Source organism: Bacillus sp. BML-BC051 (assembly GCF_019656175.1).
GTDB classification, from domain to species: domain Bacteria; phylum Bacillota; class Bacilli; order Bacillales; family Bacillaceae_G; genus Bacillus_A; species Bacillus_A mobilis.
Genome location: NZ_BPLI01000078.1, coordinates 1 through 115,343, shown reverse-complemented (window position 1 = coordinate 115,343; position 115,343 = coordinate 1). Strand labels below are relative to the sequence as shown.

Here is a 115,343-nt window from a genome sequence, read left to right as displayed (position 1 = left end):
GTTAGAAAGTGTAATTCTCGCGGTTATTACAACAACGCCGGAGAAATTTGCTGGTGGTGCCCCTTTGTTTACTTGTGAATCGACAGAGGAATTAGAATTTGTTGCAAATAATTTAGAGGCAATTTTAGATGGCATTGCGCATCGCTTACAAGAGAATGTATATATTATTGTGAAACATTAGCAACGTGTGGTATAATGTGAGGTGTTTTGATACGCTGAGAAATATTCTGGAATGCAAATCCCTTCTTGCACAAAGAAGGGTTTTTTACATAATAAACAGAAGCAAGTTGAAAGGATGAAAGTATATGCCGAAACCAGTAATAGCAATAGTAGGCCGCCCGAACGTAGGAAAATCTACTATTTTCAATAGAATTGTTGGAGAAAGAGTTTCAATCGTAGAAGATATACCAGGTATAACACGAGACCGTATTTATAGTGCGGGAGAATGGTTAAATCATGAGTTTAACATTATTGATACAGGTGGAATTGATATTGGAGACGAGCCGTTCTTGACACAAATTCGTCAACAAGCGGAAGTAGCAATTGATGAAGCAGATGTTATCATTTTTATGACGAATGGTCGCGATGGTGTAACTGCAGCAGATGAAGAGGTTGCTAAAATTTTATATCGTTCTAAAAAACCAATTGTACTTGCGGTAAATAAGGTTGATAATCCAGAAATGCGTAGTGATATTTATGATTTTTATGCATTAGGATTTGGCGAGCCATTCCCGATTTCAGGTACACACGGTTTAGGACTTGGTGATTTGTTAGATGAAGCTGCAAATCATTTTCCAAAGATTGAAGAAGAAGCGTATGACGATGAAACAATCCGTTTCTCTTTAATTGGACGTCCAAATGTAGGGAAATCATCACTTGTAAATGCACTTCTTGGTCAAGAACGTGTAATTGTAAGTAATATAGCGGGAACAACACGTGATGCTGTTGATACGCCATATAGTAAAGATGGCCAAGATTATGTAATCATTGATACAGCTGGTATGCGTAAAAAAGGGAAAGTATACGAAAGCACAGAAAAGTATAGTGTACTTCGTGCACTTAGAGCGATTGAACGTTCTGACGTTGTTTTAGTCGTTTTAGACGGAGAAGAAGGAATTATTGAACAGGATAAAAAAATTGCTGGATATGCTCATGATTCAGGACGTGCTGTTATTATCGTTGTAAACAAATGGGATGCAGTGAAAAAAGATGAAAAAACAATGAAAGCATTTGAAGAAAACATCCGTGCTCATTTCCAATTTTTAGAGTACGCACCGATTGTATTCTTATCTGCGAAAACGAAAAAACGTACACAAACATTATTACCAGTTATTAATGAAGTAAATGAAAGCCATAGTATTCGTATTCAAACGAACGTATTAAATGATGTAATTATGGATGCGGTAGCGATGAATCCAACGCCAACTCATAATGGTAGCCGTCTGAAAATCTTCTATGCGACACAGGTTGCGGTAAAACCCCCAACATTTGTTATATTTGTAAACGATACAGAGTTAATGCACTTCTCATATGAGCGCTTCTTAAAGAATCGTTTACGTGAAGCGTTCGGTTTCGTAGGAACGCCAATTCACATTATCGCTAGAGCAAGAGACTAATGGAGAGGATGTGATTTTATGACAAAAATCACAGTAGTAGGAGCAGGTAGCTGGGGAACAGCGTTAGCGATGGTATTAGCTGACAATGGACATGATGTACGAATTTGGGGAAATCGCTCTGAACTTATGGATGAGATTAATACGAAACATGAGAATAGTCGATACCTTCCAGGAATTACATTGCCAAGCACAATCGTAGCCTACTCTTCTTTAGAAGAAGCATTAGTAGATGTAAATGTAGTACTTCTTGTAGTACCAACGAAAGCGTATAGAGAAGTATTGCAAGATATGAAGAAATATGTAGCGGGTCCGATCACTTGGGTTCATGCAAGTAAAGGAATTGAACCTGGTACGTCAAAACGTATTTCGGAAGTAATTGAGGAAGAAATTCCAGAGAACTTGATTAAAGACGTTGTTGTACTGTCTGGACCGAGTCATGCTGAAGAAGTCGGTTTACGTCAAGAGACTACGGTTACGTCTGCAGCAAAGCGTATGGAAGCGGCTGAGGAAGTACAAGACTTGTTTATGAATAGTTACTTCCGTGTATACACAAATCCAGATATCGTTGGAGTTGAACTTGGTGGTGCGTTAAAAAATATTATCGCATTAGCTGCTGGGATAACTGATGGACTTGGATTAGGTGATAATGCGAAAGCGGCATTAATGACACGTGGTTTAACGGAGATTGCTCGTTTAGGAAGAAAAATGGGTGGAAATCCGTTAACGTTTGCTGGTCTAACTGGTATGGGAGACTTAATCGTAACTTGTACAAGTGTTCATAGCCGAAATTGGCGTGCTGGAAATATGCTTGGAAAAGGACACTCTTTAGAAGAAGTGTTAGAAAGCATGGGTATGGTTGTGGAAGGTGTAAGAACAACGAAGGCTGCTCATGAATTAGCGGAGAAAATGGAAGTTGAAATGCCGATTACAGCTGCTTTATATGACGTGCTATTCAATGGGAATAATGTGAAAGATGCAGTAGGCTCATTGATGGGACGTGTTCGAAAACATGAAGTAGAAGCTATACCAGACTTACTTTAAAGAAAAGCGACAGAAGTACATTTGTACTTCTGTCGCTTTTTATTTTTTGGGTATTTTCACCATTTTTTTATTTTTGCATAGGATGAAGAGTAACTTGAGGAGAGGGTGAAAAGAATGGATAATAACATTTTTAATAACATTGAAAAAGAAGCGAAAGTGAATAAAGAAGATATTTTTAAATTAGCATCATCTGTACAAAATGCGAATTTACGTGATGAGACTGTGCTTCGTCAATTGATTCATCAAGTGGCTCTTATGGCAGGACGTGAAGTGCCGAAAGAACAAGAGGATCAAATTGTAAAAGCGATTATTAACAATAATATGCCCGCTGATTTTGGTTCGTTAAGTAAAATGTTTAAAAAATAAAATATATGAGAAACAAAGAGTTTGTAGATTGCATATGATAGCCATGAAAGTATGGGAATAGAGCTGTTTTGGGCATATTTGGTCAACCGAAGCGAGAGATACACTCGCTTCGGTTTTATTTTTATCTAGATTAGTGGAAGGTGCGAAAAAACCTGTTGATTAAAGTTATATATTCGTAATTTGTAGTAAAATATTCTTTTTGTATTTGTTTAAAGATTTTAATTTGTTAAAATAGTATAAAAATAGATTAATAAAAAGGGGTGTGTATATGTCAGAAGGGCTTTTAAAAATGTGGTTTGCTTTAGGGGCAATTGGATTTATGTTTTTTGCAGTAAGCTTTATTTTACTAAGTAGATACAAAATAAAGAATAAATTTTTGAAAGGGATTACAGCATTAGTAGCGTACACCCTTATGATTGTGTCAGGAATTGTTATTTTTCTTGTTGTATTTAGTGGACCTGTACAGCAGTAAAGGGGATGGTCCGAAAATGTTACATACGGAGCAAGTCATATTAGTATGAAAAGGTGATCGCTAGTGAAAAAAGTCCATATTATTTTAATATTTTGTTGTATGAGCCTTTTAACGGGGTGTTTGTATCCGAAAGAAAATATGAGACAAAATGCTGTTCCTTATGAAGATCAGCTACAGGTTGTTCAAAAGGCTGTAGCGACATTTAAGGAGCAAAATGATGGGATATTGCCAATTAAGACGCGGGATATGAATACGCCTATTTATCAAAAGTATCCAATCGATTTTCAAAAGATTGCTCCGCGTTACATACAAGAAGCGCCAGGAAATGCGTATGAAAGCGGAGGGGTGTACCAATACGTATTAATAGACGTTGAAACAAACCCGACAGTAAAGTTAATTGATGTTAGGATGGCTGAACAAATCCAGGAATTATCATTAAAGCTTAGGATGTATCGGGATGAACATCAATACCCACCTTTTAAAAAGGTAATTTCAGATGGTGTGTATGAATTAGATTTCAAAAAACTAGGATATAAAGATGTACCACAAGTGACAAGTCCGTATTCTGGTAAAGGGCTTCCTTTTGTAATCAATGAAAAGGGAGAAATCTATGTTGATTATCGAATCGACTTATATGAAGCGTTGAAAAAAAATGAAGGTCAATTTAAGGAGGGGGAAGATATTCGGAATATACTTTCGAACGATTCTCCATTTGTACCTGCGTATTCTTTACCGTATACGGTAAAGAATGGAGAACCAATTTTTTTAAAATCATAAGTCATGAACCTTTCTTTTAGTGAATAAGTTCTAGAAGAAAGGTTTTTTATGTTACACAACTTGCGATGCAAACAAAAGGTATTTTTTAATAGTCATATGAAATTGGACAAAATTATATGATATATTGTCCGAACTTCTAGAATACCATTATATTATATCAGATATTATAGGCAACGTTAGAGAAGGTATTAGTTGACTATAAACGTGGAATTATTCCCAAAAATATTGAGGGAGGGAATCACTTGGAAAAGGTAGATATTTTTAAAGATATTGCGGAACGCACAGGCGGTGATATTTATTTTGGAGTTGTAGGAGCTGTTCGAACAGGGAAATCAACATTCATTAAAAAATTTATGGAACTTGTAGTTATTCCTAATATTGAGAATGAGTCTGACCGTCAAAGGGCGCAAGATGAACTGCCTCAAAGTGCTGCTGGTCGTACAATCATGACGACGGAACCGAAGTTTGTTCCAAACCAAGCGGTTTCTATCGAAGTAGATGAAGGTCTTGAAGTGAATATTCGATTGGTAGATTGCGTTGGATATACGGTTCCAGGAGCAAAAGGCTATGAAGATGAGAATGGCCCACGCATGATTAATACTCCTTGGTATGAAGAACCTATTCCATTCCATGAAGCTGCAGAAATCGGAACACGTAAAGTAATTCAAGAACATTCCACAATTGGTGTTGTAATTACAACAGATGGAACGATTGGTGAAATTCCAAGAAGAGATTATATAGAGGCAGAAGAACGCGTAGTAAATGAGTTAAAAGAAGTAGGAAAACCTTTCATTATGATCATCAACACTGTACAGCCGTATCATCCAGATACAGAGCAATTGCGCCAAAGTTTATCTGAAGAATATGATATCCCAGTTATTGCAATGAGTGTAGAGAGTTTAAGGGAAACAGATGTGTACAATGTGCTTCGAGAAGCGTTATTTGAGTTCCCGGTTTTAGAAGTGAATGTTAACCTTCCGAGCTGGGTGATGGTGTTAAATGAAGGGCATTGGTTACGCCAAAGCTATCAAGAAGCTGTTCAAGAGACTGTAAAGGATATAAAACGTCTACGTGATGTGGACCGTGTCGTCTGGCAGTTTAGTCAGTATGAATTTATTGATCGAGCGAGCCTAGCTGGCATTGATATGGGGCAAGGTGTAGCAGAGATTGATTTATATGCGCCAGATGAATTATATGATCAAATTTTAAAAGAAGTAGTAGGAGTGGAAATTAGAGGGAAAGACCATTTATTGAAGCTTATGCTCGATTTATCTCATGCAAAAACAGAATACGATCAAGTGGCGGATGCCCTGCGTATGGTAAAGCAAACAGGATATGGTGTAGCGGCGCCTGCGCTAGCTGACATGAGCTTAGATGAGCCAGAAATTATTCGTCACGGTTCAAGGTTTGGTGTGAAATTAAAAGCTGTAGCGCCATCTATTCATATGATTAAAGTCGATGTGGAGTCAACGTTTGAGCCAATCATTGGTACTGAAAAGCAAAGTGAAGAATTAGTCCGTTACTTAATGCAGGATTTTGAAGATGACCCATTATCAATTTGGAATTCTGATATATTCGGACGTTCGCTTAGCTCTATTGTTCGAGAAGGCATACAAGCGAAACTATCTTTAATGCCAGAAAATGCGAGATATAAATTAAAAGAAACGCTAGAAAGAATTATTAACGAAGGATCTGGCGGATTAATTGCGATTATATTATAAGAAAAAATCCCTCTCATTGTAGAGGGATTTTTTTTGATTTTCGTGTATAGGATAGAAAAATAAACAGTCATTATCTAATATATTGTTGTAAATTGTCAAGTTTCATCAGATTTTCACATTTTAAGAGTAACAATTTCCTTAAAAATATTGAATTATAAAGGAGAATCGTATAATATAGGCGTTGATAATGATTTATCTACATCTTTGTAGTATAGAATTTGCAAAAATTGCCTACAAATGAAAGTAAGACTCATTTTATGATCATTATACAGTCTTATCTTTGGGAGGAGGTGAATGGCATGAACAAGACAGATTTAATCAATGCTGTTGCAGAAGCAAGTTCCCTTTCTAAAAAGGACGCAACAAAAGCAGTAGACGCTGTTTTTGATTCTATCTTAGAAGCTTTAAAACAAGGTGATAAAGTACAACTGATCGGATTCGGTAACTTCGAAGTTCGTGAGCGTGCGGCTCGTAAAGGTCGTAACCCACAAACAGGTGAGGAGATTGAAATCGCTGCAAGTAAAGTACCTGCATTCAAACCTGGTAAAGCGTTAAAAGATGCGGTTAAATAATCCTTACATATTAACAGGGAAGAAGAGTTTCCTTTTTGGAAACTCTTCTTTTTGCTTTTAAAAACATAAATATGCTAGAATGTGTTCGTATCACTTTTAGGTTTTCGGGAGGGCTAGCGGATGGCAAAAGTTAATTTAGAACAAATTGAACATGCAGTACGCCTTATTTTAGAGGCAATCGGAGATGACCCAAATCGTGAGGGAGTACTTGATACACCAAAGCGTGTTGCAAAAATGTACGCAGAAGTGTTCGCGGGTATGCATGAAGATCCGAAAGAACATTTGCATAAAGTGTTCGGAGAAGATCACGAGGAGCTTGTACTAGTAAAAGATATACCGTTTTATTCGATGTGTGAGCATCATTTAGTTCCATTCTATGGAGTTGCTCACGTTGCATATATTCCGCAAGGCGGAAAAGTGACAGGGTTAAGTAAATTAGCTCGAACTGTAGATACAATTGCACGTCGTCCACAACTGCAAGAACGTATTACATCAACAGTAGCGAACTCTATTATGGAAGTACTAGAGCCGCATGGTGTAATGGTAGTAGTAGAAGCGGAACATATGTGCATGACGATGCGCGGTGTGAAGAAGCCAGGCGCGAAAACAGTAACAACAGCAGTGCGTGGTGTGCTAGAAAATGATGCTGCAGCGCGTAGTGAAATTTTATCTTTTATTAAATCGAAGTAAAGAAAAGTAGGAAACTGCTTTTCTTTTTTTTTTATGTAAATAAATGATATAGTTTTAGGAAGGAAGAGTGAGAATAGAAAGACTACTAAAAAGAATGGAAGATGTTATTTCGTTCGGTGGAAGTTTGGAAAGAGTAGCCAAGTTTTGGTTATAGAAAATAGTATGTATGTGTTATAATAAGTTTTATGAATTAGAAAACAAGGGTGATTTTTGTGTGTGACATCTACGGAGGGTATGCGGGTATAAGAGAGAAATTGATGGAGAAATTACGCCATCCTTATTTTATAAACTATATTGAAGAACCATTTATTGATGAAGAGAAAATAGCATTGTTATATGGTGCTTTAAAAAGTGCAAATTTACATATAGAACAAATTGAGCATTATGTAGTAACGATTATGCTTGTGCAAATTGCGCTTGATACACATGAAAGAGTATCAAATAAAGCAGGGGAAGAAGCAAATGAATCGCATAAACGTCGTCAGCTAACAGTACTTGCTGGTGATTACTATAGCGGGTTATATTATTACTTATTGTCTATGAATCGTGATATTGTTTTAATTCGTGCGCTTGCTGAAGGAATTAAAGAAATTAATGAACACAAAATAATGTTATATCAAAAAGCGCATGAAACGATGGATGACATAATGGAAAGTGTAGTTGCGATTGAGTCTGCACTTTTGCAAAAAACATGTGATCATTTTCATTTATCTCATTGGAAGCCATTTATAACGTATGTACTAGGAAAAAACCGTCTTCAAAAAGAATGTGAACTGCATGCTGAAAAACAACATTCACCTGTTTTTCAAGCTGTTCAAGGGATTATGAAGGATCAAGCGGAGGTAGAAACAGTTATTAATGGATGGATGATGGAACTCAGAAAGAAAGAAAATCAATTTTTGGAAAACCACACAGATATAAGCGAAATAAACTCTGTGTTAAGAGATAAATCGAAGACATAAGCAATTTTACATTGGAAGAAGGTACGAGCATGCAACAATCAAAAGAAGAAAGAGTACATGATGTATTTGAGAAAATCTCTGATAAATACGATGTGATGAATTCTGTAATTAGTTTTCAAAGACATAAAGCGTGGCGTAAAGAGACGATGCGCATTATGGATGTAAAACCAGGTAACAAGGCACTTGATGTTTGCTGCGGGACAGCGGACTGGACAATTGCGCTAGCTGGAGCAGTAGGTGAACAGGGCAAGGTTGTTGGTTTAGACTTCAGTGAAAATATGTTATCTGTCGGTAAACAAAAGGTCGAGGCGTTACAATTAAAACAAGTAGAACTACTTCACGGGAATGCAATGGAACTTCCATTTGAAGATAACACATTTGATTATGTAACGATTGGATTTGGTTTGCGTAACGTACCGGATTATATGCACGTATTAAAAGAAATGACGCGTGTAGTAAAACCAGGTGGAAAAGTAATTTGTTTAGAAACATCTCAACCAACAATGATTGGTTTTCGACAAGGATATATTTTATACTTTAAATATATCATGCCGTTATTTGGAAAGTTATTTGCGAAAAGTTATAAAGAATATTCATGGCTGCAAGAATCTGCTAGTACATTCCCAGGTATGAAAGAATTGGCTAATATGTTTGAAAAAGCTGGACTTGAACGTGTACAAGTGAAGCCGTTTACTTTTGGGGTAGCAGCGATGCATTTAGGTATGAAACCAGAATCAAAATAGAAAAAAGAAGTTTTAGGTTAAGGTGAACAATATGAAGTTACAACTTATGTACTCTTTTTTACGATCGGATATTAATGTAATAGAAAAAGAATTAAAAAAGACAGTTGCTTCTGAACAGCCATTAGTAGAAGAGGCGGCATTACAACTTATTGAAGCTGGTGGGAAGCGAATTCGTCCTGTATTTGTGTTGCTTGCGGGAAAGTTTGGAGACTATAAGTTAGATGCAATTAAGCATGTAGCTGTTGCATTAGAACTTATTCATATGGCTTCTCTTGTTCATGATGATGTTATTGATGCTGCTTTTTTACGACGTGGTAGTGCGACTGTGAATGCGAAATGGGGAGATCGTATTGCAATGTATACAGGGGACTATTTATTTGCTAAGTCTCTTGAATGTATAACAAATATCGAAATTCCAGAGGCGCATCAGGCGCTATCGCATACCATTTTAGAAGTATGTAAAGGTGAAATAGAACAAATTAAAGATAAATATAACTATGATCAAAATTTAAGAACGTATTTAAGAAGAATAAAGCGAAAAACAGCGTTATTAATTGCTGCGAGTTGCCAACTAGGAGCAATTGCTGCTGGCGCTAATCGTGATACGGTAAGTCGTCTGTTTTGGTACGGATATTTCGTAGGGATGTCGTATCAAATTATTGATGACATTTTAGATTTCGTTTCCACAGAAGAGAAACTGGGCAAACCTGCTGGTGGTGATTTGTTACAAGGAAATATTACGCTTCCTGCTCTATACGCTATGGAAGATCCGATACTTCGCAAAAAAATCACATCTGTACATGAAAATACAACAGCGGATGAAATGAAAGAAATTATTGAGGCTGTAAAGAATAGTGCTGCTATTGATAAAGCATTTGCATTTAGTGAACGTTATTTACATAAAGCATTAGAAATTATAAAACCACTCCCACGTGGACAAGCGAAGTATGCATTACAAAATGTAGCAAAGTATATTGGAAAACGAAAATTTTAGTGTTTTTTCTAAAAAATAAAATAATCTCTCTATTTCAAAACTATTGCACAATTGTGATAAGGGTGTTAATATGTGTGTGGGGATATACAATTACATACATAATTCAGAAGTGGAGAGATTTTTTATGGAAAAAACATTTCTAATGGTAAAACCAGACGGTGTACAACGTGCCTTCATTGGGGAAATCGTAGCTCGTTTTGAGAAGAAGGGCTTTCAATTAGTTGGTGCAAAATTAATGCAAGTAACTCCGGAAATTGCTGGACAACACTATGCTGAGCACACAGAAAAACCTTTCTTTGGTGAATTAGTAGACTTTATTACATCTGGCCCTGTATTCGCAATGGTATGGCAAGGTGAAGGTGTAGTAGATACAGCTCGTAACATGATGGGTAAAACAAGACCACATGAAGCAGCTCCTGGAACAATTCGTGGAGATTTCGGTGTAACTGTTGCGAAAAACATTATCCATGGTTCTGATTCGTTAGAAAGTGCAGAGCGCGAGATTGCTATTTTCTTTAAAGAAGAAGAATTAGTTGACTACTCAAAATTAATGAATGAATGGATTTACTAATTATTTTGAAATAATTTGTAAACGCTTTAATCACTGTGATAATAGTAGAAAGTGCAAGGAGAATAGGGGTATTCTTCTTGCACTTTTTTTATTTCATTTAGTTACGAATTTAGAGCGGTTATGATATATTGATATGTAAAGTAAAAGGCCTATCGGAGAATAAACGAATGGCTGATGTATTATATAATTTCTTTTATATTTTTAGAGTAATGAAGGATAATATCATTGCTTAATATAGCGGGATAAATACATATACGAAAAGAGGAATAACGTATGCGATATATTACAGCTGGTGAATCTCATGGTCCACAACTTACAACGATTATAGAAGGTGTACCAGCAGGTCTACCTTTAGTAGCGGCTGATATAAATGAAGAGTTAGCTAGAAGGCAAAAGGGATATGGGCGTGGTAGACGCATGCAAATTGAAACAGATCAAGTGCAAATTGTAAGTGGTGTTAGACATGGAGAGACATTAGGTTCTCCAATTGCACTTGTTGTTGAAAATCGTGATTTTGCACATTGGACAAAAATTATGGGCGCAGAGCCTTTAACGGAACAAGAAGAAAAAGAAATGAAAAGAAAAGTAACAAAGCCAAGACCTGGACATGCTGATTTAAATGGTGCGATTAAATATGGACATAGAGACATGAGAAATGTACTGGAACGTTCTTCAGCGCGCGAAACGACAGTGCGTGTTGCTGCTGGTGCGGTTGCTAAAAAAGTGTTAGCAGAACTTGGTATTACAGTGGCGGGCCATGTAATTGAAATTGGCGGTGTACAGGCTAAGGAAATGACGTATCGTTCAATTGAAGAATTAAAAAGTATTACAGAAGCATCACCTGTACGTTGCTTAGATGAAGAAGCTGGTAACCAAATGATGAAAGCAATTGATGATGCGAAAGCAAATGGTGATTCAATCGGTGGAACGGTTGAAGTGATTGTAGAAGGAATGCCAATTGGGGTTGGTAGCTATGTGCATTATGACCGAAAACTGGATGCAAAATTAGCAGCCGCAATTATGAGCATTAATGCGTTTAAAGGTGTCGAGATTGGAATTGGTTTTGAAGCAGCGCATAGACCGGGAAGTGAAGTTCATGATGAAATTCTGTGGGATGAAGAGCATGGATATACACGAAGAACAAATAATGCAGGTGGATTAGAAGGCGGTATGACAACTGGAATGCCAATTGTTGTGCGCGGTGTGATGAAACCGATACCTACACTATATAAACCCCTTCAAAGTGTAGATATTGATACGAAAGAGCCTTTTACAGCGAGTATTGAACGTTCTGACAGTTGCGCTGTTCCAGCAGCTAGTGTCGTTGCGGAAGCGGTTGTGGCTTGGGAGTTAGCGACAGCTTTAATAGAACAATTCGGATTAGATCGTATGGACCTTATTCGTGAAAATATTGAGAAACATAATGAATATGCGAGGGGATTTTAATGGGAAACATACATATTCAAACGAAATCAAAAGAATATGATGTACACGTAGGAAAAGAATCATTGTCACATTTGAAAACAATCGTTCAAAATATGCAGCCATCTGTATCAAACGTTATGATCATTTCAGATGAAGCTGTTGCATCTTTCCATTTACAGACAGTTGTAGATGCATTGAAAATAGAGCAAAACGTATTTTCATTCGTTGTACCGAGTGGCGAGAAAGAGAAGTCATTTGAAAACTTCTATGCGGCTCATACGTCAGCTCTTGAAAATAAATTAGATAGAAATTCTTTAATTATTGCACTTGGAGGCGGGATGATTGGAGATTTAGCTGGTTTTGTTGCCGCGTCGTTTATGCGTGGAATTCGCTTTATTCAAGTTCCAACAACTTTATTAGCTCACGATAGTGCAGTAGGTGGGAAAGTAGCGATCAATCATCCGTTAGGTAAAAATATGATCGGTGCATTCCATCAACCAGAAGCAGTTGTATATCATACGCCGTTTTTACAGTCTCTTCCTGAAAAAGAGTGGCGTTCAGGTTATGCAGAAGTGATAAAACATGCTCTTATTGGTGATGTAAAGCTGTATCATTGGTTAAAAGAAGAAGTGCAAACATTAGCGGATCTTCGTGATGAGAAGTTAATTCATATATTAACGAAGGCAATTCCTGTAAAGGCAAATATTGTATCACAAGATGAAACAGAAAAAGGTGTACGCGCTCATTTGAACTTTGGACATACGTTAGGCCATGCTCTTGAAAAAGAACTAGGATATGGAAATATTACTCACGGTGACGGAGTAGCGGTTGGTATGTTATTTGCCTTGTTTTTAAGTGAACAAGTGTACAAGGTTGATCTTTCCTATGAAGAGATGAAGCAGTGGTTCTTAAAGTACGGCTATCCAAAAATACCAAGTGATTTGAATGTAGAGCGCCTCGTCCAGCTGATGAAACAAGATAAGAAAGCGAATGCTGGAGCAATTCATATGGTGCTAATGCAGGAATATGGGGTAGTGAATGTCGTATCTATTCCAGATGAGACTGTTCATATTGCGTTAGAGGCATTTCAAAAGGATATGGCTTAAGAAGTGTGAAGTGCTTGTTTTGAGGTATTCTCGTAATAGTGACGGTTAAGATAAACGATTACAGTGCGGGATTACCACCGTATTGTAATCGAATTGAATAAAATGACTGGGGGAAGAAAAATGAGAGTGAAAGAGCAATTGTTAACTTTGAGAGCATATGTACCTGGGAAAAACATTGAAGAAGTAAAAAGGGAATATGGATTATCAAAAATTGTGAAATTAGCATCGAACGAAAATCCATTCGGTTGCTCAGCACGTGTAACAGAAGCATTAACTTCTTTAGTGAGTCAATACGCTCTTTATCCAGATGGATATGCCTTTGAACTTCGGACAAAAGTAGCAGAGCAGTTAGGTGTTAAAGCAGAACAACTGTTATTTGGTAGTGGATTAGATGAAGTCATTCAAATGATTAGCCGTGCATTACTACAAGAAGGAACAAATGTTGTAATGGCGAATCCAACATTCTCGCAATACCATCACCATGCTGTAATTGAAGGAGCAGAAGTTCGTGAAGTACCACTTAAAGATGGCATTCACGATTTAGATGCGATGTTACAGCAAGTAGATGATAAAACGAAGATTGTATGGATTTGTAACCCGAATAATCCGACAGGTACATATGTAGAGAAACAAAATTTACTTTCATTTTTAGAATCAGTTCCTAAGTCAGCGCTCGTTATTATGGACGAAGCATACTATGAATATGCGGGAGCAGAAGACTATCCACAAACATTACCACTTCTTAAAAAATATGAAAATCTTATGGTTTTACGTACGTTTTCGAAAGCATATGGTTTAGCTGCTTTCCGTATCGGGTATGTGGTTGGTAATGCGAAGTTAATCGGGCAGCTAGAAGTAGCGAGGTTACCATTTAATACATCGACTGTAGCCCAATCTGTAGCCCTTGCTGCATTAGAAGATCAAGCGTTTTTACAAGAATGTGTGAAAAAGAATGAAGAAGGATTAAATCAATATTACGCATTTTGTAAGGAATATAATGTATTCTATTATCCATCTCAAACAAATTTCATTTTCTTAAAGCTCGGTATTCCTGGTAATGAGGCTTTCGAACGATTAATGAAGAAAGGCTACATTGTTCGTTCTGGTGCTGCATTTGGTATACATGATGGTATTCGTATTACTGTCGGTTTGAAAGAAGAAAATGATGAAATTATAGAATTATTGACAGAGCTTGTAAAAGAGCAAGTAAAGAAAGAAGAAACATACTCTTAAGAGTGTGTGAAGGCTCCTATTATAGGAGTCTTTTTTATTTAAATGAAGGCCTGTAAAGCTCGATCCGTGCGTGTTAATAATTAATAAGGGAAGTTATTTGCACGGTAATGAAAGAAAACGGTACAATAGAAAGTAGTAATGCGGTATCGGTGTCATATTCGAATCGTTATTAGTGAAAGTACAAGAAGAAGTATGCTCATTCTAAAGGTTGCGTTCTTACACCTAGTTGCTTATGATAAATGAACAGAAAATAATATTTGTTAGAATTAAAGGAGACGTTTATGCAAAAGTTTGAACAAGCTGTTTCATATATTGAAAATGGTGAAGCGGAAAAAGGATTACAATTATTAAAAGAACAATTAAAAATTGCGAATGATGAAGAGAAGTATGATATTGCTCGTTACTATCATACACTTGGATTTACGGATGAAGCGTTAGCTATTACAGAAGACTTGCGTTTATTGTACCCGGAAGAAAGTGAATTCACTGTATTTTTAGCAGAATTATATATTGATCTAGACAAAGAAGATGAAGCGATTGAAGTACTTCATGATATTCCAGAAACTGATGAATTGTATGTTCAATCGTTATTACTTGTTGCGGATTTATTCCAAATGCAAGGTTTCGATGATGTAGCAGAACAAAAACTATTAAAGGCAAAAGAAATGATGCCTGACGAACCTGTTATTACGTTTGGATTAGCAGAGTTATATAGTAGTAAAGGGGAAGAACAAAAGGCAATTACTCATTATGAGTCGCTATTAGTGGAACATAAAGTAATGGGTGGTGTTGTCATTGCACTTCGCCTTGCAGAAACGTTAAGTGCGATTGGGAATTGGGAAGAAGCGATCTCTTACTATGAAGCAGGTTTAGAGGAACAAAAAGATATCCACTCATTATTTGGATATGCCTTCACATTATACCAAGGCGAAGAATACCAAAGAGCAATTGGTGCTTGGCAAGAACTAAAAGAATTAGATCCGGAGTATGCATCGCTTTACATGTATTTAGCGAAAAGCTATGAAAAAGAAGGAATGCTTCAAGAAAGCTATGAAACACTTCAAGAAGGAATTAAAGTAGATGAGCTTTCTGTACCATTTTATGTAGAATTAGCGAACATTGCAGCGAAATTAGGAAAAATAGCGGAAGCAGAGGAAGTGCTTCAAAAAGCGCTTGAGTTAGATCCAGGACATTTAGGTGCAATATTAAAATATGCTTATATCTTAAAGGAACAAGAAAAGTATGAAGAGCTAATTGCAGTTGTAGAGCGTGCGATTGATAGCGGAGAACCAGATACACAACTACTTTGGGATCTTGCGTTTGCAAAAAAACAATTAGAAATGTATTCGGATGCATTAAAACACTATGAAAGTGCATATACTTCTTTTAAGAATCATCCAGACTTCTTGGAAGAGTACGGTTATTTCTTATTGGAAGAAGGTATGCGAAAAGAGGCGAAAGAAGTATTTACTCAGTTAATACAACTAGACCCGACACAAATTCATATTGAAGAATTGTTATATAATTTAGAGGATTTTTCATAAGTTGGAAGGAAACTGAATGCCGCTTCTTGAATCTAAAAAGAAAAGAGAAAGACAGAGGAGGGACTTAATTGCTATGAATACCCCTGTTTCTGTAAACGAGAAGAAGGATTTTGTAAAATGGTTTTTGAATAATTACCAACTGAAACAGCGTGAATGTGTATGGATTTTGAATTATTTAATGAGTCACGACCAATTAATGCATAAAGTCCACTTCGTAGAGCATGCAAAATATTGTCCGCGTGGCTTAGTGATGTCCGCGAATTGTGTAAAAGATACACCGTTTCACTTCTTTAAACAAAATGTTATGACAACAGATGCTGAAAAATCGTTTCATGATATTCGTTTAAATCGAGATGAGGATATTTATATTCAACTCAATTTTAAATCATCGTTTCAAAATGCCAATTATGTAGCTGTATTAGAAGAAAACCCGTATTTACCGAAGCATATTGAAGTAAATGAAAAAGATCGTTTACTTGCAGAAAGATTTTTAGAAGAAAGTGTATTTTCTTTTAGAAGAGAACGTCTTTTGAAACAAATTGATGAAGCGCTGGATAAGCAAGATCAGGAAGCGTTTCATAGGTTAACAGCTGAGTTAAAGATGTTATAGAATTCATTTGGATTTATAAAATTTTACAAATTTCAGACTTTTTAAGAAAAACTACCTTAATATAGGTAGTTTTTCTTTTTTTACCTCTTTTAGTATGGTTTAATATATATAAAGTGAAAGTTCTGTCATTTGCAGGTGAGGGGAGGGAAGAAATTTGAAATGGATTGTAAAAGATGTGGAACAGTTTGAGAAAGCAAGAGAGTATGTAGATACAGGTGTTATACCACTTTTATCAATTTCGGCAGCAAAAGAAATGAAAATGGTAGTAGAACAAGGTGAATTTATCGAATTGTTGAGTATGGAGTTGGAAAGAGAATATAAAGGAAGAGTGCTTTTACTACCCGCATTTACGTATTTAGTAGAAAGTCAAAAAAACGAAAAAGTTCGTTTGCAAGAATGGACAAATCATTTACAAGAGCAAGGTTTTAAGCATATTGCTTATGTTACAAGTGATTTTTCATGGAAAGAAGATATGCAAGAATTGCAGGGAGATTTATTTTGGTTTCCTTCATTAGCGTTAGAACAATTTAGTGATCAAGCGAAAAGAGAAGTTATTCATGCGCATATAAAAAATATAATGGTGATGTTAGAAGAAAAATGGGGAAAATAATAATAAACAGAAAGTTCTTATTATTATGAGTAGTATGATATTGACCTGTGCATGACCGTATTATATCATGATAGTGTCCTAGTTTTTATTTTTTATATAATTTATCACGAGGGGACAATTTCTGATAGAGGGGGGAAATTTTCGTGAGCGAGAAAGAACATCGTGTATCAAGAAGACAGTTTTTAAATTACACCCTTACAGGGGTAGGAGGCTTTATGGCAGCGGGTATTTTAATGCCGATGACGCGATTTGCGCTTGATCCGGTGTTAAGAAAAGAAGCGGGAACGGATATGGTTGCTGTTGCACAAGTAAAGGATATTACAACAGAGCCGAAACGTTTCGACTTTAAGGTGAAGCAGGTTGATGGTTGGTACAAGTCCGAAGAGCCAAAATCAGCTTGGGTTCATAAAGATGAAAGCGGAGACATTGTTGCGTTCTCTCCGGTATGTAAACATTTAGGATGTACAGTGAACTGGAATTCGGACAAAGCACATCCGAATCAATTCTTTTGTCCATGCCACGGGGGCCGTTACACAAAAGACGGGATGAACATTAAAGGCACGCCGCCGCTTGCTCCACTTGATGTATACGAGTCTAAAGTGAAAGATGGAACGCTGTATTTAGGAAAAGCGAAGCCAAGAGGGGGTGCAAAGTAGATGCTAAATAAAATTTATGATTGGGTAGATGAAAGGTTAGATATTACACCGATATGGCGTGATATTGCTGATCATGAAGTACCTGAACATGTAAACCCGGCACATCACTTTTCTGCATTCGTTTATTGCTTTGGAGGACTGACCTTTTTCGTTACTGTAATTCAAATTTTATCTGGAATGTTTTTGACGATGTATTATGTGCCTGATATTAAAAATGCTTGGGAATCGGTTTATTATTTACAAAATGAAGTTGCATACGGACAAATTGTTCGTGGTATGCACCACTGGGGTGCTAGTCTCGTCATTGTAATGATGTTTTTACATACACTTAGAGTTTTCTTCCAGGGTGCGTATAAAAAGCCTCGTGAGCTAAACTGGATTGTTGGTGTTCTTATTTTCTTTGTTATGTTAGGTCTTGGATTTACTGGATATTTATTACCGTGGGATATGAAAGCTTTATTTGCTACGAAAGTAGGGATTCAAATTGCAGAGCAAACGCCTCTCATTGGTCCTTATATTAAAACATTACTCGCTGGTCATTCCGAAATTGTTGGCGCTCAAACATTAACTCGCTTCTTTGCTATTCACGTCTTCTTCTTACCAGCAGCACTTCTAGGTTTAATGGCCTTCCACTTCATCATGATTCGCAAACAAGGTATTTCCGGTCCGCTATAAGAGATTGCTAAATAAAAGGGGAAAGAACTAAAGGAGGGAGATTATGCATCGCGGCAAAGGGATGAAGTTTGTAGGAGATTCTCGGGTACCAGTAGCTCGGAAACCAAATATTCCAAAAGACTATTCTGAATACCCAGGGAAAACAGAAGCATTTTGGCCGAACTTCTTGTTAAAAGAATGGATGGTTGGTGCAGTTTTTTTAATCGGTTATTTATGTTTAACAGTGGCGCATCCGTCACCACTTGAGAGAATGGCGGATCCAACTGATGCTGGATATATACCACTTCCAGATTGGTATTTCTTATTCTTGTATCAGTTATTAAAGTATTCTTATGCTTCTGGCTCATTTACTGTAATTGGAGCATTCATTATGCCAGGGATTGCGTTTGGCGCATTACTGTTAGCTCCATTTCTTGATCGAGGTCCAGAAAGACGCCCATTGAAGCGTCCTGTAGCAACGGGATTTATGCTTTTAGCAATTGCATCCATTATCTTTTTAACTTGGGAATCTGTAGCACACCACGACTGGGAAGCTGCAAAAAAACAAGGAGCAATTGTAAAAACAGCACCAGTTGATAAAAATGATGACGGCTATAAATTAATGCAAAAAAATACTTGTTTAACGTGTCACGGTGACAATTTACAGGGCGGGGCAGCAGCGCCTGCACTGCAAAACTTAACTTTAAAGCCAGAAGAAATTGCTAAAATTGCGAAAGACGGAAAAGGTTCAATGCCTAAAGGTGTATTTAAAGGTACAGATGAGGAACTGAAGAAACTTTCGGAATTCGTTGCAAAGTATAATAAAAAATAATAAAAAGCTGACTACAAAAAAATTGTAGTCAGCTTTTTATTTTGATGAAAGAAAGTTTACTATATAATAGAGTAGAGTTTGAGGAAAGAATGACTTTGTTTGAAAGGTGTTGGACATACAGCTTGGTTTACTTGTATGCAATGTTAAGACAACGCTCCGTATTATTATTTTTATTAGTTGTTAACATATTAGGTACAATATACGGATTTATATGGTATGGAAATCAATTAAAAGAAACTTCACCTATTTTTTGGCCGTTTGTACCTGATAGCCCGATGGCGAGTCTCTTTTTTGTCTTTGTTTTAATTGCTTTTTTAATAAAGAGAAATTGGGGATTAATAGAGGCGCTAGCGATTGTTACTTTAATAAAATATGGTATATGGGCTGTTGTTGTAAATGCAATTATGATCTATGTAAAAGGTCCTATTGGTGTTATAGGGTATATGTTAATGCTTTCGCATTTTGCGATGGCAGTACAAGGATTGTTATATGCACCGTTTTACCGTATAAAAAAATGGCATTTTGCGGTAGCAGCTATATGGACATTACATAATGATGCAATTGATTATTTATTTTGGCAAATGCCGAGATATGGAATTATGCATTTGTTTGTAGAAGAAATTGGTTATTTTACGTTCTGGCTAAGCATCGCTACACTATGTATTACATATTATTCTTGCTTGCGTGAGAACCGAAAACAGTTTTCTTTATGATAGTTAAAACATGTAGGGGGAGAAAATGAAGAAAAATAAGAGTGGTACAAAAATATGGGACCGATTGATTACGATAGCTGTTTCATACAGCATAGCATTTTCTATATTTGCACTCGCAACAACGGCGGTTGTATACGGGAAATGGCTGTATTATTTTGAAATTGATTTTTTAAACATTCCAGATTTAGCGGATATGACGAAGGGTGATATTAAAAGAAATTATGATGTGCTTATCACATATTTATCGCCGTTTTATGATGGTGTATTGCAGTTGCCAACATTAGATATGTCTACAAATGGCCGTATTCATTTTGTAGATGTTAAAAATATTTTAGTAAAGATTCAATATGTGATGTATGCGACAATTATGATTGCTATAATAGGCGGGATTTATTTATTAAAAAAGAAAAATGAAAAGTTTTTACTACACGGATCGATTTTAACAATTATTTTCCCGATAGCGCTGATGCTACCAATCGCTATTAATTTTGAAAAGAGTTTTGTATTATTTCATAAACTTTTATTTAGTAATGATTATTGGATGTTTGATATTGAAACGGATCCGATTATATTAATGCTACCAGAAGAATTCTTTATGCATGCAGCGTGTGCTATTTTATTATTTATTTTATGTGGCAGCATACTTTGTTATAGCTTGTATAGATATTTCGTAAAAAAGAAAAGGGTTTCAAAGGGAAAATTCTCTGTTTAAAGAGAATTTTTTTTGTTTGTAAAACGATAATATATTTTTCGGTTCAGTTCTGTTCTATTCTTGTCCAAATTAACATATTTTGTACTAGTAGTTATAGGGGGGACCGTGATGAAGAGAACATTAATTGGATTGATAGCATTTCTAATTATAATGTTTCCGTTACGTATATATGCTGAAGAGTGGAGTGAACTAACAGGGTTGTTAGATGACTCATTACAATTAGTGAAGCGTAATGAAGATGAAAAAGCAGTACAAGTATTACAACATTTCTCGGAGCAGTTTGTAATAAAGGGGAATGAAAAGAAGCAAGAAGTAACGCCAGATCAAGTTAGAGTTATTTCTTTAGCTTACGACAAGGCCAAACAATCTCTCGTGGAAACAGATTTAAGTAAACAAGTTAAAATCGATAATGTGTTAGCCCTGCAGCTCGCTGTTGATGCACAAGTGTCGAAATATCAACCACTTTGGATGGAAAGAGAAACAAAAATAATGGGTGCCTTTTCTCAAATGGAAAAAGCGATGAAAAAAGAAGATACGGGACAGTTTCAACAAACGTTAAACACATTTTTACATGAATTTAATATTATTTATCCAAGCTTAATGATTGCTTTGCCAGAAAACGAAGTGCAGCGTGTAAATGCCCATTTATCTTATTTGGATGAATTTCGTAACGTTATGTTAAAAACGAAAGGTGGGCAAATGCAACTAGGAATCATTAAAGGGGATTTGCAAAAAATATTTCACACAGTAAAAAAAGATGAAATTGCACCCTCGCTCATTTGGTTTATGACAATTACTGGGGGTCTTATTTTATTCACATTAACTTATGTTGGGTGGAGAAAGTATAAAGGAGAGAGAGAAAAAAGAAAGGGTAATGTACACTCTAAGAATAGATAATGCAATAAATAAAGATACGGATTGTAAGGTTTATTCATTGACAATGATGGCAGAAGAAAATAGAATGAGAAGTACTATAATTAAAACTTCAATGGAGGTTCATGATGTTTTATTTAATTTACTTCGCGATCATAATGATCATACCGTTGTATGCACAGTCAAGAGTACGTAGTGCTTATAGCAAGTATTCACAAGTTTATTCAACATCAGGTATGACAGGAGCGGAAGTGGCTCGAAAAATTTTAGATGAAAATGGATTATACAACGTAGCTGTAGAAGAAACACCAGGTCATTTATCAGACCATTATGATCCAACTGCAAAAACAGTTCGATTATCAACAGATAACTATTATGGTCATTCAGTTGCTGGTACAGCAGTTGCAGCACACGAAGTAGGACACGCAATTCAAGATGCAAAAGATTATAACTTTATGCGTATTCGTCATTCGTTAGTGCCTGTGGCGAATTTTGGATCGAATATATCATGGGTATTTATTATGATTGGTATATTTGCGACAATGTCAAAACTATTGTTATTAGGAATTATTTTAATGGCAGCAGGTGTTGTGTTCCAACTCGTTACATTACCAGTTGAGTTTGATGCATCAAAGCGTGCAATGCAACAAATTGAAGCGTTAGGTATCGTATCAACAGATGAATATGGCCAAGCTCGTAAAGTATTAAATGCGGCAGCATTAACATATGTAGCAGCTGCAGCTGTAGCGGTATTTGAATTATTACGTCTCGTATTAATGTATACTGGTATGCAGCGTAGCGACGACTAAAGACTATCAATTTTGATAGTCTTTTTTGTTTTGTGGATTGAATTATATAATGTATTGTAAATAGAAATAATAGAAGTAATGTGGAAAGGTGGTGAGGGAAATGAAATATCCAAGCCATTTAGTAAAACAAGTGAGAGAACAAAGTGCTTCTTATCAGCTAGAAGGATTTTTAAGTGGACAAGGTCCTGAAAATCCAAAATTTATGTTGCTAGGAGAAGCGCCTGGTGAAACAGAAATTCATAATGGGATTCCATTTAGCGGGAGAGCGGGAAAACAATTAATGGAGTTTTTAGAACGGATTCACGTTACAAGGGAAGAAGTATATATTACGAGCACTGTTCGGAGTAGACCTTATAAGTGGCGAGAGAAAAAAGAACGAAATGGTGAAATCATACAGAAAAAGTATAATAGAACGCCAAATCAAGGGGAAATACTTGCCCATGCCCCTTTGTTAGATTATGAATTAGAGAAAATAAACCCGAAGCTTATCGTCACGCTTGGAAATATCGGCCTTCAACGTTTAATAGGAAAAAATACAAAAATCACAGATGTGCACGGACAATTATTAAAAAAGCCTATTCAAAAATTAAAGGATATGCAAAGTGTAGAGTTTACATGGTCAGAGAAAGAATATCATATTTTCCCGACTTTTCATCCTGCTTCCATTTTTTATAATCGGAGTTTATTGGAGCTTATTTATGAGGATTTAGAGAAACTTGAAAAATATGTAAGAAAAAACTAGAAAAGCTAAAGAGCTTTTCTAGTTCGGTTTATGTATGTAACGGATTTTTATTTTCATCTAATGTAAAACCTTCACCAACTACATCATGTACGTCACTTACAGCAACAAAGGCGTGAGGATCTACAGAAGTAATTATATTTTTTAATTTCACGATTTCATTTTTAGCGACAACGCAATACAATACATTCCGTTCCACTTTCGTATACGATCCAACAGCTTTTAAAAAGGTTGCGCCGCGCTCCATATCAGATAAAATTTTGGCAGCAATTTCATCGTTTTTATCTGAGATAATAGTGGCTCCTTTCGCCGCATAGGCTCCTTCCTGCATAAAATCAATGACTTTCGCACCGATAAAAACAGCAACTAACGTATACATGCCCTCGCGGTATGATAAATAGGTAAGAATCGAGACGATAATGACGATAGCATCAAACATAAACATCGTTTTCCCCATACTCCAGCCAACATATTTATGAGCGAGTCTCGCGATAATATCTACACCGCCAGTAGTCCCGCCGTATTTAAATATGATTCCAAGACCTATACCAATGAATGCCCCGGCGAATAAAGCTGCGAGTGTCATATCATTTTGTAAATTTAAATGTAAGTTGAGAACTTCGTAACGCTGAAAAATCCATAGAAATAAAGATACGCTAAAGGTGCCGATTAGTGTATAGATAAATGTTGTTCTTCCAAGTAACTTCCAACCAATGAAAAATATAGGGATATTTAAAATTAAGTTTGAGTAAGAAGGATCAAACTTAAATAGAAAATACAATAATAGTGTAATACCGGTAAATCCACCTTCTGCAAGGTGATTTTCAATATTGATATTCACAATACCGAAAGAAAAAATAGCGGAACCGATTAAAATGAAAATGATATTTCGAATCTTCAAATTTGATGTCATATAGAAATCCCCCTAATTATGTAGATTGCATTGCTCCGCTGATATGGTAAAACATAATGATAAGTAATTTCTAGTTGTTAGTAAAAATAAAGAAGGCTATAAAAATAATGGATCTGGGCTAATCTTTTGCAAAAATCACAAAAGAAAGTTTCACTTTACCCCGTTCCAACGGCTGGTAGGAGATAAAGCTCTGAAGCAGGACAAACCAGCCGTAAGAACCCGATTGGTTTAGGCTGATCTTTTGCAAAAATCACAAAAGAAAGTTTCACTTTACCCCGTTCCAACGGCTGGTAGGGGATAAAGCTCTGAAGCAGGACAAACCAGCCGTAAGAACCCGATTGGTTCAACTAATCTTTTGCAAAAATCACAAAAGAAAGTTTCACTTTACCCCGTTCCAACGGCTGGTAGGAGATAAAGCTCTGAAGCAGGACAAACCAGCCGTAAGAACCCGATTGGTTCAACTAATCTTTTGCAAAAATCACAAAAGAAAGTTTCACTTTATTATAGTCTATCCCAAAAAGGGTCGCAAATAGGTGTTTGGCAGGGAATAATATTTGTCAAATCGCGATGAATTGGCTAACATGAAAGAGGAAGGATTAGAGGTGAGTTGTATGGAAGCGAAAACGATGAAGGATATGCAGAAAGAAGTAGATGCATATATTGGTCAGTTTAAAGAAGGTTATTTCAGTCCACTTGCAATGATGGCTCGTTTAACGGAAGAAATGGGGGAGCTTGCAAGAGAGGTTAATCATTATTATGGTGAGAAACCGAAGAAAACAACTGAAAAAGAACGTAGTATTGAAGAAGAGCTTGGAGATGTATTATTTGTTATGATTTGTATGGCAAATAGTTTAAATATTGATTTAGAAACAGCGCATAACATTGTAATGAATAAATTTAATACACGTGATAAAGATCGCTGGACACGTATTGATGAGGGAGAGAAAGAATAATGAAAGAAATTAAAGTAATTATCGCTGGACCAAGAGGACGTATGGGACATGAGGCAGTCCTTCTTATGGAAAGAACGGAGCATTTTAATTTAGTAGCAGCAGTGGATTATAAGCATGGCGGAGAGAAAATCTCTGATTTACCGGGCATGCCAGCGCTAAATGCACCTATTTACGCAGATTTACATACTTGTTTAGAGGAAGTAGAAGCAGATGTGTTGTTAGATTTAACAACGCCAGAAGTTGGAAAACAACACGTTACACTTGCAGTTGAGCGTGGACTTCGTTCTGTTATTGGTACAACTGGATTTACAGAAGAAGAACTAAAGCAATTAACAGAGAAGGCGAAAGAAAAAGCAGTAGGAACTATTATCGCTCCAAACTTTGCAATTGGTGCAGTTCTTATGATGAAATTCTCACAAATGGCAGCGAAGTACTTCCAAGATGTTGAAGTAATTGAATTGCATCATGATCAAAAATTAGATGCGCCATCTGGTACAGCTGTAAAAACAGTAGAATTAATTCGTCAAAACCGTGAATCAAAGCAGCAAGGTCATCCGAATGAAGTAGAGCAACTAGAAGGTGCTCGTGGTGCAAATGTAGACGGCATTCACATTCATAGTGTACGTTTACCAGGACTTATTGCACACCAAGAAGTAATGTTTGGTGGAGATGGACAAATGTTAACGGTTCGCCATGATTCATTCAATCGTGCATCATTTATGTCGGGTGTAAAACTATCAATTGATACAGTAATGAATCTAGATCATCTTGTGTACGGTTTAGAAAATATTATCGACTAAAGGGGAGACAACGGATGAAAATTGCCTTAATCGCACATGACAAAAAGAAAAATGACATGGTTTCGTTTGCATACGCATATAAACCAATTTTTGAACAACATGAATTATTTGCAACGGGAACGACAGGACTTCGTATTATGGAAGCGACTGGTTTAGTTGTAACAAGATTTCAATCGGGTCCTCTTGGTGGCGATCAAGAAATTGGTGCAATGATTGCAAAAAATGATATGGATATGGTGATTTTTTTCCGGGATCCACTAACTGCTCAGCCGCATGAACCAGATGTAAATGCATTGCTCCGTCTATGTGATGTATATGCGATTCCACTTGCAACGAATATGGCAAGTGCTGAAATGTTAATGCACGCATTAGAGCGAGGAGATTTAGATTACCGCAAGTTAAGAAAATGAGGGGAACAATTATGAGTGGATTACATATATTAGCGTTTGGTGCTCATGCCGATGATGTTGAAATCGGCATGGCTGGTACCATTGCTAAATATACGAAGCAAGGGTATGAAGTAGGTATTTGTGATTTAACAGAAGCTGATCTTTCTTCTAATGGAACAATAGAGTTGAGAAAAGAAGAAGCAAAGGCGGCAGCTCGTATAATGGGAGTAAAAACGAGACTGAATTTAGCGATGCCAGACCGTGGTTTGTATATGAAAGAAGAGTATATACGTGAAATTGTAAAGGTGATTCGTACATATAAACCAAAACTAGTTTTTGCACCGTATTATGAAGATCGTCATCCAGATCATGCAAATTGTGCAAAACTTGTGGAAGAAGCTATTTTTTCAGCGGGAATTCGTAAATATATGCCAGAGGTTCCACCACATCGTGTGGAGTCTTTTTATCATTATATGATTAATGGTTTTCATAAACCGAATTTTTGTATAGATATAAGTGAGTACCTTTCTATAAAAGTGAAAGCATTAGAAGCGTATGAAAGTCAGTTTTCAACAGGGAGTGATGGTGTGAAAACGCCGTTAACAGAAGGTTATGTTGAAACTGTGGTCGCTCGAGAGAAAATGTTTGGAAAAGAAGTTGGAGTTTTATATGCCGAGGGATTTATGAGTAAGAAACCGGTTTTATTACATGCTGATTTAATAGGGGGATGTAAATGAAATTAAAAATAGGTATTACATGTTATCCTTCTGTAGGTGGTTCTGGGGTTGTTGGAACAGAATTAGGAAAGCAATTAGCGGAACGCGGGCATGAAATTCATTTTATTACATCGGGTTTACCATTCCGGTTAAATAAAGTGTATCCAAACATTTATTTTCATGAAGTGACGGTAAATCAATACTCTGTATTTCAATATCCACCATACGATTTAGCGTTAGCGAGTAAAATGGCAGAAGTTGCACAAAGAGAAAACTTAGACATTTTACATGTGCATTACGCAATACCACATGCAATTTGTGCTTATTTAGCAAAACAAATGATTGGAGAGCGAATTAAAATTGTTACAACCTTGCATGGAACAGATATTACCGTGTTAGGTTCCGACCCTTCGTTAAATAATTTAATTCGTTTTGGTATTGAGCAATCTGATGTTGTGACGGCTGTCTCGCATTCATTAATTAACGAAACGCATGAGCTAGTAAAACCAAATAAAGACATTGAAACGGTATATAACTTTATAGACGAACGTGTATATTTCAAGCGTGATATGTCTCAATTAAAGAAAGAATACGGTATAAGTGAGAGTGAAAAGATACTCATTCACATTTCAAATTTCCGTAAAGTGAAACGCGTGCAAGATGTTGTTCAGGCATTTGCTAAAATTGTTACAGAAGTAGATGCGAAGTTACTTCTTGTAGGAGATGGACCAGAATTTTGCACGATTTTACAGTTAGTGAAAAATCTACATATTGAAGATCGCGTCTTATTCTTAGGAAAGCAAGATAATGTTGCAGAGCTACTTGCGATGAGTGATTTAATGTTACTTCTATCAGAGAAGGAGAGTTTTGGTCTTGTTTTATTAGAAGCGATGGCGTGTGGTGTACCTTGTATCGGAACAAGGGTTGGAGGTATTCCAGAAGTCATTCAACATGGTGAAACAGGATATTTATGTGAAGTTGGCGATCCAGCAGGAGTGGCAAATCAAGCCATTCAGCTATTAAAGGATGAAGAACTTCACCGTAATATGGGAGAGCGAGCAAGAGCAAGTGTTTACGAGCAGTTCCGCTCTGAAAAAATCGTCTCACAATATGAAACGATTTATTATGATGTACTAAGGGATGACAAAAATGAAAAGATTTAAAAAAGCTAGTTCTATTATTGAGACTTTAAAGCAACAAGGACATGAGGCCTACTTTGTCGGTGGAAGCGTACGAGATCTTATTATCGATAGACCGATTGGAGATATTGATATCGCAACATCTGCTTTACCAGAAGAAGTGATGGCTATATTTCCAAGACATGTTCCTGTTGGTCTTGAGCATGGAACTGTAATTGTGGTAGAAAATGGTGAACCTTATGAGGTAACCACCTTTCGAACAGAGAGCGAATATGAAGATTTTCGAAGACCTAGTAGTGTTCAATTTGTTCGTTCATTAGAAGAGGATTTAAAACGTCGTGATTTCACAATGAATGCAATTGCGATGACAGAAGAAGGCGAAATGGTTGATTTATTTGCTGGACAGGAAGCGATTCAAAAGAGAGAAATTGTGACAGTTGGAAATGCTGCGGATCGTTTTCAAGAAGACGCCCTGCGAATGATGCGTGGTATTCGTTTCGTAAGTACGTTAGGTTTTTCTTTAGAAATGAAAACGAAACAAGCAATTGAAACATATGGACATTTACTGGAACATATTGCAATTGAGCGAATTACAGTGGAATTTGAGAAACTGTTAACTGGTACATATTGCGTGAAGGGCTTGCAAGAATTAGTAGAAACGAAGCTATTTTCTCATTTGCCATATTTACAAATGTCAGAAGAGAGATTATTAAAAGCTACGCAGTATAACTGGGATTCTTTTGAAACGGACATTGAGGCATGGGCATTCTTCTTATATTGTATTGGAGAAGAGCATCCATCTGTCTTTTTACGTCAATGGAAGTTTTCGAATAAAAAAATAAAAGATATCGTCGCAGTTTTATTAACAATTCGTACGAGAAAGGAGAAGGATTGGGATACAGTCCTTCTTTATAAAACGGGACTTCATATCGCTGAAATGGCCGAAAGAGTATATGAAGCGATGATTGAAAGCTATGATCATACATCTGTTAAACGAGTACAAACGTTATTTGAAATATTGCCAATCAAGAGTCGCCAAGAAATGAATGTGACTGGGAATGATTTATTAAACTGGGCAAATAAAAAGCCCGGTCCGTGGGTTGCTGAAATGATTCAAAAAATTGAGGAAGCAATCGTACAAGGAAACGTAGTTAATGAGAAAGAGTGTATAAGGGAGTGGCTGCAAGAATGCAATCTACTATAAGAAAGCAGTTATTGCAAGTTTTTTCGGAAGCGGATGGCGCGTTTGTATCTGGCCAAACGATTAGTGATAAACTTGGTTGTTCAAGAACCGCTGTGTGGAAACATATGGAGGACCTTCGGAATGAGGGATATGAACTTGAAGCTGTGCGTCGATTAGGTTATCGCATTGCGGGCAAGCCAGACAAAGTAACTGCTAATGAAATTCAGTTAGGGTTACAAACGAAACATATTGGTAGAACGGTATATTTTGAAGAATCTGTTGAATCTACGCAGCATATTGCAGCAAAACTTGCTTATGAAGGCGCAGAAGAAGGAACCATTGTTGTGGCAGAAGAACAAACGTCGGGCAGAGGTCGTTTAAGCAGGAAATGGTATTCACCAAAAGGAACAGGAATTTGGATGAGTATTATTTTACGTCCATCAATCCCGGTTCATCATGCACCACAACTTACTTTGTTAGCGGCTGTTAGCGTTGCACAAGCAATTGAAAAGTGCACGGGTGTAAACGTAGGAATAAAATGGCCAAATGATATTTTAATTCAAGGTAAAAAGGCTGTAGGTATATTAACAGAAATGCAGGCGGATCCTGATAAAATTAATGCTGTCATTATGGGTATTGGTATTAATGCGAATCAAAAGCAAGAACATTTTGATGAGGAAATTCAGCATATTGCTACTTCTTTAGCGATTGAGTCCGGTAAGCCAATTGTTCGTGCAGAGCTTATGCAACAAATCTTTTTACAACTAGAAAAATTATATGAAGAGTATTTACAAAATGGTTTCTCTGTTATTAAAATTCTTTGGGAAAGTTACGCTGTTAGCATCGGGAAAGAAATTACTGCTCGAACGATGAGAGAGACAATTATAGGGGTAGCAAAAGGAATTACAGAGGATGGTGTATTGCTTCTGGAGGATCATGAAGGGAAAGTACATCACATTCATTCTGCGGATATCGAAATTAAGTAAAAGAAGTTCCTTTTTGGAACTTCTTTTTATTTGACTATTACTTTGCCTTCCATTCCTTTAAGAAGATGGTACCGGCATATTAATTCATATGTACCAGTATTTTTAGGTTTCACGGTAATATTTCTCTCTTTTCCTGACTCGACTACGACGTCAATGCCAAGTTTTTTCACTGTAAAGGTGTGCTCATTTTTACCTTTGTTTTTTAATAACAATGTTGTTGACTCTTCAATTGGAATCGTGATGACATTAGGGTTAAAGTAATCATCATTCAGTTCAACCTCAATTACTTTCGTTGAATCGATAGGTTGTGTCACGACGTTAACTGAAGCAAATACATGGAAGGAGCTAAACGTTATCATCCCTACAATTATCATAAGAAAACCGGTAAGTCGAAATAACCATTTGTTCATAGACATTCGCAATTCTCCTTTTATAAGTATGTTTCCTCCATTAACCTGCATCATTATTTGAAGAGTTATACTATGCATGTAAATTAAGCTATTTGTCTTTCTATAATAGAGTGATGTGTAAAAATTTCACATACCATAATGGAATTAAAATTTATTTTTTCAAAAAAATGTAGTAATTCCTTTTTGGAGTTTGCTATAATTAGTTCGAATGTGGGCAGTATCAGAGCGAACTGCACCATGATTCGAAGCAATCCGAAAAAATAATAACTTGGATTCTGCCTTGATCCAATAATGGACTGGGACAGAGGGATGAATAATGCCGACTAACACACAACCCTTCTGCCCTTTTATGGCCAGAGGGGTTTTTATATGATTTCGGCCATCTCCTCTCTCCTGCATAAAGGAGGAGTAGTTTTTGAAAACAAAAACAGATTTTTTGAAGATGAAAGAGCAAGGTGAGCCGATTACGATGCTAACGGCGTATGATTATCCATCTGCTAAATTAGCAGAAGAAGCTGAAGTTGATATGATTCTAGTTGGAGATTCTCTTGGGATGGTGGTGCTCGGATACGATTCAACAGTACCTGTAACAGTAGAGGATATGATTCATCATACGAAAGCTGTACGCCGAGGAGCGAAAGAGACGTTTATTGTAACTGATATGCCATTTATGTCGTATCATGTGTCGCCTCAAGATACGATGGTGAATGCACGCCGCATTGTTCAGGAGAGTGGTGCTCATGCACTGAAGGTAGAAGGTGCAGGGGAAGTAGTATCAACGATTCATTACTTGACGAACGCGGGAATTCCTGTCGTGGCGCACTTAGGCTTAACTCCACAATCTGTAGGAGTACTAGGTGGGTATAAAGTACAAGGAAAAGATGCTGAAAGTGCAAAAAAATTAATAGAAGATGCGAAGAGATGTGAGGAAGCTGGTGCGATAGCGCTTGTGCTAGAATGTGTGCCAATGCAGTTAGCAGAATTAATTTCGAAGCAACTAACAATTCCAACGATTGGAATTGGAGCAGGGAAAAAAGTAGATGGGCAAGTACTTGTTTATCATGATCTTATCTCATACGGCGTAAATCGTGTTCCGAAATTCGTGAAACAATATACATCTGTTCAAGAGGAGATTGTGCGAGGGATTTCACAATACGTTACTGAAGTAAAGACAGGGCAATTTCCAGAAGAAAAACATTCATTCACAATGAAAGAGGAAGAATGCTTAGCGTTATACGGAGGAAAACAATAATGAAAATCGTAACTACAGTGCAAGAGATGCAGCAAATTACAAACGACCTTCGTACAAGTGGAAAGAGTATTGGTTTTGTTCCAACGATGGGTTATTTACATGAAGGTCATGCGACTTTATTACGTAGAGCAAGAGAAGAAAATGAAATTGTAGTTTTAAGCGTATTTGTCAATCCGCTACAGTTTGGACCGAATGAAGATTTAGATCGATACCCTCGTGATATTGATCGAGATGAAAATGTAGCAAAAGAAAACGGTGTAGATTATTTATTTTATCCGAGTGTAGAAGAAATGTATCCAGCAGAACAAACGACAACAGTAGCAGTTGTGAAGCGTACCGATGTATTATGTGGCAAACAAAGACCTGGTCATTTTGCTGGAGTTGCGACTGTACTAATGAAACTGTTTAATATTACATTGCCAACGCGTGCTTATTTCGGTATGAAAGATGCACAGCAAGTTGCTGTCATTGAGGGATTTGTCGCTGATTTTAATATTCCGGTTACGATCGTACCAGTGGATATTGTCAGGGAAGAAGATGGATTAGCGAAAAGTTCTCGTAACGTGTATTTATCACAAGAAGAGCGTGAAGAGGCTCCTCAATTATACCGCAGTCTATGTATAGCAAAAGAAAAAATTGAAGCAGGCGAACGAAATGCAGAAATTATTACAACTCTTGTGAAAGAGTATATTGAGACGTATACGAAAGGTACTGTAGATTATGCTGATTTATATGCTTATCCTTCACTACAAGTAATGGATAAAATTGAAGGACGAATCATTTTAGCAATTGCAGTTAAATTCAAGAATGTACGATTAATTGACAATATAACAGTAACGGTTAAATAAGGGGGAGCAACTATGTTTCGCACAATGATGAGAGCGAAGTTACATCGCGCAACAGTAACAGAAGCAAATTTAAACTATGTAGGTAGTATTACAATTGATGAAGATTTAATGGATGCAGTAAATATTGTAGAAAATGAAAAAGTACAAATCGTAAATAATAATAATGGTGCTCGATTAGAGACATATGTTATTAAGGGCGAACGTGGTAGCGGTGTTGTTTGTTTAAATGGTGCAGCTGCAAGGCTTGTACAGCCAGGGGATAAAGTTATTATTATTTGCTACGGTTTAGTGGCAGAAGAAAATATTCATAAACAAGAGCCGAAAATTGCAGTATTAGACGATGATAATCAAATTATTGAAATGTTAGGTGCTGAAAAAGCGGGTACGATATTATAAGTAAGAAGGCTATCTCTATTACGGAGATAGCTTTTTTGTGCATCTTTTCATTAAGATGAGATAAAACGTGGTATAGTAACATTATATAATTTTGCGTTTGATAGGTAAGAAATTGAGGTGTTACATATATGAGTAAGCGTTATGTCGTTGTGGATTTAGAGACGACAGGGAACTCCTGGAAGGATGGGAAGGATAAAATTACCCAAATTGCAGCTGTTGTAGTGGAAGATGGAGAGATATTAGAGATTTTCTCATCTTTTATTAATCCGAAGAGAGAGATTCCGCCATTTATTACAGAACTAACAGGGATTGATGAGAGTATGGTTAAGCAAGCCCCGTTATTTCAAGATGTAGCCCCGATGGTTGTTGAGCTATTACAAGGTGCAGCTTTCGTTGCACATAACGTTCACTTTGATTGGAATTTTTTAACGGAAGAATTAAGGCAGGCTGGATATACAGAAGTACATTGTTCAAAAGTTGATACAGTTGAGTTGGCGCAAATTCTTTTGCCGACGGCTGATAGTTATAAATTACGTGATTTAGCGAAACAACATGAACTAGAGCACGATCAACCGCATCGTGCGGATAGTGATGCTCTTGCAACAGCGGAATTGTTTTTACAATTTTTAAATGAAATTGAAAAGTTACCACTTGTCACCTTGCAATCGCTCTATGAATTAAGTGATGTTTTTCAAAGTGATATAGCGGATGTACTTTCTGAAAATATTTTAAAGAAAATGATGCATGGTAAAAAAGCGGCTGAGGGGTATGAAGTGTATCGAAATATTGCACTTCGAAAACGGAATTATTCTTTAAATCTCAGTGAAACATGTTCATCTAAATTTGATGCTTTTTTGCATAAGACAATTGATAAACTTGAATTGAATATGCCAAAGTTTGAAAAAAGAGAAAGCCAACAGATTATGATGAAGGAAATATATACAGCACTAAGAGATTCTAGATTTTCACTAATTGAAGCAGGAACAGGAACAGGAAAGACTCTTGCATATTTACTTCCAAGTATTTATTTTGCAACGAAAAAAGAAGAACCTGTCATCATTAGTACCCACACAGTACAATTGCAACAACAAATATTAGAAAAAGAAATTCCATTATTACAGAAAATAATGCCATTTTCATTTGAAGTAGCTCTTTTGAAAGGAAGAAAGCATTATCTTTGTCTACATAAATTTGAATATGCTTTGCAAGAGGAAGAGAAAAATTATGATATGGCGCTCACAAAGGCAAAAATTTTAGTGTGGTTATTGCAAACAGAAACTGGTGATCGGGATGAGTTAAATATTCCTGAGGGCGGAAAGTTACTTTGGAACCGTATTTGTAGTGATGTACATAGTCCAGGCGGAATGCAAAGTAACTGGTATAGTCGTTGTTTTTATCAAAGAGCAAAGAATAAAGCATTATTTGCAGATATCGTTATTACAAATCATGCGTTATTATTTCAAGATTTTTCAAGTGAAGAACCACTTTTTGCTTCATGTGAACATATTATTTTTGATGAAGCTCATCATATCGAGGAAGCGGCGAGTAGAACATTAGGTGAACAGTTCTCCTGTATGTACTTCCAGCTAGTTTTATCTCGACTTGGTACGCTAGAAACAGATGATGTACTTTCTAAAGTATATAAAATGATGAAAAAATCAGAGCAAGCCTCTCGTTCAACTTTCCGTATGGTGAGTCATAGTTTGAAGGAATTGAAATTTGATGCAGATGAGCTATTCCAAATGTTACGTGCTTTTATCTTTAAGCAAACAAAGCAGGAACAAGGGATAAGCAATATGCCACTCATTTATCGATATAACACGGAAGTAGAGAAAGGTAAGTTATGGGATAGTATTACCGAGTTAACAAATCGTTTTGTATATGATGTAAGAAAATTGTTGACTACACTTGAGAAGCAAGTTGACATATTGCAAAGTAAATTAGAATGGGAGATGCATGTTGTTACAGGTGAATTTATGCATTTAATTGAGTTGTTGAGAAAGATGGAACAATCTTTACAATTACTCATTTTAGAAAAAAATTCATACGTGACATGGATGGAGACTGAAACAAAGGGAACAATTCATTCAACGGTTTTATATGCACAGCCTGTTCATATTGGTGAAAGATTTGCGGATGAATTTTTAACACAAAAAAAGAGTGTTATTTTTACATCAGCAACGTTAACAGTAAATGATTCATTTGACTATATAAAAGAGGAGCTAGGTTTACATGATTTTGCTCCAAATACATTACAGGTCCCGTCACCATTCCGTTTTGAAGAACAGATGAAATTAATGGTTTCAACAGATGTGCCGTTTATTAAGCAAGCAAGTAATGAAGAATATATTGAATCTGTGTCGGCACATATTGCAAAAATAGCGAAAGCTACAAAAGGTAGAATGCTCGTTTTATTCACTTCGTATGAAATGTTGAAAGAAGCGTATGCGAATTTGAAAAATGATGAGGAATTAGAAGGTTATTTATTATTAACGCAAAGTGTGAATAATAAGAGCCGAAGTCGTCTCATTCGTAAATTTCAAGAGTTAGACAAATCGATTTTGTTAGGAACAAGTAGTTTTTGGGAAGGGATAGATATACCTGGAGATGCCCTTAGTTGTCTTGTTATTGTCCGGCTTCCCTTTACACCTCCTCATCAACCGATGATGGAAGCAAAAGGAGAGTGGTTAAAAAATCAAGGAGAAGACGTATTCGCTAAGTTAGCACTCCCGCAAGCAATCTTGCGTTTCAAACAAGGATTTGGTCGCCTGATTAGAACAAGTACAGATACCGGAACGGTATTTGTACTAGATCGTCGTTTGACAAGCGCTTCTTATGGGAAACGTTTTTTACAATCAATCCCAACTGTCCCGCTTTATGAAGGCCCTTTAGAAGAATTGTTAGAACAATTAAAAGAACGACCAACTGAATAAAATTGGAAGAAAAATACGCCTGAAGTACATTTAAACTTCAGGCGTAAAAAATGTGGGTAGGAGGAATTTTATTTTTCTTACTTCTTGTATACAAAATGTATTGGTTTTCGACTTGAAACCTTTTTTTGCAGTACATGTCCTGCTATAATAGATGGGTGATGAAGCAGGGGTTGTAAAGAATGTACTCTTATTGTAACCGCATTGCGTTCTTCTATAATTAGAAATTTTTGTGTAACGGAGGAGTTTTTTCATGGATAAGAAAATCGAAGTCCTATCAACGACGCGTCTTAATTATTCGTCTGACTTGTATAAAATCGTTGATAGTTTGAATCGTACGTTAAAAGAGCAGGACCTCATGTTCGGATTAGCATTAGACGAAAAAGATAAAGAAACAGCTGTATTTACGATTTACAGAACGTAGTGATACAATGAAAAAGTGGATCTTTGCAATCGTTATCGTAATCGTTGCTAGCGGAATATATGGGGCGTATGTTTATAATAAAGCAATGGAAAAGAAAATCCCTAAAGAGGCAAAATCTGTAGAAATTGCGAAAGAAAAGGCAAAGCTTACAAAGGTAAAATCTGTTGATTATTATAACGGAGAATCTTCATATACAGTCGTACAAGGTACAGATGAAAAAGGAGAACAACTTATCGTTTGGGTGCCTGAGAAAAAAGGGGAAACTATAGTAAGGAAAAAGAGCGAAGGTATTTCTGAAAAAGATGCTTTACAAAGAACGATTGAACAAGTCGGAGATGACAGTAAGGAGCCCAAGAGTAAGCCTAAAGAAATTTTAAAAGTAAAATTAGGCGTTGAAAACAATATACCACTATGGGAAGTTACATATATTGATGATGACAATCGTTATAGTTACTACAATCTTGCATTTCAAGATGGTCAGTTTTTAAAACGATATAGCATTGAAAAATAGATGTAGGGGGAACTACAAATGAAATTAGCAAAGCGAGTAGCTGCTTTAACACCATCTGCAACTTTAGAAATTACAGCAAAGGCACAAGCATTAAAAGCAGAAGGTCATGATGTAATTGGATTAGGGGCGGGAGAACCTGACTTTAATACGCCAGAACATATTATGGATGCTGCACATAAAGCGATGTTAGAAGGACATACGAAGTATACACCAACAGGTGGATTACAAGCGTTAAAACAAGAAATTGTGAAAAAGTTTACACGTGATCAAGGAATTGCGTATGATCCATCTGAAATTATTGTATGTAACGGTGCAAAGCATGCATTATATACATTATTCCAAGTATTACTTGATGAAGGAGATGAAGTAATTATCCCAACGCCTTACTGGGTAAGTTATCCTGAACAAGTAAAGCTTGCTGGTGGTAAGCCAGTTTATGTAGAAGGTCTGGAAGACAATGAATACAAAATTACAGCGAAGCAGCTGCGTGAGGCAATTACAGAGAAAACGAAAGCAGTTATTATTAATTCACCGAGCAATCCAACAGGAATGATTTACAGCAAAGAGGAATTACAACAGCTTGGAGAAGTATGTTTAGAGCATGATATCTTAATCGTTTCAGATGAAATTTATGAAAAGTTAATTTATGGTGGAGCAGAATATACTTCAGTTGCCCAGCTTTCTAATGCATTAAAAGAACAAACACTTATTATTAATGGTGTATCTAAATCTCATTCTATGACAGGATGGCGTATTGGATATGCAGCAGGAAATAAGCAGCTTATTAAAGCGATGACGAACTTAGCGAGTCATAGTACGTCAAACCCTACTTCAATCGCTCAATACGGCGCAATAGCGGCATATGCAGGCTCACAGCAACCTGTAGAAACAATGCGTCAAGCATTTGAAGAGAGATTAAACATTATTTATGATAAATTAATTCAAATCCCTGGCTTTACTTGCATTAAACCACAAGGTGCATTTTACTTATTCCCTAATGTAAAAGAAGCTGTAGCTTTATCAGGATACGAAAATGTTGATGATTGGGCAAAAGCTCTATTAGAAGAGGAAAAAGTAGCTCTTGTACCAGGTACAGGATTTGGTGCTCCAAATAACGTTCGTTTATCATATGCGACTTCTCTTGAACAAGTAGAGAAAGCATTAGAACGCATTCATACGTTTATGAAAAGTAAAGTGCAAGCTTAATTGTATATTTTATTAACGCAATACAAAAAACCTTCCTACATAATAGGAAGGTTTTTTTGACGAATTGTGGCAAAAAGAAATAGTGAAAGGTGTGTTATACTAGAGAGCGAGGTGTTTGGTGATGAAAAAGAAAATGATGTTACAGTGGTTTGAGCAGGGAAGCATTGCAATTCCAAAATTACTTATGATGCATTATAAAAAATTAGGGTTAAATGAAATGGAATTTATGGTTGTACTTCATGTACACACCTTTTTAGAATCGGGTAATTCGTTTCCGACTCCGTCAGAGATTTCAGAACGGATGACGATTACTGAAATGAAATGTATGGAAGTCATTCAGGCATTGATTCAAAAAGGTTTTTTATCACTAGAAGGTGGACAAAAATCAGAAGCAATGATGTGTGAAAGCTATTCTTTACAACCGCTATGGGAAAAAATATTGCATTTCTTAATGAATGAATCAGTAGAGGAAGAACAAAAAGAAATAAAACAACTGCAAGTAAATTTATATACAGTATTTGAAAAAGAATTTGGAAGACCACTTTCTCCGTTTGAATGTGAAACGTTGGGTATGTGGGAAGATCAAGATCAACATCATCCGAATTTAATTCAAGCGGCCCTCAGGGAAGCTGTAATGAGTGGTAAGCTTAATTTCCGATATATTGATCGTATTTTATTTGAGTGGAAAAAGAATGGTATTAAAACAGTAGATCAAGCCCAAAACCAAGGACGAAAATTTAGAGAAAATCAACAACGAACGCAGCAAACGACAAAACAAGAGACGAAATTTACTGGGAAAGTGCCTTTTTATAATTGGTTGGAGCAGTAATGTAGGAGGAAGTATATGTTAAATAAAACGCAAATTCGCTATTGCTTAGATACAATGGCGGATATGTATCCAGAAGCACATTGTGAATTAATTCATGATAATCCGTTTGAATTAGTAATTGCGGTGGCATTATCTGCACAATGTACAGATGCACTTGTAAATAAAGTGACGAAAAATTTATTTCAAAAATATAAAACACCAGAAGATTATTTAAGTGTTTCCCTAGAAGAGTTACAACAAGATATACGTTCTATTGGGTTGTATAGAAATAAAGCAAAAAACATTCAAAAATTGTGCCGAATGTTGCTGGATGATTATGATGGAAAAGTTCCAGAAGATCGTGACGAGCTGACGAAGTTACCAGGAGTAGGGAGAAAAACAGCAAATGTAGTTGTTTCGGTAGCGTATGGCATTCCCGCAATTGCTGTTGATACGCATGTAGAGAGAGTGAGTAAACGGTTAGCGATTTGTAGATGGAAAGATTCGGTGTTAGAAGTAGAAAAGACATTAATGAAGAAAATTCCGATGGATGAATGGAGTGTTACACATCACCGTATGATTTTCTTTGGACGTTATCACTGTAAAGCACAGCGACCACAATGTGAAGAGTGCCCTTTACTAGAAGTATGTCGTGAAGGAAAGAAGCGAATGAAGGGGAAATAAAGGATGGAGCGAGTTATAGAAATACCGAAAGAATTTCGGTGCTTACCATTTTTTAAAGAAAGTATAGATTCGATTGCGTATCATACAGAACAATCTTTTGAAGAAATCATACAAAATACTTACTTTATATATGACATGGAAAGACAATATGAGCCGTGGAGTGAAATTGAAAATAGTATTCCTGTACTGTTAAAAGTGTGGAAAAGTAAGTATGAAGACATTGCTACACTATTTCGAAACAGAAATAAGCAAGAAGTCGAAGGTCCAATGATTCTTTTTGCGGCACATTTGTTATCGATTGTATATTGGCTAAATGAGCAACCTGTTCATAGTTTGAATGAACTGAAAGCTTATACGAGTAATTTAGAAGTACAACCAGTTAATTTTATGGAGCGATATTCGTTCATTATAAAGAAACCGAATAATTATCATTCCTATATTCAGTTAGCGCAGTTGTATATTGAAATAGAAAAGCTATACGTAAAGAAAATGATAACAAAAAAGAAGTCCTTTTCTCGTTAAGAGAAAGGACTTCTTTTTTTGTATTAAGACTCTGTTGTAACAACATTTCCGTCTGCGTGAGGTGTATCTCCTCCGGTATTTTGTTGTTGTTCTTGTTGCTTGTGTTGTTCTTCTTCAGCTTTTTTTCTAGCAGCCTCTTCTTCAGCTTTCTTTCTAGCAGCTTCTTCTTCGGCTTTCTTTCTAGCGGCTTCTTCTTCAGCAGCTTTTTTCTGAGCTTCTTCTTGTTGTTTACGTTGTTGTTCTTGTTGCTGTTGTTGCTCTTGTTGTTTACGCTGTTCTTCAGCAGCCTTTTTCTGAGCTTCTTCTTGTTTTAGTTTATCTTCATTAGCTTTTTTCTTAGCTTCCTCATCAGCTTTTTTCTTAGCTTCTTCGTCAGCCTTCTTCTTAGCCTCTTCTTCAGCTTTCTTTGGGTCCGGAGTTCCGCCAGGTGCAGTGAAGGATGCACCAACTGCAGGGCTTGTTCCAGTACCTTTTTTCGCTACTACAGAGAAGCTGTAAGTAACGCCTGGTTTAATACCACCAAGAGTAGCTTGCGTACCACTTATTGATAGGCTACCACTTGAACCGTCAGTCGCTTTATAGCTTGCTGCATACGCATCAACTTCTGCTGGTCCAGACCAGTTTAGTGTAACTGTGCTAGCACCATCGAAAGTGACATTAAGACCACTAGGTGCGTCTACTTTAATTTGTTTAACTGCATCTTTCTTAGCACCTTTTACGTACAATTCTTCATTTAGCTCTTGTACAGAAGAAGGGCGTTCGAAACGAGATTTATCTGTAGCGAATTTGCTCATCATTACTTGGAACATTTGTTGCGCAATTCTAGTAGAGCGATCGCCAATGTAATTTTCTGGGCCATCTTTTTCGTAACCAGTCCACACCGCCATTGTATATTGCGGTGAATATCCAGCGAACCAGCTATCTCTGTTTGCATCAGCTGGGATGCCATATTTTTTAATAACGTCTTCATCAAAGTTTTGTGTTCCTGTTTTACCTGCTACGTCTATACCTGAAACGTATGCTGTTGGACCTGTACCACCAGAACCAGGTCTTACTACGTCACGAAGAACGTCAGTCACCATGTAAGCTGTATAGTCGTGCATTGCGCGTTCTTCTTTCGGTTTAAAGTTTTTCTTTTTCCCGTCTGGGAAGATGACTTCTTTTACGAAGTGAGGCTTATTATAGACACCGTCATTACCAAATGCGGCATATGCTCCTGCTAATTGTAAAGGAGAACTATCGTTACTACCGATAGCTGTTGATTCATACGTTTTTCCGTCTTTAAATGTCATACCCAAACCTTCAGCAAACGCTTGTGACTTAGGAAGACCAACCGCTTGGGCTGTCTTTAAAGCAGGAATGTTTAATGATTTTTTCAAAGCTTCACGTAGTGAAACGTCACCTTTGTAACTATTTGTTGCATTTCGTATTTTTTTACCATTGGAATACGTATATTCTGAGTCATTTAATTGATGGTATGTAGACCATTGTAAATTCTCAATTGCTGGACCGTAGTCGAAAATTGGTTTCATTGTTGAACCAACTTGGCGTTTTAAATCAATAGCCATATTATGACCTTTGAAAGTAGATTTACTTTCTTTACGCCCAGCTCCAATTGCTCGAACTTCTCCAGACTGTGTATCCATAAATACGAATGATCCTTGGAATTGATCGTTCGGATACTTAATAAGATTGCCATCCATAATCTTGTCTGCGTAATCTTGAGCATCTTGATCAAGTGTTGTATGGATCGTTAAACCATCTGAACCGATATTTATATCGGGATATTCTTTTTCAACTTCTTTTACAACAGCATCTAAAAATGCTTGATACTTCATCTCAGTTACTTCTGAAGACGGTTGAAGACCCTCAGTTACAGGGATTTTCATTGCGTTATTCATTTCATCTTTTGTTATATAACCATGTCGATTCATTAATGATAATACGACGTTACGACGTTGTGTAGCTCGTTCAACGTTGTCTTTTTTTGTTGGATCATAAATATTAGGACCTTGGGGTAAACCTGCAAGCATTGCAGCTTCATGTAACTGTAAGTCTTTTAAATCTTTGTCATAATATTTTTTGGCTGCTGTTGCAATACCGTACGAACGGTTACCTAAGTTAATCTTATTTAAGTACATTTCTAAGATCTCATGTTTAGAGTATTGTTGCTCTAATTTGTAAGATAGGTACCATTCTTGTACTTTTCTCTTTGCAGTTTTGTCCATCGTTAGAAAATAGTTTTTGACTACTTGTTGTGTAATCGTACTACCACCTTGAGATCCGAATCCTCCAGTGACATTTTCCATAACTGCTTTTGTCGTTCGTTTAAAATCAATTCCATTATGATCATAGAAACGTGAATCCTCAGTTGCAAGGAATGCATTTTCAACTACCTTTGGAATTTGATCATACGTAACGTGGGTTCGTTTTTCAGCACCGTATTCATAGAAAAAGTTCCCATTTTTATCAAGAAACTTTGTTGATAAAGGATTGACCAGTTTTGATTTGTCTAATTTTGGAGCGTCCTTCACCATAACAAAGAAAGCGGAAACGCTAGCTACAAGACCAACGATACCAAGAAGTAGACAACCTATAAGGAATTTTTTAAAAAAGGAGCCTTTTTTCTTTGGTTTTTTCTCTTTATTTGTTTCTTGCTTTTGATTTTTTACATGATTTCGTTCTGTACGAGAACGATAATTATCTGACATTATACTTTCTCCTACCTTTCATTCTCTCCCCCAAAAGTCGAAAAAAGAGCCTTAGTGATGACTCTATCACGAAAAATAAACCGTGTCTAGTACACGGATATAATCAATCCGAGGGTGATAACCGCATGATAATAAAGATCCATGCTCTTCTATTTCTTCTTTCGTAATTGATTTTCGTCCACCAGTATTTTGACGATTCCAAAATGCAATAATATGTTTTGCATCTAATAAATAAAGTTCATCAAAAAGTGTAAATTTAATAATAACAAATGCAATCCCATTATGAGCAATTACTTGCTTCATATGTTCAATTTGATGAAGGTGGAAGTTTTGAAGTGGAAAGCTGGTTTTATTTTTTGTTTCTTTCGCTTCAAAATCGATGTATTTCCCTTTATATACACCGTTGTAATCTGTTGTAGAAGGTTGTTTAAAATACGCTTCTTTTACCACTGCAGCACTTCGAGCGGGGTAATCTACTTTTACAATTTGAAGAGGGGTGGGTTTTTTATGTACACATGCAATATTATGGGTTAAGTAATATTCATTTGTTTCATTTAATTCCTCTTCAAGGGACATACCTCTATTACTATAAGTATGTTTTTTAATTGGTGTTTTATGAGGTTGTGAAGCTTGATTGTACCGTTTTCCATTTGGGTAACGAATGGTCATAGTGTGTCCACTCCCAACTTGTTAAGAATTACTTACAAAGGTGATTATAACAAAAAATGAAAAAAGATGTGACCTTTTTGAAGAAAGGTATGATGACTGGCTCATGTTTACATGGAATGATTATAAAAAAATTGAACAATATCGTAAAAATATGGTTTGTACAGAAGAAGAAAAAACAATCGTTTACAACATTAAGAGGGAAATAGAAATAGCTAATATGGACAACATTTCTCGAACGCAGTCCTATCAAGAATATTATGTAAGAAATAGTGAAATTAGGTGGGCTTTTTTAGCAAGTATGGTCTCGAGAAATGCGGGATGGAATATGACTGATTTAAAAGGGAGGTATTATGCTACTGTTTTATCTCAAACAGTAAAAAAACATTTGTTTCTGACTTATGAAGAAGCGAATTGGATTATTTTTTTAGATGCATTTCCTCAGCTATTGTTATACGAAGAAAGTAAGAGGAGACAGGTACCGCTATTCCATTTGTTACAATATTTCAACGTATCAATTTTTATGGAAAAAGAATGGATTTATTTTTGGGAGAAAAAAGATAGAAATAGGCTCATGACAGCGCTTATTATAAATGAGCAAAATAAAATTCAAAAACCAGTTATTGAGAATACATATTTTAAAAAACATGTATTTCATACTGCACTTTTTAAATTACAAGAAATGCTTCATATTAGTGCTGTTATTTTTCCAACAGTTGAAGGGAGGATGTATGGGTTTTCAGTTTATCAATTTGAAACGTTACAAAAGCGTATAGAACTAGGGAAAAAATTAGCGGATTTACTGTTTCATCCGAATTATAAAAGTTTATTCCATAGGTTTGCATTGCAAACTATACACACAGGATCAAGAGCAGATTATGAATGTTTTGTAAGAGAGGCTAGAAAATCTTGTACGCCAGTCCTTAGAGAGGTTTATCCTGTCGTCGCACATAAGGAAATAAGCATGAGAGATTGGTTTTGTAGAGATACGGAAATAAATGAGTTGTTTTTACTGGAAGAGTATAAGGGTGAAGTTGATATAACGGAATGGTATAAAAGAAAGAGGGAGCAAATCTATGTTGCTTCTATTGTAAATCGTTTTGTTAAAAGGATGGATGAGTTCGTGATATAATAGAAAAGAAGTCCCGTCTTCATAAATGAAGACGGGACTTCTTAATGTGAAGTAATCCTGCCATGTGTGTGAAAAATTTAATCTCAAAACGTAATGAACATAAGAGATTAAGGATGCTTCAGAAATTAGCTTTTTGTAAAAGTGCTAAAGTTTCACTTTATGTAGCAGGGAAGTTAGGACCATCTAACTTTGGATTGCCAGTCTCGGGTTTATTTTGTTTGTTTTGTTTTTTCTTTTTTTCGTTTTTGTTCTTTACCATTTCCATACACCTCCTTTTTGTATTGTTACCATTTCTATCAATGACATACAAAATGATTTCTTTGACGAATAACAACTAGTTTTGTCATGTGGGCAGGAGTGAGGAAGCATTCGGCGAAATTACATGACAAAGGAAAAGCAAAGAAGGGGGCGTTTTGTATATGGCGATGGTTCAGAAGGAAGATGTAATGAAAACAATGGATCAAATGTTAAGTTCTCTCGATTTGCTGGAAATGAATATAGGGATTAGAATGAATCATGCATTGAAAGATAAGAGTGAAAAAATATGCAATAAGATAGAAATAACAGAAATGCATATTGAACATATGGAAAACAAATTAGTGCATCACGAAGAAAAAGGGAATTGGGTGAAGGCATTTCAAAACGTCGTAGTGAGTGCATAATAAGGTGGGAATCAAATGAAGTATAAAGAATTGATACAATCTTCAGAAAAACTCATGCAGTATAATAATGAAGCGAATGTGAAAAAAAGAGAAATGATTGAGTATGATTTTTATAAGGATATGAAACCATTTGTAGATATGGTAGATGAGGAATTAAAAGTGTGGAAAGAATTAGCTTATAAATGGATTAAGGAAGAAAAACCGAAGTATATACATGTACAGCAAATTGATCAAGTGTACGATAATTTACAGACAAATGTATTGCAATGTTTTGTAAATAAGGGTAAAGGTAAGCGATTCTTTGAAACACATCAAGCCATTTCGTATACTTTGCAAAATATAATTGAGCAATGTAAGTAACAAGAGGGGAAACCCTCTTGTTTTTTTTTATGCTTCTGTCATTGTTGTAGGTTTTGTTGCACCGTTTATTTCTAATTCTTTTATTAATGTTCGATAATCTGAAATGCATATTTTCCCTTCGAGATACCAATGTCTCGCAAAGTCTAATAATTCATTTACATTCTCTGTATAATACCCCTTTTTTTGAGAAAACGCTTGTTTTAAATCCCCTAATACCATGTTGATTCCTCCCCCATGAGAATCTTCTTCTTCATTATCATAGCATGGAAGGGTTTTCTTTTTTAATTTTTTAAAAATTTAAACTTCCGACAAAAATAGACAGATACTCCTTCACACAAATTATTTTACAAGTACATATTATATATGTAGAAACTTATGTGAAGGAGGAGAGAATGCATGTTTCAACAATCTAACGTATATCAGCAATCTAATCCATATGCACAGCAAAATATGTACCAATATAATACGGATACATATTTACGGTATAATATGTATCCTTTCGAGCCTCATTATGGAAATCAAAATTATTACCAGCCATTTGAAGTGTCGTTTATGAACCAACCGCAACAACAGCAGCAACCCTATATGAATCCACAACAACCTTATATGGATCAACAGCAGCAGTCTTATATGAATTCGCAATACTATATGCCACCACCATCTCCCTATGGAAATCAACAAGCGATGTTTTATCCACCAAAACAACCATACCCGACGCAGAATAAACAAAAACAACAACAGCAACCGAGTCAATTTTCTAGTTTTGTTTCCCAATTTAAAAACTCAGATGGTAACTATGATGTAAATAAAATGATGAATACTGCTGGACAAATGATGAATGCGATGAATCAAGTGACAGGTATTGTAAAGCAAGTTGGAGGTTTTTTTGGTAAGTAATTTTGGAGGGTTGTCTATAAAAAGCATTACGTATAAAGCAGAAGGCTAGACAAATTTCCTTGGAATAAATGGGTATATATAACAAACGGCTTTCCCTCTCTTCTCATATTGTAAAGTGTAGTCAGATTTTTTTAACGAGAGAGGAGAGAAAAAACTATGCATCATTGTCATCCTTGTTTTGGAGGGCATAAGCCTGTAGGACCTATCTGTACAACTGCTCCTGTCATTCATCCGACGAAACAGTGTGTAACACATTCTTTTTCAACAACGGTGGTGCCACACATTTTCCCAACACATACAACACATGTACACCATCAACAAATTAAAAACCAAAACTTCTTCCCACAAACAAATTCAAATGTAAATGTTGTAGACCCGGCTGATCCAGGATTTGGCGGCGGATGTGGACCATGTGGTCATGGCCATCATGGCCATCACGTATCTCCATTTGGTCCAGGACCAAATGTATCTCCGTTTGGACCGAACGTATCACCATTTGGACCAAATGTATCGCCATTTTTACCAAACAATGTATCACCAGTAGGTCCGAATATTGGACCAAACGTTGGTGGAATGTTTAAAAAGTAAATGATATGTTAGAACTAGCGAAATGCTAGTTCTTTTTTTGTAATTGGAGTGTTGATATGAAAGTTATTGCTGTAACAGGATATAAGCCATTTGAACTTGGTATATTTAAAAATGATCATCCAGGGGTGGAATGTATAAAAAAAGCATTGCACCGAAAATTAACTACTTTTGTAGAAGAAGGTTTGGAATGGGTGATAATAAGTGGGCAGTTAGGGGTCGAATTATGGGCTGCTGAAGTTGTTTTTGACATTCAAGTAGAATATCCAGATTTAAAATTAGCGGTATTTACTCCGTTTTTAGAACAAGAAGAAAACTGGAAGGAAGATAACCGTGAATATTACGAATGTATTCTCTCTCAAGCAGACCATATTGATAGTATTACGAAACGGAAGTACGAAAGCCCAGAGCAATTTAAATTAAAAAATCAATTTTTTATTGAAAAAAGTGATGCACTTTTAGCTGTATATGATGAAGAAAAACCAGGGAGTCCTAAATATATTGTAGAAGCAGCAAAGAAAAAAGGAGAAATAGAAAATTATCACAGTTATTTTATTCTTTTTTCCGATTTACAAGATATAATAGAAGAGGAACAGTGGAATAATGCTGAGTAATATGTAATATAGTACTCGTATATATGATTGACAAAAGGCATTGTTTCTGAAAAAATTTAGGTAATGAAAGTTTTGGCAAAAATTTGAGGTGAAGAAAATGATTTCGGATAAAATTAAATTAACAGCGAAAGATATTTTAGAAAAAGAATTTAAAACAGGCATGAGAGGCTATCAACAAGAAGAAGTAGACAAGTTTCTTGATATGATCATTAAAGACTATGAAGCTTTCCACAAGGAGTTTGATCAATTAAAGCAACAAAATGCTCGTTTAAAGCGTGAATTAGAGGAGCAAAAATTAGTAGCAACGCAAGTGCCACAACAACCAGTTGTACAAACACCAGTTGCACAACCTGTATATAACAACACGAATACGGACATTTTAAAACGTCTATCTAATTTAGAAAAAGCTGTATTTGGAAGTAAGTTATACGAATAATTTCTAGTGGTAAAAAGGTTAAAGCATTTTACATAGAAAAAAACATTGCAAAATCTTTTTGTTTCCACTATACTAATGGATGTCATAACGTTTGGGTAATCGCTGCAACGCCAACGTTGTAGAGGAAAGTCCATGCTCGCACGGCCTGAGATGGCTGTAGTGTTCGTGCCTAGCCAATTCATAAGCTAGGGTATTCTGGCTGTAAGGCTGGTTTAACGGCAGGGAAAAAACCTAAGTCCTTTCGGATATGGTTTGACTACCTTTAAAGTGCCACAGTGACGAAGTCCTTGAAGAAATGATAGGAGTGGAACGAGGTAAACCCCACGAGCGAGAAACCCAAATAATGGTAGGGGAATCTTTTCCAAGGAAATGAACGATGGGAAAGGACAGGTTGTATAACCTGTAGATAGATGATTGCCACCGGAGTACGAGGCGTGGGCCGTTTGCAGTACAAAGGAACAGAACATGGCTTACAGAACGTTATGAACCAACTATGAAATAACTCAGCTCTCCTTTGTTAGAGGAGGGCTTTTTATTTGTATGAAGTTATAAATTATGAGTTAAAATGGTTAATGAGAAAATTTTTCGTAAAATGTAATGATTAATAGGACAAATTGCTATTAATTATTGTTTGACTATACATAAGAGGTGAATGCAAATGGGAAAAGTTACTTTAATTGCAACAGCGGCAATGGGTATTGAAGCATTAGTTGCCCGAGAAGTTCGTGATCTTGGTTATGAATGCCAAGTGGAAAACAGCAAAGTAACATTTGAAGCAGATGAAAAGGCGATTTGTCGCACGAACTTATGGTTACGTACTGCGGACCGTGTGAAAATTAAAGTTGGCGAATTCAAAGCGACAACATTTGATGAGCTGTTTGAAAAAACGAAAGCATTAAACTGGGGAGATTATATTCCAGAGAACGGAGAGTTCCCAGTAATCGGTAAATCATTAAAATCTGAGTTGTTCAGTGTTTCGGATTGCCAACGTATCGTTAAAAAAGCTGTCGTTGAAAAATTAAAAACAACATACAAACGTACAACTTGGTTTGAAGAAGATGGTCCGTTATTCCGTATTGAGATCGCAATGCTAAAGGATATTGCAACATTAACAATTGATGCAAGTGGTGTTGGACTTCATAAACGTGGATACCGTATGGATCAAGGGGAAGCTCCATTAAAAGAAACATTGGCTGCGTCTTTAATTAAGTTAACAAACTGGAAGCCAGATCGTCCTTTCGTGGATCCTTTCTGTGGATCAGGTACAATTCCAATTGAAGCAGCATTAATTGGACAAAATATCGCACCAGGATTTAACCGTGGCTTTGCATCAGATGAGTGGGGCTGGATTGGTAAACAAAACTGGCGTGAAGCTCGTCAAGAAGCTGAGGATTTAGCGAATTACAATCAACCACTACAAATCATTGGATCAGATATCGATCATCGTATGATCCGAGTTGCTCAAGATAACGCTGAAGAAGTAGGTTTAGGTGATTTAATCACATTTAAACAAATGCAAGTAAAAGATTTCACGACAAAAGAGGATTATGGCTATGTTGTAACGAATCCTCCATACGGAGAACGTTTAAGTGAAAAAGCACTCGTTGAACAATTGTACAAAGAAATGGGACAAGTATTCCGCCCATTAGACACATGGTCAGCGTATGTATTAACAAGTTACGAAGCATTTGAAAAATGTTACGGAAAAGATGCATCGAAGAAACGTAAACTGTTTAATGGATTTATCCGTACAGATTACTACCAATACTTCGGAAAACGTCCACCGCGTAACTCATAGTATAAAACTCCTCCAGCGCGCATATACTGGCTATTATGTAATGCGTAAAGGAGGACTTGATATGGATAGTTTCCAATTATCGATGATTCAAAAAGCTATTCATCGTACGTATGATGAGATCGGGAAAGAAGTGGGTAGCCAAGGTGCGATTGTAGATGAAATACAAAAAGCACAAGAAGAATATTTGTCAGCTCTTTCACACGAAACAGCGATTGATAAACGGTATTTAAAGTCATTAATATAGAAAAAAATTTTCCTTTTTCGAAAGGAAAATTTTTTTTCGTGTATTTCTATGTATGGCAACAGGGGAAAGTGGCTGCACACATATGAGTAGCAGTTGCTATATCTTTTTATAGAAAAACTTTTTGGTTGGAGGCTAAGGATGTTTACTGAGAAGAGATTACCATTTGAAGTAGGAAAACAAGATAATTTTTATGATAAGTTGAATGAATGGATTGGAGATGTGTTTTACGACATCCTTCCGGAAAAAGGCTTTGAAGAGCGTGATGAACAAATTTTTATGGCGTTTCAATTAGAGCGTGCTTTCCAAGAAAAGAAAGTAATGTTCGCAGAAGCGGGTGTAGGAACAGGGAAAACAATTGTATATCTTCTATATGCAATTTGCTATGCGCGTTATACTGGAAAACCAGCTATTATCGCTTGTGCTGATGAAACGTTAATTGAGCAGCTTGTGAAAGAAGAAGGGGACATTGCTAAGTTATCTGAAGCATTAGGGCTATCTGTTGATGTTAGACTTGCGAAATCAATGGATAATTATTTATGTTTACGTAAACTTGAAGATGTTATGAGTGGACGAGCTCCAGAAGTAATTGAAGATGTATACTACGAATTACCGCAGTTTGTATTCGATCATGGTACGATGCAAAACTTTACTCACTACGGTGACAGAAAAGAATTTCCACTTTTAAATGATGAGGAATGGTCAAAAGTAAATTGGGACTACTTCCAAGATTGCTTCACTTGTGATTCTCGTCATCGTTGTGGTCAAACTCTTTCTCGTGAGCATTATCGTAAAGCAGCAGATTTAATTATTTGTTCTCAAGATTTCTATATGGATCATATTTGGACGTATGATGCACGTAAACGTGAAGGGCAAATTCCGTTATTACCAGAAAGTAGCTGCGTTGTATTTGATGAAGGACATCTTGTAGAATATGCAGCTCAAAAAGCTTTAACGTATCGTTTAAAGCAAACGATGATGGAGCAACTTTTAACAAGATTATTGCAAAACGATATTCGTGAAGAGTTTGCGCATTTAGTAGAAGAAACAATTTGGCAAACAGAGCGATTCTTTGATGTGTTACAAGAAAATAAAAAAGAAATTGCCGGTTCTGATCGTTTAGAAATTACTGTGACAGAAAAAGTAACTGCTGAAGCGAAGCGACTTTATGCGAAAATTGGTGAAGTCGGCGATGCATTAGTATTTGAAAGTGAAATGCATACAGTAAACACGTATGATTTAAATATCGTTGATGAACATTTAGATGTATTAGAGCATTCACTTCGTCTGTTCATGCACGAGAAAAATGTAATTACATGGGGTGAAGAAGGTGATGGAGCCTTCACGTTAGTGATTATGCCACGTGCAGTAGAAGAAGTATTACAAGAGAAAGTATTCTCGAAGAAAATCCCGTATATTTTCTCTTCTGCTACATTATCTAATAACGATTCATTCGCATTTACAGCAAATAGCCTAGGGGTAAAAGATTACTTATCATTCTCAGTTGCCTCACCGTTTGATTATGAGGAGCAAATGGCAGTAAACTTACTATCGCATACGAAAGAAAATGAATGGGAAAGAAAGTGTCAATATACACTTGAAAATATACAGAAAACAAATGGACGTACACTTGTATTATTCCGTACAACACAAGAACTTGCAGCGTTTAAAGAATATGTTAGTAAAGAACAAATGTCAGTTCCGTTCCTATATGAAGGGGATCAAGAAATTAGTCAGCTCGTTTCTCGTTTCCAAAATGAAGAAGAGACTGTACTTTGTGCCGTTCATTTATGGGAAGGTTTAGATATTCCTGGTTCATCATTATCTCATGTTATCATTTGGTCATTACCATTCCCTCCAAACGATCCAGTGTTTGAAGCGAAGCGTAAACATGTAAATGATCCATTCTGGGATGTAGATGTACCATATATGATTTTACGTCTTCGTCAAGGGATTGGGCGTTTAATTCGTACGAGCGACGATAAAGGTGCTATATCAATCTTCTTATCTGATACAGAAGATGAGAAAGTGATAGAAGCGGTGAAAAACGTACTACCAGTAGAAGGTAAAGAATTATAAGGAGAAAGCTTGGCGCTTGCCAAGCTTTTTTTCTATTATAAAAGGAATTTAGATTTCCATGTCGAATTAAGTTTGAGGTAGAAAAGGGAGGTTTTATACGATGACAGTAGCTACATATGAAGTAGAAAAACAATTTTTAACATATGTGAAAAAGATACAAAATTACGGAGAAGCATTAAGCTTAATGTTTTGGGACTTAAGAACAGGTGCGCCTAAAAAAGGTGTAGACCAGCGTTCGGAAGTAATTGGTATGCTTTCATCAGAAGTATTTGTAATGTCGACTTCAGATGAGATGGGGAACTATTTAACAGAACTTGAAGCTTTAATACGTGAAGATAAGCTTTCTGAAACGACGAAGAAAATGGTTGAAGAATGTCGTAAAGAATATGATAGAAATAAAAAAATTCCACAAGCGGAATATGAAGCATATGTGAAATTAGAAGCGAAAGCGGAAAGTGTGTGGGAAGAAGCTCGCGAAAAATCCGATTTCGAAATGTTCCGTCCTTATTTAGAACAAATAGTTGAATTTAAAAAGAAGTTCATTACATATTGGGGTTACGAAACATATAAATATAATACATTATTAGATATGTATGAGCCAGGTATTACAGTAGAAGTGTTAGATCATGTATTTGGTCAACTTCGTGAGCGTATCGTTCCGCTCGTAAAAGAAATATCGGAATCGCAAAAGAGATTAAAGACAAGTGCTTTATCAGAATATTTTTCAAAAGAAAAACAAAAGAATTTTACATTAGAGCTATTAAAGCAATTAAATTATGACTTTGAAGCAGGTCGTCTTGATGAAACGGTACATCCATTTGAGATTACATTAAATAGAGGGGACGTTCGTATTACAACACGCTATGATGAAAAAGATTTCCGTATGGCAGTGTTTGGAACAATTCATGAATGTGGCCATGCTGTATATGAACAAAATATTGCAGAGAAATTCGAAGGTACACCGCTATGTAGTGGAACTTCTATGGGTATTCATGAGTCACAATCATTATTCTTTGAGAACTTTATCGGTCGTAATAAATCATTCTGGAAGAAAAATTATGATTTATTAAAAGAGTATAGCGATGGTCAATTCAATGATATATCGGTAGACGAGTTTTATGATGCGATTAACGAATCGAAGCCATCATTCATTCGTATAGAAGCAGATGAGCTTACATATCCGCTTCACGTCATGGTTCGTTATGAACTTGAGAAAGAATTATTTGATGGTACATTACAAGTGAAGGATTTGCCAGCGGCTTGGAATGATAAGATGGAAGCATATTTAGGAATTCGTCCGGAAAGCGATGCACAAGGTGTATTGCAAGATGTTCACTGGGCTGGTGGTTCATTTGGATACTTCCCATCTTATGCGCTTGGTTATATGTATGCAGCGCAATTTAAGCAAAGAATGTTAAAAGACATTCCGAACTTTGATGCATTATTAGAAGAAGGAAATGTAACACCAATTCGTGAATGGTTAACAGAAAATATTCACCAATACGGTAAAACGAAAAAGCCACTTGAAATTTTAAAAGATGTGACAGGTGAAGGGTTAAATGCAAACTACTTAGCGGATTATTTAGAAGCGAAGTATAAAGAAATTTATGAGTTATAAAAAAGAGCTGCTTAATTGCAGCTCCTTTTTTAAAGGGGATGGAAGAATGACTTATACATATACAGTAATGACGCAAGAAGAAGCAGAAGAAATTGCATATAACTGGCATTATGAAGGGAAATATTCCTTTTACGATATAGAGGCAGATGAAGAAGATTTAGCTGAGTTTTTAGCGGGAGACAGTAGAGGGGATCATACATTTTCTGTGAAGGAAAATGGCGCTCTAATTGGTTTTTTAACTGTTTGTAAAATAAGTGATGGAGCGGTTGATATAGGTCTTGGAATGAAACCTGATATAACTGGAAATGGATTTGGATTACAGTTCATAAAAGCTGGACTAGCTTTTAGTAAAGAACAATATGGTTGCAATTATATAACATTATCAGTAGCGACATTTAATGAGAGAGCAATCAAAGTGTATAAAAGAGCAGGATTTGAAGCAGTTGGGACGTTTGTCCAGAAGACGAATGGTAGTTGTTTTGAGTTTTTGAGGATGAGTTATATATGTAAAAATAACTAAAAAACAGAGGGGGTCTTCTGTTTTTTTATTTTGATTTAAAAATATATGATACATATTTTTGTACTTGTTGTAATTGGGAGTTTTGAAATTTTGACAGGGGATGTGTATGATTGAACTTTAGTAGCAAATAGTAGTTTAGCAAGGAGAGGTAGCATGGTTACAATTAAAACGAAAAATGAAATAGATTTGATGCACGAATCAGGGGAATTACTTGCTTCATGTCATAGGGAAATTGCGAAAATGATGAAACCAGGTATTACGACAAAAGAAATTGATACGTTTGTTGAAGCATATTTAGAAAAGCATGGTGCGACATCCGAACAAAAAGGTTACAACGGGTATCCATATGCGATATGTGCATCTGTAAACGATGAAATGTGTCATGGGTTTCCAGCCGATATTCCTTTAACTGAGGGCGATATTGTAACAATTGACATGGTAGTAAACTTAAATGGTGGTCTTTCAGATTCTGCTTGGACGTATAGAGTTGGAAAAGTTTCTGATGAAGCAGAAAGGTTATTAGTAGTAGCTGAGAATGCTTTGTATAAAGGGATTGACCAGGCAGTAATCGGTAATCATGTAGGGGACATTGGCTATGCAATTGAAAGTTATGTAGCGAATGAAGGTTTTTCTGTTGCAAGAGACTTTACAGGACACGGGATCGGTAAAGAGATTCATGAAGAACCAGCAATTTTTCATTTTGGTAAACAAGGACAAGGACCTGAGCTACAAGAAGGAATGGTAATTACAATTGAGCCCATTGTAAATGTAGGCATGCGCTATTCTAAAGTAGATTTAAATGGATGGACTGCAAGAACGATGGACGGTAAATTATCAGCTCAATATGAGCATACAATTGCGATTACAAAAGATGGTCCAATCATTTTAACGACACTTTGAAATAATATGTAAGAGTTTACAAAAATCGAACGAAAATGATATTTTTATAAAATTTGTACGTGTTTTGTTAATAAATGCTTTTCAAAGTATAAAAAGTGCGTTATAATCCATCTATAAAATAAATAGTTAGCTACACTCATATAATCGCGGGGATATGGCCTGCAAGTTTCTACCGAAGTACCGTAAATACTTTGACTATGAGTGAGGACGAATATATTTGCTTGTTTAGCATTCTTTTTTGCGAAACTCCAAAAGCGCGTCTCTCACTTGTAACGAGTGGTGGCGGCTTTTGGAGTTTTTTATTGCATAAGAGGGGGAACAAACATGAAAGTATTACAAGAAAAGATTTTGAACGAAGGAAAGGTTTTATCTGGTGACGTATTAAAGGTAGATGCATTTTTAAATCATCAAATTGACCCAGTACTTATGCAAGAGATCGGAAAAGAATTTGCTAACCGTTTTAAAGAAGAGAACATTACAAAAATCGTGACGATTGAATCTTCAGGCATTGCACCAGCAGTTATGGCTGCATTAGAGCTTGGTGTAAAAGTAATCTTTGCAAGAAAACGTAAATCGTTAACGTTACAAGATAATATGTACGTTGCAAACGTATACTCATTTACGAAACAAGAAACGAATGAAATTTCATTATCTCGAAATCATATCGATGAAACGGATCGTGTTTTAATTATCGATGACTTTTTAGCAAACGGTCAGGCTGCTTTAGGTTTAATGAGTTTAGTAGAGCAAGCAGGAGCAAGTATTGCAGGTATTGGTATTGTTATTGAAAAAGCATTTCAAGATGGAGGAAAGAAGCTTCGTGAGCAAGGAGTTCGTGTTGAGTCACTAGCAGAAATTGCATCACTTGATAACGGCACAGTTACATTTGTACAGCATGAAACTGCGGAGGTGAAATAAGCAATGAAGCAACATCCATTTAAAATTGCATCGCTTGGTATGCAGCATATGCTTGCTATGTACGCTGGCGCAATTATCGTTCCGCTTATTGTGGGCGGCGGACTTGGTTTAAATCAAAAAGAGTTAACATACTTAGTCTCAATTGATTTATTAATGTGCGGCGTTGCGACAATTTTACAAGCATTATCAAATCGCTTTTTCGGTATTGGACTCCCAGTTGTACTTGGTTGTACATTTACAGCAGTTGGGCCGATGATTGCAATCGGAAAACAATACGGCGTATCTTCTATTTATGGAGCAATTATTGCTGCTGGGTTATTCGTTGTTATTTTTGCGAAATTATTTGGAAAGCTTGTAAAACTGTTTCCACCTGTTGTAACAGGATCTGTCGTTACCGTAATTGGAGTTACACTTGTTCCAGCAGCAATTAATGATATGGCTGGAGGAGTAGGAAGTAAGGATTTCGGTAGTCTTGAAAATTTAGCGTTAGCATTTGGTGTGTTACTATTTATCATCATTATGTATCGTTTTTTTGACGGATTTATTCGTTCGATCTCTATTTTACTAGGTCTATTGTTCGGTACAATCGTTGCGGCATTTATGGGGAAAGTAAGCTTGCAAGCAGTTGGAGAGGCTGATTGGTTCCATGGTATTCAGCCATTTTACTTCGGAACACCAACATTTGAATTGACGCCAATTATTACGATGATTTTAGTTGCTTGCGTAGGGATTGTAGAAGCGACAGGTGTTTACTTTGCATTATCTGATATTTGCAATAAAAAGATTGGTGAAAAAGAATTAACAAAAGGCTATCGCGCAGAAGGATTAGCGATGGTGTTAGGTGGTATTTTCAACGCGTTCCCATATACAACATACTCTCAGAATGTAGGACTTGTTCAATTAACTGGAGTAAGAAATCGCGTTATTATTTATACTTGTGGTGGTATGTTAATCGTTCTTGGGTTCATTCCAAAAATCGCAGCGATTACAACAATCATTCCGAAATCAGTACTTGGTGGTGCAATGTTAGCGATGTTCGGTATGGTTATGGCATATGGCATTAAAATGTTAAGTAGCGTTGATTTTGGTAAACAAGAAAATTTATTAATCGTTGCATGCTCTGTCGGAATCGGACTTGGAGTTACAGTCGTTCCTACTTTATTCTCACAACTTCCTGAAAATATTCGTATTTTAACAGATAACGGAATTGTACTTGGAAGTGCGTCAGCAGTACTTTTAAATATTGTATTTAATATGGTGCCGCAGCGTAAAGCGAAAGTAAAAGAAGAGCCAGTTTCTATACAAAGTGCAGTAAGAGAAGCGTAAAAAAGCAAGGTCTCGTTATGAGACCTTGCTTTTCTTTTTAAGTGGCATCATTTTCCCGTACGTACCAAGACGCCAAATGTACTCAAGTGGCCCGTATTGATAACGTGACAGCCACCAGCGGCTAATAAAGATTTGCAACGTGTAGAAACCGATGCAGAATAGTGGTCCTACCCATAATGGGGCAAGATAATTATTTTTGAACAATAGTCCGAATACAAGTAACGTAACGATTGTATGTGAAATGTAGTTTGTTAACGCCATTCGTCCAACGTATTGGAATGGTCGTAATAATGTTTGCCATCTTTCTTTTTGTAATAAGCGCATGAGCGTGAAAATGTAGAAGATGAATAATGTCTTTCCGCTAAACATTGTAAAGGCCTGCATATAAATTGGTTCATAAGATGGTTTTGATAAGAAATAACGGACCATGAAGAACCACATTGGCAATGTTAAAATGAACATAATAATTTGCCATTTTTTAAGCTTTGGATCTAACTCTTTCGTACGGCGGAAAATATCCTTTTTGCCGGCATATAAACCAAGTAAAAATAGCCCAACTGTTTCTGGGAGCATGAATACGTTTAGTTCAATTCCATCAGCATAAAATGCATGGAAACGATTTTGTATTTGTGACACCCAGTCTTCAAGTGGCATGATTGGTAAGGATAACCCAAGTTCCTCCTTTGGTATGAAGGCAATCCCAATACTAGCAATTAGCATAAGAAACTGAAAAATACTTAATAAAACGATTGCCCATATTAAAATGGTACGAGGTTCTCTCTTATAAAATAAAAATAAGAAAAATCCAGCGATTGCATACGTATGTAAAATGTCTCCGTCCCATAAAAGAACGTAATGTAAGAAACCAAATAATAATAAAATAAGTAAGCGACGAACAAATAAAGTTTTTGGTCGATCTGTTTTCGCTTCAGCGCGAGTCATAAAAATGTAAAAGCCAAGGCCAAATAAAAATGAAAAGATAGTATAAAACTTTGTTTGAATAAACATATCGTAAAACAGACGGATATAGCTATCTAGCCCCTCATAAATTCCTGAAAGATCACGTGAGTCAATCCCAGCGATAACAGGCCAGTTTACAAGAAAAATACCCAGTACAGCTATTCCTCTAATAATATCGATGGAGTGTATCCTCTCGCCTTGCGCAATATTTTGTGTCATTATTTTCCTCCTTGTTAAGTAATTCCCTTTTATTATACAAAATGTAAGATGGAGGGTATAGGGTAGATTTCCATTTTTTTTAACTATTAAGTTGCGTAGTATGAGATATAATAAGAGTGCACAACAAGTTTTAACCTTCTTCAAAACAGGCAGTAAAGCTCCTTCTTATAAGGGGCTTTCTTTATGAAAAGTGTTGATAATGATTCTCTTTAATGATAAAATGTATTCAAAAGTGATAATCATTATCAAAAAAGGTTGGTGCATGAGTATGGTATATGCATTAGTAGCAGGTACAGTTGCTGTATATGCAGTTATTGCAAAGTATGTTTTAAATGGAGTAGGAACAGCAAAATGAGTGATATGACATAAAATCCCTTTCATTTGTAAAAAGAATGAAAGGGATTTTTTATTTTTAATGAGAATATGCTGAAAATTTAGTATGATAGTAAAGTGAAACTGTAATCAATGGGTAGGGGTAACTCTCACTGATTACGAGCTCGCAAATAGCGGGTATAGTATATACATCTTGGATAAAGGGGAACAAGGGGATGACAAACATAGTACAGACAAACGGTATGAAAAAACTTGTTTGTTTTTATGAAGAGTGGCAAAAACACGGCGATGCAGAGAATAGTTTAAAGTTGTTTGAGGTGATTCAAAAATATAAGCAAGAGCAGCTTATGATAGCGTTCTGCGGTCACTTCTCTGCAGGGAAATCAACGATGATGAATCATCTATATAAAGCACAGTTATTACCAACAAGTCCAATTCCGACAAGCGCTAACGTTGTTAAAATTGAAAAAGGGATGGATCGTGTTGTTGTAACGGTTAAATCTGGAGAACAGTACGAGTATGACGGTGCATATTCAGCTGAAGAGTTAAAACAAATTTGTAAAGACGGTGATGAGGTAATTGGTGTTCACATTTATCGGAATGATGCGCCAATTCCGGAGGGTGTTATGTTAGTTGATACACCAGGGATTGATTCAACAGATGATGCCCATCAACTAGCGACAGAATCAACGCTGCATCTAGCAGACGTAATTTTTTATATGATGGATTATAATCACGTCCAATCGGAAGTGAATTTACAATTTGTTAAAGAATTGAAACAACGTAATAAAACGGTTTATCTCGTTGTAAATCAAATAGATAAACATAAAGAAAATGAATTATCGTTTGAGGATTATAAAGATAGTGTAAAACAATCGTTCTCTAACTGGGATATTGAAGTAGATGGAGTGTATTATACTTCATTACGAATGATGAACCATACACATAATGAAATTGGAAGCTTAGAAAAATTAATTACTTCTATTATGAAAGAAAAAGAGCAGTATGTCAGAGATGGAATGGAGCGAGAAACAGAATATTTAATGGGGGAACATTTCTCGTTTATTCTTTCTGAAAATGAAAAAGCTCTTTTGAAATATGAGGAAGAGTTAGCATCACCGCTTTCCATTTCAGCGATAGTTGAAAAGAAAGAAGAGCTAACGGAAACTAAACATCGCGAGGCTAGTAAAGAATCTCATGTGAGACACGAATTTATAAAAGGCTTACAAGCTATATTAGATAACGCGTATTTAATGCCATTTGAAATGAGAGAATTGGCAAATGCGTATTTAGAAACGAAATTAACTAAGTTTAAGGTCGGTTTGCTATTTGCGAAAGGAAAGACGGAGCAAGAAAAACAGAGACGTTTAGATGCTTTTTATTCTGCCTTGCAAAAGACTGTTGAAACGCAACTTGATTTCCATGTGAAAGAATTTATTGTTACCTTCTTAAAAGAAGAAGGATTGTTTACAGAGGAAATTGGGAAAGACATATATGCATTAGAAATTGCTTTTGGACCAGAAATGTTAGCTGAAGTCATTAAACAAGGTGCAGGTTTCACGGGTGATTACTTACTTCTTTATACAGCGGATGTAGCGAATGAACTGAAGAAACGTTATTTTACAAAAGCACGACAAATTTTTGATAAAAGTGCAGTTGTTTTAAAGCAAAAGGTGAAGGAAGAAGTTGCTCGTATTGAAGAAGAGATAGAAAAATATACGATGTTGCAAACGGCAAAAGAAACGAAATTGCAATACAGTAACAATTTAGAGACATATGAAAGTTATTTGAAAAATGTTTGGCACGAGCGTATTGCTACACCAGAAGGATTGCAAATAGAGGAGATATTGCAAAGTAAAACACAAATTGTTAGTGAGAAATTCACACTACAAGAGCAGGAAAGCGTAAACGGTAACGTAATGGCTCGTGAGGAAGAGATAAAAGGAACGGCAGCTTTAAATATTCAGCGTATATTAGAGAAAGTGAAGAAAGCTGAAACGATATTAGAGCCATTGCCAGCGCTGAAACACGTACAGCAAGAGGTAATAGAAAAAAGGCGTCGTGTGGAAACGAAACAATTTACAGTAGCGTTATTCGGAGCTTTTAGTGCTGGGAAATCATCATTTGCCAATGCATTGCTTGGTGAGAAGGTACTTCCTGTGTCACCAAATCCGACGACGGCAACGATTAATCAAATTTTGCCAGTTACAGAGGAAAAACCACACGGAACAGTAATCGTTCAATTTAAATCAAAGCAAGCTCTATTAGAAGATATGAAAGCTGTTTATAAGCTGTTTCATTTTGAGATTACTACGTTAGATGAAGCGTTAGCACAAATTGATAAAGTTATGAAATATTCTTCACCAACTGGGAAGCAAAAAACAACATTTAGCTTTTTACGAGCGGTACAAAAAGGGTATGATACGGTTTCTGCTCATTTAGGAGAGCAAGTACAAGTTACATTAGAAGAGTTTTCTGATTATGTAGCGAATGAAGAAAAATCATGTTTTGTTGAGTACATGGAGCTGTATTATGATTGTGCTTTAACAAGGCAAGGAGTAGCGCTTGTAGACACACCTGGAGCGGATTCCATTAACGCTCGCCATACGGACGTTGCGTTCCAGTATATTAAAAACGCGGATGCTATTTTATTTGTAACATATTATAATCATGTGTTCTCTCGTGCTGACCGTGAATTTTTAATCCAGCTTGGTCGTGTAAAGGATACGTTTGCTCTTGATAAAATGTTCTTCTTAATTAATGCGGCCGATTTAGCAGAGTCTGAAGAAGAACTTGAAATGGTAAAAGGGTATATCGCAGACCAGCTACTGCAATACGGTATTAGAAATCCGCGTTTATTTGCAATTTCAAGTTTATGTGCGCTTGAAGAGAAACAAGGAAAGGATATTGAAAAAGAAAAATACGGTATATTACAAAACTCTGGGATTGCGAAGTTTGAGGAATCATTTACATCCTTTATGATGAGAGATTTAATGCTCGTATCTGTTCATGCTTTATATGGTGCATTGCAAGGAGCAGATCAGCTTTTAGTAAATATGATAAATGGTGCAAAGCAGGGGAATGAAGAGAAAGAGAAGCAAACGAAAAAATATGAAGCAGAGCGTGATCAACTACTTCATATTATTTCATCATATAGTGTGCTTGCTGAAGAGCAGGCGATGCAAAATGAAGTGAAAGAATTGCTTTATTACGTGCAACAGCGTCTATTCCTACGCTATAACGATGTGTTTACTGAATTTATTAATCCAGCATCGCTGCGAACGGATGGAAATGTGAAAGTGCAGTTGCAGCAGTGCGTTATGGAATTAGTAGCATTTATTCAGCATGATTTATTACAAGAAATGCGTGCGACATCATTACGCCTTGAAAAATGGATAGATGAAGCGATGAAACGTGCAAAGAATGAAATTGTGGTGAACTGTAAAGTAGAAAATGAATCAATTTCTATGAGTGGAACAGTGGATTATGAATATAAAGATATTACACATAAAGAACCGTTCCCTTCAGTTGAAATAAAAGATTTCAAAAAAGCATTGGCACATTTTAAAAATGAAAAAAGCTTTTTTGAAAAAAATGATAAAGCTTTCATGCAAGAAGAGGCTAAAGTTGTATTAGAGCCTTTCGTATCAAACTATGTAGCTGATGAAAAAGATTTATTTGTTCATCATTATAAGCAAGAATGGGATATGAAATGGAACTTATTCCAAAAAGTGATGCAGCAAGATGTGATGAACTACTATGAAAGTATATTATTTGCATTGGCTGAAACGATTGATGTATCACTATATGAACAAAGTAAAAAACAATTGCAAAAACAATTAGTGGAGATTGAAAAAGAAATTTATGTGATCTAGTCGTTATGAGAAAAAGATTCGTTCGATTTTCTTTTGCAGTACTGTATCTAAAGATTTGACAAACCCAGCAAATTCATCGGTAGAAATCATATGAGTAAGAACGAGTCGTCTGCCGTCTGGTGTTTCACCGCATAAGACGAATGAAGAAAATTCATATGTTTTGTTTTCTACTACTAATTTTGGATAGGAATACGTGTCGCTTTTCTTCTTCTTTCCATCAATAGAGATGACGTTGCATTTTTTCTCATTGTTGTCCATGGTGAATCCCTCCTTTCTATTACTTATGGTAGACAAGGAGGGATTAGAACAATAGGGAAAGGGGAATTTTTTATGAGTGTAGTAATAGAGTCTATTTCGAAAGAAGCTATACCGAAACCTTTATTATTGCTTGCTGATCCAAGTGAGCAGCAAATTGATGCATATGTACAAAGAGGCTTAACATATGTAGCTAAGCAAGAGGAGAGAGTTATAGGTGTATATGTTCTTTTGGAAACAAGGCCGAAGACGATGGAAATTATGAATATTGCGGTTGTAGAGCATTTGCAAGGAAAAGGGATTGGGAAGAAGCTATTAAGTCATGCTGTAGAAACTGCTAAAGGATATGGTATGTCAAAACTTGAAGTTGGTACAGGCAATTCTAGTGTTTCACAACTTGCTTTATATCAAAAATGTGGATTTCGTATTTTTTCTATTGATTTTGATTACTTTTCAAAGCATTATGAAGAAGAGATTATTGAAAATGGGATTGTATGCCGTGATATGATTCGGCTTGCAATGGAATTGACTCAGAACGTATAACTTATTTAGGGGGAAGAGAAGATGGAAGTACATAAAGCAATTACAGCACATTCTCGTAAACAAAATGAAAGTGTGAAAGCATGTTTACAATTAGATGCGCAGCGTGAAGCAGCTATTGAAGCAGCCGTATCTCTTGCGTCAAATGGGAAAGAATTTTCGGTTGATGTCATTAATGTTGTAACAAAACAAATTAATGCTCTTGCAAAAAATGGTGTTACACTAGAGCGTAAATATGTTACAAAAGAAATGGTTATGGAGTATGTAAGTCGTTTGCAAGAGAAAGAAGGTCGTTAAAGATGATAGTTGCAGTCGAATGGTTACGTGAGCATATAGAAGATGAGAACGTCCGTATAATCGATTGTCGTTTTGATTTAGCGAATCCTAATTGGGGTAGAGAAAAGTATGAGGAAGAACATATTCTTCATGCGTTATATTTTGATTTAAATTTAGATTTATCAAGTCCTGTAACAGAACATGGTGGTCGCCATCCGTTGCCGAATATTGAGGAGTTTGCAGACAAGCTTTCGCAAGCTGGTATTGATGAACATACGAAAGTAATTGCATATGACAGTGAAGCGGGTGCAAATGCTTCTCGTCTCTGGTGGTTATTAAACTATGTAGGACATGAGAAAGCATATATATTAGATGGCGGATTTCCAGCTTGGAAAGAGAATGGACTACCGGTAACAACGGAAATTCCTGTTGCTAAACGAAAAGCATTCAAAGCAAATGTACAAGATCATATGCTTGTAACGATGGGAACGGTCAAAGAGAATATTCATGCAGGTGCAGATATTACGTTAATTGATTCTAGAGAGCCAAAACGGTATGCTGGTGTAGAGGAACTTGTGGATCCAAAAGCGGGACATATTCCAACAGCAGTAAACTATTTTTGGAAGGATGGAATTGTACAATCAGGACAATTTAAGAATGAAGCTCAGCAACAAGAACGATTCCAAAATCTTGCGAAAGATAAGGAAACAATTGTATATTGTGGTTCTGGTGTTACAGCATGTCCAAACATCCTTGCATTGAAATTAGCTGGATTCCAAAATGTTAAATTGTATGCAGGTAGCTGGAGTGATTGGATTTCTTATCCAGAAAATCAAATTGCAAAAGAAGAAGATTAATCACTTGCATGCAAAAATAATTTGTATTAAAATAAGGTCACAAGCAAGAAATTGCTCGAAAAACTTTGTATTTTACACATTGGAAACAATGTGATAATATAACGACAAGTAAATAATACATCCTGCGGTGTACGTAACTTATTTATGTCTAAAACCGATGTTAGTTATACGGAAGCTCAATATTTAGCGACCATCATCAAGCCTTCCTTGTGGAGGAAGATGTACGGTAACTGTGAGGGCATCCACCTGCGAGTAGCGGGTTTTTGGACATTTACGAGGAGCGGCACGTGCGGGGGTCTTATTTCAACTAACATTATATAAAATTCCTACGGTGTACGTAGCTTATGTATGTCTTAAACCAATAAGTTTAATATGGAAGTTCAATATTTAAATGTAGCTAACATGCCATCTTTTTAAGAAGGAAGTTACAAACATTTGTGAGAGCATCCACCTGTGAGAGCAGGTTTATGGACATCTAGAGAGAACGGCATATGTGGGGCTAAATAAAAACCTTACGTTTTATACGTAAGGTTTTTTTGTTGCATAAATATATCCATGTTATCCCGCTTTAATGGGCAGTAAGACCCCCACCTCCAAATTCAGCGAAAGCAAAGAAGTTAGGTGGGGGATGAAGAAAACCCCCACTGATTAAAGTTTCACTTTATCTCGATTCACCTGTGAAATTTCCATAATAAATATAGCATTTTCTATCTTCATCAATCTCTCTTGAATCTAAGGTGAACTCCATATGCATACCGTCGCGCTGAATATATATAGTATCTGAATGAAGAGATGGCAAAATTTCTTCATAGTTCCATACATCTTTACTTTCAATCAAGTTTGAACTCGCATCCTTCAGCTCCCTAATTTCAAAACCGATGTGGAAGTAAGTAGGATCTGAAGGATCGTTAGAAAAAGTTTCTTGCTGAAGATATATAACTGCTGTTCCGTCTGGATCGACTGAAGTTGCAGTAACAACATATGTATTTTTATCTTTTATAAAATATTCACAAGTCATGCGTGCGATGATTTCAGAATTAGAAATATTTGCGTAGTTCCATAAAGCAGGATACCCTTTCGTTTCATCATTAAGTCGATATTCTAATCGCATTTTATCCCTCTTCTTCCTTTTTCTTCTACTTTATCATGCCATCCTATATAATAGGAATAGAATTTAAAAAGGGGAGTGCGAAGGTGACAAAAACGAAATGGCTAGTAGGTGGTGTCATAACGTCTTTAATGACTGGCACCTTATTTGGCTGCGCACAAGATCTTCCCCCAAAACCGAATGATAATAGTTGTTCAGATTGGGATTGGGATGATGAACTTGGGGTATGGCAGTGTGATGATAGTAGTTCAGGTTATCGTGGGCATTACTTCTATGGTGGGAGATACTATCAAAATAAATCAGCTTTTAAAAATTCATCGGCGTTTAAATCGTATCAATCGTCTGCGGAATTTAAAGGTGGAATTGGGAGCGGTTCAAAGGGAGGATTTGGGGGCTAACATATGTCGCAATACATAAGGGAACGAAAAGAGTTTTATTCGAAATATCCGGATTTCTGGTCGGATTTATATGAATGTGAGTATAGTTTGTTTCATGTTTTCTCTATAACAAATGAGACTATGAAACAATTACAAGTAGCGACTGAACGAATGGGAAAAATATTTTTTAAGACTGCTAAACTTTTGCGTAATTTAAGTGACGAACAGCTTCTTGAACTTGGGTTTCCTCTTGCGAGCCTAGCGTTCATTAGAATGAAAGGATTATATCCTGAATCTGTTATTTCGCGATTTGATTTCGTATTAACAGATGATAACCAAATTAAAATGCTTGAGTTTAATAGTGATACGCCAACTTTTATTATGGAATGCTTTCAAATGAATGGAAAAGTTTGCGGAAAACTAGGCTACGATGATCCAAACTTGGATCAAGAACGATTGCTATCTTCTGGTGTTACAAAAGCCGTTATGGAAGTGACAAAGGGAATAGATAACCCAAATGTTGTTTTTACAGCACATCATGAACATATTGAGGATTGGAATACGACTATGTATTTGAGTCAGTTATGCCATGTTGAAAATAAAGTAGTGCCAATGTCAGAACTTAGAATTACAAAAGATGCTTTAGTGGATAGCGATGGAGTACCGATTGATGTTTTATATCGTCAAACATATCCGATAGAAGATTTAATTGAGGATCAAGATCCTGAAACAGGAGACTTGGTAGGTGTGGAACTGTTGCAACTTGTAAAAGCCGGAAAGCTTTTTATAATAAATCCTCTGTCAGCATTTTTACTTCAGCCCAAATCAATTCAGTGTCTGATTTGGGGGTTAGCAGAAGAAGAGGCTTTTTATACAAATGAGGAACAACAGTGGATTAAAGAATATATGTTACCTACATATTTAGAACGAGATTTATTTTTAGGAAAAGGTTCTTTCGTTCAAAAACCTTCATTTGGTAGAGAAGGGGACACAATTACCGTTCGTGATAAGGACGAAAATATTATGATGCAAAATGCACATCAAACGTATAAAGCGTCACTGCCGATATTTCAAAAATATATAGAACTTCCAGTCGTATCCTTGGAAACAGAAAAAGGGATGGAGAAACTGTCGTATGTGTTTGGTTCGTTTTTAATTGCTGGAAAAGCGAGTAGTATCGGTATTCGCGCTGGGGAAAAAATTACGGGGAATGAATCGTACTATTTACCGGTAGGGATAAAAAGGAGGAAAGTATATGATTAATTTTTTATTATATTTAGCAGTAACACTGGGACTTTTATGCATTGGTCTTTTCCTAATGGAAGTGACAACGAAAGTAAAAGAATTTAAGTTAATGGCTCAAGGAAATAAGGCGGTAAGCTATGTGCTTGGAGGACGATTACTTGGGTTAGCTATTGTTTTGTATTCGACAGCAGCTAATTCCATTTCACTTCTTGATATGGTTTCGTGGGGAGCAGTTGGTATTTTGGCTCAAATTATCGTTTATTATTTAGCTGAGTGGCTTACACCACGCTTTAATATAAACAAAAGTCTTGAAGAAGATAATCAAGCAGTCGGTCTGTTTCTTATGTTTTTATCGCTTTCCATTGGGATTGTAATTGCAGGTTGTATAACTTATTAAAAAACTTTACGCTCAAACGTAAAGTTTTTTATTTTTATATACGTTAGTTTGCCATACCTTTCGAAAAAATTGTAGGCTACTGTTGACATCTATTTTAAATAAGAGTAACATTTTCTATGTAATAAAAAAATAAGTCTCTGTTAGGTGAGGCTCCTGTATAGAGAAATGCTACTGCCCAAAAATGTCGAGAGACGCCAATGGGTCAACAGGAATGATCGAATTAAGGTTTTTCTTAACGTAGCTGGTAATGTACCTATGCTATACAGTGCTAAAACTCGGCGAGGGAGAGGTCCGTAGATTTCTAATTGTATTAGGAATCGTTTATTTGTGTATGTCATGACCTTTACTCTTTTCAGAGTAAGGGTCTTTTTGTTACAAAGCTATGAGTAATTTCATAGTATAAACTATAAAATTAAACGAGGAGGTGAGGAGCATGTCAAATTCTGACTCGGTTCCGTTACCCATATACTTCAATTCAAAAATATATGATGTAGGCAGGAAACGACTTGTTCCTCCCTCTATATTTATCATAATGTAGCGTTTATATGCATGTTTAAGCGCTAGACACTGTTAAGGTAAAGTGGATAAATTGAGAAACAAAGCGTTTCTTCCTATGTTGTACAGGAGGAGACGATAATATGTTATATGCAAACAAAACTGTGGGTAACACGTCATATAAATTAAGTAAAAAATCAATGAAAGAACAAACAATGCTTCAAAAAAATAAAGATTTATTAATTGAAATCGCAACGAGAGATGTAAAATCTGTATTTGCGTATTTTAAAACAACAAGAGACGGATTATCTATGAAAGAGGCGCAAAAACGCATTCAAGTATACGGCCGAAATGAATTAACTTCAAAAAGAGCGCGTATTGCGGAAGTAATGATGAAGCTAAGTGGAATGATTCCAGGTTTTTCAAAACAACATGTGCGTGATGGATCACAATGTGAGAAAATTACTGTGTCTCGAGTAGAATGTTCTAGTGTAACAGGGTTAACCGGTGAATTAAAAATGATGAATTTGCCAGTACAAGAGCTTGTTCCTGGTGATATGATTTTTCTTTCAGAAGGTGATATAGTACCAGCAGATGTACGTATCATTTATGCGAATGATTTATTGGTAAATGAATCTGTGCTAACAGGAAAAGATACAAATATTGAGAAATTTGAAAGCTGCTATCACCTTGAGCGCAAAAGATTTATTCCTTTAAAACGAATGAAAGACTATAATCCACTTGAACTTGAAAACGTATGTTTCAAAGGGACGTATATTGTTGGCGGAAACGCAAAGGCTGTAGTTGTTTCGACTGGGAAAAATACGTATTCAGGAATTCTTCATACTTGTTGTAGTAGAATGTCTTAATGTGTAAATGATGCTAAATATACAAAAACAATGTATAATAGACAAAGTTGAAAAAACGTAGAATGGTAATCTATTTATATAACCTTACGTGATGACGTGGGGTTATTATTTTTTGTAGTAGGAGAGGGATTATGAAAAAAGTATTATTAGTTGATGGTATGGCACTATTATTTCGTGCTTTTTACGCAACAAGTGTCTACGGACAATTTATGAAACGACAAGATGGTACCCCTACAAACGGGATTCATGGTTATATGAAACATTTATTAACAGCTATGCAAGCAATTGAACCGACACATATCGTAACATGCTGGGATATGGGAAGTACGACATTTAGAACAGAATCGTTCTCAAATTATAAAGCGAATCGTGCAGCGCCGCCTGAAGAATTAATTCCGCAATTTGATTTAGTACAAGAAATGACTGCGAAATTGTCTATTCCAGTTATCGGTATGAAAGGGTATGAAGCGGATGATTGTATCGGTACGCTTGCAAAACAATACTGCAATGAAGCAGAAGTATATATTTTAACAGGTGATACGGATTTACTTCAGCTTGTTGATAAGAACGTTACAGTTATGCTCTTGCGCAAAGGTATCGGAAATTACGAATATTATACACCAGAGAAGATCATGGAAGAAAAAGGTGTGAAACCTTGGCAAATCGTGCATGCGAAAGCATTCATGGGAGATACGAGCGATAATTACCCAGGTGTAAAAGGTATCGGGGAAAAAACAGCGTATAAACTGATTCAAGAGCACGGAACAGTAGCAACTGTACTAGAAAATGTATCATCATTAACGAAAGCACAGCGTACAAAGATTGAAAGTGATTTAGAGAACTTAAATATTTCATTACAATTAGCACAAATTCACTGTGAAGTTCCAATTTCATGTTCACTAGAAGAAGGATTACACACAATGGATGAAGAAAAACTTAGATTCGTTTGTGAAGAAATGAATTGGGGAAGACCTGAAATATTAATCAATATGCTATAAATACTAGGAAGACCGATTACAAGTAAAATGAATCGGTCTTTCTTTTTTTGTATGTTCACAAAGTTGTCAGAAAATAAACGGAATTTTCATATGAAGTTCAAATAGAATTCACAACAATCAATTATTATAAGAACAACCAGATAATTCTTTATCTTTATCCCGCTTTAATGGGCAGTAAGACCCCCACCTCAAAATTCAGCGAAAGCAAAGAATTTAGGGTTTCAACTTTATATAAACCATCCCCCAAGGAGGAAAATGAAAATGAGAAAAAAAGTGAGAAAATCTTTTAAACAATTATTAATTGAAAATAAACAATCACTATTAAATAATAAAGAAAATATGAAAGAAATTGAAGAAAGAATTGAGAAACGACATGTAGCATACAGAGTTGCTAGTAATTGAGTAAGATAATTTGGCCTATGAAAAAAGCTTGTAGTTTGGATACTATCCAAACTACAAGCTTTTTCTTTTTTATTATTTCCACCAAATCCAAGTCCAAAAGTAATTTCGTATATTTCGAGGAGTAATGCGTATAAAACGTTCCCCGTCAAAGAAGCAGTTTAAATTTGGAAGTGTTTCATTTGGATTTTCTGAAATAAAGGTGACGATATTTTCGTTGCTTGTAACGGTTACTGTAATTGGTGGGTCGGTAGGTGAAACTTGAAGTTGTAATGAAATATTCGCCGTGTTTTTAAATTCATTAGTAATAGGCGGGCTTATCACTTGTACTGTGAATAACACGATAATTGTTTCGTCTGGTTCCAAATTATTAGCGACTAGGAAACCGATATTCGGATTCGCTAGTGGAGAGCGTTCGCCGTTAATAAAGACAGTGCCGTTCATAAATTGTAAACCTGCTGGAATGGTATCTTGCAAAGAAACATTTGAAAGTGAAATATCAGAAGTATTCGTAATACGTACCGTATAATCAAAATATTGTTTTAAATAAGCCGAGCTGACGGAAGCATCTTTCACTACTACAGCAGTTATAAATTGAACTGGTATACGAACGATATTTGAATTGGAAATAAAAGTAATAATTGGATCCTGTGGTGTCAATTGGAAGGCAGCTGTGACGGAAGCAGAATTGATAATTGTGCTGTTTGAAGGGATAGATGTGACGAGAACTTTAAATGTTATCGTTGCTACGGAGCCAGCTGGTAAAGCACCGATATTCATACCAGTGTCTGGACGGACATTTGGAACAGGAGCGCCGTTAATGGTTACGCTGTTTTCTATAAATATTGTACCAGTTGGAATGGTATCTAAAATAGAAGTACTTATCGTAGGAATCGGGGAATGATTTATTACTTCCAATGTGAAAGTCATGGTCTCTCCTGTTGTTACGATAGATTTATCAGCTGTCTTTTCAATGCGAACCATCGGATCAACTACTGTTGTTGTAACCGTATTTGTTTGCTTTGTAATTGTAATAGGCGGTTCATTCGGATCGATGTTAACGGTATAGGAAACAGAAGCATCGTTATTAATTGCTGGTTGAAGAGTTGTAGAAGATATTGTTACTTGGAAAGTAATGATAGTAGATTCATTAGGAGTAAGGCTTCCTAATGTAATACCATTTTCAGGATTTTCATTAGGCTGATTGATTCCGTTGATCGTTACACTACCAATAACGAATGTTGTATCTACTGGCGCCGTGTCTACTATAAGAAGATCTTCAATAGTGATATTACCATTATTAGTAATAGTAATGGTATACGTTAAAGTTTGACCAGGTAATGCGCTCGTGAAATCAACAGCTTTTATCGCAACTACATTATCATTTTGAACAGTTGTTGTGACGGTATTTGTTGTAGTTGTATTCGTAACAGGTATGTTATTTGGGTTGACTATATAGTTAAAGGTAGTAATTGCGTTGTTGTTGAGTTCATTTGGTGTTGGGATAGAAGTCACAGAAACTTGGAATGAAGCGATAGCATTTCCGCCTACAATTATAGTACCAATTGGTATACCACTTACTGGATTAACTCCCGGAAGAGTTTCTCCGTTTACCATGACGCTATTTTCTATAAACGTAGTACCTTGAGGAATCATATCTTGAATGACTACATCATTTGCTGCAACATTACCAGTTTGATTGAGTGTAATTGTATAAGTTAACGTGTCACCGACTGTTGCAAATGCAAGGTCAACAGCTTTATTACTATTTAAATTTGCATGATTAATTGCTGTTACGGCAGCTGATGAAAGAATAGTTTCGGTAATAGGCGGCTGGTTTGGTATCGTGTATTGGTATTCAATTGTACTCGTGTTAGAAGTTGGATTTGTTTGCGGAATTGAAGTAACCCGTACTTGGAATAGAATGGTTGCTGTCGTATTAGGTGGAATGTTATCAAGTTGTATCCCGTTAAGTGGATTGTCATTTGGACGAGCGGTGCCATTCACAATAACACTATTCTCTATAAAGCTCGTATTTGCTGGGATAATATCTGTAACGATAATGTTTTCTACTTGTATATTCCCATTGTTTGTGATGGAAATGGTGTAAGGGATAATCGTTTGTAGGTCAGCATATTGAATAGGTGTTGTTTTTATAGCGAGCACATTAGCAGAAATAACTTCAGTGAAGGTAATATTACTAGTCGATATTTGTTCTTCGCCACTAATTGTATAACGAGAAGTTGATTGGTTTTGGATACGACTGCTTGCTGGAAGAGATACCACAGTAACGGAAAACGTGACAGGGATAGAATCATTAGGAGCAATCGTTCCTACAAGTATACCAGTACTTGGATTCGCGTTAAGCTGAGGAATATTATTTACTAAAACGCTACCGTCTATAAAGGTTGTTCCAACAGGAATATTGTCTGTAAATACAACAGCAGTAGCATCTGCATTTCCTATATTCGTTAAAGTTGTAGTATAAGTTAAAATGTCACCAATCGTAACAGAATTCAAATCAACAGTTTTCAGTGAAACGATATCAGCGTCATTAATTTGGACGAAAGTAGTATTGGAAGTAGTCGATTTTTGAATAGGTGCAAAGTCAGGGTTGAAAATAAAATCGTAGACGATGTTTGCAGTATTAGGTGTTGGGTTTACAGCAGGTAAATTCGTAACGGAAACTTGGAACGTTATTGTAGTCACTTGATCTGACGTAATATTAGGGATGGAAAAGCCGATATTTGGATCTGCTGCAGGAAGTGCAGTGTTGTTAACTGTTACACTTCCCGGAATAAATATTGTTCCATCCTCTATAGTATCTGTAAAAAAGATGGAGTTAGTTGTAGTGGATCCGTTATTTTGAATGAGTACTGTATATTCAATGGTTTCATCAATATTAGCTAATACTGTATTAGCGGATTTTGTAGCGATAAGAATCACATCAATAAATTGTATATTTGTAGTATTGGAAGATGTCGTTTCTGAAATTGGTGGCAAGCTTGGGTCTGGCTGATACTCATAGTGGATGACGGCGATATTATTAATGTTATTTTGAGAAGGTGCAGAGACTACATTTACTTGGAATGTAACGATAATTGTATTGTTTGGAAGGATAATATCAAGGGTGATTCCGGTAATTGGATTTTCGTTAGGTCTCGGTATGCCATCTACAAGAATGCTATTTGGAACGAATGTGGTGCCAGCAGCAATTGCGTCAATTAGGAGAGTATTTGTAATAGGTACTGTACCAGCGTTTGTAACTGCGACTGTATATGTGATGATTTGACCTATGCGTGTAATAGATCTGTTAGCGGATTTAATTGCACTCACATTTGCCGTCCGCACTTCAGTATTTACTGCATTTGATAATGATCTACGCTGAATAATCGGAGAACTAGGGTCAATTTGGTATTCATACGAAGTGTCTGAAATGTTAATGACTGTGTTGCCCTCTGGTATATTTGTAAGTTGTACTTGGAATGAAATAGTGACTGTTTCATTTGGTTGTATCGTGCCGAGGGTTACTCCATTTTCAGGGTTCACACCAGGCTGAATAACATTATTTATTGATAAGCTATCTTCAATGAATATAGTACCTTCTGGAATGTTGTCAATGAACAACGTATTGTTAGCTGGAACAGTTCCTATATTTTGTAGTGTATTTGTGTAGGTAATATTTTGCCCGATGGATACGAAAGTAACATCCGCCTGTTTAACAGAAATAATATTTGCATTTTGAAGTGATGTTGTAACAATATTAGAATTTGCAGAGCGATTCACTGGTGGAGCTGTAGGAATACTTACATATTGGTAATTTACAGATGATTGATTTACAATTTCGGTTTCAGTAGGTGGATTATTTGTTTGTACTTGAAATAGTATCGTTTTGGAACTATTTGGTGGAATCGTTCCAATTGGTATTCCGTTTTCAGGATTTGCATCAGGCTGAAGTACACCGTTAATTGTGACACTGTCTGGAACGAATGTAGTCCCAGCTGGAATAGCATCTGTAAAAGTAATATTTATTGCGTCAACATTTCCGGTATTTTTCACTTCAGAAATATAAAGTATAGTTCCGCCAATATCTACAGTGATTGGATTGGACGTTTTTGTAACTGTCAATTGTGCTTGCACGAAATTTGTAATGACAATATTACTTGTAGATGTTTCAGTAATAGGCGGTTGCCCTGGGTCTGGTTGAATTGTATATGTTGTATTAGATTGATTTGTAATCGATTGTTGCGAGAATGAATCGTTAATAAGAATTTGGAACGAAATAAGGTGAGTAGCGTTTGCTACTAGGTTAGGCAAAGTAACACCTGCATTTGGATTTGCACCCAGTATAGCTGTTCCGTTAAGTGTAAAACTATTTTCTACGAATGTAGTCCCTTCTGGAAGCGTATCTGAAAATATGAGATTAGTAGCTGGAATATTTCCGGTATTTTCTAGCGTTATCGTATAGGTCAAAATGTCACCGGTTGTTGCTTGTTGTGCATTGACAGCTTTTAAAGAAAGAACATTCGCATCCGAAATTTGTGTGAAAGCTGGATTAGACGTAATTGTTCGAGCGATGATAGGAGCAGCTGGATCGGCGATAAAAGTATAGTCAATACGGGCTATATTAGAAATTGGATTCACGCTTGGAATGGATTGAACGATAACTTGGAATGTGACGGTGACGATTTCTGAAGGTGCAATGGCGTTTAAGGAGATTCCTACGTTTGGATCAGCACCTGGGGCTGAAACACCATTTATGGTTACGCTATTCGGAATAAATGCAGTTCCTTCTGGGACCAAATCTGTTAAAGTAACTGTATTTGCAGTTGTATTTCCGTTATTTTGAACGACTACAGTGTAAGTGATTGTACCGTCAGTAGATTGTACGAGAGAATCTGTATTTTTAATTACAGATAGCGATGCATCAACGACAGCTGTATTTACCGTATTAGATGAAGATGTTGCTGTAACTGGAGGTTGACTTGGGTCGACAATATAAGTGTAACTTGTAAGTGCTTGATTTATAATCGCTCCTTGCGGTGGAATAGAACTTGCAAGAAATTGGAACGTAATAGTAGCAGAATCACCTGGTGCGATAATACCAACTGGAATACCGAGAGTTGGACTTGCATCTGGAAGTGAAATCCCGTTAAGCGTGACACTATTTGGAACAAATAATGCCCCTTCAGGAACTCCATTAATGAGTAATACAGAATTTGCAGGGAAGTTTCCAGTATTCGTTAATGTTGCTGTATACGTAATGATATCTCCAATAGATACAATTGTACGATTTGCTTCTAAAACAGTTGTAACAGTCGCGTTATTAATTTGTGTGGAAGCACTATTAGAAGTTATTGTGCCTGTAACAGGAGGAGAGGTCGGGTTAACTATAAATTCGTATTGAATAGCTGCAACGTTTGTAATTGGGTTCGAAGGTGGAGTAGATGTAACTATGACTTGGAACGTAACGGCTGAGGAACTACCAGCATTCACGGTTCCGATATTAACCCCGTTATTTGGATTTGCCCCTGGAATGATACTTCCATTTACAGAAAAACTATTTTCAACAAAGGTCGTTCCAGCTGGAATAAGATCTGAGAAATTTAGATTCGTAGCGTTTGTATTGCCGCTGTTTTGAATAAGGACCGTATAAGTGATCGTGTCTCCGATATTTGCAAAGGCTGTATTAGCAGTTTTTACAGCTGAAAGTATTGCTGAATTAATAGAGGTAACGAAGACGTTCGTTTCCACATTGCCAGGCTGAGCCTGTAATGCATTCCCTACGTTATATTGGAAGTTCACAAATCCTAAGTTTTGGAGTTCAGGTGTGAACGTTGTTGGGTTGCTTGTGATTTGAACTTGGAACATGATTGTTACAGTTTGATTTGGAATGATTGTATTTATGCCAATACCGTCAATGATAGAAGCAGATGCTAATGGTGTGCCATCAACAATAACTGATCCTGCAACAAATTGTGTCCACGATGGAATCGGGTCTGAGAAAATAACGTTATTAGCAGGAATATTTCCTGTATTCGTAATCGTAGTTGTATACGTAATTGTATCACCAATCGTCGCAAAAGCTTTATCTCCGATTTTAGTAGTAGTTAAAATAGCACTTTCAATTGTTGTTGTAACACTATTTGAAGTAATGTTTTTTGAAACAGGAGGATTAGCTGGATTGACAATGTGTTGGAAACTAACACTAGCTTGATTGGTAATTGGATTTATAGGCGGAATTTCATCGGCACTAATATGAAATGTTACAATGACAGATTCGTTTGGCCCAATATCGCCAATTGGAACGCCTGTAATTAGGTCTGCATTTGGGATGGTAGTTCCGTTAAGTGTAAAACTATTCGGTTCAAAGGAAGTTCCGTCTGGAATTAGGTCGGTAAAAATAACATTCGTCGCACTAACATTTCCGCTATTTGTAATCGTAACTGAGTAGACAATATCTTGCCCAATATCTACTGCTTCCACATTTGAATTTTTTTGTGCAGTAAGGATAGCGCTATTAACTTGTGTTGTCGTTGTATTAGATTGATTAGAAGTTGAAATGAACGGCTGATCTGGATCAACAATATAACGGTAAGTGGTAAGAGCCGAATTAGAAATAGGATTGTTGATTGGGAGGGTTGAAACGATGGCTTGGAATGTGACGATTGATGTGTTTCCACCATTAATGGAACCGATATTTACACCAGTAGATAAATCAGCGTTTGGAATGGTTTGCCCATTAACTGTGAAACTGTTTGGAACGAAACTTAAATTGCTATCAAGTATATCGATAACGGTAACATCAGTTGCAGCCACATTCCCGGAATTAGGAAGGGTAAGTGTAAATGTTATTGTATTACCAACATCCGCAAAAGTAAGATTTGCTGTTTTTGTACTAATAATAGTTGCATTGTTTATTTGAAGAAGCGTCGTGTTAGAATTAGCTGTACTTGAAACGGGAGGATTAACAGGATCAACAGTAAACTCATACGTCGTTGATGATGTATTTGGTGCAGGATTAATAGGTGGGATGCTGTTAACTGTAACTTGAAATACGATACTATATATTTCATTTGGTGGAAGTGTTGCAAGTAATACACCGGTATTTGGATTCGCGTCAGGTTGTAAAACACCATCAACAGTTAATGTGTTAGGAACAAATGTGAGTCCGCTCGGTAATACATCTGTGAATACAATGTTGGCTGCATCTGTATTTCCTATATTCGAAATAGAAGTAGTGTAAAAAGCAGTTTGCCCGACGTCTATAAAGGATACACTTTCGTTTTTCGTCATGGATAATATAGCTTCGTTAATTTGAGTTGAAACAGGATTGCTAATTGAAGTTTCTGCATCAGGCGGTGAGACTAATTGATACGATGTTGATGAGAAATTTACAATTGGGTTTTCGGTTGGTAAGGATGTTACAGTAACTTGGAATGAAACTGTTACTGTAGTCCCAGCTGTTATAGGCCCAATATTTACACCGTTTGATGGGTCCGCACCACTTTGAGGAACCCCGTTAATAGAAAATGAGTTTGCAATAAATGTAATTCCGTTCGGCAGTGTATCTGAGAAAATAACATTTTGTGCGGATGAGTTTCCATTGTTTGTTAAAGTAACAGTATAGGTGAGTGTGTCTCCAATACGACTAAAGGATTTATCGACTTGTTTTAATGAAAGAATGGTAGCTGTGTTAATTGTAGTGAACACTGTGTTTGAAGTAACATTTCTTGAAACAATAGGGGCATTAGGATCAGCGATAAATGTGTAAGAAGCACTAGCGGAATTCTCAATAGGATTTTGAACAGGAGTAGAAGTAGCGGTAACTTGAAATGCTATTGCTATTGAGCTGTTTGGAGCAATTGTCCCAATCGTTATACCTGTATTGGGATTAAGGCCAAGTTGTGTATTGCCATTTATTGTAACGCTATCAGAAACGAACGTTGTGCCGTCTGGAATAAGGTCAGTGAAAGTAATATTTGTTGCATTTGTATTCCCATTATTCGTTAAAATTGTTGTATAGGTAATGGTATCACCTAGTGTTACAAGTGGTTGATCGACCGATTTTACCATCGTTATCATAGCATCTAGTACAGGGTTTGCAACGATAGTCGTTGAAGTAGAAGTAGTAACAGGGGTTGCGCTTGGATCAATAGTATAAGAATATAAAATTGTATCGTTATCCATAATTGAACTTGAAGGGGGTACAGAAATAACATTTACTTGGAAAGTGACAGTTACTGTTGCGCCAGGAGCGATATTTGGTATAGTTACTCCAAGTGCTGGCTGAGCACTAAGTTGCTGAGCACCATTGATTGTGACCGAATTTGGTATAAATGTAGTGTTAGCTGGAATAGCGCTTGTGAATGTTATATTCGTTGCTGGTGTATTCCCATTATTCGTAATAGTAGTTGTATACGTAATCGTATCTCCAACAGACACTATAGATTTATCAGCACTTTTTGTTGTAGTTAATATTGCACTATTTATTGTTGTAGTAGCGGTATTAGATGAAGTGGTTTGTGTTATAGCTGGTTGACTTGGATCGACAATGTGCTGAAATTGTATAGAACTAGAATTAGAGATGGGATTTATACTTGGAATGTTTGTTACAAGTACGTTTATCGTAATAGTAGCCGTGCTACCGGGATTTATATTTCCAATCTGAATTCCGTTCGCTGGATTGCCTATTTGTTGCGTACCAGAATCATTTGTAAGAGTTCCAGATATAAATGTCGTTCCATCAGGCAAAATATCCGTGAAAATTATATTTTGTGAAGTGACATTTCCGGGGTTATTTAATGTAATTGTATAAGAAATTGTATCGCCGATTGTTACGAAATTTTTATTCGCGGATTTAACCGCTACAATTTCTCCGGAATTTATTTGTGTCGAAACAGAATTGGATGTTGTACTTCGTGAAACGAGTGGTAAATTAGGTCCTGTCATAAATTGATAATTAATAGAAGCACCGTTTACAACCGGTGAGTTTGGTCCTCCAGGTCCGATTGTAAAAATAGGATTTGGGATACTAACTACTTGTACGCGGAAGGTAACGTTTATAAAATCTCCTGCAATAATATCCCCAATTGGTATCCCATTCGCTGGATTTACCCCAGGTAATAAAACCCCGCCTACTCGAACACTATCTTCTATAAATATTGTATTATTTGGAATCGGATCTGTAAAAATGATATTAGTAGCTGTTGTGTTCCCTGTATTCTCTAATAAAACTGTATACGTTAAAAATGAATTTCCGGGTGCAATGTCAGAAAAAAGTCGATCTACACTTTTCGTCGCTCGAATGATTGCTTCGTTAATTTGAACTAAAGTCGGATTACTTGTAGCTGTTTCCGTCACTGGTGGCTGGGTAGGGTCCACAATGATAGAGTATGTTGTGCTAGATTGATTTAACGTTGGATTTATAGCTGGTATTGAACCAACGATCGCTTGAAAACTAATCGTTGTCGTTCCTCCAACTGGAATTGCGTCTAAAGAAATCCCGCTATCTGGTCTAAATCCAAGTTGTGGGATCGTATTAATTTGTACGCTATCAGGAACGAATGAAAGTTCAGGTGGTAATATATCGATAAAAACAGGTGTGTTTGCAGAAGTATTTCCGCTATTAGTAAAAGTTGTTGTATACGTAATTGTATCTCCAACAGCGGCAAATGCACTACTCGCAGTTTTTGTGGCGATAACGGAGGCAGTATTTACTTGTGTAAAAGTTTTGTTGGATTGAACTGTTCGTGAAACAGGCGGTTCATTTATATCAACAATAAAGCTATATTGAAGAGATGATTTGTTCGGAATTGGATTAGGGTTTGGAAGAGTTGTAATATTTACTTGAAAACTAAGTGTAACCGATGCATTTGAATTCAAGTTACCAATAATAATACCGTTTTGTGGATTTGCATTAGGGATTGTTACACCATTTATCTTAAAACTATTTGGGACAAAGGTGGTACCACTTGGAATGGAATCTGTAAAAACAACGTTGTTAGCGGTAGTATTTCCTGTATTTGTAACACCTGAGGTGAATGTAATCGTATCTCCAATTGTAGCGAAAGTTGTACTAGCATTTTTATTTATTACTAAAGTAGCATCAACAATCGGTGTAACTGTTGTATTTGTAACGGTACTACCAACAGCTGGTGTTTCAGTTGGATTCACTGTATATTCGTAGTTTACAAGAGCATTATTCGTTAAATTTCCACTAGGTGGAATAGCGAGGATTTTCACTTGGAATGTAATGAAAGTAGTGCCTCCTGGTGAAATATCGTCTAAATGAATACCTAATGAAGGATCTACTCCAGGTTGGGAAACATTATTTATCGTAACGGAATTTGGGATGAAGGATGCACCTGGTCCAAGTCCATCTGTTAAAACAGTTGCACTAGCAGGGATGTTTCCTGTGTTCGTAACTGCAATCGTGTAAGTAACGATATCTCCAATTGCAGCATTCGGTGTGTTCACTGATTTCGTAGCGATAATCGTAGCGTTGTTAATTTGAGTTGTTATTACGTTACTTAATGCATTGGCGGATGCTGGAGGTAAGTTCGGGTCTACGACATATTGGTACGTTGTGTTACTTTGATTTGGGATTGGATTCGGATTCGGGATGGAATTTACTTGCACTTGGAACGAGATGGTCGTATTTGCATTGGGGTTTATTGGATTAATTGCTATGCCATTAGCTGGATTTGCATTAGAGAGTGTAGTACCATTTACTGTTACACTATTTGGAATAAAAGACGTCCCGCTTGGAATAGCATCTGTAAATACTATATTTGATGCAAGTGTGTTTCCGTTATTCATTAAAGTAGTCGTATACGTAATAATATCATTTACGTTCGCAAACTGTTTATCCGCAGATTTTGTAGCGGTAATAGAGGCGTTATTAATAGTTGTCTGTACAGTGTTAGAGGCCACCATCTGCATGACAGTTGGTTTGGATGGGTCGTACGTGTATTGGAAAGTAGTGCCTGATTGATTTGTAATCGGATTTAAAGCAGGAATAGTTGGTACAAAAACTTGGAATGCAACAGTACGTGATGAATTTGCTCCTATCGTACCAATAAGAATCCCGTTAGCAGGGTTTGCATTGGCCATAGGGACGCCGTTAATCGTTACAGTATTAGGAAGGAAGATGGTACCAGCTGGAATGATATCTGTAAACGTTACATTAGAGGCTGGGATATTGCCGTTATTCGTTAAAATTGTAGCATACGTTATGACATCGCCAACATCAGCGAAATTTGTGCTTGTAATTTTCGTAGCAACAATATTAGCGGTATTAATTTGTGTCGTTACTATATTGCCAGTAGCGTTCCTAACAACAGCAGGTAAATTTGGATCTGCGATAAAGCTATATTGAAGTGCAGCGCTGTTTTGAACTGGATTTGGTGAAGGTAAACTATTTGCACTAATTTGGAAAACAATTGTTGTAATGCCGCCTGCTGGAATCGTACCAATTTGAAGACCGACACTTGGATCCGCACCTAGCTGTAAAGCGCCGCCTATAAAAGTACTATTTGGGACGAGAGTAGTACCAGAAGGCAGTATATCGGTAACGACTACATTATTTGCTGGAGTATTTCCAGGGTTAGCTAAGGCAATTGTATATGTGATTGGTTGCCCAACATCCGCAATAGTTAAATCTACCTGTTTGACAATAACTACATTTGCTAAATTAATTTGTGTACTTACAGTGTTGCTTAAAGACGTTTCTATAGTTGGTGGATCGCCTGGATTTAAAATAAAGCTATACTGTGTACTAGATGAATTTATTGTTGGATTTTGTGTTGGTAAAGAGGTGACAGTTACTTGATAAGAGACTATAAGTGAGCCGTTAGCAGGAATAGAAGGTAACGGAACACCGACATTTGGATCGGCATTATTTTGGAGTACACCATTAATAAGGAAAGTGTTTGGGATAAAGGCAGTACCGTCTGGGTTTGTATCTACGAAAGTAGGACTATCAGCGGAAACACTTCCTGCATTCGCCAAAGTAACGGTATAAGTTAATATATCCCCTACGGTAGCGAACGCTCGATCCACTGCTTTGGTTGAAATGACATTTGCATCGTTTACTTGAGTAAATGAAGTGGTTGAAGTAGTGTTCTTACTTACAGGGGAAGCATTTGGATCCACAATAAAGTTATAGGCAATAGAAGCGCTATTTGAAATAGGGTTTGGATTTGGGATGCTAGTTATTAATACTTGGAATGAAGCTGTAATTGTAGTATTAGCATTGATGCTACCGATGTTGATGCTAGCTGGTGTAACACCCGACTGAGCAACATTGTTAACTATAACACTGTCTGGCACAAAGGCAGTACCATTCGCAATGGAATCGGATAGTACTACATTGTTCGCCGCAACATTTCCATCGTTTGTAAGAGAAAAGGTATAAGTTAATATATCTCCAACTTCCGCAAATGTTTTATCTACAGACTTAGTAGCATGAAGGTTTGCTAGTCTAATTGTTGATGTAACGGAATTAGAATTTGCTGTTTTTGAAGTGGGTGGCAGACTTGGATTTACAGTATAAAGATAAGAAGCGAAAGCATTATTAATGATAGGGTTTTGTGCGGTAATATTGATGACTGTTACTTGGAAAGAAAGAGTAAAAGTAGCTCCGCCAGGAATTGTTCCGATAGGTAAAGCGACGAGAGAATCTACATTTTGTAGAACTCCGTTTAGTGTTACAGTACCAGGAGTCAATATCGTTCCATTTGGAAGTGGATCTGTTAGTTGCACGTTCGTAGCAGCTGTATTTCCACTGTTTGTAATAAGAATTGTATAACTAATTGTTTCGCCAATTGTAGCAAATTGTTTATTTGTTGATTTTGTTAATGTTAAATTCGCATTGTTAATTTGAGTGGAAACGAGATTCGAAGAAATGTTTTTTGTAACGGGTGATTGGCTAGGATTGACGGTATATTGATAAGAAGCGCTTGAACCGTTAGATACGACGTTCGACGCTGGAATTGTATTTACTATTACTTGAAATGAAACATTTTTTATAGTGCCAGTTGGAATAGATCCTATATTCACACCAGTAGCGGGATTTGCTCCAACTTGTGTCGTGCCATCAATTGTTAAACTGTTTAGAACAAAAGTTGTGCCGGTGGGAATGACATCTGTAAAAATAACGTTATTCGCATTCGTATTCCCTGTACTTGTAAAGGAAACAGTGTAGGTTAGTGTATCACCAATATCTGCAAAATTTTTATCTACTGCTTTTGCCATAGTGACAGTAGCATTATTCACTTGAGTAGATACGATATTGGTCGTATCAGTCCCACTTACTGCCGGCTGATTTGGCACAGGAATGTATTGATAAGTTGTTGTGCCACTATTTAATATTGGATTTGTTTGCGGGATAGAAGGAACGAGTACTTGAAATGAAACGGTAGTCGTAGAATTAGCAGCAATAGTTCCGACGGATATACCAGTAGCGGGATTTGCGCCAGCTTGAGTAACACCGTTAACTGTTACACTGCCTGCAATAAAATTAGTCCCGCTTGGAATTGGATCTGTATATATAACGTTCGTTGCGGCGATATTTCCTACATTAGCTAAGGCAATACTGTAAGTTAACGTTTCGCCAATGTCGGTAAAGATTTTGTTAACTGATTTTGTTCCATTAATATCTGCAAGGTTAATTTGCGTTCCTGCAGAGTTGCTTGTTGCAAGACCGTTAAAAGTCGTTCCACCGGCAATTGGTGTATATTGAAATGTAATATTCGCAGTGTTAGAGATAGGGTTTTGGCTTGGGAGAGAAACGACGGTTGCTTGGAAAGTTACTGTACGAGAAGAATTATTACTAATGGTTCCAAGAGATATACCAGCGGCCGGATTTGCATTTGTTTGTGGTACGTTATCTACCGTTACAGTGCCAGGTATAAAGGAGGTACCGTTAGGAAGACTGTCTATAAAAATAACATTATTGGCGGGAAGGAGCCCGGTATTAGGGATAGTAACGGTATAAGTGAGAACATCTCCAATTGTAGCGACACTTTTATTCACATTTTTCGTTGCTTGTATGTTAGGTGAGTTTATATTAATTTGTAACCCAACTGTATTTAACATATATGCATCTCCGTTAGTTGTTAAACGGATTGCGGCGGAGACTTGAGAATTTGTTAAATAAGGAGAAATATCAATAGAAGTAATGTCCCATCCTTGCCTTCCTGCGGAGATATTTGTACTTGTAGAAGCACTTTGATTTCGTGTTCCAAATGTCCCAGTTGTATCTAAATTTCCGGCAGCATTATTCACTTGAGAACCGAAGAAATTATTTACAGCATTATTTGGCCCGGATAATGCATTTAATGAACTGAAATTTGGTCCAAATAATGCTTGATCCCCAGTTAAATCAGCATCCCCTTCAGTAGAACTTATAAATAATCTCCCGCTTACAGGTCCTCCGGCAGGTGTTAAAAACCCTGAGACAGATACATCTGCACTACCAGTTTCTACAGACACACGGTTACCAGCTACGTAAATTGTTAAATTTCTTGCGGGTAAGGAACCGTTTTGATAAGCGACAATGAGCGTCCATCCAGAAGAATTGATAGCTCCGTTAGAAGCATCTAAAGGATCAACAAGTCCAGGGACAGAACCGGTTGTATAAGAGCCAGATCCTCCAGCTTGAACGAGGGATGTTACATCTGCGGAACGCGTATAGAATCCAAATGTGACAGATCCAGAAACGAATGTTTGATTAGAAGCTGTAACGGTTGAAGGGGTAATTGAGTATGTTGACACAGGTGTTATAAAAGAAACAGGGTTTCCTAATACACTCGTAATATTTTGATCACGAGATAAGTAGTTTCCACCCCAAACAAGTTCTGCGTAAAGAATAGTACTACCAGCAGGGATATTTAAAATAGCGGTAGAACTATTTTGTGTATAGTTTAATGTTGTACCAGCAGGAAAAGTAGGTACTTGTAAAGCGGTATTCGTAGTTGCGAATGCACCAATTGCCCCGATTGTACCAGCACGGTTTTGATTACTAATTTTACTTAAGCCTAAAGTATTACCTGTAATAGCGAGTGCGCCGTTAGTGGTGGTAGAAAATCGATTCGTAATGGGCATGTTGTCACCTCATTTACAATATAGTCTTGGTCAAAATAGGATATGTGTGTGACAAATAAAGTGAAACATGTACAAGTTGATTTGATAATAATGATTTAAATGTCTAGATAAGGGGATGGAGTATTATTGAATTAGAAATGAGGATAGAACGTCTTAGGAAAGAAAAAATAGAGGACATTGTAGCGTTATCTTCTTATATTGGTTGGGATTATAACAGAGAAGAAGTTGAAACGATTTTTAACTTAGGCATTGTATATGGCGTATGGAATGAGAGAAAAAAACTTATTGCAAGCGCTGCAATTATATTATACGGAGAGGCGATAGCGTCAATAGGAATGGTCATTGTACATCCAGATTATAAGGGGAGAGGGATTGGAAAGGCGATAACGAATGCATTAAGAGCGTATCGGCTCAAACTCCCCTTATGCTTATTGCTACGGACGCGGGAAAGCCTTTATATGAAAAATTAGGATTTAGAGCAGTAAGCTATGTTTCTAAATACATATGTAACTCGTACAATGGGAATGATTATTGTGTAGGAAATGAAGATTATATGATGAAGTATGAAGAGTGTGATTTAGAAGAAATAATAAAATTAGATGAAAATGCGTTTGGAACAAATAGAAAAGCATTTTTAACGAAAAGAATGATACAAAGTGAACAGTGCATCGTTGTAAAGGACAACAAACAAAATGTATTAGGTTACGGTTTAAGTATACAAACATCAGAAAATAAAATAATAGGACCAGTCGTTGCGAAAAATGATGCGATGGCAATGAGGATTGTACATGATTTAGCAAGAGAGCATCATGGTAAATTAAGAATTGATGTACCAGAAGGAAAGAAAGGTTTCATGAAAGAATTAGAAATTACTGGTTTTCAAAAGGTTAATACACCACCAATTATGATGAAAAATAGCGATGAATTATTAAAAAGGAGTAATGATCTGTATAGTATTGCAGCACAAATTTTTGGATAAAAAAGAATCCTTTTAAATGAAGGATTCTTTTTTATAGCCAACTTAATCGCGATATTGATCATGAATAGGTTGAAAAAGGTCTTCCTCGACATCTCTAACCATTGAAAAATGATCAACGTTATAATGTCCATGTAGAGTTTTATTATGATGACCAATAATTTGCTCTGCAGATAATACGTTAGAATCAGTTGTGGAATGACCGTTTTTAATTAATGTAACATCAAATCCTTGTACAGTAGCTGTTCTAACTGCGGTGTCGATGCAATGTTCTGTTTTACATCCACCGATAACGATATGATTAATTTTTTCTTCTTTTAAAAGTTCAAGTAGAGAAGTTCCATAGAATGAGTTTGTTGCTGCTTTATTAATAAGGATTGCAGACTGAGGTACGTTAATTTTATTATGTACTTCAAATCCTTCTCCGCTGCCAGAAGCAACATCGATATCTCTTACGAAAACAATAAGGGCATTTGAATCTATCGCTTTCTGTACGGCTGTATTTAGTGTAGATAATAACTCTTTTTTACGAAAAACTTCTTTTTCTTGTTCATTCCCATCCATTAATTCTTGCTGCGCATCGATAATTAATAGTGCTTGTTTCATCGTGTCTCCCCTTTAATATGAAATAAGTTCCCCTATACATATTCATTCATATTGCAAGGAAATCCTCTATTGTCTATGCAGTAGACGATAGATTTACAAAGTTGTCAAAGAAATTTCATTCTCATAGCGTGTAAAAACATGTATGATAGGAGATGGAGAATTTTTGAGTAGGTGGGAATAACATGCAGACAGTAGAAGATTATCTTTCATTCTTACATACGAAAGGATTTAAATTATCAGAGGAAGCACAAGGATTTATTATGTTCGGACAAGGATATACTGGTGCATCTGATGGAATTGTGAACGCAGCAATAGAAGCGACAATTAAACATCAATTACAGTTTGATGGGAGTTATTTTGTTGCGTTATTAGAACGATTGAAAGAAGAAGAAATTACAGATAAAAAAAGCGCTAAGGCTTTTATGCGGAAGTTACAAGCGTAACTTCATGCAGCCTGCGCTTCTTTTTTTGTTTTGGAAGGTAATTCAACAAAAACCATGCCTAGGAAAATACATAGGCATCCGATAATAGCAGAAACAGAAAGTTGTTCGTTTGCAACGAGAACGCCTGTTAAGGCAGCAAAAACGGGCTCCATTGCGAAAATGATTGCTACTCTCGTTGGAGACGTATGTTTTTGTGCTGATGTTTGAATGAAAAAAGCAATGGATGTCGCGAATAGGGAAGTTAAAAATAGAGCAAATAAAAAGGAAGAATTCGTCCATAGTGCTATTGAAAATAATTTTTCCCAATCTTCAAACAAAAAGGCGCAAATAGAAGAAAACATGCCGACAGCTAATACTTGCGACGTGCTTAATAATAAAGGTGATATTTTCTTAGAGAAGAAGCCGTTAACGAGAATATGGGCAGCGAAAGCGACTGCACAACCGAGAATGAGTATATCTCCAATGTTTAATTGAAAAGAATCACCAGCTGTTAATAAGTATAAACCAGCTGTTGCTACAGCAATACCAAGTACGATAAAAATGGTAGCTTTTTGTTTTAAAAAGATAAAAGACAAAATGGGTACCATAACGATACTAAGCCCTGTTAAGAAACCTGCTTTTGAAGATGTTGTATAAAGTAAGCCGAATGTTTGTAATACATAGCCAACACATAAAAAGAATCCAACGATTAATCCAGCGAGGCTACTCTGTTTTATTTCTTGTTTTGAAGTTTTTTTTGCGAAAATCATTTGAACGAATAATAAAATAATTCCAGCGAATAAAAAGCGAATACCATTAAAGGTAAATGGACCAACGAAAGACATAGCATTTTGAACGACAACAAATGTAGCTCCCCAAATAAAAGAGACAAATAATAAAGCAAGAGGAGCAATCCAATCTTTTTTCACACCCATACCCCCATTAATTTTGTAAGATAGCTTTTCTAGCTAATTCATCAGCTACTTTATTTTGACTACTTGGAATCCACTTAATAAAAAAGAAATCGAAACTTTTTATGTACTGTAATGCTTCCTCTAATAGTGGTGCAAACATTTTGTTTTTTGCGTATTCTTTTTCGACAGCTCGCTCGACAAGTTGCGAATCTGTACGAAAAGAGACAATGTTATAATTATGCTCCGTGCAATATTTTAATGCAGCAAGTAAAGCGTGGTATTCTGCTTCATGATTGGACATTGTCCCAAGGGGCAATGATAATTGTACAGCTGGTTGCACCCCTTTAATAAATACGCCTGCACCAGAAGGACCAGGATTTCCTTTTGATGCACCATCAATATATACTTCAATCAAAATGAGAAACCTCCAAATGATAAGATGATCCCCTACTTATATGTTTCCTTTTAAGTAGGGGATAGAGTAACTTAGCCGATTGTAATACTATAACGACATGTAAATGTTTCATTCGCTTGTAAAGATTGAATTCCTTTTTTTTCCTTGAAATCTTTTGCTGGATTTACTTCATCAGCAATCCCGTACCAAGGTTCAATACATAAGAAAGGTGCGTTTTCCCCTGGTGTCCATACGCCGACAAATGGGAACCCGTCAAATTCTACTTTTACAAATTTATTATGTTTATGAGAACGAATAGAGATTTCATCCGTATTCATATTTTCAAAAATAAGTGCATCATTTTTGAATAAATCGTATGTAAGTGGTAATTCATTCGTATTTTCAGCGATTAATTGCTTTTTGCTTGAAAGGTAAGGTCCTTCTAATACGCTTGTTTCTAAGCGTTCAGAACCATTAAATGATAAATGATAATCTGTAAATGATTCGCCCTCTAATAAGGGGAAGTTGAACCCAGGATGTGCTCCGATTGAGAAGAACATCTCTTTTGAAGCAGGGTTATTTACTTCATATGTTACATGGACGATTTGTCCGTCTAGCTCATAAGAAACGAGTAATTCAAATTCGTATGGGTATTTTTTTAATGTTTCTTCATTACTAGTAACAATATAAGTGATGTTCGTTTCACTTTGTTCTTTCACAGAGAATGTAAGATCACGAGCAAAGCCGTGTTGTGTTAAAGAATATGGTTTACCATCTACGTAGTATGTATTATCTACTAATCGGCCGACAATTGGGAATAAAATTGGTGCGCGGCGCCCCCAATAAGTAGAATCGCCTTGCCATAAATATTCAGTGTTATCTTCTTTTAAGCGAACGCTTTGTAATTCTGCACCTTTGTCAGAAATGGAAACGATCACTTTTTCATTTTGAATTGTTGCTGTCATGAAGTGAAACCTCCTAAAACTTTCATATGTTTTATTATACGTTGTCTAAAAGAAAAAAGGTAGTTAATGATAGGAATCTATTGACGAAAGAGTGTGTATTGCGTAGAATATAATCTTGTTGCTTAAAAAACGAATAACGTGGTTCGAAACCATCCCACGTAAAAAAACTAAGGAGATTTTGTCATGAATATTAGAACATTAGTCGGTAATGGTATTTTAGCGGCATTATATATTGCTGTTTCTATGCTTATTCAGCCATTTGGCTTTACGAATGTACAGTTTCGTATTTCAGAGATGTTTAATCATCTTGTTGTATTTAATAAGAAAGCAATTTACGGAATTGTATTAGGTGTATTTTTAACAAATCTCTTTTTCTCACCAATGATCGCTTACGATTTAGTATTTGGAGTAGGGCAATCTATTCTTGCATTAGTTGCAACGATTATTTCTATGCGATTTATTAAAGGTGTTTGGGCTCGTATGATTTTTAATACAGTTATTTTTACAATTACAATGTTTATGATTGCAATTGAACTTCATCTTGCATTGGGTTTACCATTTATGTTGTCTTGGTTAACATGTGCAGTCGGTGAATTTGTTGTCATGGCGATCGGTATGCCTGTCATGTACTGGATTAATAAACGAGTACAATTTGAAAGATTTATGCAATAGATGAAAGAGCTATTCCTAAAGGGATAGCTCTTTTTGTATGTAATCACATTGAATATAATGCTGTGACTCTTGATACAATATAATAAAATAAAGTGAGGCTTTCATTAGCTGGCTACATATAAGAAGTCTTATATAAGGGGAATCTAGTATGAAATATAAAATTCATTGGTTGTATAAAACAAAGCGAGGTTTGCAGACGGAATTAACGACAGATTATATGAACATAGAAGATGTACTACAATTTGCAGATGATTTCGAGAAAACAGGAAGAGTGAAAGAACTATCATTTTATGATGAAATGGATGCAGAATGGTCATTAAAGGAAATGAAAAAGCTGAGTAAACAAGTGGAGGAAGAGCCCCAAGAAATACTCGTTTATTTTGATGGCGGTTATGATGTACAGACGAAAGAAGCTGGAGTAGGTATATGTGTATACTATAAAAAAGGAAATACAAAATACCGAATTCGCCGTAATGCATATATAGAAGGTATATATGATAATAATGAAGCGGAATATGCATCATTACTATATGGTATGAATATACTCGAGGAATTCGGAATTAAGTATGAAGCAGTTACACTTCGCGGCGATTCTCAAGTTGTACTGCAGCAATTGGCTGGAGAATGGCCTTGTTATGATGAGCATTTAAATCATTACTTAGATCAAATTGAACAAAAAGCGAAGCAAATGAAGTTAAAACTTGTATGTGAACCGATATCTAGAAAACAAAATAAAGAAGCGCATCAATTAGCTACGCAAGCATTAGAAGGAACCGTCATTGACAGTCATAAAGAAATAACCGAATAGAGAGGTGCAAAGGTGGATAAAAAGCAACTCATTACAGAGGTAAATGACTTATTAGAAACGTATTGTGAAGGGTGTTTCTTGCGAGAACATAATCGAAAGACAAATAGTAAGTATTACGCTCATTCCTTTTGTATCAGGCAATGTACAGTTGGAGAAACATTGAAAAAGTATGGAGAACAGTTGTCATGAAAAAACATCCAGAGAAAGTTCTCTGGATGTTTTTTAGTGTCTAGCTTCGTTTAGTTGATGCTCGCATTTGCTTAATTTTTTTTCTTCATTCATTAAAAATGGCTCATCTAAATCTGTTGCCACAGATTTCATAATCTCAAGCTGAGAGCGAGCGGCTTCTACAGCAGTAGTAGCATGCTCTAATGTATCTGGATCCATTGAAATTGTCGCTGATCCTACCATTTTTTGTGCTGTTTCTACACGGAATTTTACTTCTTCAAAATCATTTACTTCTGATCCCATTATTACTTCCTCCTTTGTATATTGCGCATTTCACATAGTTTTTGCTCTGTAAAACGGAAATATACAAAGGAATAACAAAGGAGGTTACCAAGTAAGGTAACCTCCTGTTATATGTTGGATTAAAGTTTTACTACGTTAGCAGCTTGAGGTCCGCGGTTTCCTTCAGTAATATCGAAAGATACTTCTTGACCTTCTTCTAAAGCTTTGTAGCCGTCACCTTGAATAGCAGAGAAATGTACGAATACATCGTCAGCGCCTTCCATTTCGATAAATCCAAAACCTTTTTCGTTGTTAAACCATTTTACTTTTCCTTGCATGTTACAATTCCTCCTAAAAACATTTGCTTTTTTCATTTAGTGAAATTCATTTGAAAGATAATATAAACTAAAAATGCTATAATCTTGAATATTCTGCTAAATGATTAATTTAAATATACACGAATTGGTAGAAATTAGTCAAGTAAGCGATTTTATTTTTTTGTATTTTTAAATAATTTTCCAGCCGAATTTTTAAATAGGTATAGGACAGGCCGAGTATGTAATATTCTTAATTGAATGCTATACATAATGAGGTGAAAGAATGAATGAGTCTTATTTATTAGATAATGAAGGAATGAGAACGAGAACGGACATACCAAATTGGGTTACAAAAGAATTTCAAAATTTTTCGAGTGTCGTGCTAGAACCAACTTTCCCGTGTTATTTCGGCTTAACAGCTTTAAAAAAGAATGAACTTCGTTATTCATTTCTTTCTCATAATAATTGGAGTCATTTGCCACATACAATGTTATCTTTTTTAGAGTTAATGAAAGAGCGCCCAATTGTAAGAAGAGGATTCTTTCTTTTTGTGGAACCGGAATGTGAGGAACAATCACTAGAATATTATCGTGAGTACTTTTGGAAAGTACTACAATATTTACATGAAAACGATGATCAAATATGGCCGAAGCAAATTCCTGAAGACCCAGACCATTACTTATGGGAATTTTCATTTGGTGGGGAACCGATATTCGCATTTGGAAATGCACCAGCTTATAAACAACGAAAAACGAGACATTTAGGAAATTCTCTCGTTATTGGGTTTCAACCACGCACTATCTTTGATGGATTAGAAGGAGATCGTCCTAAAGGGGCATATTCAAGACAAACGGTCCGGGAGCGAGTTGAAAAGTGGGATCAGTTGCCGAAGCATCCTAATATTAGTCATTATGGTGATCCAGATCATCGGGAATGGAAACAATATTTCATTGGAGACGATGTAGAGCCGATAAAAGGAAAATGTCCTTTTCTTCATAAGTTAGAAAAGTAAGAGCCATCAACCGGATGGCTCTTTTGCATATTTTGGATAAAAAAGGGTATTTTAGTAGTGAATATTTTGATGAAAGCTAGTCTATTTTTAATTATTACATCATTACTTAATAGTAAAGGAAGTAGAAAGGATAGAGCGATGTTTGGAGCGATTATACAACAAATTGTATTAGGTATTTCGTTAGCTGCGCCGGTAGGTCCGATTAATATTGAAATGTTAAAACGAGGAATTGAACGAGGTTTTTGGCATGCGTGGGTTGTTGGAATTGGTGGAATGACTGCAGATATTTTGTTTATGCTTCTCATTTATTTCGGTTTATCTTCTGTGTTTATGTATACATATGTACAAGCTTTTATGTATTGCACAGGGTTTTTCTTATTATTTTATTTAGGATTTCAAAGTGTAAAACAAGGAATTTCCCACACGAATATGGAATATAAAAAGGAAGAGGTAGGTGGCCTTAAACAATCGTTTATGGCAGGTTTTTTAATTGCGATATCCAATCCATTAAATCTTGTTTTTTGGTTTGGTATATACGGAAGTACACTTAGCTCATTGCTTACGAAAGTAACGAAACAAGAAGCCTTTTTGTACAGTCTTTGTATTATCGTTGGCATTATTTTGTGGAATTTAAATATCGCTTTTTCTGTCCATTTTGGCAGAACTTTATTAAAGCAAAAAGCACTTGGCTATATAACAGCCGGAGCAGGTATTATTTTAGTAGGATATTCTATCCATTTTGCATACAAAGCTTTACAGTTGTTCACATAAGATTGAAGGGGAGATTTTTATGTATCGAACCACTATTGACGGAAAAGAAATTATTATTACGTTAGCACCAAAAATCCGAAAAGAAATTACTGATAGGAATCCACTATATGAAGCGGTATTTCATAATGCAGCAAGATTACTACAAACAAAGCAACCGACGTTTGCGGTAAATCATGAAATATTTGGGCTCATTATTGGAGAGGTTCAAAGAGGAGAAGTAACAGTGTTTGCGGTGGAACATATTATTCCAAAGCAAAATATATTTGGATCGAACAATTTTTTCTCGACAATAGAGCAGCAGGCAAATTTGTAAAGTGAATAGAATAAAATAAAAAATAAAAGAAATAGTCGTAACGATATGTTGCGGCTGTTTTTTTGGAAAAGGGGGAAGGAAGATGAAGAGAGTGGGGAAAGAGTTCTTTTTACAACATGATATCGTTATTATGTATAGTATTTTATTTATTTTCATCATTATTTTAAAAATGCAATTTTTCACATGGATCGGTGTGTTGGCGTGTTTGTTTGGAATTGTTTTTTATACGCTTAACGAATATATGACACATCGGTTTTTATTTCACTTAAAACCGCCTAAAAACGTATTTTTATTAAAAATGTTAAGAAGATTACATTATGATCATCACGTGTATCCAGATGATTTAAAACTTTTATTTTTGCCAGTATGGTTTAGCATACCTAGCTTTACTATATATTTACTTATATCATACGCTATAGCAAAAAGTGTTACTATTACACTTTCATTTGGAATCGGAATGATTATTATGCTTCTCGTTTATGAATGGAAACATTATATTGCACATAAGCCAATTCGTCCCGTCACTAAGTTTGGAAGATGGCTCAAAAAACAGCACATATTACACCATTATAAAAATGAAAAGTTTTGGTTTGGTGTTTCAAATCCAGTATTCGATTTCATATTTGGAACGCTTAAAGATGGAAAAGACGTTGAATTAAGCGAAACAGCTCGTAATTTAGAAAAAGAGAAAAAGACAAAAGTAGTGCGATAAGCACTACTTTTTTTATCCGGATATTTGCAGGGCGACAAAACTCCCGCCTAACTTCCTGTAGAAGTTTGACTGGTATGAGATTGAAGTACGTGAATTTTATGTTGAAAAAGTATATTAAAAACTTAGGGGAAAATGCCGAAAAATGTCTATCGAAAAATCTTTGCAGGAATGTATGGATTGTCTAAAATGGAAATAAGTTTCTGAATATTTATAAAATTTAGTCTTTGGGTATACAAGGGGGAATTGTATTTCTAGTAAGAGAGGGGATTAGAGAATGAAACGAGATGATACGTCAGCACGTAAGTTACAAAATGAGGTCAATTATACAGAGGTTGTTCAGTCAGAAGAATTTCAATTGCTATTAAATACGAAAAAGAAGTTTATCATTCCGATGAGTATTTTCTTTTTAAGCTTTTTTATTGCACTACCTATTTTAACATCGTATTCAAAGGTGCTCAATACACCAGCATTTGGGGATGTTACGTGGGCATGGGTGTTTGCATTTGCACAATTTATCATGACTTGGTCATTATGTATGATTTATAGCAAAAAAGCAGAATCCTTTGATAAAATCTCACAAAACATTCTGCAAGATATGCAAAAAGGGAGGGGCTGACTTTGAATGTAACCGCATTTGCACTATTTTTAATCATCGTTCTTGGTACATTAGTCATAACTTATTTTGCATCGAAAAAAACGAAAAATGCGAGTGAGTTTTATACAGCGGGAGGAGGATTAACTGGTTGGCAAAATGGTCTGGCTATTGCAGGAGATTATATGTCTGCTGCGTCTTTTCTTGGTATAGCCGGAGCGATCGCGTTAACTGGTTTTGATGGGTTCTTTTATAGTATTGGTTTCTTAGTTGCTTACTTAGTTGTATTATATTTAGTTGCAGAGCCACTTCGAAATTTAGGGAAGTACACGTTAGCAGATATGATTGCGGCGCGTTTTGATGCGAAAAAAGTTCGCGGCGTTGCAGCGCTTAATACGATGACGATTTCAATTTTTTATATGATTGCACAATTAGTTGGGGCTGGTGCACTTATTAAATTATTATTAGGGATCGAATATACGACATCCGTTTTAATCGTTGGTACATTAATGACAGTGTACGTTATATTTGGCGGAATGACTGCGACGAGCTGGGTACAAATTGTTAAGGCTGTATTACTTATGGCTGGTACATTTATTATTTCTGTTATCGTTTTCTCAAAATTTAATTTTAGTGTGACTGAAATGTTCGCTCAAATGAAAACAGCTACACCATTAAAAGATTCATTTTTAAACCCAGGAGTAAAGTATAAAGATGGTCTTGATACACTTTCTTTAAATTTAGGACTAGTCCTTGGTACTGCTGGATTACCACATATTCTTGTTCGCTTTTTTACAGTACGTGATGCAAAAACAGCACGTCAATCTGTTGTATACGCTACATGGTTAATTGGCGCATTTTATATTATGACAATTTTCTTAGGATTTGGGGCAGCGGCATTTGTAGGGAATGAGGCGATTATTAAAGCGAATCCTGCTGGTAATATGGCAGCACCTTTATTAGCGAAAGCGTTAGGTGGAGATTTCTTATTTGCTTTCGTATCAGCTATTGCCTTTGCAACGATCTTGGCTGTAGTGGCGGGACTTGTATTAACAGCCGCATCAGCATTTGCACATGATTTTTATAATGAAATCATTCGCAAAGGGAAATCAACGGAAAAAGAGCAAGTGTCAATGGCTCGCTATGCGTCTATTGGAGTAGCGGTATTATCCATTATACTAGCGTTATTTGCTCAAACATTGAATGTAGCATTTTTAGTTTCATTAGCATTTGCAGTTGCAGCGAGTGCAAATCTACCAGTTATATTATTCACAATATATTGGAAGCGTTTCAATACAACAGGTGCTATCTCTGGTATGATTGTTGGTCTTGTATCAGCAATTGTTCTCGTAGCGTTAAGTCCAAATGTTTGGAACCCTGTAGCTGGAAAAGCTATATTTGTTGGGGAAGCGATTTTCCCATATACGACACCTGGAATTATTTCAATTCCGCTTGGATTCCTTGCTGCATATTTAGGAACCGTGTTATCTAGTAAGAAAGAAGATGCAGCGAAATTTGATGAGATTCTTGTGAAATCTAATACTGGTCATGGTATTAGTGATGCATCTTCCCATTAAAAAGAGAAGGGCTTTTCGATATATAAGAAAAGCTCTTTTTTTCTTGTAAATATTACTGTAGTGTAAGTAGGATTTTGTCTTAATTTTGTGGAATGAAAATAAGTAGGGAGAAAATTAAATCATCATGGCACCAGCGCAGCTTTTGTGAAAAATAAGTTGTTATGGAAGGTGGAAGAAATGATGAAAACGAAACAGACTGATGAATTATTAGCAAAAGATGAGCAATATGTTTGGCACGGAATGCGTCCCTTTAGTCCAAATAGTACAATGGTAGGGGCAAAAGCAGAAGGGTGCTGGGTTGAAGATATACAAGGAAAACGATATTTAGATGGTATGAGCGGTCTTTGGTGTGTGAATAGTGGATATGGAAGAAAAGAGCTTGCAGAGGCGGCTTATAAGCAATTACAAACATTATCATACTTTCCGATGTCACAATCGCATGAACCGGCTATAAAGCTTGCTGAAAAATTAAATGAGTGGCTTGGAGGAGAGTATGTTATTTTCTTCTCTAATAGTGGTTCGGAAGCGAACGAAACAGCTTTTAAAATAGCAAGGCAATACTATGCGCAAAAAGGTGAACCGCATCGTTATAAATTTATGTCACGTTACCGCGGGTATCATGGAAATACAATGGCTACGATGGCAGCGACGGGACAAGCGCAGCGTAGATATCAATATGAGCCATTTGCTTCAGGATTTTTACATGTAACGCCGCCAGATTGTTATCGTATGCCTGGAATAGAAGCAGAGAACATTTATGATGTAGAATGTGTAAAAGAAGTAGATCGTGTTATGACATGGGAATTAAGTGAAACGATTGCAGCTTTTATTATGGAACCAATTATTACGGGCGGAGGCATATTAATGCCGCCACAAGACTATATGAAAGCTATTCATGAAACGTGTCAAAAACACGGTGCATTGCTCATTAGCGATGAAGTAATTTGCGGTTTCGGACGTACAGGAAAAGCATTTGGATTTATGAATTATGATGTAAAGCCTGATATTATTACGATGGCAAAAGGGATTACGAGTGCATATTTACCGTTATCAGCGACAGCTGTGAAAAAAGAAATATATGAAGCATTTAAAGGGAAGGGAGAATATGAATTCTTCCGTCATATTAATACATTTGGTGGAAATCCTGCAGCTTGTGCATTAGCACTTAAAAACTTAGAGATTATGGAAAATGAAAATTTAATTGAGCGATCTGCACAAATGGGTTCGCTTTTATTAGAGCAATTAAAAGAAGAAATTGGAGAACATCCACTTGTTGGGAATATTAGAGGAAAAGGTCTACTAGTTGGAATTGAACTAGTAAATGATAAAGAGATGAAAGAGCCAATTGATAACGACAAAATTGCAAGTGTTGTAAATGCTTGTAAAGAAAAAGGCTTAATTATAGGACGAAACGGTATGACAACAGCAGGATATAATAACGTCATAACATTAGCGCCACCACTTGTTATTTCAAGTGAAGAAATTGCCTTTGTTGTTGGGACGTTGAAGACAGCAATGGAACGTATTTAATGAATCGAGCGAGCTGTAATATACAGCTCGCTTTTGTTTATTATGTGAAATATGATAAATTTTCAAAGGGAGGGGAATTTATTATGAAGAAATATGATCCTAGTCAACATTATCACATCGGATATTATGAAGATGGATATGATTTAGAAGTGACGGCGTACAAAAGAACAAATGAACCAGTTTGGGATGCTTATATTCCGCACTATGAAGCAGGCGATTTTTATAAGAAAGTGGAGAAAATGAAGCTAGGTGAATATGTAGATGATTACGGCATTATGGTGTATTCATTTAGTAATGATATGGATGATGAAGAAGCACGAATTATGTTTGAAAATTGGTTAAAAACGAACGGAATTGTGTAAAGATAAAATGAAAAAAGAGCTTACTATCTTATAAGATAGTAAGCTCTTTTTATTGTAGAAAGCTTATTTACTTGCTTTCATTGCTTTATCTTTTGCACCAAAAGTGTATTTTAACATTGGTGGTGTAATCATTGTAGTTAAAATAACGACAATAACGATAGCTGTAAAGTAATCTTGTGCTAGTAGACCTGAAGAAAGTCCTGTTCCTGCGATGATAAGTGCAACTTCACCACGAGAAACCATTCCAGAACCGATAATTGCAGAAGACTTAGCGTCAAATCCAGTCATTCGTGCACCTAAGCCACAACCAATTAGTTTCGTTAATACAGCGATTACTGTTAATGCTAAGATGAACCAAATTTGATTACCAATACCGTCAAATGTAATATTCATACCGATACTTACGAAGAATACTGGAACGAACATAGCGTAAGCGATTGGTTCTACTTTCTTTTCTACTTCATGTTTGTAGTTCGTTTGAGAAATAGCGATACCAGCTGCGAAAGCACCGATAATACCCGCAATTCCTAATAATTCACCGAAATATGCGAATGAGAAACAGATGATAAGAGCCGCGCTCACGATAGACTCAGATACGCGCAGTGGTGATAACCAGCGCATGATTGCAGGTACACCTTTCCATCCGATTAAAATAATAGAAGCGAAGAATACAACTTTCTTCAAGATAACCATTGTTAAGTTAACATCGTCTGTACCTAAGAAGCTCATTGCAAATGCTAATAAAATAACAACAAGAATGTCATCAAATACAGCCGCGCCCAGCATAGTTGTACTTTCACGTGTTTTCATCTTTCCTAAATCACGAAGTGTTTGTACGGAAATACTAACACTTGTCGCACATAGAAGTAATCCTAAAAATACAGCATTTCCTTGTTCCATCCCCATAACAAGACCAGAAACGTAACCACCTACGAATGGTAGAACGATACCTCCCAGTGCAACTGCTAAAGAAGAATTACGATTTGCGTTTAATTCCTCTAAGTCTGTTTCAAGACCAGCCATAAACATTAAAAGAATAACACCGACATTACTTAATTGTGTTAGAAGCTCTGAATTTTCAATCCAACCTAATATAGCTGGACCGATAACGATACCGACAATTAATTTACCTAGTACAGAAGGTTGACCTAGTCTAACACTAAGATCACCAGCAAGCTTTGTACTTAATAAAATAAGTGCAATTTGAAAGAAAAATTCGAAATCCATCGGATCCTCTCCTCATCATTTTTATTTTTATCTTACGATTTCTCGGAATTTGCCTAATGAAAATATGTAAAACCCATTAAACAAAGGGTCTGATTACAAGTTCTTTTGAACTCGTAATTTGAACCTGTAATTAATATATAATAGATTTTATAAAAAATCAATGGAAAAATGGGAGCTTTTTTAGAGAGAGACTGTGTTATTGGGGATATACATATAAGAGTAGTGTGTGAATTTTTATATGTATGAAATAGTATGAAGTCCTGTTTCATTACAAATAATAAAGCCTAAATGCTATTTCACGAATTATAAATGTGAAAGGGAGGGCCTATCCTTTGAATTCATTAAAGAAAAACTTGTCTATTGTTGCTTTAGGTGGAGTAAATGAAATAGGGAAAAATATGTATGCTATTCAATATGAAAATGATATTGTCGTTATTGATTGTGGATCTAAATTTCCAGATGAAAGTTTATTAGGAATTGATTTAATAATTCCAGACATCACATACTTACAAGAAAATAAAGAAAAAATTCGCGGGTTAGTCGTGACACATGGACATGAGGACCATATTGGTGGAATACCATATTTTTTAAAACAACTAAACGTACCAATCTACGCGACGAAGTTAACGTTAGGTTTAATTGAAATTAAATTAAAAGAGCATAATCTTCAAAATGATACAGAATTAATTGTTATTCACGCTGAATCAGAAATCGATCTCGGTTCTATTAAGACGACATTTTTTAAAACGAATCATAGTATTCCAGATTGTCTCGGTATTGTGTTTCATACACGAGAAGGTACTGTAGTGCATACCGGGGATTTTAAATTTGATTTAACACCAGTAAATAACCAACATCCTGATATTCATAAAATGGCTAAAATAGGTAGTGAGGGTGTACTAGCTTTACTATCTGAAAGTACAAATGCAGAACGACCAGGTTTTACTCCATCAGAAAGATCAGTAGGAGAACGAATAGAAGAAATATTTATGAAAGCAAATAGAAAAGTAATTATTTCTACATTTGCTTCTAATGTGAATCGTGTTCAGCAAATAGTTGAAGCTTGCATAAAAACAAATCGAAAATTGGCTTTGCTCGGGAGAAGTATGGTAAATGTAGTAGAAGTTGCTCTAGAGAAAGGGTATTTGCATATTCCAGACGGCATGTTAATTGAAGCGAGTGAAGTAAATCGTTTAGATCCAAAGCAGGTAGCGATACTTTGTACAGGAAGTCAAGGAGAACCGATGGCAGCTTTAGCGCGTTTAGCCAGTGGAAACTATAGACAAGTTGATGTTTTGCCAGAAGACACGGTTATTATAGCCGCGACTCCGATTCCAGGAAATGAACGTAACGTTTCAAGAATTATAGATAATTTATTTGCTTTAGGAGCAAAAGTAATTTATGGATCAGGTAGTTCTACTGGAGTTCATGTATCTGGTCATGCGTATCAAGAAGAATTGAAATTAATGCTCACTTTAATGAAACCTAAATATTTTATTCCAATTCATGGAGAGTTTAGAATGCTACATCACCATAGTTTGTTAGCAGAATCAATTGGTGTTGAAAAAGAAAATATCTTTATCGTTCGTAATGGAGGTGTTGTAGATATAAGTAATGAAGTGGCCATTCAATCTAGAAAAATACAGGCAGGAAATATATATGTAGATGGATTAGGAATAGGTGATGTTGGAAATGCCTTATTACGTGATCGAAAACAACTTTCAGAAGATGGAATGCTCGTAATAGTTATTACCTTTAATAAAGTGGACGGAGAAATTATTTCCGGTCCTGATATGATATCTCGTGGATTTGTCTATGTTCGTGATTCAGAAGAATTTTTGAAGGAATTAAATAAATTAGCTGTTATTACGATTAATAATTTAAAGAAAGAAAATGTGAATAGCTGGGGTATTTTGAAAAGAGAAGTAAGAGAAGCTTTAGGGAAGTTTATATATACTAACACGAAAAGAAAACCGATGATTCTTCCTATAATAATAGAGGTTTAAGATTTAATAAAAAGAATTCTCGTAGGGGAATTCTTTTTTGTTTTGAAGACAGAATGAACATATAATGAAATAAATAGAAATGGAAGGAAATAAGAGATGTTATTAAATAAACGTTTTACAATTGGAGAAATGGCAAAAATGCATAATATAGCAGAATCTACATTACGTTATTATGATGAAAAAGGTATCTTTCATCCGTCTACTGTAGATCCGCAAACGAATTATCGTTATTACACAATCGATCAATTTTCACTATTAGATACGATTAAATTTTTACGCCAATTAAATATTCCATTAAAGGAAATTAAGAAATATATTGATGAAAGAAATCCAGCATATGCACTCAATTTATTGGAAAAACAACAAGAAATGATGTTGAAAAAACAAAGAGAAATTGAGTATGCTTTGGCGAAAATGGAGCATAAAATTCATTTAATTAAGGAAGCAACAAAAGCAAAAGCTGAACAAATGGTAATTAAAGAAATCCCGCAGAGGAAAATTACAGCCATTGCTGTTGCCCCAAATACGACAGATGATATGTTTGAGTACTATATTCATTCGCTGCAAAAAAATATGAGACAAATGGATGATAGCTTATTTTCTGGAGATATCGGTGTAACAGTTGCGAAAAAAGGATTAATGCAAAATGAGTTTCAAGCATATAGTAGTGTTTTCATTCTTTTAGATTACATGCCTTTTCAAGTACATAGCTCAGATGAAATTAAAGAAGGTATGTTTGCCTGTGTATATCATCACGGCCCATATGAAGAAACGGATGAAACATATAAGAAATTAATGAAATATATTGATCAAGAAGGATACGAAGTAAGTGGAGATGCAATTGAGATTGCATTGATTGATTGGTCTGTAACAGAAAATCCAGAGGAGCAAGTAACTGAAATTCAAATTCCTATCATGAAAAAACAAAGCAATAAGATGTAGAACTCGTATCATTACAAATTGACATCAAACAGAATAATTAAGTTACCTATTTTTCAAATTCTCTATTGACCTTCAAGTAACTTTAAGGTTTAAACTGTGAACAGAGCATTGAAAAAAGGAGCATTTATATGATGGAAGCAACAGAAAAATTAAGAGAAAAACCGATAAAAAGTTTATTTATTTCTTATTTAATACCAGCCATTCTAGGAATGGTATTAATGTCAGTTAATATCGTGATTGATGCGGTTATGATTAGTAGGGGAGTTGGAGCAAACGGTTTAGCTGGAGTAAACGTGGCTATTCCAGCCTTTTCAATTTTCTTTTCTATTTCATTATGGATTGGAATGGGCGGGGCAACGTTATACTCCATTGCACTAGGTGAAAATAAAGTAGAAAGAGCAAGGTCTATTTTTACGCAATCCATAACAGTAGCAGTAATTATCGTAGGTGTGTTAGCAGCGATTTGTTTATGGAGAATAGAAGATTTAGCATACTTATTCGGTGCAAACGAAGTGATTTTACCGTATGCGTTAGACTACTTACACGTATTATTAATGTTTGGAATGATATACGTGTTAGAAAATATTTTAAGTACATTTATACGAAATGATGGAAATCCTAATTTAGCAATGGCAGGTCTAGTTGTAACGGCTGTATTAAATATAGTATTTGACTATATCTTTATATTCATCTTTGGATGGGGCGTAACAGGTGCTGCTTCAGCGACTATTCTTTCGGCAGCGATTGGTTTCCTTGTATTATTATCTCATTTCTTTAGGAAAAGTAGTATTTTAAAATGGACGAAATTCCATTTTGAGTGGGATACAGTTAAACAAATTATGATAATCGGTTTCCCGAGCTTTACAGCAGAAAGTACAGTAGCGATTGTAACGATTGGTTTTAATATTGCATTCGTTCAATATGCAGGAGAAGTTGGAGTCGCTTCTTATGCGATGGTGAATAGTATTCATGCGATGACATTACTACTATTCTTCGGTGTTGGAGCAGCATTACAACCGATCGCTAGTTTCCATTACGGCGCAAATTTGTCAGAGAGATTGCGCGAAGGATTAAAGTTCGCTGTAAAAATTGCGGTAGTACTTGGTGGTATTGCAATAATTGTCGGATTATTCTTCGGGAAATATATTATTGGTCTATTTGATGTCCAATCTCCAGAGTTATTGGAGTTAACATTAACGGGTATTAGCTTGTTCTTTATCCAATATGTATTTTTAGGCTATAACATTGTGTATGGAGAGTACTTCCAATCCGTGCGACAAACGACAAAATCAGTGCTTATTATAATGAGCCGAGGGTTATTATTTATTATTCCATTATTATGGATTATGCCAAAATTATTTGGGATAAATGGAATTTGGCTCGTTATGCCAGTAGCTGAAGTATTGACAGCGATTATCGTATTTACGATGAATCGTATGAAACATCCTGTTCCATTAAATATGGCGGGAGAGAAAGAAGCGATATAATGAAGAAAATCCCCTTAAGAAATTAAGGGGATTTTCTATTCTTTTAAACTAATCGCAAAAGATCCATCTGTTTCTTGAACAGACGCGAAAGCAACGCTTTTAATATTAGTGATGCCCTTTTCTTTTAATTCTTTATATAACCATTTTTCGTCTTTATGAATTAACTTTAAGTTATCGTATTGAATTTGCGAATCAACGATAAGGGCAATTGGTAATCCGGCATACGTAACATCTATGTTCAAATCTTTTGGAGTTAATGGTACAAGCTCACGCTTTGGTAAAATACTAATGGCTCCGTTTGCTTCTAAAATAGCGTATTCAATTTCATGAACACTTGGGTATCCTGCGACGCGAAGGTTAGAAAGTAGTTCAGCAATTGGATATCTACTTTTTTGTAAGTTCTCAAAAATAATGTCACCATGTTTAATTAAAATGATAGGATGTCCGAGAATGAAACGATTTAGTTTGTTTAGTAAGCTTAATTTTGTAAGAAGCAAATGCAAACATGTAATAACGACCATACCGAGAAAAGCTTGCAAAGCACCAGAGACTGGTATGGCCTGAAAAGCTAAATAAGATAAAAAGATAATAGCACCAAAATCATGAGGAGTTAGTTGTGCTAAAGCTGACTTACCGAGCATCTTAAGTGATAGTAAAAATAAGATGAAAAAGAACGATACGTTACATAAAAAGAGAAGCAATAGGGACACTCCTTCGTGCAAAGTTGTACTTACTGTTCCCGAAAGAAATATAAATATTACTTTCCGGAGGATAAATTAGGGTGAATTGGAATTTGTCTGTATACAAACAAATAAATGGATATTATCATGAAAGAAGCAAAGAACTTAGGAGTATATGGATATGAAAAAGAAAAAAATTATTAAGTATATGATAGGAATTATAATGGTTTGCGCCGTTTATGCGGGATTTTTACAATATAACATATATAAGCATGGGCAAATGAATGCTACCTACGATGCGGATTATATAATTGTATTAGGCTCGAAAGTAAACGGAACGACACCATCGTACTCATTGCAATATCGTATTGATGAAGCAGCTGAATATTTACAATCACATGAGAAAACGATTGCTATAGTATCTGGAGGGAAAGGAAAAGGGGAAGATATTTCAGAGGCATTAGCAATGAAGAATGGATTAATGAAACAAAAAATTGCAGAAGACCGCATTATAATGGAAGATAAATCAACGAGTACAGATGAGAATATTAAATTCTCAAAACCGTTAATTCCAGACAATATGAAAAAAGGAATGATCGTAACAAACGATTTCCATATGTTTAGAGCGAAAAAAATAGCAGCAAAACAAGGGTTACAATTAGAAGGTCTTCCGGCCGAAACACCGAAGCGAATTGTCATTCCATCGAATATACGAGAGTATTTAGCCATTACGCAATATTGGTTTATGAATCGAATATAGAAAAAATAATCCCGCCTCGAAATCCAGGCGGGATTATTTTTGATGAAAATCTTACAAAGATGTCATGTTTATGAAAGGTAAAGCGATAGTTTCTAGAATGGATTCCTGACATAATGAAGATAACAAAAACATTTAGAGGTGAATCGGATGAAAGGAAATAATATATTATCTTCACTATGTTACTTTAGTATCTTTTTTGCACCATTTTTACTGCCAATTATCGTGTACTTCGTTGCGGAGGATGAAGTGAAATACCACGCGAAAAAAGCATTTTGGTCACATATTTTCCCGTATGCGATTTTATTTGGTGGCTTAGCAGTATCCGGCATATATGGCTTAAGCTTCAATCAATCGGATGGTGCTGGAATTGGAATGATGATCACATATGCGGTGTTCATACTTGTAGGGATTTATTACTTCATTTGGAATATCGTAAAAGGTATTAAAGTTTTGAAAACAGCGTAATAAGAAAAGAAATAATTTGGTGTGAGTTTGCCGTTATTTGTCGGCAAGTCGATATCCCTTGTCGAATCGTCGATATATTCGAAAGATCGTTGATATATTTAAAGTATTGTCGATATAATTTCATTTACCGTATTGATAGACGTTTTAAAAAGAGCAATTCAAAAAGAATTGCTCTTTTTGTGCTTATAAGTTGTGAATATTGAAAAAGATATGTTAATTTTTCATTATGAAGAGAAAAAAGGAGTGTTTTTCATGAATGAGATTATACATAAAATGGAGCAACACGTTTCAGTTCGTAAATATAAAGAAGAATCAATCTCGAAAGATGTAGTAGAAAGAATGGTACAAGCTGCGCAGCATGCCGCTTCCTCACATTTTGTACAGGCGTATTCTGTTATATATGTAACAGATCAAGACCTAAAGGCTAAACTAGCAGAGTTATCCGGAAATCGTCACGTGAAAGACTGCGCAGCATTCTTTGTTTGTTGTGCGGATTTAAAACGACTTGAAATGGCATGTGAACAGCATGGTACAGAAATAAAGCATGAAGGAGCAGAAGATTTTATCGTTGCGACGGTAGATGCTTCACTTTTCGCGCAAAATTTAGCACTAGCAGCAGAATCGTTAGGATACGGTATTTGTTATATTGGTGGTATTCGTAATAATCCGAGGGAAGTAAGTGAATTGCTTCGTTTACCAGATAAAGTATACCCTGTATTCGGAATGACAGTTGGTGTACCAGATGAAGATCATGGAGTGAAACCACGTTTACCAGTAGCAGCAATCCTTCATGAAAATGGGTATGATGAAAAGAAATATGATGAATTATTAAACGAATACGATGAAACGATGAGTTCGTATTACAAAGAAAGATCATCAAATAAGAAAAACGTAACATGGACGGAATCAATGAGTTCATTTATGTCTAAAGAAAAAAGAATGCATATGAACGAGTTTTTAAGTGAAAAAGGATTTAATAAGAAATGAGTAAAAAGGCGGACCTGCATGTAGGTCTGCCTTTTTTGGAGGAGAAATAGGATTATCTTCGAATAAGTATAGGGGGAGGGGATACTATGAAAAAAGCTTTAATCTTTTTATTTGATGGATTTGCGGAATTTGAAGTGAATATAGCGAGTTTATTTTTGATAAGTAAGGAATTTGAAATAATAACAGCAACTGTAGACGGAAAAACAGTTACAGGAGAAGGTGGATTTTTGTGTCAACCACATGTCTCTATTGAGCATATTGAAGTAGCAGACTATGAAGTGTTTATTGTACCAGGTGGACATATTTTTGATCATTTAGAAAATGAAAAGTTGTTATCTATCGTGAACGAATTACATAAGCAAAATAAATGGATAGCAGGTATTTGTGCAGGGACATCTTTACTGCATGCATCAGGAGTACTTAATAAGAAGAAATTCTCAACATCATTAACACGAGATGAAAAACAATTAGCGCATTTACATGAATGGGAATATAAACAAAATAAAGATGTAACCGTTGATGGAAAAATAATAACAGCGGTAGGATCTGCGTACGTTGAATTTGCTACTGAAATAATGAAGCAGCTCAATTTATTTAATGAAGCTGAAGCGAAGGAGAACTTGCAATACTTTAAAAATGTAACAGAGGTTTGTGATGAAACGTTAGTATAAGTGAATAATTTAATTGTTAATACCTAAGTTCAGAATGTAGATACTCCTTTCTGAACTTAGGTATTTTATTTGTTATCATTATACATAGAAATAAAAATTAAGAAATTTTTACAAAAGTGATAGAAAATGAGAATGAAATACCAATAGTAAGTAAAGGCAGCTGCTAAAGGGGAATTGAGGAAGGAAGATGTTTATGATTTTCGATTCTGAAGAGGATTTAATTATAGCTATGAAAAAACGTGATCAAGATGCTTTGAAAGAAGTAATTGATCAATATGGAAAGTTAATTTTATACATTATTCATAAATCATTAAGTACCCCTATGGAGAAACAATATGTGGATGATTGTTATAACGATGTATTTACTGTCATTTGGTTTCATATCGAACAATTTGATACAGAAAAGGGAAACTTAAAATCTTGGATGATTGGTATTACTAAATTAAAGGCATTGGAATATAAAAAGAAAATATATAAAGAGAATAAAATCGATAAAGACGTAGAAATAGATACAGGTATTCATGATAGGTATGAAATAGAACAAGAAGAAGAGATTATGGAAATAGTTCAAGATTTAAATAAGAAAGATCGATATCTCTTTTTGAAGAGGTATATTGATGGATATTCCATTGACGATATTGCGAAAGAATTAAAAGTGACGGCGGATTATATATACAATCGAATTTCTCGTGGGAAGAAAAAAATTCAAAAACTGTGGAAAGGGAGTGTGTAATATGGATAAAAGATTATTATCTATGTTAAATGAGCTCCAATATTCAGAGGAAGAAATTGCACGTTTAGAGCAAGAAGCGAATGAGTCTATAAATGTAGATAAGTATTATGTGAAAAACGGGGAATTATTGAAGAAATTAACGGTGCAAATGTTGGAAGAATCAGTTCGGAAAGAGTTACAAGAAGGAGAAGAAATCGAGTGTGAAATATTAGTGGAAGAAGGAGGATTTGTTAATTCTAAAGTTATACCGAATATATTCACGGCAGGTGCTACTTTTTATTATTACATTGTTTTAACTAATACAAGGTTACAAATTGTAGCGTTAGATTGTTATTTTAAAAAGTTGAATGAATACAATGTACTAATAAACTCAATTCAAGCAGTTTCGCAACATAAAAAAATGAAAAATGTATATGGAATTAAAATAAATAACAATTATATACAATTAGGAAGTGAAGAGTATAATCAAAAATTAACAATTTTAATTGAAAAACTAAAACAATATGGAGTGAAAGAAGAGAGATATAAGGAATTTGAAAAACGTTGGATGATTTTTTTCAATGTCTTTGTAATAGTAATAGGTGGGATTTTAGTTTTAAAATATTTAATGTGAATATAAAAAGCGGCATAATAGCCGCTTTTTATCGTTTAGTTAGTATTTTATTTATGATTTTGTAGCTCTAAAATATGTTTTTTTTTGATGTAGACTACTCCACCGCACGTAATAATATAAAGCATCTATTATCTTGAAAAACGTACTTATAACAAATGCAAACTTTCAATAAGAAGATACATACCGGTGCAACTCAAAAGGATGTACGTAAATATTTTAAAAATCCGTTGATTGAGCCATTTAAAAATAATTTGTCCTATATACAAACCTAGAAATACGATAGGGATAGCATAAAAACTTGATTCCCAAATTGTTTTGTTTGTGCCAGTAAAGAGTATTTGAGTTAGTAGACTAATGAAATATATAAATAGATAAAAAGCTAAAGTGGTTGCTCTTAATTTCTCTTTTTTCGTATCAGTTCCTGTAAAGTAAAGTAACAGGGGTGGTCCTGGCATACCGATACTTGTCGTTAAAAGACCAGATAATCCGCCAACTATGAAATCTCTAGATTTTGTTGATTGAATCTTAAAGTTGCATATTAGCATCAACGTTAATAGTAAGAGTAGGATGCTAATTGCTAATTTAAATGTGTTGATGTTAATAGAAGTGAAAATGATAATACCAAAAGGAACACCAACTATACTGCCGAAAATTAATCTTTTCAGTAGAATAAAATCAATGTCCATTCTTATTTTCCAGATGAGTGATATGGAAATAATTAATGATAAAATGATATTTATTTGTATAGCTTCTTGTGGTAGAAATAGCATGAGTAAGAAAGGTGTTGCCATAATAGAAAAGCCAAAACCTGTACTTGTTTGTAAAATAGAAGCTACTAATATAATACATATGAAAATGAATATAATCTCCAAAATAGCCCTCCTACATAATCAGATCCAATACATATTTTAACATAAAGTGAAACTTTAATCAGTGAGGGCTTACTGTCCTTTAATACGGGGAAAAAGCGGCTAAATAGCCGCTTTTTATGTTGCAGTTAATATTCCAATGATGACCCGGTAGCTTTAAAATATTTTTCTCGTGAAGGGGTCATTACCCGGATTGCTAATAAGCAGGAAAGGAAAAGAATGAGTAACGAGCTACTGATTACAGTAATTTGAACGGAAAGAAATTGTGCGGATGCTCCAATTGCTAAAATGAAAAAGATTTGGATGAAATTTTTTATGGAATCAAACACGCTATCGATACGTCCTATCATATGTACAGGGATGTTATTTTGATAAAATGTGATAAAGCCAGTACCAGCAAATGATGAAGAAATGCCAAGTAAAATGAAACCGCCTGCCGCGACCATAAATGAATTTGAAAAGGCAAAAATTATATAGCCTATTGCTGTGAAAATCATACCGAATCCGATACAATGCTGAATTGGTAATCGTTTGGCAAAGAGAGAGACAAGAAATGAACCGAAAACGTAAGCAGCACCAGTTATACTAACAAGCATGCTATATTCCATGTCGGATAAAAACAGTACTTGATTTGTGAAAACAACTTCTTGTGAATCGAGTGCCATAGAAACAAGCATAGTAGCTTGAAATAAAATGAATATGAGAATGATGTAAGTTTCCGTTCGAGCGAATGAAAAAACTTGTTTCAAATCACTTCGTAATGTTTGTACGAAAGTATTTGCAACCTCTTCGTTTTGCTTTGTTTGTAGTGTAATGTTTGGCAAGAAGTAAATGAGAATGGTAGAAAGTAGAAATGAAAGTGAGTTGCAGTAAATAACAAAGGATGCTGAGTACGTGGTGAGAAGTATTCCAGCAAGGGCTGGACCGATAATAAAAGCACCGCTTGTACAAAAGTTATTCCAAGCGTTGAATTGAGTGCGTTCTTCAGCTCGTATGAGCATTGTTCTATAAGAAAATGAAGCTGGATCGAAAAATGATGTGGCAATACGAGTCAAAAAGATAAAAATATAAATGGCCCAAATAGAATCAAATAGTGGAATACAGCCAATAAGAGCTGCTCGAATTATATCTGTGATGAGCATAATGGACCGTTTGTTTAATCGATCGACTATACTACCAGACCATATTTTTGTAACAACGGTTGCAATTGGACCTACAATCCATAATCCTGCTACAGCAGCAGGGGAATTTGTGCTATTTAACACCATTAAATTGAGAGCGATGAGATACATAAAATCACCTAAACGAGAAATTCCTGTTCCCGATAATAATAATAATTTATTTTTCATGAGCAGCTGGACCTTTCTTTCATTGTTTTTTAATCTTGCAGGAAATAGCGTATTCCTCTTCGGAGTTTGATTGACGAGCGGTTTTGTTTTCCCAGCGTAATAAAACTTGTGAAACTTCCCAAGTAAGCTGTTGTAATTCCTCTGGAGTTAAAAATAAATGAGATACAATATGACTGCCTGTATTCGTTCCTTCTGTGCCGCTTTCTTCAATATAGAAATGAGCAGATTTTGCCTTATAATATTTTTCAATAATTCCTCGTTTTTCTTTCGTGTTTACTAATTCAAGTAACCCTCCATCATATAAAATTTGAACGTGATAATGTACGCTACCAGCAGATTTATTTAGTTTAGTAGCTACTTGCTTTGCAGTGAGTGCTTCGTCTTTTAAAAGATGAAGAATTTGAATGCGAGTTGCATTGGAAATGAGCTTCTGCTGCTCAGCTGAAATAGTAAGTCTATCGTCAAACATTATGGCATCTCCTTTCTTATAATCTAAATTTATTGTACATTCTAAAAAATTAGAACGTAAGGGAAATAAATCGCCTTTTTCCTTTAAATTTCGACATAAATAAAAATAGCATGTACATAAACATGCTATTAAGTGATAGTAGATTCTTCATTAAGTTTCCCTCGATAAAACAAGAACAGCCATATAAAACTCATAAAAATACAGCATATAGCTAACAAGGTACCAATAACTTGTGGAGAAAGAACTTCTAAAAGCCATCCTGTAAAAAACATTGATAACTGAATAAGAGATCCGTAAATGGAATAATGGAATGAAAAAACTTTACCCATCATATTGTCCTTCGTGTAAGTTTGAAGTAATGTCGTATCAAGTGGAACGATGATTCCTCCCGCTATGCGCATACAGAATAGAGTAATGATACCGATAATAAGTTGATCGGACAAAATGAATCCGAGAAAGAAAATTCCTTGTAGGAAGTAGGCCCAGCCAAATGCTTTTTTCATTCTTTCTTTATTATGAGATATATAAAGATTAACGAGGAGACTACCCATCATAAGCCCAGCCCCTTGAACCGTATATAAAATTCCAATGTTAGTGCTGAAAATTCTTTCGGCATAGATCGTTAGAAGTAGCTGATAAGCGCCTCCGATAATGCCCCATGAAATGCCGACAAGAATTAATGTTAAAATGATTTTTGTTTGTAATATGTATGTATAACCATCTTTTATATCAGTAAAAAATGCTTTTTTCTTGCTACAATTATCATGAGAAGGGACACTCATATTATAAATAAAATAGGCTGAAATACAGTATGACAGGCTGTTGATTAAAAAAGCGAACTCAATATGTAAAGATTGTGCAAGGATTCCGCCTAAAGAAGCCCCCATAATAGACATAAAACCATTCATTATACTAGAAAGAGAGTTAGCAGTTACGAAATGGTTTTGGTGTACGATATTTTTTAAGGTTGCTTGTTTAGCCGGCTCAAATAAACAAGAAAGTACGGATAAACATATATTAGAAATGAAAATAATTTCAATTTCATATAGTGCAAATAAGTAAGTAAGGACGATTATGCCTCGTAAAATATCGGTAAAAATCAGAATCTTCTTTTTAGAAAAACGATCTACAATCCCGCCTATGAAAGGACTAAGCAGAAGTTGAGGCAATCCTTTACTTATAAAAGTGAGTGCGATCATAAACGGAGATCCCGTTATGCTATAGATGAATGTTAATAAAGCTACAGTATGAAACCAATCTCCAAGTACACTTAATGTTTGAGCGTAAAATAGTTTTTTGAAGTTTTTGTTTGTTTTTAGAAGTGTTGAATAAGAAACTGACATAACGAGATTAATCTTTATGTAATGATGATGCTTGAACTTGTTTTTTCCACTCACTTACATACACTTTTTCCGCTGTAGGGAGTCCAACAGGTAATTGTGCAATCAATTCTAAACTATTTCCGTCAGGATCGTTAAAGTATACGGCGGCATGCGCTAATTCTGGAAAAACAATCGGTTCAATTGGTTCCATTCCGAAATCTTTTCGTGCTGAAATACCTTTTTGATTTAGCCAATGAATCGCATTTTCTAAATCATGTAAGCTTACTTGAAAGGCGATGTGTCGTAAAGAGGGATGATAATTAACTTTGTATTCTGTGCCTTCCCAAAGACCGAGCCAACTTTCATTTTCTTTAATCCAAAAGAAAGCAATATCATCTCCTCTTTTATATAATTTCAGTCCAAGTGATTCATAAAAAGGTATTGATATCTCTAGGTTACGGACAGGTAAATGTGCTTCGTAAAGACCTTTAATCATTGTAATCCTCCTTAGTAAAGTATTTCTTAATTTCATAGTAAACGTTTTTTTATTAGTTAAAATCGCAAAAAAGAGGGATATCACTTCATACGAAAGTATGAAAAAACAGCTCAAATATGAGCTGTTTTCGTATAGTTTTTCGTTCATTTGTTAAGGATAGGATATATTAGTATCCGAATCCGCCGCCACCCCAACAGCTACATCCGATGATGATTAGAAGGATGAATAGTACGATAAGCAAAGCAAATCCACCGCCGAAACCAGCGCAACTTCCACCAAAGCTCATATGTTTTCCTCCTTTTGAGAAAGTTAATCTATATAATTCATGGACTACTATATACAGTATGTTTTTTTATGGAAAAGGAGCCAGTCTCTTTTGTAATTAGACAAACGCCTGTATGGTCATTTTGATTGTATGTTTGGCTAGGGATATGTGAAGAAATCGTTACATATTTTGCGATTTGTTCATGGGAAAATATAAAAATTGTAAAAAAAACCATTTTTATATTTTTTTATGAGAGGATTTGTACTATAATTTTACAAGTAATATTATGGGAAAAGGGAGTTTTAGTAAAGAGATGGAGATGGGAAAATTACACAATAAAATAGAAAACAAAAAGAAAGAGTTAATTCAACTCGTTGCTAGGCACGGATTGGAACATGATAAAGTTTTGTTATTTAGCCGAGATTTAGATATACTTATTAATAAGTTTATGAATGTAAAAGATAAAGTACATAAATAAATAATTTGTAGTTTTTTATATTAAGATATTGCACAAAAAGGAGAGAACAGTATTTGGAACATTTACAAGAAGAGTTATATAAGCAAATAAAAGAAGAAAAAGGTATTGTTACAATATTTTTAAAGAGTGGCGTTAGAATAGTAGGAGAAGTTGTTGCGATAGACAAATTTACTATTTTAATGTTAGTTGATGGAAAACAACAACTGATTTATAAGCAGGCTGTATCAACGATAATGAAATAAGACA

118 protein-coding genes, 3 other RNA genes and 3 riboswitches (1 of these 124 running past the window's edge) are annotated in these 115,343 nt (G+C 35.7%); of the genes, 97 read left to right on the top strand and 24 right to left on the bottom strand.

The features are described 5' to 3' along the window. The 27 genes from K5S59_RS26530 to K5S59_RS26400 form a co-directional block, all read left to right on the top strand. Nucleotides 1–181, top strand: partial view of a capping complex subunit for YIEGIA gene (locus K5S59_RS26530; protein ID WP_000979054.1) — the 3' portion only. 5 nt of this gene lie to the left of the window's left edge; only the last 181 of its 186 coding nucleotides appear in the window; its start codon lies beyond the left edge, outside the window; its stop codon occupies nt 179–181. A 124-nt stretch (nt 182–305) separates the two neighbouring features. Next, nucleotides 306–1,616: a ribosome biogenesis GTPase Der gene (gene der, locus K5S59_RS26525; RefSeq protein WP_001125888.1), complete on the top strand. Its 1,311-nt coding sequence runs from the start codon at nt 306–308 to the stop codon at nt 1,614–1,616. An 18-nt stretch (nt 1,617–1,634) separates the two neighbouring features. Next, a complete protein-coding gene (locus K5S59_RS26520) occupies nt 1,635–2,657 on the top strand; it encodes an NAD(P)H-dependent glycerol-3-phosphate dehydrogenase (RefSeq protein ID WP_000161774.1) in 1,023 nt (340 codons plus the stop codon). A 114-nt stretch (nt 2,658–2,771) separates the two neighbouring features. Beyond that, on the top strand, nt 2,772–3,023 hold the full coding sequence (locus K5S59_RS26515) for a stage VI sporulation protein F (protein ID WP_000369753.1): 252 nt from the start codon (nt 2,772–2,774) through the stop codon (nt 3,021–3,023). Nucleotides 3,024–3,291: 268 nt separating this feature from the next. Further along, nucleotides 3,292–3,495 (top strand): DUF2768 domain-containing protein, encoded by a 204-nt coding sequence (locus K5S59_RS26510; RefSeq protein WP_001289002.1) that lies wholly within the window; start codon nt 3,292–3,294, stop codon nt 3,493–3,495. 63 nt (nt 3,496–3,558) lie between these two features. Next, entirely contained in the window at nt 3,559–4,272 is a 714-nt protein-coding gene (locus K5S59_RS26505) for a hypothetical protein (RefSeq protein WP_000755484.1), read from the top strand. A 242-nt stretch (nt 4,273–4,514) separates the two neighbouring features. Further along, on the top strand, nt 4,515–5,993 hold the full coding sequence (gene spoIVA, locus K5S59_RS26500; RefSeq protein ID WP_000416521.1) for a stage IV sporulation protein A: 1,479 nt from the start codon (nt 4,515–4,517) through the stop codon (nt 5,991–5,993). A 299-nt stretch (nt 5,994–6,292) separates the two neighbouring features. After that, nucleotides 6,293–6,565 carry an HU family DNA-binding protein gene (locus tag K5S59_RS26495; RefSeq protein ID WP_001043860.1) on the top strand — a complete coding sequence of 91 codons (273 nt, stop codon included), beginning with the start codon at nt 6,293–6,295 and terminating at the stop codon, nt 6,563–6,565. Between the two features lie 120 nt (nt 6,566–6,685). Then, entirely contained in the window at nt 6,686–7,255 is a 570-nt protein-coding gene (folE, locus tag K5S59_RS26490; RefSeq protein WP_001151477.1) for a GTP cyclohydrolase I FolE, read from the top strand. Nucleotides 7,256–7,467: 212 nt separating this feature from the next. After that, entirely contained in the window at nt 7,468–8,217 is a 750-nt protein-coding gene (locus K5S59_RS26485; protein WP_120449751.1) for a heptaprenyl diphosphate synthase component 1, read from the top strand. A 29-nt stretch (nt 8,218–8,246) separates the two neighbouring features. After that, nucleotides 8,247–8,960, top strand: a complete 714-nt coding sequence (menG, locus tag K5S59_RS26480) for a 2-heptaprenyl-1,4-naphthoquinone methyltransferase (protein WP_001187661.1) — start codon at nt 8,247–8,249, stop codon at nt 8,958–8,960. A gap of 31 nt (nt 8,961–8,991) precedes the next feature. Further along, nucleotides 8,992–9,954 carry a heptaprenyl diphosphate synthase component II gene (gene hepT / locus K5S59_RS26475; RefSeq protein ID WP_000776085.1) on the top strand — a complete coding sequence of 321 codons (963 nt, stop codon included), beginning with the start codon at nt 8,992–8,994 and terminating at the stop codon, nt 9,952–9,954. 124 nt (nt 9,955–10,078) lie between these two features. After that, complete coding sequence (gene ndk / locus K5S59_RS26470) at nt 10,079–10,525, top strand: nucleoside-diphosphate kinase (RefSeq protein ID WP_000415885.1); 447 nt, start codon at nt 10,079–10,081, stop codon at nt 10,523–10,525. A gap of 273 nt (nt 10,526–10,798) precedes the next feature. Further along, nucleotides 10,799–11,971: a chorismate synthase gene (aroC, locus tag K5S59_RS26465; RefSeq protein ID WP_120449753.1), complete on the top strand. Its 1,173-nt coding sequence runs from the start codon at nt 10,799–10,801 to the stop codon at nt 11,969–11,971. Then, the gene (aroB, locus tag K5S59_RS26460) at nt 11,971–13,056 is read left to right on the top strand and encodes a 3-dehydroquinate synthase (RefSeq protein ID WP_000526815.1); all 1,086 of its coding nucleotides are present in this window, start codon (nt 11,971–11,973) and stop codon (nt 13,054–13,056) included. Before aroC ends, aroB begins: the two co-directional genes overlap by 1 nt. 120 nt (nt 13,057–13,176) lie before the next feature. Beyond that, a complete protein-coding gene (hisC, locus tag K5S59_RS26455) occupies nt 13,177–14,289 on the top strand; it encodes a histidinol-phosphate transaminase (protein WP_220784099.1) in 1,113 nt (370 codons plus the stop codon). Nucleotides 14,290–14,570: 281 nt separating this feature from the next. Beyond that, a complete protein-coding gene (locus tag K5S59_RS26450; protein ID WP_001168678.1) occupies nt 14,571–15,833 on the top strand; it encodes a tetratricopeptide repeat protein in 1,263 nt (420 codons plus the stop codon). Between the two features lie 73 nt (nt 15,834–15,906). Continuing rightward, nucleotides 15,907–16,443 (top strand): ReoY family proteolytic degradation factor, encoded by a 537-nt coding sequence (locus tag K5S59_RS26445; RefSeq protein WP_001095929.1) that lies wholly within the window; start codon nt 15,907–15,909, stop codon nt 16,441–16,443. A 154-nt stretch (nt 16,444–16,597) separates the two neighbouring features. Further along, nucleotides 16,598–17,053 (top strand): YpiF family protein, encoded by a 456-nt coding sequence (locus K5S59_RS26440; protein WP_000871300.1) that lies wholly within the window; start codon nt 16,598–16,600, stop codon nt 17,051–17,053. Between the two features lie 143 nt (nt 17,054–17,196). Then, nucleotides 17,197–17,709: a menaquinol-cytochrome c reductase iron-sulfur subunit gene (qcrA, locus tag K5S59_RS26435; RefSeq protein ID WP_001290420.1), complete on the top strand. Its 513-nt coding sequence runs from the start codon at nt 17,197–17,199 to the stop codon at nt 17,707–17,709. Further along, nucleotides 17,710–18,384 (top strand): menaquinol-cytochrome c reductase cytochrome b subunit, encoded by a 675-nt coding sequence (gene qcrB / locus K5S59_RS26430; RefSeq protein ID WP_000932700.1) that lies wholly within the window; start codon nt 17,710–17,712, stop codon nt 18,382–18,384. 43 nt (nt 18,385–18,427) lie between these two features. Continuing rightward, a complete protein-coding gene (gene qcrC, locus K5S59_RS26425; RefSeq protein ID WP_000554601.1) occupies nt 18,428–19,195 on the top strand; it encodes a menaquinol-cytochrome c reductase cytochrome b/c subunit in 768 nt (255 codons plus the stop codon). Nucleotides 19,196–19,317: 122 nt separating this feature from the next. Continuing rightward, on the top strand, nt 19,318–19,908 hold the full coding sequence (lhaT, locus tag K5S59_RS26420) for a lipoprotein heptaprenylglyceryl N-acetyltransferase LhaT (protein ID WP_000262824.1): 591 nt from the start codon (nt 19,318–19,320) through the stop codon (nt 19,906–19,908). A gap of 25 nt (nt 19,909–19,933) precedes the next feature. Then, the gene (lit, locus tag K5S59_RS26415; protein ID WP_098259351.1) at nt 19,934–20,620 is read left to right on the top strand and encodes a lipoprotein intramolecular transacylase Lit; all 687 of its coding nucleotides are present in this window, start codon (nt 19,934–19,936) and stop codon (nt 20,618–20,620) included. Between the two features lie 108 nt (nt 20,621–20,728). Continuing rightward, entirely contained in the window at nt 20,729–21,517 is a 789-nt protein-coding gene (gene ypjB, locus K5S59_RS26410; protein WP_000831599.1) for a sporulation protein YpjB, read from the top strand. 101 nt (nt 21,518–21,618) lie between these two features. Next, the gene (locus tag K5S59_RS26405; protein WP_073517780.1) at nt 21,619–22,302 is read left to right on the top strand and encodes a zinc metallopeptidase; all 684 of its coding nucleotides are present in this window, start codon (nt 21,619–21,621) and stop codon (nt 22,300–22,302) included. A gap of 100 nt (nt 22,303–22,402) precedes the next feature. Continuing rightward, the gene (locus K5S59_RS26400) at nt 22,403–23,044 is read left to right on the top strand and encodes a uracil-DNA glycosylase (RefSeq protein ID WP_000876954.1); all 642 of its coding nucleotides are present in this window, start codon (nt 22,403–22,405) and stop codon (nt 23,042–23,044) included. A gap of 28 nt (nt 23,045–23,072) precedes the next feature. Here the strand turns inward: K5S59_RS26400 and K5S59_RS26395 are convergent, their stop codons facing one another. After that, nucleotides 23,073–23,954, bottom strand: a complete 882-nt coding sequence (locus tag K5S59_RS26395) for a YitT family protein (RefSeq protein ID WP_000203304.1) — start codon at nt 23,952–23,954, stop codon at nt 23,073–23,075. 611 nt (nt 23,955–24,565) lie between these two features. On the opposite strand from K5S59_RS26395, the gene K5S59_RS26390 reads away from it, so the two are divergent. From K5S59_RS26390 to K5S59_RS26360, 7 genes are read left to right on the top strand one after another with little or no spacing between them, the layout of a single operon-like run. Further along, nucleotides 24,566–24,907 carry a nucleotide pyrophosphohydrolase gene (locus K5S59_RS26390; RefSeq protein ID WP_002108639.1) on the top strand — a complete coding sequence of 114 codons (342 nt, stop codon included), beginning with the start codon at nt 24,566–24,568 and terminating at the stop codon, nt 24,905–24,907. Beyond that, complete coding sequence (gene dapB / locus K5S59_RS26385; protein WP_097843360.1) at nt 24,907–25,707, top strand: dihydrodipicolinate reductase; 801 nt, start codon at nt 24,907–24,909, stop codon at nt 25,705–25,707. The genes K5S59_RS26390 and dapB overlap by 1 nt, the downstream gene beginning before the upstream one ends. A 14-nt stretch (nt 25,708–25,721) precedes the next feature. Continuing rightward, nucleotides 25,722–26,117, top strand: a complete 396-nt coding sequence (locus K5S59_RS26380; protein WP_000684763.1) for a methylglyoxal synthase — start codon at nt 25,722–25,724, stop codon at nt 26,115–26,117. Nucleotides 26,118–26,128: 11 nt separating this feature from the next. Further along, entirely contained in the window at nt 26,129–26,833 is a 705-nt protein-coding gene (gene bshB1, locus K5S59_RS26375; RefSeq protein ID WP_000015663.1) for a bacillithiol biosynthesis deacetylase BshB1, read from the top strand. Next, complete coding sequence (gene bshA / locus K5S59_RS26370) at nt 26,830–27,975, top strand: N-acetyl-alpha-D-glucosaminyl L-malate synthase BshA (RefSeq protein ID WP_000768294.1); 1,146 nt, start codon at nt 26,830–26,832, stop codon at nt 27,973–27,975. The genes bshB1 and bshA overlap by 4 nt, the downstream gene beginning before the upstream one ends. After that, a complete protein-coding gene (locus K5S59_RS26365; RefSeq protein ID WP_000819497.1) occupies nt 27,962–29,155 on the top strand; it encodes a CCA tRNA nucleotidyltransferase in 1,194 nt (397 codons plus the stop codon). Before bshA ends, K5S59_RS26365 begins: the two co-directional genes overlap by 14 nt. Next, nucleotides 29,140–30,120 carry a biotin--[acetyl-CoA-carboxylase] ligase gene (locus K5S59_RS26360; RefSeq protein WP_001192030.1) on the top strand — a complete coding sequence of 327 codons (981 nt, stop codon included), beginning with the start codon at nt 29,140–29,142 and terminating at the stop codon, nt 30,118–30,120. The genes K5S59_RS26365 and K5S59_RS26360 overlap by 16 nt, the downstream gene beginning before the upstream one ends. 26 nt (nt 30,121–30,146) lie before the next feature. On the opposite strand, the gene K5S59_RS26355 is transcribed toward K5S59_RS26360, so the two are convergent. Next, entirely contained in the window at nt 30,147–30,536 is a 390-nt protein-coding gene (locus tag K5S59_RS26355; protein ID WP_000062353.1) for a cupredoxin domain-containing protein, read from the bottom strand. Nucleotides 30,537–30,945: 409 nt separating this feature from the next. Between K5S59_RS26355 and panB the strand changes: the two genes are divergently transcribed. From panB to K5S59_RS26305, 10 genes are all read left to right on the top strand, one after another. Further along, a complete protein-coding gene (gene panB / locus K5S59_RS26350) occupies nt 30,946–31,782 on the top strand; it encodes a 3-methyl-2-oxobutanoate hydroxymethyltransferase (protein WP_000853116.1) in 837 nt (278 codons plus the stop codon). Beyond that, nucleotides 31,782–32,630: a pantoate--beta-alanine ligase gene (gene panC / locus K5S59_RS26345; RefSeq protein WP_120449757.1), complete on the top strand. Its 849-nt coding sequence runs from the start codon at nt 31,782–31,784 to the stop codon at nt 32,628–32,630. The genes panB and panC overlap by 1 nt, the downstream gene beginning before the upstream one ends. Before the next feature lie 12 nt (nt 32,631–32,642). Next, nucleotides 32,643–33,026, top strand: coding sequence for an aspartate 1-decarboxylase (panD, locus tag K5S59_RS26340; protein ID WP_000490176.1), 384 nt, complete (start codon nt 32,643–32,645; stop codon nt 33,024–33,026). Nucleotides 33,027–33,154: 128 nt separating this feature from the next. Next, entirely contained in the window at nt 33,155–35,959 is a 2,805-nt protein-coding gene (gene dinG / locus K5S59_RS26335; protein WP_120449759.1) for an ATP-dependent DNA helicase DinG, read from the top strand. Between the two features lie 250 nt (nt 35,960–36,209). Further along, nucleotides 36,210–36,380 carry a YpmA family protein gene (locus K5S59_RS26330; RefSeq protein ID WP_000358355.1) on the top strand — a complete coding sequence of 57 codons (171 nt, stop codon included), beginning with the start codon at nt 36,210–36,212 and terminating at the stop codon, nt 36,378–36,380. Between the two features lie 7 nt (nt 36,381–36,387). Beyond that, the gene (locus K5S59_RS26325; RefSeq protein WP_000758747.1) at nt 36,388–36,891 is read left to right on the top strand and encodes a cell wall elongation regulator TseB-like domain-containing protein; all 504 of its coding nucleotides are present in this window, start codon (nt 36,388–36,390) and stop codon (nt 36,889–36,891) included. Nucleotides 36,892–36,909: 18 nt separating this feature from the next. Further along, nucleotides 36,910–38,097: an aspartate transaminase AspB gene (aspB, locus tag K5S59_RS26320; RefSeq protein WP_000761547.1), complete on the top strand. Its 1,188-nt coding sequence runs from the start codon at nt 36,910–36,912 to the stop codon at nt 38,095–38,097. A gap of 121 nt (nt 38,098–38,218) precedes the next feature. After that, entirely contained in the window at nt 38,219–38,926 is a 708-nt protein-coding gene (gene dnaD, locus K5S59_RS26315) for a DNA replication protein DnaD (RefSeq protein ID WP_000728533.1), read from the top strand. 15 nt (nt 38,927–38,941) lie between these two features. Further along, nucleotides 38,942–39,589, top strand: a complete 648-nt coding sequence (gene nth / locus K5S59_RS26310) for an endonuclease III (protein ID WP_000933021.1) — start codon at nt 38,942–38,944, stop codon at nt 39,587–39,589. Nucleotides 39,590–39,592: 3 nt separating this feature from the next. Then, nucleotides 39,593–40,111, top strand: coding sequence for a YpoC family protein (locus K5S59_RS26305; RefSeq protein ID WP_000442663.1), 519 nt, complete (start codon nt 39,593–39,595; stop codon nt 40,109–40,111). Between the two features lie 23 nt (nt 40,112–40,134). Here K5S59_RS26305 and K5S59_RS26300 read toward each other — a convergent pair whose 3' ends face one another. Continuing rightward, nucleotides 40,135–42,822, bottom strand: a complete 2,688-nt coding sequence (locus K5S59_RS26300; protein WP_001283123.1) for a PBP1A family penicillin-binding protein — start codon at nt 42,820–42,822, stop codon at nt 40,135–40,137. 66 nt (nt 42,823–42,888) lie between these two features. Then, entirely contained in the window at nt 42,889–43,491 is a 603-nt protein-coding gene (gene recU / locus K5S59_RS26295) for a Holliday junction resolvase RecU (protein ID WP_000155592.1), read from the bottom strand. Nucleotides 43,492–43,594: 103 nt separating this feature from the next. Between recU and K5S59_RS26290 the strand changes: the two genes are divergently transcribed. Beyond that, nucleotides 43,595–44,620 (top strand): DUF2515 domain-containing protein, encoded by a 1,026-nt coding sequence (locus K5S59_RS26290; RefSeq protein WP_033656307.1) that lies wholly within the window; start codon nt 43,595–43,597, stop codon nt 44,618–44,620. A gap of 157 nt (nt 44,621–44,777) precedes the next feature. On the opposite strand, the gene K5S59_RS30345 is transcribed toward K5S59_RS26290, so the two are convergent. Further along, nucleotides 44,778–44,954: a phage portal protein gene (locus K5S59_RS30345; RefSeq protein WP_080000094.1), complete on the bottom strand. Its 177-nt coding sequence runs from the start codon at nt 44,952–44,954 to the stop codon at nt 44,778–44,780. An 85-nt stretch (nt 44,955–45,039) separates the two neighbouring features. On the opposite strand from K5S59_RS30345, the gene K5S59_RS26285 reads away from it, so the two are divergent. Both K5S59_RS26285 and K5S59_RS26280 read left to right on the top strand, forming a co-directional pair. Continuing rightward, on the top strand, nt 45,040–45,282 hold the full coding sequence (locus K5S59_RS26285; protein WP_001252039.1) for a hypothetical protein: 243 nt from the start codon (nt 45,040–45,042) through the stop codon (nt 45,280–45,282). Nucleotides 45,283–45,297: 15 nt separating this feature from the next. After that, complete coding sequence (locus K5S59_RS26280; RefSeq protein ID WP_000875384.1) at nt 45,298–45,642, top strand: YppE family protein; 345 nt, start codon at nt 45,298–45,300, stop codon at nt 45,640–45,642. 27 nt (nt 45,643–45,669) lie between these two features. Here the strand turns inward: K5S59_RS26280 and K5S59_RS26275 are convergent, their stop codons facing one another. Then, nucleotides 45,670–45,861, bottom strand: a complete 192-nt coding sequence (locus K5S59_RS26275; RefSeq protein WP_000242661.1) for a YppF family protein — start codon at nt 45,859–45,861, stop codon at nt 45,670–45,672. Nucleotides 45,862–46,038: 177 nt separating this feature from the next. Here K5S59_RS26275 and K5S59_RS26270 point away from each other — a divergent pair, with 177 nt between their 5' ends. The 13 genes from K5S59_RS26270 to pbuX all read left to right on the top strand — a co-directional run bounded on the left by K5S59_RS26270 (nt 46,039) and on the right by pbuX (nt 57,574). Continuing rightward, the gene (locus tag K5S59_RS26270) at nt 46,039–46,539 is read left to right on the top strand and encodes a YppG family protein (protein WP_000487710.1); all 501 of its coding nucleotides are present in this window, start codon (nt 46,039–46,041) and stop codon (nt 46,537–46,539) included. A 156-nt stretch (nt 46,540–46,695) separates the two neighbouring features. Further along, the gene (locus K5S59_RS26265; protein ID WP_000546278.1) at nt 46,696–47,127 is read left to right on the top strand and encodes a CotD family spore coat protein; all 432 of its coding nucleotides are present in this window, start codon (nt 46,696–46,698) and stop codon (nt 47,125–47,127) included. Between the two features lie 56 nt (nt 47,128–47,183). Further along, nucleotides 47,184–47,738, top strand: a complete 555-nt coding sequence (locus K5S59_RS26260) for an SLOG family protein (RefSeq protein ID WP_000862918.1) — start codon at nt 47,184–47,186, stop codon at nt 47,736–47,738. Between the two features lie 97 nt (nt 47,739–47,835). Next, complete coding sequence (gpsB, locus tag K5S59_RS26255) at nt 47,836–48,174, top strand: cell division regulator GpsB (RefSeq protein WP_000622425.1); 339 nt, start codon at nt 47,836–47,838, stop codon at nt 48,172–48,174. An 87-nt stretch (nt 48,175–48,261) separates the two neighbouring features. Beyond that, an RNA gene (gene rnpB / locus K5S59_RS26250) (RNase P RNA component class B) lies at nt 48,262–48,652 on the top strand. A 180-nt stretch (nt 48,653–48,832) separates the two neighbouring features. Then, nucleotides 48,833–49,972, top strand: a complete 1,140-nt coding sequence (locus K5S59_RS26245; protein WP_000521222.1) for a THUMP domain-containing class I SAM-dependent RNA methyltransferase — start codon at nt 48,833–48,835, stop codon at nt 49,970–49,972. A gap of 61 nt (nt 49,973–50,033) precedes the next feature. Further along, nucleotides 50,034–50,216, top strand: a complete 183-nt coding sequence (locus tag K5S59_RS26240; protein WP_000376890.1) for a DUF3921 domain-containing protein — start codon at nt 50,034–50,036, stop codon at nt 50,214–50,216. A gap of 138 nt (nt 50,217–50,354) precedes the next feature. Then, on the top strand, nt 50,355–52,292 hold the full coding sequence (locus tag K5S59_RS26235) for an ATP-dependent DNA helicase (RefSeq protein WP_000493698.1): 1,938 nt from the start codon (nt 50,355–50,357) through the stop codon (nt 52,290–52,292). Between the two features lie 100 nt (nt 52,293–52,392). Continuing rightward, nucleotides 52,393–53,910 (top strand): carboxypeptidase, encoded by a 1,518-nt coding sequence (ypwA, locus tag K5S59_RS26230; RefSeq protein WP_120449761.1) that lies wholly within the window; start codon nt 52,393–52,395, stop codon nt 53,908–53,910. Between the two features lie 46 nt (nt 53,911–53,956). Further along, nucleotides 53,957–54,430: a GNAT family N-acetyltransferase gene (locus K5S59_RS26225; protein ID WP_000222796.1), complete on the top strand. Its 474-nt coding sequence runs from the start codon at nt 53,957–53,959 to the stop codon at nt 54,428–54,430. A gap of 153 nt (nt 54,431–54,583) precedes the next feature. Beyond that, the gene (locus K5S59_RS26220; RefSeq protein ID WP_000256350.1) at nt 54,584–55,330 is read left to right on the top strand and encodes a type I methionyl aminopeptidase; all 747 of its coding nucleotides are present in this window, start codon (nt 54,584–54,586) and stop codon (nt 55,328–55,330) included. Nucleotides 55,331–55,446: 116 nt separating this feature from the next. Then, nucleotides 55,447–55,548: riboswitch (purine riboswitch) on the top strand. Between the two features lie 106 nt (nt 55,549–55,654). After that, nucleotides 55,655–56,248, top strand: coding sequence for a xanthine phosphoribosyltransferase (locus tag K5S59_RS26215; RefSeq protein WP_000866498.1), 594 nt, complete (start codon nt 55,655–55,657; stop codon nt 56,246–56,248). A 3-nt stretch (nt 56,249–56,251) separates the two neighbouring features. Further along, nucleotides 56,252–57,574: a xanthine permease PbuX gene (gene pbuX / locus K5S59_RS26210; RefSeq protein WP_097843347.1), complete on the top strand. Its 1,323-nt coding sequence runs from the start codon at nt 56,252–56,254 to the stop codon at nt 57,572–57,574. 15 nt (nt 57,575–57,589) lie between these two features. Here the strand turns inward: pbuX and K5S59_RS26205 are convergent, their stop codons facing one another. Then, nucleotides 57,590–58,753, bottom strand: a complete 1,164-nt coding sequence (locus K5S59_RS26205; RefSeq protein ID WP_098237453.1) for a DUF418 domain-containing protein — start codon at nt 58,751–58,753, stop codon at nt 57,590–57,592. Between the two features lie 548 nt (nt 58,754–59,301). Between K5S59_RS26205 and K5S59_RS26200 the strand changes: the two genes are divergently transcribed. Beyond that, nucleotides 59,302–62,961, top strand: coding sequence for a dynamin family protein (locus tag K5S59_RS26200; RefSeq protein ID WP_120449763.1), 3,660 nt, complete (start codon nt 59,302–59,304; stop codon nt 62,959–62,961). Nucleotides 62,962–62,964: 3 nt separating this feature from the next. Here the strand turns inward: K5S59_RS26200 and K5S59_RS26195 are convergent, their stop codons facing one another. Next, nucleotides 62,965–63,219, bottom strand: coding sequence for a DUF3931 domain-containing protein (locus K5S59_RS26195; RefSeq protein WP_000369740.1), 255 nt, complete (start codon nt 63,217–63,219; stop codon nt 62,965–62,967). 72 nt (nt 63,220–63,291) lie between these two features. On the opposite strand from K5S59_RS26195, the gene K5S59_RS26190 reads away from it, so the two are divergent. The 5 genes from K5S59_RS26190 (at nt 63,292) to ssrS (K5S59_RS26170) (ending at nt 65,393) form a co-directional block, all read left to right on the top strand. Further along, a complete protein-coding gene (locus tag K5S59_RS26190) occupies nt 63,292–63,759 on the top strand; it encodes a GNAT family N-acetyltransferase (protein ID WP_000117693.1) in 468 nt (155 codons plus the stop codon). A 21-nt stretch (nt 63,760–63,780) separates the two neighbouring features. After that, the gene (locus K5S59_RS26185; protein WP_000451812.1) at nt 63,781–64,053 is read left to right on the top strand and encodes a YpbS family protein; all 273 of its coding nucleotides are present in this window, start codon (nt 63,781–63,783) and stop codon (nt 64,051–64,053) included. Nucleotides 64,054–64,055: 2 nt separating this feature from the next. After that, the gene (locus tag K5S59_RS26180; protein WP_120449765.1) at nt 64,056–64,889 is read left to right on the top strand and encodes a sulfurtransferase; all 834 of its coding nucleotides are present in this window, start codon (nt 64,056–64,058) and stop codon (nt 64,887–64,889) included. A gap of 116 nt (nt 64,890–65,005) precedes the next feature. Then, a non-coding RNA gene (gene ssrS / locus K5S59_RS26175) (6S RNA) lies at nt 65,006–65,188 on the top strand. Between the two features lie 21 nt (nt 65,189–65,209). Next, nucleotides 65,210–65,393, top strand: a non-coding RNA gene (gene ssrS, locus K5S59_RS26170) — 6S RNA. A 157-nt stretch (nt 65,394–65,550) separates the two neighbouring features. Here the strand turns inward: ssrS (K5S59_RS26170) and K5S59_RS26165 are convergent. Beyond that, nucleotides 65,551–66,000 carry a hypothetical protein gene (locus tag K5S59_RS26165; protein WP_001235516.1) on the bottom strand — a complete coding sequence of 150 codons (450 nt, stop codon included), beginning with the start codon at nt 65,998–66,000 and terminating at the stop codon, nt 65,551–65,553. A gap of 83 nt (nt 66,001–66,083) precedes the next feature. Here K5S59_RS26165 and K5S59_RS26160 point away from each other — a divergent pair, with 83 nt between their 5' ends. The 6 genes from K5S59_RS26160 to K5S59_RS26135 all read left to right on the top strand — a co-directional run bounded on the left by K5S59_RS26160 (nt 66,084) and on the right by K5S59_RS26135 (nt 70,780). Beyond that, nucleotides 66,084–66,395, top strand: coding sequence for a hypothetical protein (locus tag K5S59_RS26160; protein ID WP_098259175.1), 312 nt, complete (start codon nt 66,084–66,086; stop codon nt 66,393–66,395). A 3-nt stretch (nt 66,396–66,398) separates the two neighbouring features. Further along, on the top strand, nt 66,399–67,637 hold the full coding sequence (locus K5S59_RS26155; RefSeq protein WP_120449767.1) for a glutathionylspermidine synthase family protein: 1,239 nt from the start codon (nt 66,399–66,401) through the stop codon (nt 67,635–67,637). Continuing rightward, nucleotides 67,630–68,016, top strand: a complete 387-nt coding sequence (locus K5S59_RS26150; protein ID WP_000606861.1) for a DUF350 domain-containing protein — start codon at nt 67,630–67,632, stop codon at nt 68,014–68,016. The genes K5S59_RS26155 and K5S59_RS26150 overlap by 8 nt, the downstream gene beginning before the upstream one ends. Before the next feature lie 129 nt (nt 68,017–68,145). After that, nucleotides 68,146–68,311, top strand: a riboswitch (M-box (ykoK) riboswitch). Nucleotides 68,312–68,654: 343 nt separating this feature from the next. Next, a complete protein-coding gene (locus K5S59_RS26145) occupies nt 68,655–69,380 on the top strand; it encodes a P-type ATPase actuator domain-containing protein (RefSeq protein ID WP_000964972.1) in 726 nt (241 codons plus the stop codon). 131 nt (nt 69,381–69,511) lie between these two features. After that, nucleotides 69,512–70,378, top strand: coding sequence for a 5'-3' exonuclease (locus K5S59_RS26140; protein WP_000757047.1), 867 nt, complete (start codon nt 69,512–69,514; stop codon nt 70,376–70,378). A gap of 261 nt (nt 70,379–70,639) precedes the next feature. Then, the gene (locus K5S59_RS26135; RefSeq protein WP_001228045.1) at nt 70,640–70,780 is read left to right on the top strand and encodes an FbpB family small basic protein; all 141 of its coding nucleotides are present in this window, start codon (nt 70,640–70,642) and stop codon (nt 70,778–70,780) included. 72 nt (nt 70,781–70,852) lie between these two features. On the opposite strand, the gene K5S59_RS26130 is transcribed toward K5S59_RS26135, so the two are convergent. Then, nucleotides 70,853–85,885 (bottom strand): DUF7507 domain-containing protein, encoded by a 15,033-nt coding sequence (locus K5S59_RS26130; RefSeq protein WP_212981784.1) that lies wholly within the window; start codon nt 85,883–85,885, stop codon nt 70,853–70,855. A gap of 137 nt (nt 85,886–86,022) precedes the next feature. On the opposite strand from K5S59_RS26130, the gene K5S59_RS30535 reads away from it, so the two are divergent. Next, nucleotides 86,023–86,355 carry a GNAT family N-acetyltransferase gene (locus tag K5S59_RS30535; protein WP_002071153.1) on the top strand — a complete coding sequence of 111 codons (333 nt, stop codon included), beginning with the start codon at nt 86,023–86,025 and terminating at the stop codon, nt 86,353–86,355. 83 nt (nt 86,356–86,438) lie between these two features. Further along, the gene (locus K5S59_RS30530; protein WP_002071154.1) at nt 86,439–86,864 is read left to right on the top strand and encodes a GNAT family N-acetyltransferase; all 426 of its coding nucleotides are present in this window, start codon (nt 86,439–86,441) and stop codon (nt 86,862–86,864) included. Between the two features lie 42 nt (nt 86,865–86,906). Here the strand turns inward: K5S59_RS30530 and K5S59_RS26120 are convergent, their stop codons facing one another. Then, nucleotides 86,907–87,467 carry a cysteine hydrolase family protein gene (locus tag K5S59_RS26120; RefSeq protein WP_000806340.1) on the bottom strand — a complete coding sequence of 187 codons (561 nt, stop codon included), beginning with the start codon at nt 87,465–87,467 and terminating at the stop codon, nt 86,907–86,909. Between the two features lie 182 nt (nt 87,468–87,649). Between K5S59_RS26120 and K5S59_RS26115 the strand changes: the two genes are divergently transcribed. Beyond that, nucleotides 87,650–87,910, top strand: coding sequence for a DUF6123 family protein (locus K5S59_RS26115; RefSeq protein ID WP_001195212.1), 261 nt, complete (start codon nt 87,650–87,652; stop codon nt 87,908–87,910). Nucleotides 87,911–87,912: 2 nt separating this feature from the next. On the opposite strand, the gene K5S59_RS26110 is transcribed toward K5S59_RS26115, so the two are convergent. The 3 genes from K5S59_RS26110 to K5S59_RS26100 all read right to left on the bottom strand — a co-directional run bounded on the left by K5S59_RS26110 (nt 87,913) and on the right by K5S59_RS26100 (nt 90,162). After that, nucleotides 87,913–88,818: a DMT family transporter gene (locus K5S59_RS26110; RefSeq protein WP_000711151.1), complete on the bottom strand. Its 906-nt coding sequence runs from the start codon at nt 88,816–88,818 to the stop codon at nt 87,913–87,915. Nucleotides 88,819–88,831: 13 nt separating this feature from the next. Next, nucleotides 88,832–89,218, bottom strand: a complete 387-nt coding sequence (locus K5S59_RS26105; protein WP_120449771.1) for a reverse transcriptase-like protein — start codon at nt 89,216–89,218, stop codon at nt 88,832–88,834. A 71-nt stretch (nt 89,219–89,289) separates the two neighbouring features. Beyond that, nucleotides 89,290–90,162, bottom strand: coding sequence for an aldose 1-epimerase family protein (locus tag K5S59_RS26100; RefSeq protein ID WP_000127421.1), 873 nt, complete (start codon nt 90,160–90,162; stop codon nt 89,290–89,292). Nucleotides 90,163–90,294: 132 nt separating this feature from the next. Continuing rightward, a riboswitch (PreQ1 riboswitch) is annotated at nt 90,295–90,339 on the top strand. A 6-nt stretch (nt 90,340–90,345) separates the two neighbouring features. Here K5S59_RS26100 and K5S59_RS26095 point away from each other — a divergent pair. From K5S59_RS26095 to K5S59_RS26085, 3 genes are all read left to right on the top strand, one after another. Next, nucleotides 90,346–90,834, top strand: a complete 489-nt coding sequence (locus tag K5S59_RS26095; RefSeq protein ID WP_001026476.1) for a QueT transporter family protein — start codon at nt 90,346–90,348, stop codon at nt 90,832–90,834. 148 nt (nt 90,835–90,982) lie between these two features. After that, nucleotides 90,983–91,642 (top strand): ribonuclease H family protein, encoded by a 660-nt coding sequence (locus K5S59_RS26090; RefSeq protein WP_000875526.1) that lies wholly within the window; start codon nt 90,983–90,985, stop codon nt 91,640–91,642. A gap of 12 nt (nt 91,643–91,654) precedes the next feature. Further along, complete coding sequence (locus K5S59_RS26085) at nt 91,655–91,831, top strand: zinc-finger domain-containing protein (RefSeq protein WP_000358801.1); 177 nt, start codon at nt 91,655–91,657, stop codon at nt 91,829–91,831. Nucleotides 91,832–91,864: 33 nt separating this feature from the next. Here K5S59_RS26085 and K5S59_RS26080 read toward each other — a convergent pair whose 3' ends face one another. Both K5S59_RS26080 and cspB read right to left on the bottom strand, forming a co-directional pair. After that, complete coding sequence (locus K5S59_RS26080) at nt 91,865–92,113, bottom strand: DUF2564 family protein (protein ID WP_000534395.1); 249 nt, start codon at nt 92,111–92,113, stop codon at nt 91,865–91,867. A gap of 119 nt (nt 92,114–92,232) precedes the next feature. Next, entirely contained in the window at nt 92,233–92,430 is a 198-nt protein-coding gene (cspB, locus tag K5S59_RS26075; protein ID WP_001161731.1) for a cold shock-like protein CspB, read from the bottom strand. A 262-nt stretch (nt 92,431–92,692) separates the two neighbouring features. Between cspB and K5S59_RS26070 the strand changes: the two genes are divergently transcribed. From K5S59_RS26070 to K5S59_RS26035, 8 genes are all read left to right on the top strand, one after another. Continuing rightward, nucleotides 92,693–93,421, top strand: a complete 729-nt coding sequence (locus tag K5S59_RS26070; RefSeq protein ID WP_098259041.1) for a YqcI/YcgG family protein — start codon at nt 92,693–92,695, stop codon at nt 93,419–93,421. A 138-nt stretch (nt 93,422–93,559) separates the two neighbouring features. Beyond that, nucleotides 93,560–94,192: a LysE family transporter gene (locus tag K5S59_RS26065; protein WP_000466561.1), complete on the top strand. Its 633-nt coding sequence runs from the start codon at nt 93,560–93,562 to the stop codon at nt 94,190–94,192. Nucleotides 94,193–94,211: 19 nt separating this feature from the next. Further along, a complete protein-coding gene (locus K5S59_RS26060; protein WP_000286363.1) occupies nt 94,212–94,505 on the top strand; it encodes a hypothetical protein in 294 nt (97 codons plus the stop codon). An 82-nt stretch (nt 94,506–94,587) separates the two neighbouring features. After that, nucleotides 94,588–95,217: a sterol desaturase family protein gene (locus K5S59_RS26055; RefSeq protein WP_000832145.1), complete on the top strand. Its 630-nt coding sequence runs from the start codon at nt 94,588–94,590 to the stop codon at nt 95,215–95,217. Nucleotides 95,218–95,491: 274 nt separating this feature from the next. Beyond that, nucleotides 95,492–95,833: a DUF485 domain-containing protein gene (locus tag K5S59_RS26050; protein WP_000817368.1), complete on the top strand. Its 342-nt coding sequence runs from the start codon at nt 95,492–95,494 to the stop codon at nt 95,831–95,833. 2 nt (nt 95,834–95,835) lie between these two features. Continuing rightward, the gene (locus K5S59_RS26045; protein WP_001103251.1) at nt 95,836–97,386 is read left to right on the top strand and encodes a solute symporter family protein; all 1,551 of its coding nucleotides are present in this window, start codon (nt 95,836–95,838) and stop codon (nt 97,384–97,386) included. A gap of 180 nt (nt 97,387–97,566) precedes the next feature. Then, nucleotides 97,567–98,916, top strand: a complete 1,350-nt coding sequence (locus tag K5S59_RS26040) for an aspartate aminotransferase family protein (protein WP_120449773.1) — start codon at nt 97,567–97,569, stop codon at nt 98,914–98,916. Then, the gene (locus tag K5S59_RS26035; RefSeq protein ID WP_236078347.1) at nt 98,916–99,278 is read left to right on the top strand and encodes a DUF3986 family protein; all 363 of its coding nucleotides are present in this window, start codon (nt 98,916–98,918) and stop codon (nt 99,276–99,278) included. The genes K5S59_RS26040 and K5S59_RS26035 overlap by 1 nt, the downstream gene beginning before the upstream one ends. Before the next feature lie 63 nt (nt 99,279–99,341). Here the strand turns inward: K5S59_RS26035 and K5S59_RS26030 are convergent, their stop codons facing one another. Then, the gene (locus K5S59_RS26030) at nt 99,342–100,505 is read right to left on the bottom strand and encodes a cation:proton antiporter (protein ID WP_098873124.1); all 1,164 of its coding nucleotides are present in this window, start codon (nt 100,503–100,505) and stop codon (nt 99,342–99,344) included. Between the two features lie 332 nt (nt 100,506–100,837). Between K5S59_RS26030 and K5S59_RS26025 the strand changes: the two genes are divergently transcribed. From K5S59_RS26025 to K5S59_RS26015, 3 genes are all read left to right on the top strand, one after another. Continuing rightward, on the top strand, nt 100,838–102,511 hold the full coding sequence (locus K5S59_RS26025) for a ribonuclease J (RefSeq protein ID WP_098873125.1): 1,674 nt from the start codon (nt 100,838–100,840) through the stop codon (nt 102,509–102,511). Nucleotides 102,512–102,607: 96 nt separating this feature from the next. Next, nucleotides 102,608–103,453, top strand: a complete 846-nt coding sequence (locus K5S59_RS26020) for a MerR family transcriptional regulator (protein ID WP_098259034.1) — start codon at nt 102,608–102,610, stop codon at nt 103,451–103,453. 131 nt (nt 103,454–103,584) lie between these two features. Further along, nucleotides 103,585–104,940: an MATE family efflux transporter gene (locus tag K5S59_RS26015; protein ID WP_033656309.1), complete on the top strand. Its 1,356-nt coding sequence runs from the start codon at nt 103,585–103,587 to the stop codon at nt 104,938–104,940. 35 nt (nt 104,941–104,975) lie between these two features. On the opposite strand, the gene K5S59_RS26010 is transcribed toward K5S59_RS26015, so the two are convergent. Continuing rightward, nucleotides 104,976–105,641, bottom strand: coding sequence for a DUF421 domain-containing protein (locus K5S59_RS26010; RefSeq protein WP_000923941.1), 666 nt, complete (start codon nt 105,639–105,641; stop codon nt 104,976–104,978). 160 nt (nt 105,642–105,801) lie between these two features. Here K5S59_RS26010 and K5S59_RS26005 point away from each other — a divergent pair, with 160 nt between their 5' ends. The 6 genes from K5S59_RS26005 (at nt 105,802) to K5S59_RS25980 (ending at nt 109,849) form a co-directional block, all read left to right on the top strand. Then, a complete protein-coding gene (locus K5S59_RS26005) occupies nt 105,802–106,380 on the top strand; it encodes a YdcF family protein (protein WP_000727384.1) in 579 nt (192 codons plus the stop codon). 147 nt (nt 106,381–106,527) lie between these two features. Further along, the gene (locus K5S59_RS26000) at nt 106,528–106,845 is read left to right on the top strand and encodes a magnetosome magnetite crystal formation protein family (protein WP_000678044.1); all 318 of its coding nucleotides are present in this window, start codon (nt 106,528–106,530) and stop codon (nt 106,843–106,845) included. 252 nt (nt 106,846–107,097) lie between these two features. Beyond that, the gene (gene nfsA / locus K5S59_RS25995) at nt 107,098–107,832 is read left to right on the top strand and encodes an oxygen-insensitive NADPH nitroreductase (protein ID WP_001002411.1); all 735 of its coding nucleotides are present in this window, start codon (nt 107,098–107,100) and stop codon (nt 107,830–107,832) included. Between the two features lie 86 nt (nt 107,833–107,918). Then, entirely contained in the window at nt 107,919–108,503 is a 585-nt protein-coding gene (locus K5S59_RS25990) for a DJ-1/PfpI family protein (RefSeq protein WP_000709441.1), read from the top strand. A gap of 187 nt (nt 108,504–108,690) precedes the next feature. Then, entirely contained in the window at nt 108,691–109,236 is a 546-nt protein-coding gene (locus K5S59_RS25985) for a sigma-70 family RNA polymerase sigma factor (protein ID WP_212981785.1), read from the top strand. Nucleotide 109,237: 1 nt separating this feature from the next. Further along, nucleotides 109,238–109,849: a hypothetical protein gene (locus tag K5S59_RS25980; protein WP_000361345.1), complete on the top strand. Its 612-nt coding sequence runs from the start codon at nt 109,238–109,240 to the stop codon at nt 109,847–109,849. Nucleotides 109,850–109,995: 146 nt separating this feature from the next. On the opposite strand, the gene K5S59_RS25975 is transcribed toward K5S59_RS25980, so the two are convergent. From K5S59_RS25975 to K5S59_RS25950, 6 genes are all read right to left on the bottom strand, one after another. Next, nucleotides 109,996–110,721: a sulfite exporter TauE/SafE family protein gene (locus K5S59_RS25975; protein WP_098259031.1), complete on the bottom strand. Its 726-nt coding sequence runs from the start codon at nt 110,719–110,721 to the stop codon at nt 109,996–109,998. A 125-nt stretch (nt 110,722–110,846) separates the two neighbouring features. Further along, complete coding sequence (locus K5S59_RS25970) at nt 110,847–112,067, bottom strand: MFS transporter (protein WP_120449777.1); 1,221 nt, start codon at nt 112,065–112,067, stop codon at nt 110,847–110,849. 19 nt (nt 112,068–112,086) lie between these two features. After that, nucleotides 112,087–112,536 carry an ArsR/SmtB family transcription factor gene (locus K5S59_RS25965; RefSeq protein ID WP_087958197.1) on the bottom strand — a complete coding sequence of 150 codons (450 nt, stop codon included), beginning with the start codon at nt 112,534–112,536 and terminating at the stop codon, nt 112,087–112,089. Nucleotides 112,537–112,664: 128 nt separating this feature from the next. Further along, complete coding sequence (locus tag K5S59_RS25960; RefSeq protein WP_120451084.1) at nt 112,665–113,879, bottom strand: MFS transporter; 1,215 nt, start codon at nt 113,877–113,879, stop codon at nt 112,665–112,667. A 7-nt stretch (nt 113,880–113,886) separates the two neighbouring features. Beyond that, nucleotides 113,887–114,354 carry a VOC family protein gene (locus K5S59_RS25955; protein ID WP_000589696.1) on the bottom strand — a complete coding sequence of 156 codons (468 nt, stop codon included), beginning with the start codon at nt 114,352–114,354 and terminating at the stop codon, nt 113,887–113,889. A 166-nt stretch (nt 114,355–114,520) separates the two neighbouring features. Next, complete coding sequence (locus K5S59_RS25950) at nt 114,521–114,640, bottom strand: YjcZ family sporulation protein (protein WP_000007804.1); 120 nt, start codon at nt 114,638–114,640, stop codon at nt 114,521–114,523. Nucleotides 114,641–114,878: 238 nt separating this feature from the next. Between K5S59_RS25950 and K5S59_RS25945 the strand changes: the two genes are divergently transcribed. Both K5S59_RS25945 and hfq read left to right on the top strand, forming a co-directional pair. Next, entirely contained in the window at nt 114,879–115,097 is a 219-nt protein-coding gene (locus tag K5S59_RS25945; RefSeq protein WP_033656016.1) for an aspartyl-phosphate phosphatase Spo0E family protein, read from the top strand. A 53-nt stretch (nt 115,098–115,150) separates the two neighbouring features. Then, a complete protein-coding gene (hfq, locus tag K5S59_RS25940; protein WP_000400659.1) occupies nt 115,151–115,339 on the top strand; it encodes an RNA chaperone Hfq in 189 nt (62 codons plus the stop codon). The last annotated feature ends 4 nt before the right edge of the window (nt 115,340–115,343 follow it).

Excerpts from the sequence above, each read along its gene's own strand:
- der (WP_001125888.1), top strand. The coding sequence starts at position 306 with ATGCCGAAACCAGTAATAGCAATAGTAGGCCGCCCGAACGTAGGAAAA.
- K5S59_RS26520 (WP_000161774.1), top strand. The coding sequence starts at position 1,635 with ATGACAAAAATCACAGTAGTAGGAGCAGGTAGCTGGGGAACAGCGTTA.
- K5S59_RS26515 (WP_000369753.1), top strand. The coding sequence starts at position 2,772 with ATGGATAATAACATTTTTAATAACATTGAAAAAGAAGCGAAAGTGAAT.
- K5S59_RS26510 (WP_001289002.1), top strand. The coding sequence starts at position 3,292 with ATGTCAGAAGGGCTTTTAAAAATGTGGTTTGCTTTAGGGGCAATTGGA.
- K5S59_RS26495 (WP_001043860.1), top strand. The coding sequence starts at position 6,293 with ATGAACAAGACAGATTTAATCAATGCTGTTGCAGAAGCAAGTTCCCTT.
- folE (WP_001151477.1), top strand. The coding sequence starts at position 6,686 with ATGGCAAAAGTTAATTTAGAACAAATTGAACATGCAGTACGCCTTATT.
- menG (WP_001187661.1), top strand. The coding sequence starts at position 8,247 with ATGCAACAATCAAAAGAAGAAAGAGTACATGATGTATTTGAGAAAATC.
- hepT (WP_000776085.1), top strand. The coding sequence starts at position 8,992 with ATGAAGTTACAACTTATGTACTCTTTTTTACGATCGGATATTAATGTA.
- ndk (WP_000415885.1), top strand. The coding sequence starts at position 10,079 with ATGGAAAAAACATTTCTAATGGTAAAACCAGACGGTGTACAACGTGCC.
- aroC (WP_120449753.1), top strand. The coding sequence starts at position 10,799 with ATGCGATATATTACAGCTGGTGAATCTCATGGTCCACAACTTACAACG.
- aroB (WP_000526815.1), top strand. The coding sequence starts at position 11,971 with ATGGGAAACATACATATTCAAACGAAATCAAAAGAATATGATGTACAC.
- hisC (WP_220784099.1), top strand. The coding sequence starts at position 13,177 with ATGAGAGTGAAAGAGCAATTGTTAACTTTGAGAGCATATGTACCTGGG.
- K5S59_RS26450 (WP_001168678.1), top strand. The coding sequence starts at position 14,571 with ATGCAAAAGTTTGAACAAGCTGTTTCATATATTGAAAATGGTGAAGCG.
- K5S59_RS26445 (WP_001095929.1), top strand. The coding sequence starts at position 15,907 with ATGAATACCCCTGTTTCTGTAAACGAGAAGAAGGATTTTGTAAAATGG.
- qcrB (WP_000932700.1), top strand. The coding sequence starts at position 17,710 with ATGCTAAATAAAATTTATGATTGGGTAGATGAAAGGTTAGATATTACA.
- qcrC (WP_000554601.1), top strand. The coding sequence starts at position 18,428 with ATGCATCGCGGCAAAGGGATGAAGTTTGTAGGAGATTCTCGGGTACCA.
- lit (WP_098259351.1), top strand. The coding sequence starts at position 19,934 with ATGAAGAAAAATAAGAGTGGTACAAAAATATGGGACCGATTGATTACG.
- ypjB (WP_000831599.1), top strand. The coding sequence starts at position 20,729 with ATGAAGAGAACATTAATTGGATTGATAGCATTTCTAATTATAATGTTT.
- K5S59_RS26405 (WP_073517780.1), top strand. The coding sequence starts at position 21,619 with ATGATGTTTTATTTAATTTACTTCGCGATCATAATGATCATACCGTTG.
- K5S59_RS26400 (WP_000876954.1), top strand. The coding sequence starts at position 22,403 with ATGAAATATCCAAGCCATTTAGTAAAACAAGTGAGAGAACAAAGTGCT.
- K5S59_RS26395 (WP_000203304.1), bottom strand. The coding sequence starts at position 23,954 with ATGACATCAAATTTGAAGATTCGAAATATCATTTTCATTTTAATCGGT.
- K5S59_RS26390 (WP_002108639.1), top strand. The coding sequence starts at position 24,566 with ATGGAAGCGAAAACGATGAAGGATATGCAGAAAGAAGTAGATGCATAT.
- dapB (WP_097843360.1), top strand. The coding sequence starts at position 24,907 with ATGAAAGAAATTAAAGTAATTATCGCTGGACCAAGAGGACGTATGGGA.
- K5S59_RS26380 (WP_000684763.1), top strand. The coding sequence starts at position 25,722 with ATGAAAATTGCCTTAATCGCACATGACAAAAAGAAAAATGACATGGTT.
- bshB1 (WP_000015663.1), top strand. The coding sequence starts at position 26,129 with ATGAGTGGATTACATATATTAGCGTTTGGTGCTCATGCCGATGATGTT.
- bshA (WP_000768294.1), top strand. The coding sequence starts at position 26,830 with ATGAAATTAAAAATAGGTATTACATGTTATCCTTCTGTAGGTGGTTCT.
- K5S59_RS26365 (WP_000819497.1), top strand. The coding sequence starts at position 27,962 with ATGAAAAGATTTAAAAAAGCTAGTTCTATTATTGAGACTTTAAAGCAA.
- K5S59_RS26360 (WP_001192030.1), top strand. The coding sequence starts at position 29,140 with ATGCAATCTACTATAAGAAAGCAGTTATTGCAAGTTTTTTCGGAAGCG.
- K5S59_RS26355 (WP_000062353.1), bottom strand. The coding sequence starts at position 30,536 with ATGTCTATGAACAAATGGTTATTTCGACTTACCGGTTTTCTTATGATA.
- panC (WP_120449757.1), top strand. The coding sequence starts at position 31,782 with ATGAAAATCGTAACTACAGTGCAAGAGATGCAGCAAATTACAAACGAC.
- panD (WP_000490176.1), top strand. The coding sequence starts at position 32,643 with ATGTTTCGCACAATGATGAGAGCGAAGTTACATCGCGCAACAGTAACA.
- dinG (WP_120449759.1), top strand. The coding sequence starts at position 33,155 with ATGAGTAAGCGTTATGTCGTTGTGGATTTAGAGACGACAGGGAACTCC.
- K5S59_RS26330 (WP_000358355.1), top strand. The coding sequence starts at position 36,210 with ATGGATAAGAAAATCGAAGTCCTATCAACGACGCGTCTTAATTATTCG.
- K5S59_RS26325 (WP_000758747.1), top strand. The coding sequence starts at position 36,388 with ATGAAAAAGTGGATCTTTGCAATCGTTATCGTAATCGTTGCTAGCGGA.
- aspB (WP_000761547.1), top strand. The coding sequence starts at position 36,910 with ATGAAATTAGCAAAGCGAGTAGCTGCTTTAACACCATCTGCAACTTTA.
- dnaD (WP_000728533.1), top strand. The coding sequence starts at position 38,219 with ATGAAAAAGAAAATGATGTTACAGTGGTTTGAGCAGGGAAGCATTGCA.
- nth (WP_000933021.1), top strand. The coding sequence starts at position 38,942 with ATGTTAAATAAAACGCAAATTCGCTATTGCTTAGATACAATGGCGGAT.
- K5S59_RS26305 (WP_000442663.1), top strand. The coding sequence starts at position 39,593 with ATGGAGCGAGTTATAGAAATACCGAAAGAATTTCGGTGCTTACCATTT.
- K5S59_RS26300 (WP_001283123.1), bottom strand. The coding sequence starts at position 42,822 with ATGTCAGATAATTATCGTTCTCGTACAGAACGAAATCATGTAAAAAAT.
- recU (WP_000155592.1), bottom strand. The coding sequence starts at position 43,491 with ATGACCATTCGTTACCCAAATGGAAAACGGTACAATCAAGCTTCACAA.
- K5S59_RS26290 (WP_033656307.1), top strand. The coding sequence starts at position 43,595 with ATGTTTACATGGAATGATTATAAAAAAATTGAACAATATCGTAAAAAT.
- K5S59_RS26285 (WP_001252039.1), top strand. The coding sequence starts at position 45,040 with ATGGCGATGGTTCAGAAGGAAGATGTAATGAAAACAATGGATCAAATG.
- K5S59_RS26280 (WP_000875384.1), top strand. The coding sequence starts at position 45,298 with ATGAAGTATAAAGAATTGATACAATCTTCAGAAAAACTCATGCAGTAT.
- K5S59_RS26275 (WP_000242661.1), bottom strand. The coding sequence starts at position 45,861 with ATGGTATTAGGGGATTTAAAACAAGCGTTTTCTCAAAAAAAGGGGTAT.
- K5S59_RS26270 (WP_000487710.1), top strand. The coding sequence starts at position 46,039 with ATGTTTCAACAATCTAACGTATATCAGCAATCTAATCCATATGCACAG.
- K5S59_RS26265 (WP_000546278.1), top strand. The coding sequence starts at position 46,696 with ATGCATCATTGTCATCCTTGTTTTGGAGGGCATAAGCCTGTAGGACCT.
- K5S59_RS26260 (WP_000862918.1), top strand. The coding sequence starts at position 47,184 with ATGAAAGTTATTGCTGTAACAGGATATAAGCCATTTGAACTTGGTATA.
- gpsB (WP_000622425.1), top strand. The coding sequence starts at position 47,836 with ATGATTTCGGATAAAATTAAATTAACAGCGAAAGATATTTTAGAAAAA.
- K5S59_RS26245 (WP_000521222.1), top strand. The coding sequence starts at position 48,833 with ATGGGAAAAGTTACTTTAATTGCAACAGCGGCAATGGGTATTGAAGCA.
- K5S59_RS26240 (WP_000376890.1), top strand. The coding sequence starts at position 50,034 with ATGGATAGTTTCCAATTATCGATGATTCAAAAAGCTATTCATCGTACG.
- K5S59_RS26235 (WP_000493698.1), top strand. The coding sequence starts at position 50,355 with ATGTTTACTGAGAAGAGATTACCATTTGAAGTAGGAAAACAAGATAAT.
- ypwA (WP_120449761.1), top strand. The coding sequence starts at position 52,393 with ATGACAGTAGCTACATATGAAGTAGAAAAACAATTTTTAACATATGTG.
- K5S59_RS26225 (WP_000222796.1), top strand. The coding sequence starts at position 53,957 with ATGACTTATACATATACAGTAATGACGCAAGAAGAAGCAGAAGAAATT.
- K5S59_RS26220 (WP_000256350.1), top strand. The coding sequence starts at position 54,584 with ATGGTTACAATTAAAACGAAAAATGAAATAGATTTGATGCACGAATCA.
- K5S59_RS26215 (WP_000866498.1), top strand. The coding sequence starts at position 55,655 with ATGAAAGTATTACAAGAAAAGATTTTGAACGAAGGAAAGGTTTTATCT.
- pbuX (WP_097843347.1), top strand. The coding sequence starts at position 56,252 with ATGAAGCAACATCCATTTAAAATTGCATCGCTTGGTATGCAGCATATG.
- K5S59_RS26205 (WP_098237453.1), bottom strand. The coding sequence starts at position 58,753 with ATGACACAAAATATTGCGCAAGGCGAGAGGATACACTCCATCGATATT.
- K5S59_RS26200 (WP_120449763.1), top strand. The coding sequence starts at position 59,302 with ATGACAAACATAGTACAGACAAACGGTATGAAAAAACTTGTTTGTTTT.
- K5S59_RS26195 (WP_000369740.1), bottom strand. The coding sequence starts at position 63,219 with ATGGACAACAATGAGAAAAAATGCAACGTCATCTCTATTGATGGAAAG.
- K5S59_RS26190 (WP_000117693.1), top strand. The coding sequence starts at position 63,292 with ATGAGTGTAGTAATAGAGTCTATTTCGAAAGAAGCTATACCGAAACCT.
- K5S59_RS26185 (WP_000451812.1), top strand. The coding sequence starts at position 63,781 with ATGGAAGTACATAAAGCAATTACAGCACATTCTCGTAAACAAAATGAA.
- K5S59_RS26180 (WP_120449765.1), top strand. The coding sequence starts at position 64,056 with ATGATAGTTGCAGTCGAATGGTTACGTGAGCATATAGAAGATGAGAAC.
- K5S59_RS26165 (WP_001235516.1), bottom strand. The coding sequence starts at position 66,000 with ATGCGATTAGAATATCGACTTAATGATGAAACGAAAGGGTATCCTGCT.
- K5S59_RS26155 (WP_120449767.1), top strand. The coding sequence starts at position 66,399 with ATGTCGCAATACATAAGGGAACGAAAAGAGTTTTATTCGAAATATCCG.
- K5S59_RS26150 (WP_000606861.1), top strand. The coding sequence starts at position 67,630 with ATGATTAATTTTTTATTATATTTAGCAGTAACACTGGGACTTTTATGC.
- K5S59_RS26145 (WP_000964972.1), top strand. The coding sequence starts at position 68,655 with ATGTTATATGCAAACAAAACTGTGGGTAACACGTCATATAAATTAAGT.
- K5S59_RS26140 (WP_000757047.1), top strand. The coding sequence starts at position 69,512 with ATGAAAAAAGTATTATTAGTTGATGGTATGGCACTATTATTTCGTGCT.
- K5S59_RS26135 (WP_001228045.1), top strand. The coding sequence starts at position 70,640 with ATGAGAAAAAAAGTGAGAAAATCTTTTAAACAATTATTAATTGAAAAT.
- K5S59_RS26130 (WP_212981784.1), bottom strand. The coding sequence starts at position 85,885 with ATGCCCATTACGAATCGATTTTCTACCACCACTAACGGCGCACTCGCT.
- K5S59_RS30535 (WP_002071153.1), top strand. The coding sequence starts at position 86,023 with ATGAGGATAGAACGTCTTAGGAAAGAAAAAATAGAGGACATTGTAGCG.
- K5S59_RS30530 (WP_002071154.1), top strand. The coding sequence starts at position 86,439 with ATGATGAAGTATGAAGAGTGTGATTTAGAAGAAATAATAAAATTAGAT.
- K5S59_RS26120 (WP_000806340.1), bottom strand. The coding sequence starts at position 87,467 with ATGAAACAAGCACTATTAATTATCGATGCGCAGCAAGAATTAATGGAT.
- K5S59_RS26115 (WP_001195212.1), top strand. The coding sequence starts at position 87,650 with ATGCAGACAGTAGAAGATTATCTTTCATTCTTACATACGAAAGGATTT.
- K5S59_RS26100 (WP_000127421.1), bottom strand. The coding sequence starts at position 90,162 with ATGACAGCAACAATTCAAAATGAAAAAGTGATCGTTTCCATTTCTGAC.
- K5S59_RS26095 (WP_001026476.1), top strand. The coding sequence starts at position 90,346 with ATGAATATTAGAACATTAGTCGGTAATGGTATTTTAGCGGCATTATAT.
- K5S59_RS26090 (WP_000875526.1), top strand. The coding sequence starts at position 90,983 with ATGAAATATAAAATTCATTGGTTGTATAAAACAAAGCGAGGTTTGCAG.
- K5S59_RS26080 (WP_000534395.1), bottom strand. The coding sequence starts at position 92,113 with ATGGGATCAGAAGTAAATGATTTTGAAGAAGTAAAATTCCGTGTAGAA.
- cspB (WP_001161731.1), bottom strand. The coding sequence starts at position 92,430 with ATGCAAGGAAAAGTAAAATGGTTTAACAACGAAAAAGGTTTTGGATTT.
- K5S59_RS26070 (WP_098259041.1), top strand. The coding sequence starts at position 92,693 with ATGAATGAGTCTTATTTATTAGATAATGAAGGAATGAGAACGAGAACG.
- K5S59_RS26065 (WP_000466561.1), top strand. The coding sequence starts at position 93,560 with ATGTTTGGAGCGATTATACAACAAATTGTATTAGGTATTTCGTTAGCT.
- K5S59_RS26060 (WP_000286363.1), top strand. The coding sequence starts at position 94,212 with ATGTATCGAACCACTATTGACGGAAAAGAAATTATTATTACGTTAGCA.
- K5S59_RS26055 (WP_000832145.1), top strand. The coding sequence starts at position 94,588 with ATGAAGAGAGTGGGGAAAGAGTTCTTTTTACAACATGATATCGTTATT.
- K5S59_RS26050 (WP_000817368.1), top strand. The coding sequence starts at position 95,492 with ATGAAACGAGATGATACGTCAGCACGTAAGTTACAAAATGAGGTCAAT.
- K5S59_RS26040 (WP_120449773.1), top strand. The coding sequence starts at position 97,567 with ATGAAAACGAAACAGACTGATGAATTATTAGCAAAAGATGAGCAATAT.
- K5S59_RS26035 (WP_236078347.1), top strand. The coding sequence starts at position 98,916 with ATGAATCGAGCGAGCTGTAATATACAGCTCGCTTTTGTTTATTATGTG.
- K5S59_RS26030 (WP_098873124.1), bottom strand. The coding sequence starts at position 100,505 with ATGGATTTCGAATTTTTCTTTCAAATTGCACTTATTTTATTAAGTACA.
- K5S59_RS26020 (WP_098259034.1), top strand. The coding sequence starts at position 102,608 with ATGTTATTAAATAAACGTTTTACAATTGGAGAAATGGCAAAAATGCAT.
- K5S59_RS26015 (WP_033656309.1), top strand. The coding sequence starts at position 103,585 with ATGGAAGCAACAGAAAAATTAAGAGAAAAACCGATAAAAAGTTTATTT.
- K5S59_RS26005 (WP_000727384.1), top strand. The coding sequence starts at position 105,802 with ATGAAAAAGAAAAAAATTATTAAGTATATGATAGGAATTATAATGGTT.
- K5S59_RS26000 (WP_000678044.1), top strand. The coding sequence starts at position 106,528 with ATGAAAGGAAATAATATATTATCTTCACTATGTTACTTTAGTATCTTT.
- nfsA (WP_001002411.1), top strand. The coding sequence starts at position 107,098 with ATGAATGAGATTATACATAAAATGGAGCAACACGTTTCAGTTCGTAAA.
- K5S59_RS25990 (WP_000709441.1), top strand. The coding sequence starts at position 107,919 with ATGAAAAAAGCTTTAATCTTTTTATTTGATGGATTTGCGGAATTTGAA.
- K5S59_RS25985 (WP_212981785.1), top strand. The coding sequence starts at position 108,691 with ATGTTTATGATTTTCGATTCTGAAGAGGATTTAATTATAGCTATGAAA.
- K5S59_RS25980 (WP_000361345.1), top strand. The coding sequence starts at position 109,238 with ATGGATAAAAGATTATTATCTATGTTAAATGAGCTCCAATATTCAGAG.
- K5S59_RS25970 (WP_120449777.1), bottom strand. The coding sequence starts at position 112,067 with ATGAAAAATAAATTATTATTATTATCGGGAACAGGAATTTCTCGTTTA.
- K5S59_RS25965 (WP_087958197.1), bottom strand. The coding sequence starts at position 112,536 with ATGTTTGACGATAGACTTACTATTTCAGCTGAGCAGCAGAAGCTCATT.
- K5S59_RS25960 (WP_120451084.1), bottom strand. The coding sequence starts at position 113,879 with ATGTCAGTTTCTTATTCAACACTTCTAAAAACAAACAAAAACTTCAAA.
- K5S59_RS25955 (WP_000589696.1), bottom strand. The coding sequence starts at position 114,354 with ATGATTAAAGGTCTTTACGAAGCACATTTACCTGTCCGTAACCTAGAG.
- K5S59_RS25950 (WP_000007804.1), bottom strand. The coding sequence starts at position 114,640 with ATGAGCTTTGGTGGAAGTTGCGCTGGTTTCGGCGGTGGATTTGCTTTG.